99 protein-coding genes and 1 other RNA gene (2 of these 100 cut by a window edge) are annotated in these 115,343 nt (G+C 61.3%); 58 read left to right on the top strand and 42 right to left on the bottom strand.

The annotated features are described in order from the left end of the window. Positions 1–152: the 5' end (the start) of a hydroxymethylpyrimidine/phosphomethylpyrimidine kinase gene (locus tag AC07OV_RS14195; RefSeq protein ID WP_176998513.1), read on the bottom strand. Its footprint begins 646 nt before the window's first position; 152 of the gene's 798 nt are visible here — the first part of the coding sequence; it begins with the start codon at positions 150–152; its stop codon lies off the left edge, out of view. A 286-nt stretch (positions 153–438) separates the two neighbouring features. Here AC07OV_RS14195 and AC07OV_RS14190 point away from each other — a divergent pair, with 286 nt between their 5' ends. The 4 genes from AC07OV_RS14190 to AC07OV_RS14175 all read left to right on the top strand — a co-directional run bounded on the left by AC07OV_RS14190 (position 439) and on the right by AC07OV_RS14175 (position 6,908). Continuing rightward, positions 439–2,817 (top strand): hybrid sensor histidine kinase/response regulator, encoded by a 2,379-nt coding sequence (locus tag AC07OV_RS14190; protein ID WP_495092438.1) that lies wholly within the window; start codon positions 439–441, stop codon positions 2,815–2,817. A gap of 89 nt (positions 2,818–2,906) precedes the next feature. Continuing rightward, the gene (locus tag AC07OV_RS14185) at positions 2,907–4,556 is read left to right on the top strand and encodes an acyl-CoA dehydrogenase family protein (protein WP_495092437.1); all 1,650 of its coding nucleotides are present in this window, start codon (positions 2,907–2,909) and stop codon (positions 4,554–4,556) included. 149 nt (positions 4,557–4,705) lie between these two features. Then, the gene (amn, locus tag AC07OV_RS14180; protein ID WP_176998510.1) at positions 4,706–6,205 is read left to right on the top strand and encodes an AMP nucleosidase; all 1,500 of its coding nucleotides are present in this window, start codon (positions 4,706–4,708) and stop codon (positions 6,203–6,205) included. 67 nt (positions 6,206–6,272) lie between these two features. Continuing rightward, positions 6,273–6,908 (top strand): pseudouridine synthase, encoded by a 636-nt coding sequence (locus AC07OV_RS14175; protein ID WP_495092436.1) that lies wholly within the window; start codon positions 6,273–6,275, stop codon positions 6,906–6,908. Here the strand turns inward: AC07OV_RS14175 and AC07OV_RS14170 are convergent. Both AC07OV_RS14170 and AC07OV_RS14165 read right to left on the bottom strand, forming a co-directional pair. After that, positions 6,903–7,112, bottom strand: coding sequence for a DUF2788 domain-containing protein (locus tag AC07OV_RS14170; RefSeq protein WP_025999909.1), 210 nt, complete (start codon positions 7,110–7,112; stop codon positions 6,903–6,905). The two genes, AC07OV_RS14175 and AC07OV_RS14170, sit on opposite strands and share 6 nt — an antisense overlap. A 184-nt stretch (positions 7,113–7,296) precedes the next feature. Continuing rightward, complete coding sequence (locus tag AC07OV_RS14165) at positions 7,297–7,776, bottom strand: Lrp/AsnC family transcriptional regulator (RefSeq protein ID WP_003194418.1); 480 nt, start codon at positions 7,774–7,776, stop codon at positions 7,297–7,299. Positions 7,777–8,208: 432 nt separating this feature from the next. Between AC07OV_RS14165 and AC07OV_RS14160 the strand changes: the two genes are divergently transcribed. Next, on the top strand, positions 8,209–9,315 hold the full coding sequence (locus AC07OV_RS14160; protein ID WP_494998340.1) for a DUF6515 family protein: 1,107 nt from the start codon (positions 8,209–8,211) through the stop codon (positions 9,313–9,315). Here the strand turns inward: AC07OV_RS14160 and AC07OV_RS14155 are convergent. Both AC07OV_RS14155 and pmcY read right to left on the bottom strand, forming a co-directional pair. Then, entirely contained in the window at positions 9,312–10,205 is an 894-nt protein-coding gene (locus AC07OV_RS14155; protein WP_494998339.1) for a cation diffusion facilitator family transporter, read from the bottom strand. The two genes, AC07OV_RS14160 and AC07OV_RS14155, sit on opposite strands and share 4 nt — an antisense overlap. Positions 10,206–10,220: 15 nt before the next feature. Further along, the gene (pmcY, locus tag AC07OV_RS14150) at positions 10,221–10,640 is read right to left on the bottom strand and encodes a periplasmic Zn2+ metallochaperone PmcY (RefSeq protein WP_176998507.1); all 420 of its coding nucleotides are present in this window, start codon (positions 10,638–10,640) and stop codon (positions 10,221–10,223) included. 148 nt (positions 10,641–10,788) lie between these two features. On the opposite strand from pmcY, the gene hrpB reads away from it, so the two are divergent. Beyond that, the gene (hrpB, locus tag AC07OV_RS14145) at positions 10,789–13,296 is read left to right on the top strand and encodes an ATP-dependent helicase HrpB (RefSeq protein WP_495092435.1); all 2,508 of its coding nucleotides are present in this window, start codon (positions 10,789–10,791) and stop codon (positions 13,294–13,296) included. A 123-nt stretch (positions 13,297–13,419) separates the two neighbouring features. Here hrpB and AC07OV_RS14140 read toward each other — a convergent pair whose 3' ends face one another. Then, on the bottom strand, positions 13,420–14,508 hold the full coding sequence (locus AC07OV_RS14140; protein ID WP_495092434.1) for an endonuclease/exonuclease/phosphatase family protein: 1,089 nt from the start codon (positions 14,506–14,508) through the stop codon (positions 13,420–13,422). A gap of 40 nt (positions 14,509–14,548) precedes the next feature. Further along, positions 14,549–15,208 carry a DUF7847 domain-containing protein gene (locus tag AC07OV_RS14135; RefSeq protein ID WP_494998336.1) on the bottom strand — a complete coding sequence of 220 codons (660 nt, stop codon included), beginning with the start codon at positions 15,206–15,208 and terminating at the stop codon, positions 14,549–14,551. A gap of 181 nt (positions 15,209–15,389) precedes the next feature. On the opposite strand from AC07OV_RS14135, the gene AC07OV_RS14130 reads away from it, so the two are divergent. The 3 genes from AC07OV_RS14130 to AC07OV_RS14120 all read left to right on the top strand — a co-directional run bounded on the left by AC07OV_RS14130 (position 15,390) and on the right by AC07OV_RS14120 (position 17,393). Further along, entirely contained in the window at positions 15,390–16,151 is a 762-nt protein-coding gene (locus AC07OV_RS14130) for a DUF2076 domain-containing protein (RefSeq protein ID WP_495092433.1), read from the top strand. 128 nt (positions 16,152–16,279) lie between these two features. Continuing rightward, positions 16,280–16,756, top strand: a complete 477-nt coding sequence (locus AC07OV_RS14125; protein ID WP_034117765.1) for a LabA-like NYN domain-containing protein — start codon at positions 16,280–16,282, stop codon at positions 16,754–16,756. A gap of 25 nt (positions 16,757–16,781) precedes the next feature. After that, positions 16,782–17,393: a 3'-5' exonuclease gene (locus AC07OV_RS14120; RefSeq protein WP_176998501.1), complete on the top strand. Its 612-nt coding sequence runs from the start codon at positions 16,782–16,784 to the stop codon at positions 17,391–17,393. A 112-nt stretch (positions 17,394–17,505) separates the two neighbouring features. Here the strand turns inward: AC07OV_RS14120 and AC07OV_RS14115 are convergent, their stop codons facing one another. Beyond that, a complete protein-coding gene (locus tag AC07OV_RS14115) occupies positions 17,506–17,802 on the bottom strand; it encodes a DUF3077 domain-containing protein (RefSeq protein ID WP_494998334.1) in 297 nt (98 codons plus the stop codon). A 492-nt stretch (positions 17,803–18,294) separates the two neighbouring features. On the opposite strand from AC07OV_RS14115, the gene AC07OV_RS14110 reads away from it, so the two are divergent. Both AC07OV_RS14110 and AC07OV_RS14105 read left to right on the top strand, forming a co-directional pair. After that, complete coding sequence (locus tag AC07OV_RS14110) at positions 18,295–18,861, top strand: hypothetical protein (RefSeq protein ID WP_494998333.1); 567 nt, start codon at positions 18,295–18,297, stop codon at positions 18,859–18,861. After that, positions 18,851–19,114: an acyl carrier protein gene (locus AC07OV_RS14105; RefSeq protein ID WP_494998332.1), complete on the top strand. Its 264-nt coding sequence runs from the start codon at positions 18,851–18,853 to the stop codon at positions 19,112–19,114. Before AC07OV_RS14110 ends, AC07OV_RS14105 begins: the two co-directional genes overlap by 11 nt. Positions 19,115–19,235: 121 nt before the next feature. Here AC07OV_RS14105 and AC07OV_RS14100 read toward each other — a convergent pair whose 3' ends face one another. Both AC07OV_RS14100 and AC07OV_RS14095 read right to left on the bottom strand, forming a co-directional pair. After that, the gene (locus AC07OV_RS14100) at positions 19,236–19,928 is read right to left on the bottom strand and encodes a cyclase family protein (protein WP_495092432.1); all 693 of its coding nucleotides are present in this window, start codon (positions 19,926–19,928) and stop codon (positions 19,236–19,238) included. After that, positions 19,918–20,373 (bottom strand): Lrp/AsnC family transcriptional regulator, encoded by a 456-nt coding sequence (locus tag AC07OV_RS14095; RefSeq protein WP_178919439.1) that lies wholly within the window; start codon positions 20,371–20,373, stop codon positions 19,918–19,920. Before AC07OV_RS14095 ends, AC07OV_RS14100 begins: the two co-directional genes overlap by 11 nt. Before the next feature lie 159 nt (positions 20,374–20,532). Here AC07OV_RS14095 and yedA point away from each other — a divergent pair, with 159 nt between their 5' ends. Beyond that, entirely contained in the window at positions 20,533–21,429 is an 897-nt protein-coding gene (gene yedA / locus AC07OV_RS14090) for a drug/metabolite exporter YedA (RefSeq protein WP_494998330.1), read from the top strand. 47 nt (positions 21,430–21,476) lie between these two features. Next, complete coding sequence (gene rhlE1, locus AC07OV_RS14085) at positions 21,477–22,811, top strand: RNA helicase RhlE1 (RefSeq protein ID WP_176998497.1); 1,335 nt, start codon at positions 21,477–21,479, stop codon at positions 22,809–22,811. Between the two features lie 136 nt (positions 22,812–22,947). Here the strand turns inward: rhlE1 and AC07OV_RS14080 are convergent, their stop codons facing one another. The 3 genes from AC07OV_RS14080 to AC07OV_RS14070 form a co-directional block, all read right to left on the bottom strand. Further along, positions 22,948–24,171, bottom strand: coding sequence for a TIGR03862 family flavoprotein (locus tag AC07OV_RS14080; protein ID WP_495092431.1), 1,224 nt, complete (start codon positions 24,169–24,171; stop codon positions 22,948–22,950). Between the two features lie 165 nt (positions 24,172–24,336). Further along, positions 24,337–27,666 carry a type III effector HrpK domain-containing protein gene (locus AC07OV_RS14075; protein WP_495092430.1) on the bottom strand — a complete coding sequence of 1,110 codons (3,330 nt, stop codon included), beginning with the start codon at positions 27,664–27,666 and terminating at the stop codon, positions 24,337–24,339. A 228-nt stretch (positions 27,667–27,894) separates the two neighbouring features. Continuing rightward, the gene (locus AC07OV_RS14070; RefSeq protein WP_495092429.1) at positions 27,895–28,815 is read right to left on the bottom strand and encodes a histone deacetylase family protein; all 921 of its coding nucleotides are present in this window, start codon (positions 28,813–28,815) and stop codon (positions 27,895–27,897) included. Between the two features lie 75 nt (positions 28,816–28,890). Between AC07OV_RS14070 and AC07OV_RS14065 the strand changes: the two genes are divergently transcribed. The 3 genes from AC07OV_RS14065 (at position 28,891) to AC07OV_RS14055 (ending at position 31,032) form a co-directional block, all read left to right on the top strand. After that, positions 28,891–29,460 (top strand): GNAT family N-acetyltransferase, encoded by a 570-nt coding sequence (locus AC07OV_RS14065; RefSeq protein ID WP_176998493.1) that lies wholly within the window; start codon positions 28,891–28,893, stop codon positions 29,458–29,460. A gap of 112 nt (positions 29,461–29,572) precedes the next feature. Next, the gene (tesB, locus tag AC07OV_RS14060; protein ID WP_176998492.1) at positions 29,573–30,442 is read left to right on the top strand and encodes an acyl-CoA thioesterase II; all 870 of its coding nucleotides are present in this window, start codon (positions 29,573–29,575) and stop codon (positions 30,440–30,442) included. Continuing rightward, positions 30,439–31,032, top strand: a complete 594-nt coding sequence (locus AC07OV_RS14055; RefSeq protein WP_495092428.1) for an HAD family hydrolase — start codon at positions 30,439–30,441, stop codon at positions 31,030–31,032. Before tesB ends, AC07OV_RS14055 begins: the two co-directional genes overlap by 4 nt. Positions 31,033–31,165: 133 nt before the next feature. Here the strand turns inward: AC07OV_RS14055 and AC07OV_RS14050 are convergent, their stop codons facing one another. The 3 genes from AC07OV_RS14050 to AC07OV_RS14040 form a co-directional block, all read right to left on the bottom strand. Next, on the bottom strand, positions 31,166–32,149 hold the full coding sequence (locus AC07OV_RS14050) for an alpha/beta hydrolase (RefSeq protein ID WP_495092427.1): 984 nt from the start codon (positions 32,147–32,149) through the stop codon (positions 31,166–31,168). Next, positions 32,150–33,037, bottom strand: a complete 888-nt coding sequence (gene ypfJ, locus AC07OV_RS14045) for a KPN_02809 family neutral zinc metallopeptidase (protein WP_176998489.1) — start codon at positions 33,035–33,037, stop codon at positions 32,150–32,152. Positions 33,038–33,196: 159 nt separating this feature from the next. Beyond that, complete coding sequence (locus tag AC07OV_RS14040) at positions 33,197–33,613, bottom strand: membrane lipoprotein lipid attachment site-containing protein (protein WP_495092426.1); 417 nt, start codon at positions 33,611–33,613, stop codon at positions 33,197–33,199. Positions 33,614–33,812: 199 nt separating this feature from the next. On the opposite strand from AC07OV_RS14040, the gene AC07OV_RS14035 reads away from it, so the two are divergent. Then, positions 33,813–34,691, top strand: a complete 879-nt coding sequence (locus AC07OV_RS14035; RefSeq protein ID WP_494998322.1) for a DMT family transporter — start codon at positions 33,813–33,815, stop codon at positions 34,689–34,691. Between the two features lie 13 nt (positions 34,692–34,704). On the opposite strand, the gene AC07OV_RS14030 is transcribed toward AC07OV_RS14035, so the two are convergent. Beyond that, positions 34,705–36,039: an MFS transporter gene (locus tag AC07OV_RS14030; protein WP_495092425.1), complete on the bottom strand. Its 1,335-nt coding sequence runs from the start codon at positions 36,037–36,039 to the stop codon at positions 34,705–34,707. Positions 36,040–36,251: 212 nt separating this feature from the next. Here AC07OV_RS14030 and quiC point away from each other — a divergent pair, with 212 nt between their 5' ends. Then, entirely contained in the window at positions 36,252–38,153 is a 1,902-nt protein-coding gene (gene quiC, locus AC07OV_RS14025; RefSeq protein WP_494998320.1) for a 3-dehydroshikimate dehydratase QuiC, read from the top strand. 77 nt (positions 38,154–38,230) lie between these two features. Next, a complete protein-coding gene (locus AC07OV_RS14020; protein ID WP_176998484.1) occupies positions 38,231–38,896 on the top strand; it encodes a TetR/AcrR family transcriptional regulator in 666 nt (221 codons plus the stop codon). A 136-nt stretch (positions 38,897–39,032) separates the two neighbouring features. Here AC07OV_RS14020 and AC07OV_RS14015 read toward each other — a convergent pair whose 3' ends face one another. Further along, positions 39,033–39,881: a shikimate dehydrogenase gene (locus AC07OV_RS14015; RefSeq protein ID WP_495092424.1), complete on the bottom strand. Its 849-nt coding sequence runs from the start codon at positions 39,879–39,881 to the stop codon at positions 39,033–39,035. A gap of 5 nt (positions 39,882–39,886) precedes the next feature. Further along, a complete protein-coding gene (gene aroQ / locus AC07OV_RS14010; protein WP_145162258.1) occupies positions 39,887–40,327 on the bottom strand; it encodes a type II 3-dehydroquinate dehydratase in 441 nt (146 codons plus the stop codon). A 206-nt stretch (positions 40,328–40,533) separates the two neighbouring features. Here aroQ and AC07OV_RS14005 point away from each other — a divergent pair, with 206 nt between their 5' ends. The 7 genes from AC07OV_RS14005 to AC07OV_RS13975 all read left to right on the top strand — a co-directional run bounded on the left by AC07OV_RS14005 (position 40,534) and on the right by AC07OV_RS13975 (position 50,327). Then, a complete protein-coding gene (locus AC07OV_RS14005) occupies positions 40,534–41,055 on the top strand; it encodes an RNA polymerase sigma factor (RefSeq protein WP_178919466.1) in 522 nt (173 codons plus the stop codon). A gap of 63 nt (positions 41,056–41,118) precedes the next feature. Beyond that, positions 41,119–42,117 carry a FecR family protein gene (locus AC07OV_RS14000; RefSeq protein WP_495092423.1) on the top strand — a complete coding sequence of 333 codons (999 nt, stop codon included), beginning with the start codon at positions 41,119–41,121 and terminating at the stop codon, positions 42,115–42,117. Positions 42,118–42,312: 195 nt separating this feature from the next. Further along, the gene (locus tag AC07OV_RS13995) at positions 42,313–45,066 is read left to right on the top strand and encodes a TonB-dependent receptor (protein WP_494998316.1); all 2,754 of its coding nucleotides are present in this window, start codon (positions 42,313–42,315) and stop codon (positions 45,064–45,066) included. Between the two features lie 80 nt (positions 45,067–45,146). Then, positions 45,147–45,776, top strand: coding sequence for a heme acquisition protein HasA (locus tag AC07OV_RS13990; RefSeq protein ID WP_176998479.1), 630 nt, complete (start codon positions 45,147–45,149; stop codon positions 45,774–45,776). Positions 45,777–45,949: 173 nt separating this feature from the next. Next, the gene (locus AC07OV_RS13985; RefSeq protein ID WP_495092422.1) at positions 45,950–47,692 is read left to right on the top strand and encodes a type I secretion system permease/ATPase; all 1,743 of its coding nucleotides are present in this window, start codon (positions 45,950–45,952) and stop codon (positions 47,690–47,692) included. Then, complete coding sequence (locus tag AC07OV_RS13980) at positions 47,689–49,014, top strand: HlyD family type I secretion periplasmic adaptor subunit (RefSeq protein ID WP_495092421.1); 1,326 nt, start codon at positions 47,689–47,691, stop codon at positions 49,012–49,014. The genes AC07OV_RS13985 and AC07OV_RS13980 overlap by 4 nt, the downstream gene beginning before the upstream one ends. Continuing rightward, positions 49,011–50,327, top strand: a complete 1,317-nt coding sequence (locus AC07OV_RS13975) for a TolC family outer membrane protein (RefSeq protein WP_495092420.1) — start codon at positions 49,011–49,013, stop codon at positions 50,325–50,327. The genes AC07OV_RS13980 and AC07OV_RS13975 overlap by 4 nt, the downstream gene beginning before the upstream one ends. Before the next feature lie 116 nt (positions 50,328–50,443). On the opposite strand, the gene trmA is transcribed toward AC07OV_RS13975, so the two are convergent. Together trmA and AC07OV_RS13965 are read right to left on the bottom strand one after the other, a co-directional pair. Further along, on the bottom strand, positions 50,444–51,523 hold the full coding sequence (trmA, locus tag AC07OV_RS13970) for a tRNA (uridine(54)-C5)-methyltransferase TrmA (protein ID WP_495092419.1): 1,080 nt from the start codon (positions 51,521–51,523) through the stop codon (positions 50,444–50,446). Next, positions 51,520–52,815, bottom strand: coding sequence for an NCS2 family permease (locus AC07OV_RS13965; RefSeq protein WP_025858939.1), 1,296 nt, complete (start codon positions 52,813–52,815; stop codon positions 51,520–51,522). The genes trmA and AC07OV_RS13965 overlap by 4 nt, the downstream gene beginning before the upstream one ends. Positions 52,816–53,037: 222 nt before the next feature. On the opposite strand from AC07OV_RS13965, the gene AC07OV_RS13960 reads away from it, so the two are divergent. The 4 genes from AC07OV_RS13960 (at position 53,038) to AC07OV_RS13945 (ending at position 57,256) form a co-directional block, all read left to right on the top strand. Beyond that, positions 53,038–53,484 (top strand): DUF4879 domain-containing protein, encoded by a 447-nt coding sequence (locus AC07OV_RS13960; RefSeq protein ID WP_176998474.1) that lies wholly within the window; start codon positions 53,038–53,040, stop codon positions 53,482–53,484. 96 nt (positions 53,485–53,580) lie between these two features. Continuing rightward, a complete protein-coding gene (locus tag AC07OV_RS13955; protein WP_495092418.1) occupies positions 53,581–54,090 on the top strand; it encodes a (2Fe-2S)-binding protein in 510 nt (169 codons plus the stop codon). Next, positions 54,087–55,076: an FAD binding domain-containing protein gene (locus AC07OV_RS13950; RefSeq protein ID WP_494998310.1), complete on the top strand. Its 990-nt coding sequence runs from the start codon at positions 54,087–54,089 to the stop codon at positions 55,074–55,076. The genes AC07OV_RS13955 and AC07OV_RS13950 overlap by 4 nt, the downstream gene beginning before the upstream one ends. Further along, complete coding sequence (locus AC07OV_RS13945) at positions 55,073–57,256, top strand: xanthine dehydrogenase family protein molybdopterin-binding subunit (RefSeq protein ID WP_495092417.1); 2,184 nt, start codon at positions 55,073–55,075, stop codon at positions 57,254–57,256. The genes AC07OV_RS13950 and AC07OV_RS13945 overlap by 4 nt, the downstream gene beginning before the upstream one ends. A 135-nt stretch (positions 57,257–57,391) precedes the next feature. On the opposite strand, the gene AC07OV_RS13940 is transcribed toward AC07OV_RS13945, so the two are convergent. Next, a complete protein-coding gene (locus AC07OV_RS13940) occupies positions 57,392–58,630 on the bottom strand; it encodes an MFS transporter (protein WP_176998470.1) in 1,239 nt (412 codons plus the stop codon). Positions 58,631–58,948: 318 nt separating this feature from the next. Between AC07OV_RS13940 and AC07OV_RS13935 the strand changes: the two genes are divergently transcribed. The 3 genes from AC07OV_RS13935 to AC07OV_RS13925 are packed head-to-tail and all read left to right on the top strand — an operon-like array spanning position 58,949 to position 61,577. Next, positions 58,949–60,388 carry a cytochrome ubiquinol oxidase subunit I gene (locus AC07OV_RS13935; RefSeq protein WP_495092416.1) on the top strand — a complete coding sequence of 480 codons (1,440 nt, stop codon included), beginning with the start codon at positions 58,949–58,951 and terminating at the stop codon, positions 60,386–60,388. Between the two features lies 1 nt (position 60,389). Beyond that, positions 60,390–61,397 carry a cytochrome d ubiquinol oxidase subunit II gene (cydB, locus tag AC07OV_RS13930; protein ID WP_495092415.1) on the top strand — a complete coding sequence of 336 codons (1,008 nt, stop codon included), beginning with the start codon at positions 60,390–60,392 and terminating at the stop codon, positions 61,395–61,397. A gap of 12 nt (positions 61,398–61,409) precedes the next feature. Further along, positions 61,410–61,577 carry a DUF2474 domain-containing protein gene (locus AC07OV_RS13925; protein WP_176998468.1) on the top strand — a complete coding sequence of 56 codons (168 nt, stop codon included), beginning with the start codon at positions 61,410–61,412 and terminating at the stop codon, positions 61,575–61,577. Between the two features lie 66 nt (positions 61,578–61,643). On the opposite strand, the gene AC07OV_RS13920 is transcribed toward AC07OV_RS13925, so the two are convergent. Both AC07OV_RS13920 and AC07OV_RS13915 read right to left on the bottom strand, forming a co-directional pair. After that, a complete protein-coding gene (locus tag AC07OV_RS13920) occupies positions 61,644–62,768 on the bottom strand; it encodes a methyltransferase (protein ID WP_494997763.1) in 1,125 nt (374 codons plus the stop codon). A gap of 171 nt (positions 62,769–62,939) precedes the next feature. Next, positions 62,940–63,650 (bottom strand): helix-turn-helix transcriptional regulator, encoded by a 711-nt coding sequence (locus AC07OV_RS13915; protein WP_494997764.1) that lies wholly within the window; start codon positions 63,648–63,650, stop codon positions 62,940–62,942. Between the two features lie 446 nt (positions 63,651–64,096). Here AC07OV_RS13915 and AC07OV_RS13910 point away from each other — a divergent pair, with 446 nt between their 5' ends. Further along, a complete protein-coding gene (locus AC07OV_RS13910) occupies positions 64,097–64,873 on the top strand; it encodes a ferredoxin--NADP reductase (protein WP_176998465.1) in 777 nt (258 codons plus the stop codon). A gap of 40 nt (positions 64,874–64,913) precedes the next feature. Here AC07OV_RS13910 and mscL read toward each other — a convergent pair whose 3' ends face one another. After that, complete coding sequence (mscL, locus tag AC07OV_RS13905) at positions 64,914–65,330, bottom strand: large-conductance mechanosensitive channel protein MscL (protein ID WP_176998464.1); 417 nt, start codon at positions 65,328–65,330, stop codon at positions 64,914–64,916. A 287-nt stretch (positions 65,331–65,617) separates the two neighbouring features. On the opposite strand from mscL, the gene katB reads away from it, so the two are divergent. The 4 genes from katB (at position 65,618) to AC07OV_RS13885 (ending at position 69,964) form a co-directional block, all read left to right on the top strand. Then, positions 65,618–67,159, top strand: coding sequence for a catalase KatB (gene katB / locus AC07OV_RS13900; protein WP_494997765.1), 1,542 nt, complete (start codon positions 65,618–65,620; stop codon positions 67,157–67,159). 120 nt (positions 67,160–67,279) lie between these two features. Next, positions 67,280–67,819: an ankyrin repeat domain-containing protein gene (locus AC07OV_RS13895; protein ID WP_495092414.1), complete on the top strand. Its 540-nt coding sequence runs from the start codon at positions 67,280–67,282 to the stop codon at positions 67,817–67,819. Between the two features lie 35 nt (positions 67,820–67,854). After that, on the top strand, positions 67,855–69,222 hold the full coding sequence (gene radA / locus AC07OV_RS13890) for a DNA repair protein RadA (RefSeq protein WP_176998461.1): 1,368 nt from the start codon (positions 67,855–67,857) through the stop codon (positions 69,220–69,222). Positions 69,223–69,238: 16 nt separating this feature from the next. After that, positions 69,239–69,964 carry a hypothetical protein gene (locus AC07OV_RS13885; protein ID WP_495092413.1) on the top strand — a complete coding sequence of 242 codons (726 nt, stop codon included), beginning with the start codon at positions 69,239–69,241 and terminating at the stop codon, positions 69,962–69,964. 3 nt (positions 69,965–69,967) lie between these two features. Here the strand turns inward: AC07OV_RS13885 and AC07OV_RS13880 are convergent, their stop codons facing one another. After that, entirely contained in the window at positions 69,968–70,336 is a 369-nt protein-coding gene (locus AC07OV_RS13880; protein ID WP_495092412.1) for a PilZ domain-containing protein, read from the bottom strand. A gap of 174 nt (positions 70,337–70,510) precedes the next feature. On the opposite strand from AC07OV_RS13880, the gene AC07OV_RS13875 reads away from it, so the two are divergent. The 5 genes from AC07OV_RS13875 to AC07OV_RS13855 all read left to right on the top strand — a co-directional run bounded on the left by AC07OV_RS13875 (position 70,511) and on the right by AC07OV_RS13855 (position 75,487). Then, entirely contained in the window at positions 70,511–72,577 is a 2,067-nt protein-coding gene (locus tag AC07OV_RS13875; protein ID WP_495092411.1) for a carbon starvation CstA family protein, read from the top strand. Between the two features lie 15 nt (positions 72,578–72,592). Further along, complete coding sequence (locus AC07OV_RS13870; RefSeq protein ID WP_003194308.1) at positions 72,593–72,790, top strand: YbdD/YjiX family protein; 198 nt, start codon at positions 72,593–72,595, stop codon at positions 72,788–72,790. A gap of 125 nt (positions 72,791–72,915) precedes the next feature. Continuing rightward, a complete protein-coding gene (yjiA, locus tag AC07OV_RS13865; protein ID WP_495092410.1) occupies positions 72,916–73,878 on the top strand; it encodes a GTPase in 963 nt (320 codons plus the stop codon). 140 nt (positions 73,879–74,018) lie between these two features. Continuing rightward, positions 74,019–74,636 (top strand): YopT-type cysteine protease domain-containing protein, encoded by a 618-nt coding sequence (locus tag AC07OV_RS13860; RefSeq protein WP_495092409.1) that lies wholly within the window; start codon positions 74,019–74,021, stop codon positions 74,634–74,636. A 92-nt stretch (positions 74,637–74,728) separates the two neighbouring features. Continuing rightward, positions 74,729–75,487, top strand: a complete 759-nt coding sequence (locus AC07OV_RS13855; RefSeq protein ID WP_495092408.1) for a hypothetical protein — start codon at positions 74,729–74,731, stop codon at positions 75,485–75,487. A 56-nt stretch (positions 75,488–75,543) separates the two neighbouring features. Here AC07OV_RS13855 and glyA read toward each other — a convergent pair whose 3' ends face one another. Together glyA and AC07OV_RS13845 are read right to left on the bottom strand one after the other, a co-directional pair. Then, the gene (gene glyA, locus AC07OV_RS13850; RefSeq protein ID WP_058427701.1) at positions 75,544–76,797 is read right to left on the bottom strand and encodes a serine hydroxymethyltransferase; all 1,254 of its coding nucleotides are present in this window, start codon (positions 76,795–76,797) and stop codon (positions 75,544–75,546) included. 223 nt (positions 76,798–77,020) lie between these two features. Next, positions 77,021–80,872 carry a sensor domain-containing protein gene (locus AC07OV_RS13845; protein WP_495092407.1) on the bottom strand — a complete coding sequence of 1,284 codons (3,852 nt, stop codon included), beginning with the start codon at positions 80,870–80,872 and terminating at the stop codon, positions 77,021–77,023. A 284-nt stretch (positions 80,873–81,156) separates the two neighbouring features. Between AC07OV_RS13845 and ettA the strand changes: the two genes are divergently transcribed. Together ettA and gdhA are read left to right on the top strand one after the other, a co-directional pair. Further along, complete coding sequence (gene ettA / locus AC07OV_RS13840; protein ID WP_176998456.1) at positions 81,157–82,821, top strand: energy-dependent translational throttle protein EttA; 1,665 nt, start codon at positions 81,157–81,159, stop codon at positions 82,819–82,821. A 339-nt stretch (positions 82,822–83,160) separates the two neighbouring features. Then, positions 83,161–84,498: an NADP-specific glutamate dehydrogenase gene (gene gdhA / locus AC07OV_RS13835; RefSeq protein ID WP_495092406.1), complete on the top strand. Its 1,338-nt coding sequence runs from the start codon at positions 83,161–83,163 to the stop codon at positions 84,496–84,498. Here gdhA and AC07OV_RS13830 read toward each other — a convergent pair. The 4 genes from AC07OV_RS13830 to AC07OV_RS13815 all read right to left on the bottom strand — a co-directional run bounded on the left by AC07OV_RS13830 (position 84,495) and on the right by AC07OV_RS13815 (position 88,167). Continuing rightward, positions 84,495–84,983 carry a GreA/GreB family elongation factor gene (locus AC07OV_RS13830; protein WP_495092405.1) on the bottom strand — a complete coding sequence of 163 codons (489 nt, stop codon included), beginning with the start codon at positions 84,981–84,983 and terminating at the stop codon, positions 84,495–84,497. The two genes, gdhA and AC07OV_RS13830, sit on opposite strands and share 4 nt — an antisense overlap. 70 nt (positions 84,984–85,053) lie before the next feature. Next, on the bottom strand, positions 85,054–85,410 hold the full coding sequence (locus AC07OV_RS13825; protein ID WP_176998453.1) for a hypothetical protein: 357 nt from the start codon (positions 85,408–85,410) through the stop codon (positions 85,054–85,056). Between the two features lie 323 nt (positions 85,411–85,733). Continuing rightward, entirely contained in the window at positions 85,734–87,587 is a 1,854-nt protein-coding gene (locus tag AC07OV_RS13820) for an Lnb N-terminal periplasmic domain-containing protein (RefSeq protein ID WP_495092404.1), read from the bottom strand. Between the two features lie 91 nt (positions 87,588–87,678). After that, entirely contained in the window at positions 87,679–88,167 is a 489-nt protein-coding gene (locus AC07OV_RS13815; protein ID WP_176998451.1) for a DUF3015 domain-containing protein, read from the bottom strand. A gap of 267 nt (positions 88,168–88,434) precedes the next feature. On the opposite strand from AC07OV_RS13815, the gene AC07OV_RS13810 reads away from it, so the two are divergent. Both AC07OV_RS13810 and AC07OV_RS13805 read left to right on the top strand, forming a co-directional pair. Then, entirely contained in the window at positions 88,435–90,873 is a 2,439-nt protein-coding gene (locus AC07OV_RS13810) for a Lon protease family protein (protein WP_176998450.1), read from the top strand. Positions 90,874–91,124: 251 nt separating this feature from the next. Beyond that, positions 91,125–91,454 carry a PA4575 family protein gene (locus AC07OV_RS13805; RefSeq protein WP_495092403.1) on the top strand — a complete coding sequence of 110 codons (330 nt, stop codon included), beginning with the start codon at positions 91,125–91,127 and terminating at the stop codon, positions 91,452–91,454. Between the two features lie 3 nt (positions 91,455–91,457). Here the strand turns inward: AC07OV_RS13805 and AC07OV_RS13800 are convergent, their stop codons facing one another. Further along, on the bottom strand, positions 91,458–93,281 hold the full coding sequence (locus tag AC07OV_RS13800; RefSeq protein WP_495092402.1) for a hypothetical protein: 1,824 nt from the start codon (positions 93,279–93,281) through the stop codon (positions 91,458–91,460). 163 nt (positions 93,282–93,444) lie between these two features. Between AC07OV_RS13800 and AC07OV_RS13795 the strand changes: the two genes are divergently transcribed. After that, positions 93,445–93,933 (top strand): TIGR00645 family protein, encoded by a 489-nt coding sequence (locus tag AC07OV_RS13795; RefSeq protein WP_016976786.1) that lies wholly within the window; start codon positions 93,445–93,447, stop codon positions 93,931–93,933. A gap of 15 nt (positions 93,934–93,948) precedes the next feature. Here the strand turns inward: AC07OV_RS13795 and AC07OV_RS13790 are convergent, their stop codons facing one another. From AC07OV_RS13790 to AC07OV_RS13765, 6 genes are all read right to left on the bottom strand, one after another. Continuing rightward, positions 93,949–95,382, bottom strand: a complete 1,434-nt coding sequence (locus AC07OV_RS13790; protein ID WP_495092401.1) for an ArnT family glycosyltransferase — start codon at positions 95,380–95,382, stop codon at positions 93,949–93,951. Positions 95,383–95,518: 136 nt separating this feature from the next. Next, the gene (locus AC07OV_RS13785) at positions 95,519–96,544 is read right to left on the bottom strand and encodes a hypothetical protein (protein ID WP_495092400.1); all 1,026 of its coding nucleotides are present in this window, start codon (positions 96,542–96,544) and stop codon (positions 95,519–95,521) included. Positions 96,545–96,685: 141 nt separating this feature from the next. Next, positions 96,686–97,082, bottom strand: a transfer-messenger RNA (tmRNA) gene (ssrA, locus tag AC07OV_RS13780). 101 nt (positions 97,083–97,183) lie between these two features. After that, entirely contained in the window at positions 97,184–97,465 is a 282-nt protein-coding gene (locus tag AC07OV_RS13775) for a PA2433 domain-containing protein (RefSeq protein WP_495092399.1), read from the bottom strand. Between the two features lie 136 nt (positions 97,466–97,601). Further along, entirely contained in the window at positions 97,602–100,412 is a 2,811-nt protein-coding gene (locus AC07OV_RS13770) for an FAD-binding and (Fe-S)-binding domain-containing protein (RefSeq protein ID WP_495092398.1), read from the bottom strand. 70 nt (positions 100,413–100,482) lie between these two features. Then, the gene (locus tag AC07OV_RS13765) at positions 100,483–102,177 is read right to left on the bottom strand and encodes a lactate permease LctP family transporter (protein ID WP_495092397.1); all 1,695 of its coding nucleotides are present in this window, start codon (positions 102,175–102,177) and stop codon (positions 100,483–100,485) included. A gap of 250 nt (positions 102,178–102,427) precedes the next feature. Between AC07OV_RS13765 and AC07OV_RS13760 the strand changes: the two genes are divergently transcribed. After that, entirely contained in the window at positions 102,428–103,195 is a 768-nt protein-coding gene (locus AC07OV_RS13760; protein WP_176998436.1) for a GntR family transcriptional regulator, read from the top strand. Between the two features lie 36 nt (positions 103,196–103,231). Here the strand turns inward: AC07OV_RS13760 and smpB are convergent, their stop codons facing one another. Beyond that, positions 103,232–103,714, bottom strand: a complete 483-nt coding sequence (gene smpB / locus AC07OV_RS13755; RefSeq protein WP_176998554.1) for an SsrA-binding protein SmpB — start codon at positions 103,712–103,714, stop codon at positions 103,232–103,234. Positions 103,715–103,880: 166 nt separating this feature from the next. On the opposite strand from smpB, the gene AC07OV_RS13750 reads away from it, so the two are divergent. Continuing rightward, positions 103,881–104,315 (top strand): type II toxin-antitoxin system RatA family toxin, encoded by a 435-nt coding sequence (locus AC07OV_RS13750; RefSeq protein WP_495092396.1) that lies wholly within the window; start codon positions 103,881–103,883, stop codon positions 104,313–104,315. Next, positions 104,308–104,610, top strand: a complete 303-nt coding sequence (locus tag AC07OV_RS13745; protein ID WP_494997786.1) for an RnfH family protein — start codon at positions 104,308–104,310, stop codon at positions 104,608–104,610. The genes AC07OV_RS13750 and AC07OV_RS13745 overlap by 8 nt, the downstream gene beginning before the upstream one ends. A 63-nt stretch (positions 104,611–104,673) precedes the next feature. Here AC07OV_RS13745 and AC07OV_RS13740 read toward each other — a convergent pair whose 3' ends face one another. After that, the gene (locus AC07OV_RS13740; protein ID WP_176998434.1) at positions 104,674–105,201 is read right to left on the bottom strand and encodes an outer membrane protein assembly factor BamE; all 528 of its coding nucleotides are present in this window, start codon (positions 105,199–105,201) and stop codon (positions 104,674–104,676) included. Between the two features lie 98 nt (positions 105,202–105,299). On the opposite strand from AC07OV_RS13740, the gene fur reads away from it, so the two are divergent. Then, positions 105,300–105,704 (top strand): ferric iron uptake transcriptional regulator, encoded by a 405-nt coding sequence (fur, locus tag AC07OV_RS13735; protein ID WP_083360362.1) that lies wholly within the window; start codon positions 105,300–105,302, stop codon positions 105,702–105,704. 87 nt (positions 105,705–105,791) lie between these two features. On the opposite strand, the gene recN is transcribed toward fur, so the two are convergent. Continuing rightward, the gene (gene recN / locus AC07OV_RS13730; protein WP_495092395.1) at positions 105,792–107,465 is read right to left on the bottom strand and encodes a DNA repair protein RecN; all 1,674 of its coding nucleotides are present in this window, start codon (positions 107,463–107,465) and stop codon (positions 105,792–105,794) included. A 254-nt stretch (positions 107,466–107,719) separates the two neighbouring features. On the opposite strand from recN, the gene grpE reads away from it, so the two are divergent. The 6 genes from grpE to carB all read left to right on the top strand — a co-directional run. Then, on the top strand, positions 107,720–108,280 hold the full coding sequence (grpE, locus tag AC07OV_RS13725; protein WP_016976812.1) for a nucleotide exchange factor GrpE: 561 nt from the start codon (positions 107,720–107,722) through the stop codon (positions 108,278–108,280). A 102-nt stretch (positions 108,281–108,382) separates the two neighbouring features. Continuing rightward, positions 108,383–110,299 (top strand): molecular chaperone DnaK, encoded by a 1,917-nt coding sequence (gene dnaK / locus AC07OV_RS13720; protein ID WP_176998432.1) that lies wholly within the window; start codon positions 108,383–108,385, stop codon positions 110,297–110,299. A gap of 318 nt (positions 110,300–110,617) precedes the next feature. Beyond that, positions 110,618–111,742, top strand: coding sequence for a molecular chaperone DnaJ (dnaJ, locus tag AC07OV_RS13715; protein WP_178919542.1), 1,125 nt, complete (start codon positions 110,618–110,620; stop codon positions 111,740–111,742). A gap of 10 nt (positions 111,743–111,752) precedes the next feature. After that, the gene (dapB, locus tag AC07OV_RS13710) at positions 111,753–112,559 is read left to right on the top strand and encodes a 4-hydroxy-tetrahydrodipicolinate reductase (RefSeq protein WP_494997788.1); all 807 of its coding nucleotides are present in this window, start codon (positions 111,753–111,755) and stop codon (positions 112,557–112,559) included. 259 nt (positions 112,560–112,818) lie between these two features. Further along, on the top strand, positions 112,819–113,955 hold the full coding sequence (carA, locus tag AC07OV_RS13705) for a glutamine-hydrolyzing carbamoyl-phosphate synthase small subunit (RefSeq protein ID WP_038843802.1): 1,137 nt from the start codon (positions 112,819–112,821) through the stop codon (positions 113,953–113,955). A gap of 105 nt (positions 113,956–114,060) precedes the next feature. Next, a protein-coding gene (gene carB / locus AC07OV_RS13700; protein ID WP_176998429.1) for a carbamoyl-phosphate synthase large subunit crosses the window boundary here: on the top strand, positions 114,061–115,343 show its start. The gene runs 1,939 nt beyond the window's last position; only the first 1,283 of its 3,222 coding nucleotides appear in the window; the start codon lies at positions 114,061–114,063; its stop codon lies off the right edge, out of view.

Here is a 115,343-nt window from a genome sequence, read left to right as displayed (position 1 = left end):
ACGGTGTTCTGCACGGTCAGGGCGGTGACGGCCGGGGCCGCATGGCAACCCTGGGCGAGCAGGGCTTCGATATCTGCCTGCAAGCCGGCGCCACCACTTGGGTCGTGGCCGGAGAGACAGAGGACAACGGGGCGAGAGCTGTAGATATTCATGGTGCGCGAGCTTACCACCAAACGCTTTTTGCGTGGCTGTCTGGCGAGGGGGGAATTTCACCGCCTGCCAGTCAGGGTTTGTGGCTGTTTGTCAGCCCGTTTTGATGCCGAAAAAGTCGCTGAAAGTGCTGTTCTAGAGCCTTTCAAAAAATTATTTCAATGGTGTCTAATGGCCTGTACCGGCTATGCTAAAGTGGATCCAAACAACTTACTGTATCGCCGGTATACGTCTTCTCAAAAGGAATGGGGGCTTTTGACAGAACCGGACAGGCCACGCTGGGGCTCTATGCGCTATTTGCTGATCTTAATCTTGTGCGGGCTGCCGATGCTCGCCAGCGCCATCGAGTTCGACCAGGCCACTCGCAGCCTGCCGCTGGGCCGCGTCATGCAAGTGCTGGAAGACCCTACCGATGCCCTCACCATCGCCGACGTCAGCTCCCCTGCCTACGCTTCAAAATTCAAGACTCATGACAAAGCCACCCTCAATGCCGGCTATTCGCGCTCGGTGTTCTGGCTCAAGGTCGACCTGCATTACGTCGCCAAGGATGCCCGCGCCCCGCGCACCTGGTTCCTGGAACTGGCCTACCCGCCGCTCAATCGCCTGGACCTGTACCAGGACGACGGCACCGGCAACTATCGACTCACCACCCGCACCGGCAGCGCGCTGCCGTTTTCCAGCCGGGAAGTGCGCCAGAGCAACTACCTGTTCAAGCTCAATTTCGTGCCGGACCAGCAGGAGACTGTCTATCTGCGCCTGCAAAGCGAAGGTTCGATCCAGGCGCCGTTGACACTGTGGGCCGGCACCGCCTACCTGGAAGAACAGCCGCTGCGCCTGTACGTATTGGGCGCGATCTATGGCGTGCTGCTCGGCATGTTGATCTACAACCTGTTCATCTACCTGAGCGTGCGCGACACCAGCTACCTCTATTACATCTTCTATATTGCCTCGTTCGGCCTGTACCAGTTGTCGGTCAATGGCGTGGCCGTGGAGTACTTCTGGCCAAACAACCCGTGGTGGACGAACGCGGCGGTGCCGTTCCTGATCGGTTCGGCAGCGCTGTTTGGCAGCCTGTTTGCGCGCAGCTTCCTGCATACCGCGCAGCACAGTCGTTGGCTGGATCGGATCCTGCTGGGGCTGGCCGCGTGTGGCGGGCTGGTGATGGCCCTGGCGCTGTTGACCAGTTACGCCGTGGCGCTGCGCCTGGCCACCGGCTTGGCGCTGGTGTTCACCGTGACCATCTTTGTCGCCGCGATCAAGGCCTGGTGCTGCGGCCAGCGCATGGCGCGCTATTTCATCATCGCCTGGTCGGCGTTCCTGCTGGGCGGGGTGGTCAACACGATGATGGTGTTGGGCTACCTGCCCAACGTGTTCCTCACCATGTACGCCAGCCAGATCGGCTCGGCCATCGAAGTGGCGTTGCTGTCCCTGGCCCTGGCCGACCGCATCAACGGCATGCGCGAGCAGCAGGCGCAGATCCTCTTCGACGCCAGCCAGAAGCTTGAAGTGCTCAACCAGGAACTGGCCCGCAGCAATCGGCTCAAGGACGAGTTCCTGGCCACCCTGACCCACGAACTGCGCACCCCGATGAATGGTGTGATCGGCTCCCTCGAGCTGATGCAGACCGTGCCGCTGGGCGATGACCTCGCGCAATACCAGCAAACGGCCGCTGGCTCGGCGCGGGACATGATGCGCATGGTCAACGGCATCCTCACCCTCACCGAACTGCAGGCCGGCCGCCTCAGCGCCCAGGCCCAGGTCTTCAGCCTGCGCGGCGTGCTCGACACTTTGCGCCAACAGTTCAACGCCAGCGCCCAGAGCAAGGGCCTGGCGTTTTCCATTGATGTGGCCGACGAGTTGCCGGACCGCGTGATGGGCGACGCCGACAAACTGGTCCAGTGCCTGGACTGCCTGCTGGACAACGCCTTCAAGTTCACCCATGAAGGGGTCGTGCGCCTGCGCGTGGTGGGCGTCCCGCACAGTGATGGCAGCTTGCGCCTGAGTTTTATCGTCACCGATACCGGCATTGGCTTTGCGTTCCTCGACGAAGCCACCCTGTACCAGCGCTTCTTCCAGCTCGATGGCTCGACCACCCGTGAATACGGGGGGCTGGGGATTGGCCTGGCGATCTGCCGCCAGTTGATCGAGCTGTTGGGCGGGCGGCTGACCCATCATTCCGAGCCGCGCAAGGGCAGTCGGTTCCAGTTGGAAGTGAGCGTCGTCCAGGTCGCGCCCGAGCCCAAGACCACCGGGCCGGAGCCATTCAGTCAGCGTGCGCCCCAGGAGTGCGCGGTACTGCTGGTGGATGACAACAGCGTGGGCCAGTTGGCCGTGCGCGGCATGCTGCTCAAGCTTGGCTATCGGGTCAAAACCGTGGACAACGGCCCGGCTGCCTTGGCGATCTTGCAGAGTGAAACCTTCGATGCTGTGTTACTGGATGTGCCAGAAGGCGGCTTCTCACTGTGTTGTCAGATCCGCGCCTTGCCGGGCTGTGGCGAACTGCCGGTGATTGCCTTGAGCACTTCGTTGCAGGCCCCGGAACGCGAGCGTTGCCATGGCATTGGCGTGACCGATCGCCTGGCCAAGCCGGTGCGTTTCGAGGCGTTGCAGGCGGTGCTGGAACGTCGCTTGTTGTGCCCGCTAGAGGGCGAAAGCGCCGAACATTAGGCGCGTATGCCACTTTTTTAAGGGGGATGACGGTGCTTAACTGAAAAACAGGCCCAACTGAACGCGGCCTTTTTTCCAGGAGGCCCGTCATGAACCTGCATCAATTTGCCGAAACCCACGACGTCACCAACCAGCCCCCGTCGCTCGACGGCACCAATCTGTACCGCATCGATTTGCCCCTGCAGGAATGGTCGCGACGCTTTGGCGCGGGCTGGGCCGAGGCGCGTATAGACGCCTACGGTGCGCTGGCCGGTGGGCCGTTGATGGAGGCCGGGTTCCTGGCGAACCAGAACAAGCCGGTGTTCAACAGCCATGACCGGTATGGTCATCGGGTCGATCTGGTCGAGTTTCACCCCGCGTACCACGAGCTGATGCGCACGGCGGTTGAACATGGCCTGCCGTCCCTGCCGTGGGCCCATCCGCAGTCCGGTGCCCATGTGGCCCGCGCCGCCATGACTTACCTGCACAGCCAGGCGGAAGCCGGTACCGGTTGCCCGTTGACCATGACCTTTGCCTGCGTCCCGGCCCTGCGTTTGCAACCGGACCTGGCGCAGACCTGGCTGCCGAAAATCCTCAACACCCAATACGACCCGCGCAACGTTGGCATCGCCCACAAGGCGGGCGCCACCATTGGCATGGCCATGACCGAGAAACAAGGCGGCACCGATGTGCGCGCCAACACCACCCGCGCTTACCCCGTGGGCGCGGGCGGCCCCGGGCAAGCCTACGAACTGGTGGGCCACAAGTGGTTTTGCTCGGCGCCGATGTGCGATGCCTTCCTGACCCTGGCCCAGACCGACAAAGGCCTGACCTGTTTCCTGCTGCCTCGGCACCGCCCGGATGACACGCGCAACGAGTTTTACATCCAGCGCCTGAAGAACAAGCTGGGCAATTGCTCCAACGCCTCCAGCGAAGTGGAGTTCCGTGGTGCCCTGGCCTGGATGATCGGCGAAGAAGGCCGTGGCGTGCCGACCATCATCGAAATGGTCGCCATGACCCGCTTTGATTGCATGGTCGGCTCCAGTGCCCTGATGCGCCAGGCGCTGACCCAGGCCAGCCATCATTGCGCCCACCGTTCGGTCGGCGGGCGCGTGCTCAGCGAGCAACCGCTGATGCAAAACGTGCTGGCCGACCTGGCCCTGGAAAGCGAGGCCGCCCTGGCCTTGAGCATGCGCATGGGGCGCGCACTGGATCACCTGGGCGATGAGAGGGAGGCCAAGTTCGCCCGGCTGGTGACGGCGGTGGGCAAGTATTGGATCTGCAAGCGGGCGCCGGCGATGATCAACGAGGCAGCTGAATGCATGGGCGGTGCGGGTTATGTGGAAGACAGCATCCTGCCGCGCCTCTACCGTGAGGCACCGGTGAACTCGACGTGGGAAGGGTCGGGCAACGTGCAATGCCTGGACGTATTGCGAGCACTGTCGAAAGAACCCGGTGTGTTGGAGGCCTTGTTCGTCGAGCTGGGGGACGGGCATGGCGACAAGCGGCTGGCGCGACAGATCGAGCAGTTGAAGTCAGCCTTCATGGACACCCAGGACATTCAATACCGCGCACGGCAATTGACCGAGGACATCGCCGTGGCGTTGCAGGCCAAGTTGTTGCTGGAGGCCGGGAATGCGGCAGTCAGCGATGGTTTCATTGCCAGCCGCCTGGGCGAATCGTCAGGCCGGGCATACGGCACCTTGCCGCGCGGCGTTGATGTAGAAGCCATCGTCACCCGCTCAACCCCCACTTTCTGATCGCCGCCCCCCCTGTAGGAGCCGGCTTGCCGGCGATGGCGGCCTTGAGACATGTATTGAACTCAAGGGCTCTATCGCCGGCAAGCCGGCTCCTACAAGGTGAGGTGTTTCCAACGCCGGTGTTTCGGTGAAGCTGGGATACAGGCAAGATGAAGGCCTGCACGTCAGAACACAGGATGCTTACCGTGACCGAAGCTTTTGTTGTCGTTCAAACCGCCGAGGAAGCCGTGGATCGGCTGGCGGCTCTGCATGAGCGTGCTACCGGCGCGCTTAACCAAGCCCTCAAGCGATACCTCAAAGACCGCGTCGAGCCCGACGCCGAACAACGTGCGCTGTTTCGCTACCCGGAACTGCGCCTGACCTACCACTGCCACGGCGAAGTCCCACAGACGACCCGGGCGTATGCCAAGGTCCAGTTGCCGGGGACCTACAGCGTCACCGTCACTCATCCCGGCGCGTTTCGTAAATACTTGCTGGAGCAACTGGTGCCGCTGATGCACGACTTCACCGTGACGGTGGAAGTGGGCGTCAGCGAACAGAACATTCCCTACCCGTACGTGGTGGAGCAGGGCGACGAGCTGGCCGGCTCCGGCGTGACCGCAGCGACCCTGGCCCGTGTGTTTCCGAGCACCGACCTGTCGGCGGCCACCGATGGCATCGCCGATGGCCTCTACGACTGGGAAAACACCGACCCGCTGCCCTTGGCGCTGTTCGATGCGGCCCGCGTGGACTTCTCCCTGCGCCGCCTGGTGCACTACACCGGCAGCGACTGGCGCCATGTGCAGCCGTGGATCCTGTTGACCAACTACCACCGCTACGTTGACCAGTTCATCCTGCATGGCCTGGAACAACTGCGCAGCGACCCGCGCTTTATCCGCATGGTGCTGCCGGGCAACGTGGTGATCGACAAGTCCATGGACCATGGCGAAGCCTCTGCCATCGCGGCGGGCGTGGTCTGGCACCGTTACCAGATGCCGGCCTACCACCTGCAGGCCAGCGATGGCCATGGCGTGACCCTGGTGAACATCGGCGTCGGCCCGTCCAACGCCAAGAACATCACCGACCACTTGGCGGTGCTGCGTCCGCATTGCTGGCTGATGATCGGCCACTGCGGCGGCCTGCGCCAATCCCAGACCATCGGCGACTACGTGCTGGCCCACGCCTACATGCGCCGCGACGGGATTCTCGACCGCGTGGTGCCGCCGAACATCCCGATCCCGGCCCTGGCCGAAGTGCAGCTGGCCTTGCAGCAGGCGGCGGCCAACGTCACCGGCGAAAAGGGCGAAGAGCTGAAAAAACGCCTGCGCACCGGCACCGTGTTGACCTACGACGACCGCAACTGGGAACTGCGCTGGGCCCAGGAGCGTCCGCTGATCAACCTGTCGCGCGCCGTGGCCGTGGACATGGAAAGCGGCACCATCGCCGCCCAGGGCTATCGCCTGCGGGTGCCGTACGGCACGTTGCTGTGCGTCTCGGACAAACCGCTGCACAGCGAGATCAAGCTGCCGGGCTCGGCCAACGCGTTCTATGAGCGTGCGGTGAGCCAGCACTTGAAGATCGGCATCGAGGCGGTAGATCTGCTGCGCACCGAACTCAACTCGTTGCACTCGCGCAAACTGCGCAGCTTCGACGAGCCGCCGTTCCGCTAGTCGGGATGGTCATTTAACGGTCAGGCCACTAGCATTGTCGGTCCTGACCGTTAGATGTACCGAAGCCATGTCCCGTCCCACTCGTCCCGATTCGCGCCGCCCTGGCGTGAAACCTCCGTATTCCGCTGCACGCCGTGTCGCCAAGGCGCCACCGGCCGAGCCCAAATTGATCCTGTTCAATAAGCCGTTCGACGTGCTGACCCAGTTCAGCGACGAAGGCGGGCGCGCGACACTCAAGGACTTCATCAACATCCCCGGCATCTACCCGGCCGGTCGCCTGGACCGCGACAGCGAAGGCTTGTTGCTGCTGACCAATGATGGCCAGCTGCAGGCGCGCATTGCCGATCCCAAGCACAAGCTGGCGAAAACCTACTGGGTGCAGGTGGAAGGCGAGCCGACGGAGGAACAACTGCAACGCCTGCGCGAGGGCGTGGAGCTTAACGACGGTATGACCTTGCCCGCCGAAGCTCGGCAGTTGGATGAGCCTGAGCTATGGCCGCGCAACCCGCCGGTGCGCTTTCGCAAAAGCGTGCCCACCCATTGGTTGGAGCTGGTGATTCGGGAAGGGCGCAACCGCCAGGTTCGGCGCATGACCGCTGCCGTGGGTTTGCCTACGTTGCGCCTGGTGCGGGTGCGTATCGGTGACTGGTCGATCGACGGCCTGGATCAGGGCCAGTGGAAGGAAGTGCCGGCGCGCTTATAAAGCGCCGGATTCGATCAGGCCGATCACCACGCTCTTGATGATGAACGCCGCCACGCCCAGCCCCAGCACGAAGAACAGGATGAAAGAACCAAAGCGCCCGGCCTTGGACTTCTTCGCCAGGTCCCAGACGATAAAGCCCATGAAAATGATCAGGATGGTGACTAGGCCGGTCATCATCCATTCTTCAAACAGGGCGGGGTCGATGTTGTTCATGCGGGAATTTTTCCGACAAGGCAGGCGGGAAAGTATACGGCAGTGTTACAGACACAATATTGACCTGCGTCGTGGCGCGGTCAATGTGGGAGCTGGCTTGCCTGCGATTGCATCACCTCGGATAGGCTGATACACCGAGCCGCCTGCATCGCAGGCAAGCCAGCTCCCACATTTGTTATGTGCGCAGGTGGGTCAGCGGCAACTCGGTGCTGTTGAGCACCTGGTTCAGCACAAAGCTGGAGCGCACGCTGGTCACGCCTTCAATGCGGGTCAGGTGGCCCAGCAGCAGCTTTTGATAGTGGTCCATGTCCGGCACCACGACTTTCAACTGGTAGTCGGCATCCATCCCGGTGACCAAACTGCATTCCAGTACCTGAGGCAGGGTGCGGATGGCGGCTTCGAAGTTCTCGAAACGCTCGGGCGTGTGGCGGTCCATGCCGATCAGTACATAAGCCGTGAGGCTCAAGCCGAGCATCTTGCGGTCGAGCAGCGCGACCTGGCGGGCGATGTAGCCGTCGTCTTCCAACTGCTTGACCCGGCGTGAGCAGGGCGATGGCGACAGGCCGATACGCTCGGCCAACTCCTGGTTGGAGATCCTCGCGTCGCGCTGCAATTCCGCCAAAATACTCAGGTCGTATCGGTCAAGCTTGCTCATTGGGTTGGCCTTTGTCGTAACTATTGCGGTGAATTATCCATGAAGGGTTAAAAATTGCGCAAGCACTGTTTATTGACGCAATCTTCGCAATCATCTGCCGGGCACTCGCGGGTATCGTTATCAACAGAATCACCGCCTGGACAACAGTCCACTGCAGCCCGCCCAATCAGGCCCGCTGCGGCCGCCACCCCAGCAGGGTTGAGCCGGCCTCCAGGCTGCACACTGTCCACAAGACGGCGTGAGGTGAGCCAACGTCAAAAGCGTTGAGCCAGGACGAAATTCTCAAGGGGTGGCCGACGGGTCACCCCTTTTTCTTTGCCTTCAGAAAATTGTTCTCGTGACTGATAACCTGTCTTAGAACCGGGTGAGGCTTTTCCAGTCTCATGGTATGAGGCCGGACACTCTAGGCCCTAATCCGCAGTGAGGAATAGCATGAAGCGCATCTGGCGTATGGCAGGTGTAGGTTTGCTGATGATCAGCGTCGGCACGCAAGTGATGGCCGACGACCCACGCTCAGAAGGCGGTGGCCAGCATGAACGAGGGCCCGAAGGCGGGCGGCAAGGCAACGAACCGCCGCGACCGCAGAACAACCAACCGCGACCTGAGAATAATCAGCCGCGCCCTCAGAACCCTCAACCGCGGCCTGAAAACAATCAGCCGCGTCCGCAGAATCAACATTTCGAAAATAACCCGCCACGCCCGCAGAACGAGCACTTCGATCGTGGCGAGCAGCGTGGCGGTGGGCAATGGCAAGGGCGCCCGCAAGGTGCTGAACAGCCTCGGCCTGCGCCGCAACCGGCCCAACCGGCCAACAACCTGCCGATCCAGGGACGCCCGGATACCGTGCGTCAAACCCAGGAACCGCGCCAGGGTTACTACCAGGACATCCCACGCCGCAACGACGGCAACCCGCATTGGCAAGGCGGCAACGCCCCAGGCCCGCGCCCGGGCGGCGGTTTCAACGGCCACCCCAATGACGTTCGCTGGCCGGGCCGCCCGGATGGCCACGGCAATGGTTGGGGCCCGGGGCCGCAGTATCGCCCGGGGTACACCGTCGACCGCTTCACCGACCGCAACTACCGCGTGCCGTACCGTGGCCAGGATTACTTCTTCTCCGGTGGCTACTGGTACCGTCCCCAAGGCCCGCGTTATGTGGTGGTGACGCCGCCTTACGGCATCCGCGTGCAATACCTGCCGGATTATGCTCGGGAAGTGTGGGTGGGCAGTGCGCTGTTCTTCGTCGCTGCCGGTGCCTATTACACCTACGAAACCAGCTCGCAGCAGTACGTGGTGGTGCAACCGCCCGCACAGCCGCCTGCGCCCCAGGGCAATGGCTATGACGTTATCGCCTATCCCACCAATGGCCAATCACCGGCCCAGGTGCAGCAGGACGGCTACGACTGTTATCGCTGGGCGGTGCAGCAAAGTGGGTTCGATCCGCAGGCAGTGACCTACGCCCCGGACCCTGCGGTGGTGCAAACCTACCGCCAGGCCCAGGGCAACTGCCTGAGCAGTCGCGGGTATCAGGTGCAGTACTAGGCCTTGTTGCCCGTGACCACCTCCCGCGGGTCGGCGTGCACCAGCACTTCGGCACGCGGGTAGGCTTTGTGAATGGCGTCGGCGGCCTGGTCGCTGATGCCATGGGCGACTGACAGCGTCAATTCCCCCGGCAACTCCAGGTGCAGTTGCACAAACCAGTGGCTGCCGGAAATCCGCGTGCGCAGGTCATGCGCGCCCAACACCCCCGGAACGCCACGGGCCAGTTCCAACATATGCTGGCTCACATCGGGCGGCAGTTCCTCATCCATCAACACCGCGAAGCTTTCCCGGGCAATCTGGATGGCACTCCACAGGATGTAGGCCGCGATCCCTAGGCCGAACCAGGCATCCACTTGATGAAAACCGAAACCGGCCAGCACCAACGCCACCAGGATGCTGCCGTTGAGCATCAGGTCGGAGCGGTAATGCAGCGAGTCAGCCCGCACCGCGTTGGAGCCGGTTTCGCGGATCACTCGGTGTTGCAGCATCAGCAACGCCACGGTCATCACCAGGGAAAACACGATTACCCCGATGCTCAACCACGGCGCACCGACGGGCTCCGGGTGCTGCAAACGTTGATAGGCCTGGAAGGCGATCAGCACCGCACTGCCGGCGATGAACAGCGCCTGGGCCATGCCCGACAGCGATTCCGCCTTGCCATGCCCATAACGGTGATCGTCATCGGCCGGGCGCAGCGCGTAATGCACCGCCAGCAAATTCAGCAGCGAAGTCACGCCGTCCAGCAGTGAGTCGGTCAACCCGGCGAGCATGCTCACCGAGCCGCTGAGCCACCAGGCGATGGCCTTGGTGATAATCAGCGCACAGGCCACGCCCACCGAGGCGCGCGTCGCCAGGCGCAAAAGCCGGGCGTGTTCGGGGCTGCTGGTCATAGGCGGGTCGAATCCTTAGGCGGCGGGTTTCAGGCCCAGGGAGGCGAGTTGCTGCACGCTGCCCTTGAACTGGATCATGCGCGGGTCGTCCAGCGGCAGGCGGTGGCCGGTTTCTTTCTGGATGATGGTTTGCAGCTTGGCGTTGTCGACCTTGCCGTCGGCGCCGATGGCTTCGTGGAGTTTTTCCGGAGCCACCTGGGCGGTCTTGCCCGGCTCGAAATAGATGGCGCCGGTGGCGAAGTCCACACCAAACGCGATCAGACCCGGGATCACATAGAACAGCAAGCCGATGGCATCGAGCACGGCTACGGTGGGGTCGATCTTGCCGTCGATCTGGCCACGGCGGTCGGGGAAGAAGATCGAGCCGCAGGCCGTCAACTGGCTCAGCAAGGTGACGGTGAGGACACCGCCGATGATGCGGGAAGCGATACGCATGGAGACTCTCCTGGACACTGTTAATACGAAACTATAAGCCAGCTCCCACATTTAACCGTGTTGCCAAGCCAATCGGGCGGTGTTTTTGAGACCGCCACCGACCTCAGGCAGTTCGCCGTTATACTCGCCGCTCTGCTTTGGAGCCAGTATGAATTCGTTGCCGATCGATGATGTTTTACCCGCCCTGCGTGACGCCTTGGCGAATCGCCATGAAGCCGTGCTGGAAGCGCCCCCCGGCGCCGGTAAAACCACCCGTGTGCCCTTGGCGTTGTTGAACGAGCCGTGGCTGGCCGGGCAGACCATCCTGATGCTCGAACCCCGCCGCCTGGCTGCGCGTGCTGCCGCCGAACGCCTGGCCAGTGAGCTGGGCGAAAAGGTGGGTGAAACCGTCGGCTATCGCATTCGTCTGGACAGCAAAGTCGGCCCCAACACCCGCATCGAAGTGGTCACCGAAGGCATCCTCACCCGCCGCCTGCAGGATGACCCGGCGCTGGAGGGCGTGGGGTTGCTGATCTTCGACGAATTCCACGAGCGCAGCCTCGACGCTGACCTGGCGCTGGCCTTGAGCCTCAACGGCCGCGACCTGTTTCGCGATGAGCAACCGCTGAAAATTCTGCTGATGTCCGCGACCCTCGAAGGCGAGCGCCTGGCTGGCCTGCTGGACAATGCACCGATCCTGCGCAGCGAAGGGCGCATGTTCCCGGTGCAGATGCGCTGGGGGCGGCCGTACCAGGCGGGTGAATTCATCGAGCCGCGTGTGGTGCAGACCATTCTTGAGGCTGTGCACGACGAGACCGGCAGCATTCTGGTGTTCCTGCCGGGCCAGGCCGAGATTCGCCGGGTCAATCAGCAACTGGCCGACGCCTTGGGTGATCGCCCGGATGTGCTCCTGTGCCCACTGCACGGTGAACTGGACCTCAACGCGCAGCGCGCCGCTATCGACCCGGCCTCTGCGGGTAAACGCAAAGTGGTGCTGGCCACCAACATTGCCGAGACCAGCCTCACCATCAACGGCGTGCGCGTGGTGATCGATGCCGGGCTGGCGCGGGTGCCGCGCTTCGACCCGGGCAGCGGCATGACCCGCCTCGACACCCAGCGCATCTCCCGCGCCAGCGCCACCCAACGGGCCGGTCGGGCAGGGCGTTTGGAGCCGGGGGTGTGTTACCGGTTGTGGTCCGAGGACCAGCACGAAGGCCTGGCCGCCTACAGCAGCGCGGAAATCCTCGCCGCCGACCTGGCCGGCCTGGCCTTGCAGCTGGCGCGTTGGGGCGTCACGCCCACTCAACTGGTGTGGCTGGATGTGCCCCCGGCCGCGGCTTATGCCCAGGCCCAGGACTTGCTGGTGCGCCTCGGCGCATTGAATGAAGACAAGCTGACCGCCCATGGCCAGAAAATGGCCGAGCTGCCGGCCCATCCGCGCATCGCCCATCTGCTGCTGCGCGGGCAGGACCTGGGGCTGGCGGCGACGGCCTGTGATGTCGCGGCCTTGTTGGGTGAGCGCGATATCTTGCGCGGTGGCGGCGCGGACCTGCACAGCCGCCTGGCACTGTTATCTGGCGAGGAACGAGCGCGGGGCACAGGCGGTGGCGTGCAGCGGGCCAAGCAACTGGCGCGGCAATATCGCGGTTACCTGCGAGACCAGGCCACGCAGCCGGTGACCGACCCCGACCACCCACGTTGGCTCGGCGCCTTGCTGGCGCTGGCTTATCCGGACCGCGTCGCGCAGCAACGCCGCCCGGGTGGTGCCGAATACCGCCTGGCCAATGGCCGTGCGGCGCTGTTCGCCGAGGCCGACAGCTTGATGAAACAGCCTTGGCTGGTGATCGCCGACCTCGGCAGCCGTCAGGGCCAGCGCGAAGAACGCATCTACCTGGCGGCGGATTTCGACCCGGCGCTGTTCGACACGGTGCTTGCCGAGCAAGTGCGCACGGTCGACCAACTGGATTGGGATGAGCGCGAAGGCGTGCTACGTGCCGAGCGCCAGCGCAAAGTCGGCGAACTGGTGCTCAGCCGCGAGCCGTTGACCGGCCTTGATGAGTCCGCACGCAGCCAGGCATTGGTCAACCTCGTACGTCGCAAAGGCCTGGAACTGCTGCCGTGGACGTCCGAGCTGCGTCAATGGCAGGCCCGCGTCATGCTCCTGCGCCAACTGGACGCCGGAAAAACCAGCGAATGGCCCGACCTCAGCGACAACGCCTTGCTCGCCAGCCTGGAGCATTGGCTGATGCCCTACCTGGGCAAGGTCTCGCGCCTGAGCCATTTCGCCAACCTGGATATCTCCAGTTTCCTGCACAACCTGCTGCCCTGGCCGCTGCCTCAACGCCTGGATGAACTGGCGCCACAGCATGTGAAGGTGCCATCGGGGTCTTCGGTGCGCCTGGACTACAGCGAACAGCCGCCGATTCTGGCGGTGCGCTTGCAAGAGTTGTTCGGGCTGGCCGACACCCCGCGCATTGCCGGCGGGCGCCAGGCGGTGAAGCTGCACCTGCTGTCACCGGCACGCCGGCCGGTGCAGGTGACCCAGGACCTGGCGAACTTCTGGCGCAGTACTTACGCCGAGGTGAAGAAGGACCTGAAGGGGCGGTACCCGAAACACTACTGGCCGGATGACCCGCTGATTGCCGAGCCGACTGCGCGGATCAAACCTCGCAAGTAGGTCATGTGGAGATCAAATGTGGGAGCTGGCTTGCCTGCGATAGCGTTGGACCAGTGAAATATTCTTCAACTGACCCACCGCTATCGCAGGCAAGCCAGCTCCCACAGGTTTTTGTGGGGGCTGTTACTGCGCAGCCGGCAGCAGGAAGCGCGCGATCACCGGCAGGTGGTTGGAGATGCGCAAGGTATCGTCCTGGCGAACCTTCGCCTCCACCCGCTTGATGCGCGGGCTGTAGAACAGGTAGTCCAGCGTGCGATCCGGGCCTGTGGCGCGAGGGTCGTTGGGGAAATACGTCAGCCATTTCTCACGGTCGATGCCGCTTGATTGGCTGTTGCTCGGGATCATTGGGTACTTTTCCCACAGTAGATGCAGCTCGCTGTCCGGCGAATACTGCCCACGCTTGCCCGCGTCCAGGCGCAGGAACTGCCCCAGCGGCAGCACGTTGAAATCACCGCCAATCAACCAGGGCGTGCCCCGGCCTTCGAATTTATCCAACAGTTTGACGGTGCTTTTCACCTGCTCTTGCACGGCGCTGCGGCCGGGGGCGTCACCGTCGAAGCGGGTGTTGAGCACCGCCAGTTGGCCGCCGTCGCTCAACGGTAGATAGGTCAGCAGCAGCGCGGGTTTGGGTTGGAACTGACGGGCGATGAAGTTCGCGTCTGGCACCGGCAATTGCAGGCGTTCGGCGTGTTCGATCTGGTAGCGGCTCAGGGTCACGAGCTTGCGACCGACGCTGCCGAAGATATGCAGGTCGGGCACAAAGTCGGCTTTCCAGTCGAACGCTTGGGTACTGCAGGGGTAGAGATCGGCCACGCGCTCCTGGAGCAGTGTGACCTGATCCTGATAGTGGGAAGGCTTGGCGTTTTCGTCGAGCTCCTGCAACAGCAGGATGTCGGGTTGTTCTTCGCGGATCACCCGTGCCACTTCATCGAGGCTGGCGGCCATGTCTTCGACGGTGGGACGTTCGTCCGGGCCGCTGCCGTCGGCGGTGTCGTACCAGAACACGTAGTTCTTGCCGGCCAGGTATTGCACATTCCAGGTCATGACCTTGAGCGCCTGCCCGGGCAACAGGGTGGGCGCACGGGGCGCGACACAACTGACGGGCAAGGTTTGCTTGGGCTCGGGGCGCCAGGTCAGGCTGTAGACCATGGCGGCGAGCAGGCCGGCGATAAGCAATAGGCCCAGCAAGGTTATGCGCAATAAACGGGTCATCGGCTCGGCTTATAGCGTTTGGAAAGTGCCACGGAGCATATCACCGCGCGTCGGCATCGCCACCGATCAGCATGAATAAACGGAACAGCACCACGCTGGTAAACAGTTGCAGGAAGCTGTGGGCGCTGTCGATCAATACGCCCAGCAGCGGCGCCGGCTCGGGATAAGCCGCCACGCTCGCGCCCTTGAGCAGCCACAGCGGCGTCATCACGCACAGCAGGCACACCAGGATTCGCCAGAAATGCCCACGGGTCAGGCGAAAACTTTCCTTCATCGCCGCCAGCGCCGGCATGCCGCGCAGCACCAGCAGGTATTCGGCAAATGCCAGCACCACCATCAGCCACAGGCCCGGCAGGAAATACAACGACAAGCCAAGCAAGATCAGCAGGGTGCTCATGGCGGTGAGCAGGGCGAAACGCGGCCACAGCGTCAGGGCCATGGCCCATACGTCCTTTGTGCGCGGCGACTCGCCACGGGTGCGGGCGTCGAGAAACAGGATCAAGGCGCCGGTGTACAGCGGGTAGACGAGCAACCCCACCACCACGCTGTAGCCGGGGAAGGCGTCCGGGCCCAACGTGTGGTCGAGCACCTGTTGCAGCAGGGCTTCGAGGATCACCAGCGGCAGGCACAGCTGGACGATGGCGCCCAAATTGCCTCGGGTAAAACGAAGGGAGTCGCGCAGTACGTCTAACGGATTCATCGGGTTCATCACAGGCCTGAAAGCAAGGCCCACACTTTAACCGATCAGGGCTGGCGGTAAGCAAACGTAAACCTTGCGTAAAGACCATTGAAACGTCTGGTAACAGCCCCATAACTAGAGGCGTAGCTTGCCTGATCACAGGCAGGCCCATGATTTCTACCGGCAATCTAACGAGGTCGCCATGAACAGCGAAGAGCAAACCCTGATCGATGGACTGTTTTCACGGTTGCAGCAAGCCGAAACGGATTCAGCCCCCCGCGACGCCCTGGCCGAAGCGCGGATCAAGGAGCACATGACTCGCCAACCAGCGGCCGGGTACTACATGACCCAGTCGATCCTGGTGCAAGAACACGCGATCAAGAGCCTCGACGCGCAGAACAAGCAGCAGGCGCAACAGATCCAGCAATTGCAGGATGAGTTGCAACAGGCCCGTTCCCAGGCCGCACAGCCTGCGCCGAGCAGCGGTGGTTTCCTGTCGAGCATCTTTGGTGGCGGTTCCCGCGACCCGCAACCGGCCCAGAGTGCCCCGGCGTCTTCGGGTGGCGGCTGGCGCGAACCGGCACGGCCTTCGTTTGGCCAGCCCGCGCCGCAGCAGAACTACGGTGCGCCGCAACAGAACTACCAACAGCCACAACAAGCCCCGGCCGCTCCCATCGGCAGCGGTTTCCTGGGTGGCGCGTTGAAAACCGCTGCTGGCGTGGCCGGTGGTGTGATGTTGGCCGAAGGTATCAGCAGCCTGTTTCACCACAACCAGCAACCGCAGGTGGTGGAAGAAATCATCGAACAACCGGCACCGGCCAGCGATCAGGGCGGCTGGGGTAACGATGACCAGCGCTTTGCTGGTGGCAATGACAGCTGGGGCAGCAACAACAGCGACAGCTTCGCCGACAACGATTACTCCGACGACTCTTCCTCCTTCGGCGACGACGACTCCTTCGTCTGACCCACCCAAGCCCGGTGCGCTTCGTCGCCCCGGGCTGATTTTTCGCTGAAACTTTCCCGTGGCTGGCATACTGGCGCCTTTGCGGACCTTCGTCTTCGAGGTCCACGCGGCAGCCATGGGGAAGTGCGGTGAAGAAAATTGCAGTGTTCGCCGATGTACAAAACCTCTATTACACCGTGCGCCAGGCGTATGGCTGCCACTTCAACTATGCGGCGCTGTGGGCTGACATCAGCGCGCGCGGGCAGATCGTCGAGGCGTACGCGTATGCCATCGACCGTGGCGACAGTAAGCAGCAGCAATTCCAGCAGATCCTGCGCAACCTGGGCTTCACGGTAAAACTCAAGCCCTACATCCAGCGCAGCGACGGCTCGGCCAAGGGCGACTGGGACGTGGGCATCACCATCGACATCATGGACGCCGCCGACCACGTCGACGAAATCGTGCTGGCCTCCGGTGACGGCGATTTCGACATGCTGCTCGACCGCATCATCCACAAGCATGGCGTCGAAGCCGTAGCCTACGGTGTGCCGGGGCTGACCGCCAATTCGTTGATACGCGCCGCCAGCCGCTACGTGCCGATCGAAGGCGCGTTGCTGCTCAAATAAACAGTTAGACGGAGTTGGAACAGGTTTGGAACGTATAGCGGTCATCGACTTTGAAACCACCGGCATCACCCCCAGCAGCCACTGCCGGGCCACGGAAATCGCGGTGGTCATCCTCGAGCGTGGCCAGATCGTGGACCGCTACCAGAGCCTGATGAATGCCGGCGTGCGCGTACCGGGTTTTATCGAGCAACTCACCGGCATCAGCAACGCCATGCTGCGCAGCGCGCCACCGGCCGAGCGGGTGATGAACGAGGTCAACGAATTCGTCGGCACCACGCCGCTGCTGGCCCACAACGCCGCGTTCGACCAGAAGTTCTGGGACTTTGAGCTGGGCCTGATCCGCCGCACCCGCCTGCAAAAGTTTGCCTGCTCCTTGCTGCTGGCCCGCCGCCTGATGCCGTCGGCGCCCAACCACAAACTCGGCACCCTGACCTCATTCGCCCAACTGCCCCACACCGGCAAGGCTCACCGGGCGATGGCGGATGCGGAGATGGCCGCCAACCTCACCGCCCACCTGGCCCAGGAACTGCGCGGAACGCACGGTTTGCGCGAACTGTCCCACGACCTGCTGTGCAGCTTGCAGAAAGTACCGGCCGCCAAGATCACCGAACACCTGAAGAAACATCGCGGGGTCTGAACCCGCCATCGCCGGCAAGCCGGGCTCCTACAGGAGATTGCATCCAGCCCTGGCGACTCGGTCAACTGTGGGAGCTGGCTTGCCTGCGATGGCGCCCGTTCAGCCAACATTCCTACCGAGGCTGCACACAGTCCAAAGCCCGATTCACCACCCCCTTCGCCATCCCCACCAAATGCATCACCGCCCGTAGCTGCACGCTCAGCACCTCACCCGACGCCTGCACCGTCTCCACCGCGCAATGCAGCAAATCTGCCGCATGGGCCAGGGCATCTTCGAAGCTCAGGTTGTCATTCAGGGTAAAGGTAGGGGCATCCGGGGCGGACGCTTTGAGGTAGTAGTCGATGGCTCGGCGATTGAGCAGGGCGTCTTCGCTGAGGAAACTGGGTGGATCGGGGGTGATTTTGACCATGGTGGAGCTCCTTTGGGGAAAGAAGCCAACATCGTCCGCTTGCACGCGAATGAGGGTGGCAGCTGTACGCAGGTGTGCAAGACCGGGGCAAAGGTAACCCGGCAGACCCAAGGGTCTCCAGCGCACAGCCGCCATTGCAGATAAACGCCAACCAAAAAAATGGGCATTTAGATGTAGGGCGCTGGTGCACCTTTGCGAGTCGGACTTGCACGTCCGATCACCGAACAATCGATGACTGGGCGAGACTAGCTACCGAATCCGACGGAAACAAGGCCGTGGAATTCTCTAGGAAAGGTCCCGCAAATGAAAGGGATCGGTCTTGCTGGCCATCAAAACATCAGCTGTTTATGTGGGCTTTTAACTGCTTTCTGAATAGTCAGTAGGCCAAGCCCTGCTGCCTCGTCAGACCTTTCTGCTTTTGCCCGCCATCCCTCAATTGCACATCGCGGCGACCTACCATCACGTCTGTCATTTACGTACAGGGACGACGTCATGCAGGAAAGCGACCTCCATACAGCAATCATGCGAAGCCAGTTCGAACTTGAACGCAATGGCATCAATCTCGGTTCAAGTTCAAGCATGGCGTTTCATTTGGGAAACACGATGACAAGCTGCCCAGCTGCTATGGTTTTGCATAACGCTCCAGGTGTTATCAACGGCGCCAATTATCAGCTACTTCGACCCATTCACGCTGATTCCGCAGTTCCGAACACCACGCTTGATGAGCTCTGGAAATGCACACAGCAACACTACGGTTTGACGGCGGCGACGGTCATCACTGGCGCGGCCGGCATACCCATCAGCAAAATTGCTGTGGGCACTTGGGTTCACGCGGGTTCCAGTAAAACCACGAACCTGGCAAGTCTTATCGGGATGCGCTTTTTTCCTCGTACACTGATCAGGCAGCCGACGATGGCCAGGATGGCAAAAGCAACGTTTGGCACCGTGCGGGTATTTGGCATTATTGGGCGAGGCATTCCCTTCGTTGCTGCGGGATTGGCTGTTTTTGATCTGATCAGTATTGGTAAATGTGCCTATGAAGCGAGCAATGGAAGGTAGTCAGACCAGAGCCGATATCAGCGAAAAGGTGATTCAGCTATTCGTCGACATCATTGGCTTTATCGACCGAAGCCAAGTGACGGAGCAAACGGATTTTATCCATGACTTTAAGATTATTGATGAGGATTTGACCTGCTTTGTCATGCAGATCAAGTGGCAATTTCAACTGCAGGCGACCCAGGCAGATTGGGATCACATCACCACCCTCAAGCAGATTGTCGATTTGATTGTTCAGCGTTCAGATCGGCTGTGACGCAACTGACGCCATCGCCGGCAAGCCGGGCTCCTACAGGAGATTGCATCCAGCCCTGGCGACTCGGTCAACTGTGGGAGCTGGCTTGCCTGCGATGGCGTCAGCCCGAGCGGCGAAGTACTCAGGGAATCAACGCCATGACCGAAACCGGCGACCCCGACCCGCCTTCCAGCGCCAAAACGCCGACCACCACCGTCGAGCCCTTGGCCGGCAACCGATCAAGGTTTGTCAGGCACTCCAACACAATCCCGTTCCCCGCCAGCACCGCATGGTTTGTCGCGAAGGTGGTGCTTTGCCCCGGATCGACTCCATGGGTATCGATACCCACCCCGGCGACCTGGCGTTGTGAAAGCAAAAACACAATCGCGGCCTCGCCAATCCCGGGAAAATGAGAGCCTTGGGCATCCTGCCCGAAGAACGCAGTGGGGTCATTCCACAGGTGCTGCCAACCGGTGTACATCAGCACCACACAGCCCGGCTCGATGGTGCCGTGCTGGCGCTCCCAGTCTTGAATGTCTTGCACGCTGATCTCGTAGTCCGCCGTGCAACGGGCGCGCACATCAATCACCACCGCAGGCCGCACCAGGTCTTGCGGCGCGTAGCCATCAATGCCCATTCCATCGGCATAGAAACTGTTCGGCGCGTTCATGTGGGTGGCGCTGTGTTCGCCCATGCTGAAGCGCCGCAGGAAATAGCCGTCCTGTTCCAGCGAGGCAATGTCTGTGAACTGCACCGGTGGGTCCCCTGGCCACAGCGGGATACGCGGCGTGATCGGGTGGCTGAGGCTCACGACCGTGCTGTATTCAACCACCATTCTTGCCCTCCAGTTGGCCCAGCGGCACCCGCCGTTCTATCGCACTCGATAAGATGATCGAGGTCTTGCTGAACCCAAACTTCGCCACCCGGTTGATCAAGTTCTCCAGCTCCGGCATCGAGCCCACCGCCGCCTGCATGATCACGCACGGGTCGCCTGTTACCCGGTGGCATTCGGTCAGTTCCGGGATCTCAGCCAGGGCGTCGTACACCTTCTGGTTACCGTGGTTGGTCAGGCGCAGTTCCATCACGCATTGAATCGGCAGGCCGACCTTGGACAGGTCTACCTTGGCCTGGTAGCCGGTGATCACGCCGCTGGCTTCCAGCTTGGCCACGCGTTCGGCGACGGCGGGGGCGGAGAGGTTCACCGTGCGGGCCAGTTGCGCGTAGGACGCGCGGCCGTCTTCAAGCAGGGCGCTGAGGAGCATGCGGTCGTATTTGTCCATGAGAAGGCTCCAGTAGCACGTGGCTTTCGAAAGCGTGGTTTATAGCCCTCACAACCTTGTTTTGAAAAGTGTATGGCCGCTTTAAACAGGTTTTGTAACTTATGTTTATCGGCCGACCTTTCTAGAATAAGCGTCCCGTCCCTGCCGCAGAGCCGCCCAATGCCTGGCCCACGTCGCTTTCCGTTACCGTTGATCGCTGCCTTTTTTGCGTTGTATGTGATTTGGGGATCCACCTACCTGGTGATCCGCATTGGCGTGGAATACTGGCCGCCGCTGATGCTGGGCGGGATTCGCTTTCTGGTGGCCGGGATCGCGATGTATGGCTTCTTGCGCTGGCGCGGGGCGCCGGCGCCGACTTGGGTGCAATGGAAGGCCGCGGCCAAGATCGGCGTGTTGCTGCTGACCTTCGGCAATGGCGCGGTGACGGTGGCCGAGCACACGGGCGTTGCTTCCGGCGTGGCCGCGTTGGCGGTGGCGACGGTGCCGTTGTTCACCTTGTTGTGCGGCTATTTCTGGGGCGCACGCAACACACGCCTGGAATGGGCCGGGGTGGTGCTGGGGATTATCGGCATCGCCATGCTCAACATGGGCTCCAACCTGCAGTCGAGCCCGACCGGCGCCATGTTGTTGCTGTTTGCCGCCGCCTCCTGGGCCTTTGGCTCGGTGTGGAGCAAGCATTTGCCACTGCCAGCCGGCGCCATGGCCAGCGCGGCCGAGATGATCATCGCCGGTGCCTTGCTGCTGGTGGGCAGTGCCCTGACCGGTGAGCGGCTGCACGCCGTGCCACCGCTGGAAGGCTGGTTGGCCCTGGCTTACCTTGCGGTGTTCGGCTCGATCATCGCGTTCAATGCCTACATGTACCTGCTCAAACACGTGCGCCCTGCGGCGGCGACCAGTTATGCCTACGTGAACCCGGCGGTGGCGGTATTGCTCGGGATTGTGTTTGTCGGTGAAACCATCGGCAAGGAAGAAGCCCTGGCGATGTTGGTGATCATCAGCGCCGTGGTGCTGATCGGTCTGCCCCAGTGGCGCAAGCCGAAGCCGGAAATAAGGTAAACTCCGCGCCATTGCGACTTGCGCTGAATTTTTCCTACGGTAAACACATGACTTTCGCCACCCTTGGCCTGATCGAACCCTTGCTGCGCGCCCTTGAGACGCTTGGCTACCAGACCCCGACGCCGGTGCAGGCGCAAGCCATTCCGGCTGTGCTGGCCGGTCGCGACCTGATGGCCGCCGCCCAGACCGGCACCGGCAAGACCGCCGGTTTCGCCGTGCCGCTGCTGCAATTGCTGACCCTGGAAGGGCCGAAAGTCGCCGCCAACTCGGTGCGTGCGCTGATCCTGTGCCCGACCCGCGAATTGGCCGAGCAGGTTCACGCCAGCGTCGCCGAGTACGCCCAGAACCTGCCGCTGACCACCTACGCGGTGTACGGCGGCGTGAGCATCAACCCGCAGATGATGAAGCTGCGCAAAGGTGTTGATGTGCTGGTGGCCACCCCTGGCCGCTTGATCGACCTGTTCCGCCAGAACGCGCTGAAACTCAACCAGCTGCAAACCCTGGTGCTGGACGAAGCCGACCGCATGCTCGACCTGGGCTTCTCCGAAGAGCTGGCGAACATCTACCGCATGCTGCCGAAAAAGCGCCAGACCCTGCTGTTCTCCGCGACCTTCTCCGATGACATCCGCCTGCTGGCCGGGCAGATGCTCAACGACCCGCTGAGCATCGAAGTCAGCCCGCGCAACGTTGCCGCCAACACGGTCAAGCAGTGGATCGTGCCGGTTGACAAGAAGCGCAAGCCGGAACTGTTTGTGCACCTGATGCGCAAAGGCCGCTGGAAGCAAGTACTGGTATTCGCCAAGACCCGTAATGGCGTGGATGCGCTGGTGGACAAGTTGCAAGGCCTGGGCATCAACGCCGACGGCATCCATGGCGACAAACCGCAGGCCACTCGCCAGCGTGCGCTGGACCGATTCAAGACCAGTGACGTACAGATCCTGGTGGCCACCGATGTGGCGGCCCGGGGCCTGGATATCGAAGACCTGCCGCTGGTGGTCAACTTTGACCTGCCGATTGTGGCTGAGGACTACATCCACCGTATCGGCCGTACCGGCCGTGCGGGCAACACCGGTGAGGCGATCTCCCTGGTGTGTGCCGATGAAGTGAACATGCTGTCGGCCATCGAGATGCTGACCCGTCAGACCCTGACCCGCAAGATGGAGCCGGAGTTCGAGCCGGAGCACCGCGTGCCCGAGACCGATGCCAGTGGCCAGGTGGTGAAGAAGCCGAAGAAACCGAAGAAGCCAAAGGCATCCGGTGGTGGCGGCAAGCGCAACCTGGGCAAGTGGGTGGACAGCGGGGAAGTGGCGCCGGCTGAGCCGTCGATCAAGCCGGTGCGCAAGGTGCCGGTATTTAATACTGGGCCGCGCAAGAAGAAGTGATTGTGCGGTGTGACTGAAGGCCTCATCGCAGGCAAGCCAGCTCCCACATTTTGAATGTATTCACAGATCAGAATGTGGGAGCTGGCTTGCCTGCGATGGCGATCTCGAGGCCGCCATCGCAGGCAAGATCGGTGTTTTAGCGGTTAAGCCATTCCAACACGCCACGCCCCGCTGCTCGGCCGCTGGCAAAACACCCCGTCAGCAAATACCCGCCCGTCGGTGCTTCCCAGTCCAGCATCTCCCCCGCACAAAACACCCCCGGCAGTTGCTTGAGCATCAACCGCTCATCCAACGCCTCAAACGGCACGCCGCCTGCGGTGCTGATCGCCTCGTCCATCGGCCGGGTTTTCACCAGGGTCAGCGGCAGTGCCTTGATATCCACAGCCAACTGCGCCGGGTCGTTGAAGTGTTCAGCCGGCGCCCGCTCGCGCAGCAACGCGGCTTTCACCCCATCCAACCCCAACTGGCTGTGCAAATGCTTGCTCATCGAACGTGAGCCACGGGGCTTGGCCAGTGCGGCCTGTACCTTATCCAGCGGTTTGCTCGGCAACAGGTCGATGTGCACGGTCGCCGCGCCGTCGCGGTTGATCACTTCGCGAATCGGTGCCGACAGCGCGTAGATCAAGCTGCCTTCAATACCGGTGGCTGTGACCACACATTCGCCAAGGCGAGGCTTGTCGTCGCCCAAACCGATGGCGACGTTTTTCAACGGCGCCCCGGCGAATTTGCTGACCATCAACTCGCTCCAGGACGACACCTCAAACCCGCAATTGCTCGGCTGCAGCGCGGCGTAAGGCACGCCTTTGTCTTCCAGCAGCTTGAGCCAGGCGCCGTCAGAGCCCAGCCGCGACCAGCTGCCACCGCCCAAAGCCAGCAATACCGCATCGCTGTGGATAGCTTTTTCACCGTCCGGGCTGTGGATAAGTAAGCCGCCGCTGGCATTCCAGCCGACCCAGCGATGGCGGGTGTGGATAACCACACCTTGCTCGCGCAGGCGTTTTAGCCATGCACGCAGCAGGGGCGCGGCTTTCATGTCCGTAGGAAATACGCGGCCGGAGGTGCCGACAAAGGTTTCGATGCCCAAGCCATGAATCCACTCGCACAACGCCTCGGCGCCAAACGCGCGCAGCAGCGGTGCCATGTGCGGTGCACGCTCGGCGTAGCGCGACAGGAACGCCGGGTAGGCCTCGGAATGGGTGATGTTCATGCCGCCCACGCCCGCCAGTAGGAACTTGCGCCCCACCGAGGGCATGCCGTCGTACAGGTCCACCCGCACACCCGCCTGGCTCAAGACTTCAGCGGCCATCAGCCCGGTAGGGCCGCCGCCGATAATGGCGACGTGGGAGGAGGAAGTGGACATCAGCAAACCTGGGCAAAAGAAAAGGGCGCCCATTGTAAGCAATTGTGGTGCTTATGTAGTGAGCGGGCTTGCCCCGCGCCGCGGTGTACCAGGCTAACGTGAAGCGCCTGGTCAATCGCGACGCGGGGCAAGCCCGCCCACCACAGGAAACGGCGTGCCCGGGGGTCAGGCAAAGCCGGTGTTGGTGTTTGGCGGGTACTCGTCCGAGCGGTCGGCATCGGTGATCGGGCCACCGGTGAGGCCATATTTGTCCAGCACGGGCACCAGCGCGCCGAAGAACGCGTCCTGTTGTTTCTCGCGCTTGACCACTTCGATGATCGGGAACACGAACGAGGTGATGATGCCCACGCCCGCCGCCGCCCAGCCCAGTACACCGGCGAAGGTGCCGGCGATGGCGGCCGCATCGGCCACGCCAAACAGGCCGGCGCCGCCTTCGATGATCGACGCCACCGCCGCGCCAGTGCCGAGGGCGCCGCTGGTGAGGGAGAAGCCGGCGTTGAGCTTGTCACCGGAGAACGCGCTGTTGACCCCGCTGATCAGGCCGAACACGCCGCCGATGAAGCTGCCGGCGCCGCCGACGATTTTGCCCAGGTTCCCCAGTTTGTTGAGGCCGTCGGTGTTCTGCACCATTTTCCCGGTCGGGAAGTCGCCGATGCCTTGCGGCTTGCTCGGGTCGACCGGCGTGGGTTTCCAGGCCATGCCGTAGCCGGCTTCCTTGGCGTATTTGGTGCCGCCTTCGGTGATCAGGCCGGCGAACTGCATGCCCGCCGCCACGCGCCCGGCGTTGTCGGCCGGGCTGTTGCCGCCGGTGGCCGAGCGTGCCGCCAGTACGCCGCCCGCCAGCAGGGCGCTGCCGATGTGCAGCAGGCCCTGTTTGTAGGCGTCGCTGGCGTTGAGGTTCAGGCCGTCCACGGCTTTGGGCAGCACGTCGCTGATCTTCTGGGTCTGGCGGTTGACGTCCCACATCGAGCGGATCAGCGAGATCACATCCTGTGGCTTGATCTGCGCACCCGTGGCGTCCTTGAACATGTCCGGGTTGTCGGCCATGGCCTGGTTGAGGATGGCGGTGGTCTTGGCTTCGTCGAAATTGCCGTTGGCGTCGCCGAAGGTGCTTTTGAGCACGTCGTCGTTGGCGCCGTTGACCAGGCTGTCGGACACCGCCTGGTTGACGTATTGCTGCACGGTGGAGGAGTCCTGCGCCGAGACCTTGTCGCCGAGGAACTCCTTGAGCAACGAGGCGTTGGCCGCGTACTGGCCGATGACCGTCATCGGGTCGGCATTCGGCGCGGCGAGACCGTTCTGCAGGTCTTGCCCGCTGACGATGTGGTCCTGGAAGTACTGCTGGATCTCGGCCGACTTGCCTGACTTGTCGGCCATGGCCTCCAGGTCCACCGTGCCATTACCGCCGAGGGCCATGTCGGTGAGGGTGGCGTCGGTGCCGGCCAGGCTCAGCCCGTCGATCAGCGACACCGGGTTGCCATTGCTGTCCTTGGTCGCCAGGGCGGTGTTGATCACGTTGCCGCTATTGATCTGGCTGTCCTGGTAGTGCTGCATCTCGGTCTTGATCGCCGGGTCGCTGTTGACGATGTCGCGCATGCCGTCGGCCTGGTTCTGGGCCATGAAGGTCTTCACGTCCGGGTCGCCGGCCAACTGGTTGACGGCCGCGTCCAACTGGTCGGCGACTTTGGATTTGGTTGGGTTGAGGTGATATTCGCTATCGGCGGTGATCCCGGCATACAGGTCGCCATCGCCCACCTTGTCGCTGGAGGCCAGGCGCGCACGGGCGTCGCTGATTTCCAGCATCACGGCGGCCTTGGTCTTGCCGTCATAGTTCTGCGGGTTTTGCAGCACGTCCTGGGTCAGCTTCGAGGTGTCGACACCGGCCACCGAGCTGCGGATCGAGGCGTTGCTGAGCATCATCAACACGCCGTGATCGTCGGTGGGCGCCTGGTTTTCCAGCCAGGCACCGAGGTTCTTCTGCTGGGTGATGCCGTCGGCGGTGGCGGTGGCGGGCAGGTCGCCGGCCATGTCGAGGGTACGCATCATGCTCGGGGTCGACCAGTAGCCAGCAGCACCGGTGAGTTCGGGGCTCAGGCCGCTGTCGTTCTTGATGGCGTTGAGGTTGTCGGTGGTCAGGCTACCGTTGTTGGCGCGCTGGTTGGGGCCTTCCATCGCGGGGCCGGCGCTGCTGACCAGCGAGATATTGGCCATGACCAGCGCGGCAGACTTGGCGTTCGCCTTGGCCAGGTCACTGGCACCCGGGTTTTTGCTCAGAAAGGTGCTGTAGGACTTGGAGGCGGCCGACAGATCCTTGTTCGACTGGCTGACGAAACTGTCGACGTTGCTGTGAGTAATCACGCCGTCGCTGCCACCCAGGCCGCCGCTGTCCAGGGCGTTCATCAGGCTTGGGCTGCCGGCCAGGTATTTGAGGCACGCCTGGGCTTCGGGCGGCAGGTCGGCCGGTGGGTTGGAGAAGTCGATGGGGCGGTCGTGCATGCCCCATTTGTCCCAGTTGTCGCTGAGCATTTTGGCCGCGGCGCGTGGGCGGTCGAGGTCACGTTCTTCCTGGGTCGGCGTGCCACTGGTGTTGCCGACGATCTTGTCCCAGTCCTTGGGGTTGGCGTACTGGGAGTTGTCGATCCAGTTGGTGTCGACGGCGCCGCCCACGTTGAAGATGCCGTTGGATTCCTTGACCACCGAGGCATACAGGTCGGGGCTGATGGCCTGGGACACGATCACCTTGTCGCCGGATGCTGTTTCGTAACGGATCAGGCCGTGGCCGAGTTCTTCCGGGGTACCCACCAGGCTGACGCTGCCGGATTCGCTGGCGTCGGCGAGGGTGTAGCCGGCGTTCTTGCTGTCGTTGATCAGGCCCCAGGTCTGGCCGTCGCCGGCCACCTGGTTGTACAGGTCGGGGTTTACCTCGCGGCTGACCACCACCTTGTCGCCCGAGACGGTCTCGTAGCGGATAAAGCCCGGGCCGATTTCATCCACAGGGCCGATGCCCTTGTAGTCAGCCAACCCCGGCGCGGTATCGCCGGCCTGGGCGATGCGGTAGCCGTCGGCCTTGCTGGCATTGAGCGCGTTGACGGCGTCGACCTTGCCGGCCATGCCGTCGAACAGGTAGGGCGTCATCTGCTTGATGATGACAATGTCCTGGCCGTCGCGGGTCTTGAGGTCCAGCACGTTGTCGGAAATCTTGGTGATGCTGGCGATGTCCGCCAGGGGCACGCCGGTGTTGCTGATGTCGGCGAGGTTAGGATCGTTGAGGCGTTTGATCGCCTCTTGATCGCCGGTGGCCATGACGGCGGCGATTTTCTGGTCTTTGGTGTTGTCGGTCACGCCGCTGGCCAGCACCTTGAAATTGCCGGGCTTGGCCGTGTCCTTGAAACCCGCCACGGCGCGGGCCATGGCGGTTTCGAAGGTGGCCGCGACCTTTTTCAAGGCGTCGTCATTGCCGGGGTTTGTCACGGTGCCGATCTTGTAGGTAGCCATCGCCGGGTACTCTGAATACGGGAAGGTGTTCAGGGTGACGGCGGCGTGCGGCAGTTTTGTTGCAAATCTGGAACAGGTCGAATGTTCCACAACGTTTCACGGTTGTGGAAAAGTGTGTGGTCAAAAAACGTACAGTTTCTTGCAGGCCATGCGCCTTCTTGCTCTCAGGTGCTTACGCTCAAGTTATCCACAGGTGGTTCCACAGGCATTGTGGGTAACGCCCACAGTTCAGTGACAGCCTGATGACGTCCACACCCGTTGTGCGCTGTGGTGCAGGATGCCATGGCGGCGGGCCAGGGCCGGGCGGTCCTTGCTGTAGCCGCCGCCGATCACGCCCATCACCGGGATGTCGCGGCCCAGGCAGTGGCGCATCACGCTTTCGTCGCGGGCGGCGACGCCTGCGTCGGTCAGCTTGAGGTAACCGAGGGCGTCATCCTTGTGCACGTCCACGCCCGCGTCATACAGCACCAGGTCGGGCTGGTAGAGCGGCAACAGGTAGTTGAGAGCGTCGTCGACCACCTTGAGGTAGTCGGTATCGCCCATGCCCATGGGCAGGGGAATGTCCCAATCGCTCTGGGCCTTGCGCGCCGGGAAGTTCTTTTCGCAGTGCAGCGACACGGTGATGGCGTCCGGCGTGTCGTGGAGAATGCGTGCGGTGCCGTCACCCTGGTGCACGTCGCAATCGAAGATCAGCACGCGGTTGACCCGGCCGCTGGCCAGCAGGTAATGGCTGATCACCGCCAGGTCATTGAAGATGCAAAAGCCGGCCGGGTAGTCGTAGTGGGCATGGTGGGTGCCGCCTGCCAAGTGGCAGGCCAGGCCGTGTTCCAGTGCCTTTTCGGCTGCCAGGATGGAACCGCCCACGGCGCGCACCGTGCGTCGGGCCAGCGCTTCGTTCCAGGGCAGGCCGAGGCGCCGTTGGTCTTCGCGGGACAACTCGCCGCCCATGTAGCGTTCGATATACCCAGGGTCATGGGCCAGGGCCAGAATCTCTGCCGGGCACAGCTGCGGGCGCAGCAATTGGCTGTCTTCGGTCAGGCCGCTGTCCACCAGGTGATCGCGCAGCAGGCGAAACTTGTCCATGGGGAACCGGTGGTCTGCCGGGAACTCGGGGCTGTAGTCGTCGTGGTAGATCAGGGGCAGGGGCATGGGATTTTCTGACAGGAACCTGCGACGCATCTTACCCGCGTTGTACACTCACGCACATGGCAAGGGAGGGGACCCATGGAGCCGATACTGGAATTGGAAAGTGCACGTCTGGTGCTGCGCCAATGGCGCGACAGCGACCTGCCGGAATTTGCGCGCATGTGCGCCGACCCGCAGGTGATGCGCTATTTCCCGGCCAAGCTGAGCCACCTCGAAAGCGCCGCATTGATCGGGCGCATACGTGGGCACTTCGCGGAATACGGCTTTGGTTTCTGGGCCTTGCAGCGCAAGGACACGGGCGAGTTTATCGGCCTGACCGGGCTGCAGAATGTCAGCTTCGAAGCGGGCTTCACCCCTGCGGTGGAAATCGGCTGGCGCCTGGCCCGTGAACACTGGGGCCTGGGGTATGCCAGCGAAGCGGCGTGGACGGCTTTGCGCTGTGGTTTCGACCGGTTGCAGCTGGATGAAATCCTCGCGTTTACCACCGAGTCCAATCTGCCATCACAAAAAGTCATGCAGGCCATCGGTATGCATTACGATCCCCAGGCAGATTTTGAACACCCCAAGGTCGCAGCCGATGACCCGCTGCGCCATCATGTGTTGTACCGCATCACCCGCGCCCAATGGTTGGACACCCTTCACGGGTAGGAGCCGGCTTGCCGGCGATGGCAGTTTTGGAAGGTGTGTTGAGCTTGAGGGCGCTATCGCCAGCAAGCCGGCTCCTACACGGTAGAAAAGAATTGCTCTGAGGAGAGTGTGAATGAGCCAAGTATTGGAAGACCTAGTGGACTTGCTGACCTTGGAGCCGATCGAGGAAAACCTCTTTCGCGGCCGCAGCCAGGACCTGGGTTTTCGCCAACTGTTCGGCGGCCAGGTGCTTGGCCAGTCGCTGTCGGCTGCCAGCCAGACCGTAGAAGAGGCGCGGCACGTGCATTCCCTGCACGGCTATTTCCTGCGCCCCGGCGATGCCGCCTTGCCGGTGGTGTATTCGGTGGACCGTGTGCGTGATGGCGGCAGTTTCAGCACGCGGCGGGTCACGGCGATCCAGAAGGGCCACCCGATTTTCACCTGCACCACCTCGTTCCAATACGACGAAGAAGGCTTCGAGCACCAGACCACCATGCCCGTGGTGGTCGGCCCGGAGAACCTGCCGTCGGAGCTGGAGTTGACCCAGCAACGTGCGCACCTGATCCCCGAGCACATGCGCGACAAGCTGCTGTGCCCCAAGCCGATCGAAGTGCGCCCGGTGACCGAGAAAGACCCGTTCAACCCGCAGCCGTCCGACCCGGTGAAGTACGTGTGGTTTCGGGCCGATGGCGCGCTGGCCGATTCGCCGGCGCTGCACAAATACCTGCTGGCCTACGCCTCGGATTTCGGTCTGCTGACCACCTCGTTGCTGCCCCACGGCAAGACGGTGTGGCAGAAAGACATGCAGGTCGCCAGCCTCGACCATGCGCTGTGGTTCCACGCTGACCTGCGTGCCGATGACTGGTTGCTGTATGCCATGGACAGCCCGTGGGCCGGCAACTCCCGTGGGTTCTCCCGGGGCAGCGTGTACAACCGCGCCGGGCAACTGGTGGCGTCGGTGACCCAGGAAGGCTTGATCCGCCATCGCAAGGATTGGGCATGAGCCTGGCGGACGTTAAGCACTGGGTCTTCGACATGGACGGCACCCTCACGGTGGCCGTGCATGATTTTGCGGCCATTCGCGTGGCGCTGGAGATTCCGCCCGAAGACGACATCCTCACCCACCTGGCGGCGTTGCCGGCGGACGTGGCTGCGGCCAAACATGCCTGGTTGCTGGAGCACGAACGTGAACTGGCGCTGGGTTCCGTCGCTGCCGAAGGCGCGGTGGAGCTGGTGCGCGAGCTGGCGGGGCGCGGTTATCGCCTGGGCATCCTGACGCGCAATGCGCGGGAATTGGCCCACGTGACCCTGCAAGCGATTGGCCTGGCGGACTGTTTTGCGGTCGAGGACGTGTTGGGGCGTGATGATGCGCAACCCAAGCCCGATCCGGATGGCCTGCTGAAACTGGCGGCAGCCTGGGATGTAGCGCCGAGCGCGATGGTGATGGTGGGTGACTACCGCTTTGACCTGGACTGCGGCCGGGCAGCGGGGACGCACACGGTGCTGGTCAACCTGCCGGAGAACCCGTGGCCGGAGTTGGTGGATTGGCATGCTGAAGACTGCTTGGCCTTGCGCCGAATGATCGAACACTGACCCTGTAGGAGCTGGCTTGTGTGGGAGCCGGGCTTGCCCGCGATGGCATCACCTCGGTATGGCTGATAGACCGAGGTGTTTGCATCGCAGGCAAGCCAGCTCCCACACAAGCCGGCTCCTACAGGTGAGCGTGTTATTGGAAGAGGACCTTCTGCCCTTCAGGCGAAGTAAACATCCCATCCCCGTTGTGCCCAACGCCTGGCACTTCCACCAGTTTGTGTGTCAGTTGCGGGTGGCGTTGCTTGAGGTAGTCGAAGTAGTTGTGCCCGCGAATCAGGCGGTACGCGCCCTGGGTTTCGGCCGCACAGCTCTTGTCCAGCGCCGGGTGGTTCGGGTCGGTGTCTTGCTGGCCCAGCAGGTAGGTGATGTTGCGTGACACGTAAGCCTGTTCCAGTTGCTCGGCGCTTTGGCCCTTAGCGTAGGCCGGCAGGTTTTGCAGGCCGTATTTCCAGTCGTTGAAGCCTGGGCAACTGGCGACGTCAAACTTCACTGGGCGCTGCGGCGTGAAGTAGGCGTAGGACGACGGGTTGGCCACCACGTACCGCAGACTGATGCCTTCGGTCTGCAGCATCGGGTGGTCGTGGCCGGTGAGGGCGAAACGCTGCACCACCTGGCCGCCGCCGGAGTGGCCGGCGACCACGATTTCTTTCAATGCCGGGAACAGCTTGCGGTTGCCCAGGTGCTTGATGATCTGGTCGAGGGCGCCGTAGGAACTGATCTGGCCCGGGCCGGTGGACGGCTCGCCAGCCATCCAGTCGTTGCCGTTCCAGCGCAGTACCCCGTTGTCCAAGTGGTTGCGCTTGATATCCAGCTCATTGAGGAACTGCGGTGCGATCACCAGGGTGTTGGCGGCCTGGCCTGCGTGTTCGGCCGCGTCTTCGCCGCTTTGCAGGTAGGTCTGTGCGTTGCGCAGGCGCCCGTGCACGATGATCAGGGCGCGGGTGACCTGAGGCAGCGGTTGGTTCCAGTCCTGGCTCAAGCCCAGGCTGAGGTCGCCGGCATCCAGGTGAAAACGATCGGGGCTGACCACCTTGACCCCATGCTCTTTCTCGGCGGCCCAGGTGGCGGTGGAGCAGGACAACATCAAACCCAGCAGCAATCCCAATCGTTTATTCATTTAAAGACTCTTCGCCGTAAAGGTGTCGCATTGAGTGATCTGGCCACCCGCAAAGCCGGTCTTGAACCAACGAACCCGCTGTGCCGAGGTGCCGTGGGTAAACGAGTCGGGCACTACACGCCCTTGACCCTGTTGCTGCAAACGGTCATCGCCGATGGCGTTGGCCGCATTCAGTGCTTCTTCAATGTCGCCGGGCTCCAGCCAGTTCAGGCGTTTCTGCGCACGGTTGGCCCACACACCGGCGAAGCAGTCGGCTTGCAGCTCCTGGCGCACCAGCAGGCCGCCGTCGCCTTGCATCTGCCGGCCCTGTTGGCGTGCGGCCTGGATCTTGGCCGAAATGCCCAGCAGGGTTTGCACGTGATGCCCGACTTCGTGGGCGATCACATAAGCCTGGGCAAAGTCGCCCGCAGCCTTGAAGCGTTGTGACATCTCCCGGAAGAAATCCAGGTCCAGGTACACCTGTTGGTCGGCCGGGCAATAGAACGGGCCGCTGGCCGAGGTGGCACCACCGCAGGCGGAATTGACCCGACCCCGGAACAGAATCAGTTTCGGGTTCTTGTAGGTCAGGCCGTTCTCCTTGAACACCTGGCCCCAGGTGTCTTCGGTGTCGCCCAGCACCGCGCGTACAAAGTCAGCCTGTTCATCGTTGGCCGGTGGCGCCTGGCGGGTCTGCGTGCTTACCGAGGGCGCCTGTTCCATCTGGCCGGTCAACTGGCCGAGGATCTGCAGCGGGTCCTGGCCGGTCAGCCAGCCAATGCCGACGATCAGCACGATGGCCGTGAGGCTCAGGCCCTTGCCGCCGCCAAAGCGCATGCCGCCACCCCCGCCGCCACTGTCGTCACGGGCATCCACCACGTTGTCGCTGCGTCGGCCTTTTTTCCATAGCATGGGGCAATCCTCTCGATGAACCTGAAAAACATTGTTGTTGGTGCGTGGGCATGGCGCCAGCCCGGCTGTCCGACAGGTACGAGAGCTGCGTAGTATCGCTGCTGTCAGTCCGTGCCGGCAGAGGGGCCAGATGAAAGTTGTGTCAGCTTTGCAGCCGGATCAGTCGCGGCAGTAACCTTCGCCGGTGTCGACCACCAGGCAATCCTTTTTATCCGCCAGCCATTTCAAACCGGTGGCTTCGCCGTCGCCGGCGGTCAATTGTTGCGGGCCGTCCGGACGGGTAAAGGCGATGCCATCTTCATTGGCTTCGCCTTTGAAGGTGCCGGAGTCGTCGGCGTCGAGGCCGTACTGCATGGTCAGGATGTAATGACCCCGGCCGATGCTGTCGTCTTTGGTGATGGTCAGGTTCAGGCCTTCCACGCCCACCCATTTGCCCACCCATTTGTCGGTGGGCGGGTTGGCCGGCACCAGGGTGGCTTGCACCGACGCAGGGGCCGGTTTGGGGGCGGGTGCTTCCTCCTTGTTACAGGCGGTGAGCAGGGCAAGGGCTGAAAGAACGAAGAGTGTTTTTTTCATAGCGGCAAGGCCTTGGTTAAAAAGTGCACAATGCGGGGGCAAACGTGCAGCGTTGGACTCGAATCCCGTGATTTAGTGCGCTGTTCGCCCAGTGTTTGGTTATGCTCTTGGGGCGCACACAGGCGCGGCTGCTAGATTACCGGGTTGAGTGCTGCCACGTTCAGTGCTCAGCGTTCAGCCTGCCATGCAAGAGAATTCAATGACTGTCAGCACACCGCTTTCCGGCGTCAACCATCCGTTCAAAGGCATCTTGCTGATTGTGCTGGCGACGTTTCTGTTTTCCAGCCACGACGCCTTGTCCAAATACCTGGCCGGGTTCTACCCGATCGTGATGGTGGTGTGGGCGCGCTACCTGGTGCACACGCTGTTGATGGCCGGGATCTTCCTGCCGCAATCGGGCCTGCGTGTGTTGCGCAGCAAGCGGCCGGGGATGCAGGTGGTGCGGGCCTTGTGCCTGCTGGGCACCAGCCTGTTCTTCACGGCGGCGCTGCATTACATCCCGCTGGCAGAAGCCACGGCGGTGAACTTCCTGGCGCCGATCCTGGTGACGGCGCTCTCAGTGCCGCTGCTCGGCGAGCACGTCACACGCGGCCAATGGCTGGCGGTGATCTGCGGCTTTGTCGGCGTGCTGATCATCATCCACCCCGGTGGCGAGCTGTTCACCCCGGCGGTGCTGCTGCCGCTGTGTTCAGCGCTGTTCTTCTGCTTCTACCAGTTGCTCACACGCATCCTCAGCCAATACGACACGCCCACCACCAGCAACTTCTTCGCCGGCCTGTGCAACACCTTGGTAATGAGTGCGATGGTGCCGTTCTTCTGGCAAATCCCGACCCTGTGGCACGCTGCATTGATGCTGGCGCTGGGCACCTGCGGGATGACCGCCCACTTGATGTTGACCCAGGCGTTCCGCTTCGCGGCGCCGGCCTTGCTGGCGCCGTTCGGCTATTGCCAGATCGTGTTTGCGGGGTTGTTGGGCTGGCTGGTGTTCAACCATACCCCCGACGTGACCACGGTGGTCGGCATCGGGGTGATCTGCATGAGCGGGTTGGCCGCTGCCTGGCAGCAGCGGCGCAAATAGCTCAGGGGGTAGCTCAGACGTCTACAGTAGGAATCTTGCGTGGCGCCATGAAGTACATCCAGGTCAGCGCAATGAAATACATCGCCGGGATCAGGGTGAACAACACGGTGTAGTTGTTGTTGGTCACGGTGAGGATGTGGCCGACGATCTGGGTCATGAACATGCCGCCGATGGCCGCGCACATCCCGCCAAAGCCGAACACCGTGCTCATCATGTGCTTGGGCGTGTAGTCCATCACCAGGCTCCAGATGTTGGCGGTCCAGGCCTGGTGCGCACCGATGGCCAGGGAGATGGCGAACACCGCGACCCACAACTGGCTGGAACCGGCCGCCATGATCACGCCGACGATGCAGCAGGCGAACAGCAGCATCGACAACAGGCGCGCCTTGATCGAGTTCATGCCACGGCCGATCAGGAACGACGACAGAATCCCACCGCCCACGCTGCCAAAGTCAGCCGTCAGGTAAATGATGATCAGCGGGATGCCCATCTGCGTCACGTTGATGCCCAGGTTGTATTGCTGGTTCAGGAACGGCGGCAGCCAGTACAGGTAGAACCAGAACACCGGAGCGGTCATCGAATAGGCGAGGGCGAAGGCCCAGGTGCCGCGCATGCGCAGGATGCGGCTGAACGGGACGCGGGGTTGTTCCGGTTCGACTTCCTGTTGCACGTAGTCCAATTCGGATTGTTTAACGGTAGGGTGGTCTTCGGGGTTGAAGTACTTCAGGCCCCAGCACACCAGCCAGATCCCGCCCAGTGCCGACATGCACAGGAACGCCGCTTGCCAGCCCCACACGTGCAGGATCAACGGCAGCAACATGGGCGTCATCATCGCACCGACGTTGGTGCCGGCGTTGAAGATGCCAGTAGCGACTGCACGCTCACCGGCCGGGAACCACAACCGCGTGGTCTTGACGCAGGCCGGGTAGTTGGCCGCCTCGGTGATCCCGAGAATAAAGCGGCAAACCATAAAGCCGACTGCCGAGGTGGCCAGGCCGTGGGCGCCGGTGGCCAGGCTCCACAGCAGCACCGCGCAGAAGAACACGCGTTTCACGCCGACCCGGTCGATCAACCGGCCTTGCAGCACAAAACCAATCGCGTAGCCCACCTGGAACCAGAAGTTGATGTTGGCGTAGTCCATCGCCGTCCAGCTCATTTCCTTGGCGAGGATCGGTTGCATCACGCCCAGGGCGGCGCGGTCGATGTAGTTCAGGGTGGTGGCGAAGAACACCAGGGCCAGCATGCCCCAGCGAGTTTTACCCACGGCCAGGGCGCCGCGGATCTTGTCGCCGATGCCGGCGTGCGGGTTGCCCGGGCGCGCGGCCAGGACGGAGTTTTGCGAAGGCATGAGGTCGTACCCGTTTTTTGAAATTTTTATGGTGTGTTCTGGGTCTTGTTGCTGAATCGATGGTGCGCAGCGGTTAAAAAATCGTCAATTCGCCAAAGGGGCATAGTGTTCGATAATCGCACCAAAAACTAACCGGTTCGTACATTTTAATTGCTGTGTGTAAAGCTGGGGCCAATAATTTGCCGCAAATAACAATTGCCGGGAGTCGCCCCATGCAACGTTCCATTGCCACCGTTTCCTTGAGCGGCACCCTGCCGGAAAAGCTCGAAGCCATTGCCGCCGCCGGGTTTGACGGCGTCGAGATCTTCGAAAATGACTTGTTGTATTACGACGGCAGCCCCCGGGAAGTTAGGCAAATGTGCGCTGACCTGGGCATTGCCATCACCCTGTTCCAACCCTTCCGTGACTTCGAAGGGTGCCGCCGCGACCGCCTGGCGCGCAACCTGGAACGCGCCGAACGCAAGTTCGACCTGATGCAGGAGCTGGGCACCGACCTGGTGCTGGTGTGCAGCAATGCCTCGGCGGATTCGGTGGGCGACGAACGCATTTTACTCGATGACCTCAGCCTGCTGGCCGAGCACGCCGGGCGCCGAGGCTTGCGCATCGGCTATGAAGCGCTGGCCTGGGGCAAGCATGTGAACACCTGGCAGCAGGTGTGGAACCTGGTGCGCCAGGTCGATCACCCGAGCCTGGGCGTGTTGCTCGACAGCTTCCACACCTTGTCGCTTAAGGGCGACCCGAGTGGCATCGCCCAGATCCCCGGCGACAAGATCTTCTTTGTGCAAATGGCCGATGCGCCGATCCTGGCCATGGACGTGCTGGAGTGGAGCCGGCACTTCCGCTGCTTCCCCGGGCAGGGCGAATTCGACCTGGCGGGCTTTCTCGCGCCGATCATCCAGAGTGGTTACACGGGGCCGCTGTCCCTGGAAATTTTCAACGACGGCTTCCGCGCAGCACCGACGCGGGCGAATGCGGCGGATGGTTTGCGCTCGCTGCTGTACCTGGAAGAAAAGACCCGCGAACGCCTGGCGCAGGAGCAACCGGCCACGCCGGCGGACATCCTGTTTGAAACCCCAGCCGCCAGCGACTACGACGGCATCGAGTTCCTTGAGTTTGCCGTGGATGAAAGCCTGGGCGCCAAGCTGACGCAATGGCTGGAGCGCTTGGGTTTCGTCAAGGCCGGGCAGCACCGTTCCAAGAGTGTGAGTTTGTTGCGCCAGGGCGATATCAACCTGATCCTCAACTGCGAGCCGTATTCCTTCGCCCACAATTTTTTCGAGGCTCACGGGCCGTCGTTGTGTGCCACGGCGATTCGGGTCAAGGACAGCGCCAAGGCGTTGGAGCGCGCGGTGGCCTACAAAGGCCAGCCGTATCGCGGGCTGGTCGGGCCCAACGAATTGGAACTGGCAGCGGTGCGTGCGCCGGATGGCAGCCTGATTTATCTGGTGGATTCGTCCGAAGGTTCGCTGTACGACACCGACTTCAACCTGCAACCGGCGACGGCCTCCAGTGGCGGCCTGCTGCGCATCGACCACATGGCCATGGCCCTGCCGGCCGACAGCCTCGACAGCTGGGTGCTGTTCTACAAGAGCCTGCTGGATTTCGAGGCCGATGATGAAGTGGTGCTGCCCGACCCGTACGGCCTGGTGAAAAGCCGTGCCCTGCGCAGCCGTTGCAGCTCGATCCGCCTGCCGCTGAATATTTCCGAGAACCGCAACACGGCGATTTCCCACGCGCTGTCGAGCTATCGCGGCTCGGGCGTGCACCACATTGCCTTCGATTGCGCGGACATTTTCGCCGAGGTGCGCCGGGCCAAAGAGGCGGGCGTGCCGCTGCTGGATATCCCGCTCAATTACTACGACGACCTCGCGGCGCGCTTTGATTTTGACGACGAGTTCCTCAGCGAGCTGGCGTACTACAACGTGTTGTACGACCGCGACGCCCAGGGCGGTGAGTTGTTTCATGTGTACACCGAGCCGTTCGAAGGGCGGTTTTTCTTCGAGATCATCCAGCGCAAGGGCGGCTATGCCGGCTACGGCGCGGCCAACGTGGCCGTGCGCCTGGCGGCCATGGCCAAGTCCCGCAGCGGCGCGGTGCGCCAAGCGCGTTTATAAGGGCTGGCCAGGTGCTTCCTTCGGGAAGCATCGCGGCCCATAATCAGCGCCTGCATAACAATGGCCGTGAGCGCACCATGACCTCGAGTCCCGAACTCCCCGCAGTGTCAGACGCACCGCGCAAGAGTCGTAAGAACAACCCGGAAAAGACCCGCGAAAACATTCTCCAGGAAGCCATTGTCGAGTTTGTCCAGCAGGGTTTGTCTGGCGCTCGCGTGGACGCGATCGCCGAGCGTATCCACACCTCCAAGCGCATGATCTATTACTACTTCGGCAGCAAGGAACAGTTGTACGTCGAGGTGCTGGAGAAGCTTTACGGCGACATTCGCAACACCGAAACCCGCATGAACCTCACGGCGCTTGAGCCCCGCGAGGCGATTCGCCGGTTGGTGGAGTTCACCTTTGATCACCATGACCAGAATGTGGATTTCGTGCGCATCGTGAGCATCGAAAACATCCACAATGCCGAGTACGTGAAGCGCTCGGACGCGATCAAGGCGATGAACAGCAACATCCTTGAAGCGTTGGGCGCGACTTTGCAGCGTGGCGCCGAGATGGGGTTGTTTCGGGAGGGGCTGGAGCCGCTGGACGTGCACCTGCTGATCAACTCATTCAGCTTTTACCGGGTGTCCAACCGCCATACGTTCAGTGAGATCTTTCAGATTGAATTGTCGGACGAGGCGGTCAAGCAGCGGCATCGGGACATGATTTGTGAGTCGGTGATGCGGTACTTGCAGGCGTGAAGGTCTCGGCTTGAAATCCACTCAATGTGGGAGCTGGCTTGCCTGCGATAGCGGTGTGTCAGCTATCCATCAGCTGTCTGAAACACCGCCATCGCAGGCAAGCCAGCTCCCACAGTTTTTGAACCGGTTTCGTCAGTCAGGTGTTCAGGCTTTGAAAGTGCGCCAGCATCCTGTCGGCATCCGGCACTTCGCCACTGAACAACTCAAACGCCTTCACCGCCTGAAACACCGCCATATTGCCGCCATCCAACGTGCGGCAACCCAAGGCGCGGGCGTCGCGCAGCAGTTCTGTTTCCAGCGGGAAATACACAATCTCCGCCACCCACAACTCGGCGCGTAGCAAGCCCGACGGCACCGGTGTGCCCGGCAGCTTGGCCATGCCCATCGGCGTGGTGTTCACCAGGCCATCGGCCTCGGCCATGGCGTTTTCCAGATGGCTGCCCACCTGGGCACGCCCGGCACCGAAGCGCCGGGCGAGGTTATCCACAAGGTCGCGGGCACGGCTGGCGTCCACGTCAAAAATACTCAACTGTTCCACCCCCTCGGCCAGCAGCGCATGGGCCACTGCTGCGCCTGCACCGCCAGCGCCCATCTGCACCACGCGTTGGCGTGCCACATCGCTCAGGTTCCTGCGAAAACCCTCGGCGAACCCCAGGCAGTCGGTGTTGTGCCCGATGCGTTTGCCATCCCTGAACACCACCGTATTGACCGCGCCAATGCCGCGCGCCTCGTCAGACAGTTCATCCAGCAGCGGCAGGATGGCCTGCTTGCACGGGTAGGTAATGTTCAACCCGGTGAAGTGCATCAGTTCGGCCGCGTCGAGCAGGTCAGGCAGGGCGTTGATGTTCAGGTGCAGGGGTTCCAGGTCGATCAGGCGATACAGGTAGCGCATGCCCTGGGCGTCACCTTCCTGTTCATGCAGCGCGGGTGTGCGGGACGCCTGGATGCCGGCGCCGATCAAGCCGGCGAGGATGCGCGGTTTCATCGGGCTCACCCTTTCAAGGTGTGGCTGAAATGTTCCAGGGCCAGGTGATAACCATGGCTGCCGAACCCGGCCAGCACGGCCTTGGCGATTGGCGAAACAAAGGAGTGGTGCCGGAACGCCTCACGCGCATGCACGTTGGATAAATGCACTTCGATCACCGGCACTTCACTGGCCACCAGCGCGTCGCGGATGGCCACTGAGGTGTGGGTCCAGGCGGCCGGGTTGATCACGATGCCGGCGCAGCGGGCGCGGGCGCCGTGGATCCAGTCGAGCAATTCACCTTCGTGGTTGGTCTGGCGGAATTCGATTTTCAGCCCGAGTTTTTCCGCACTGCGCCCACACAAGGCGGCGATGTCGGCCAGGGTTTCATGGCCGTAGGTGGCGGGCTCGCGGGTGCCGAGCAGGTTGAGGTTGGGGCCGTTGAGCACCAGCACGATAGGCGGCATAAGGGAGTCTCCACAGTTCTTGTTAGTTGTGGAGATAAAATGTACTGGTTGGTTAATTTGGTCAATTGATCGCGGCGGATGTGTTCGATTACCGAACCGATATTCAGACGGTTCCCACGGCAGGATCAGATTAGATATCAATTGAAAATCATTCTCGACAACGCTTACTATGCCGGCCTGTTTCCTTAACATTCCAGGGAGTCGGTTTGTCGGACGTGGATCTCAAAGGCCTGTTTCTCAAGCATGCCGATACCCTGCGCGGGTATCTGGCGCGCAAGGTACGGGACCCGCAGTTGGCCGCAGACCTGGTGCAGGAGAGCTTCCTGCGCCTGGCGGAAAAACCGGCCGGCGAGCGCATCGACAATTCCCAGGGCTATCTCTATCGGACGGCGAGCAATCTGCTGATCGACCATATTCGCCAGGAAGCGCGGCGCAAGACAGACTCCGTGCCCCATGAGGCGCTGGCCGAGATTGAAGATGAAGTGGCCGGGTTGGAGGCTCAGGCAATGGCGCAGCAACAGCGACTGGCATTGAAGCAGGCACTGGCGGAATTGCCGGAACGCACCCAGCAGATCTTCCGCCTGAACCGCATCGAAGGCATGACCCACGCCCAGGTGGCCCGCCACCTGGATATCTCCGACAGCTCCGTGCAGAAGCATCTGGCCAAGGCACTGGCCTATGTGATGCAGCGCTTGCAGGAAGGCGAGGGGGCGCCATCCGACGAATGAGTTACCGAAATGCACTGGGTCAGACGTCACAGCGTTACATAACGAAAAATTCGAGATGCACACGTGAATAGCCAGGGTCCGCAACAGCACAGCATTACCGAGGCGGCGGCCGAATGGGCGGTGCGCCTGCACGCCGGTGCCCTGACCGAACAGGAGCAGGCCGAGCTGCAACATTGGATCGCCTGCGACAGCCGCCACGAAGCGGCGTTGCGCTTTGCCGAGCAGACCTGGGCGGCATTGGGCGATGTTTACAAGGACGAGCCGGTACACCGTCAGCGTCCGCAGGCTGCGTCTGCGCCTGTGCGCCGTTCAAAACGACGACGACCCTGGCAGCGTGCGGCCGCGGTGGCGCTGGTTGTGGTGGTGGCGGGCGTCGGTTGGGTGCGCGGGCCGGATGCGCTGCTGCGCCTGCAGGCCGACTACGTGACGCAAAAAGGTGAAGTGCGCACCGTGCACCTGGCCGATGGCAGCACGGTGGAGCTGGACTCCAACAGCGCCATTCGCCTGGATTACGACGGTGTGCAACGGCGTGTCAGCCTGATCCAAGGCTCGGCGATTTTTGACGTGGCGCCAAGGGTGGGCCCGGAAACGCGGCCCTTCGTGGTGCAAAGCGCCGGCGCGCAAACCCGGGCGCTGGGCACGCGGTTTGTGGTGACGCGTGAGGATGACCGGCAAGCCTGGGTCGGAGTGTTGCAGCACAGCGTCGAAGTCTCGATGCAGGCGCCACCTCGCCAAGGCCCTGCCGAGCGCGTGCTCAAGGAGGGCCAGGCGGCGCGCTACAGCCCACAGGACGGCGTGGTGCCGTTGGATCAGTTCGACGTGGAACGTGCCACCAGTTGGCGGCGGGGTGTGCTGATTTTCGACCGGCTGCCGTTGGCCAAGGTGGTCGAGCAGCTCAATCGCTATCGTCCCGGGCGGGTGGTGTTGACCGACGCTGCGTTGGGTGAGCGGGAAGTCAGCGGGGTGTTCCGTCTCGACATGCTCGATACCGCCCTCGGTATTTTGACCCAGGAGCTTCAAGTGCAACGCTTGGACCTGGCGGGTTATAGCCTGATTTATTGATTTCCATTGAAGGTGGTGGCGTTTTCAATGACGCCATCGCCGGCAAGCCGGCTCCTACAGGGGGCTGCGTTCCTTGAAATTTCCCTCGATTAAAAAACTTTCAAAAAAACCTTACTGAGTTCCTGCGCCTCACACGTCTTGCTAGGTGAGAAGCATTCGCATAAACAAAAACGCTCAGTGCAGGGAAAACCAGAAATGTCAGCATTCACCAAGGGGCGCATTACCGGTAGCCGGTTGGCCCTGGCCATTCACTTGGGGTTGTTCGCCACAGCGGCCTCGGTGTATGCCGCGCAACCTCCGGCCGGTGCTGCACAGCCCGCCGTGCTGATGTTCGATATCCCTGCGCAATCCCTGGGCAGTGCCGTGCTGGCGTTCGCCGACCAGGCCGGCCTGCAAGTGTTGTTCGATAGCCAGCGCTTGCAAGGCCTGAGCAGCACCGCGCTCAAAGGCCGCTTCAGCGTGCAGGAAGGCCTTGGTCGCCTGCTCGGTGGCGCGCCCGTGGAGTACCGTTTCACCGGCGAACGCCAGGTCACGCTCAACCGCGTTGCCGCCGACCACGACAGCGCCGTCACCGTGGGCACCACCACCATCACCGGCAACACCAACGGCCAAGCCAGTGATTGGGTGTACCAGAGCCCAAAGTCCGTGGCGGTGATCAGCCGTGACATGATCGACAAACGCCCGCCCCGTCACGCCGCCGACATGCTCGAAGAAACCGCCGGCGTGTACACCGCCGTCGACCAACGCGACCCTGGCCTGTCGGTGAACATCCGTGGCATACAGGACTACGGCCGCGTGAACATGAACATCGACGGCATGCGCCAGAACTTCAACGTCAACGGCCACCAGCAACGCAACGGCACCATGCTGATCGACCCGGAGTTCATCTCCAGCATCGAGATCGACAAGGGCAGCCAGTCGGGCATGGGCGGCGCCGGAGTACTGGGCGGGATCGCCACGTTCAAGACCCTGGAGGCCAGCGAGTTCCTCAAGGACGGCAAGGAATACGGCGGACGTATCCGTGCCGGGCATGGCATCGGGGAGCTGGGCAACGGCACCTATTTCAACGGCAGTGGCGTGTTTGCCTTCGGCAACGAAGTGGGCGACGTGCTGCTGGGGTTCAGCGAGCGCCACTATGGCAACTACCGCGCCGGCACCGACAACGCTTCCAACCTGGGGTCACAGATCCGCGCCAAGGAAGACCGTCGCGAAGCCTGGAAGGGCTGGCTCAACGGCGAAGTGGGCGACAGCGGCAGCGTCACCCGCTCGCAGTTGATCAAGTTCGGGCTCAACCTGCCTGAAGACCAGCGTGTGCAACTGAGCTACATGCAAAGCGACGCCGACAGCAACGACGCCTGGACCTACAACAGCCCCGACCAGCAGAGCTATTACTACCGGCGTAACAGCAAGAACAACCTGAATGCGCAAAACATCGCGCTCGACTACAGCTACACGCCCGACAACGCCCTGATCGATTTCAAGACCAAGCTGTATTACGTCTCCACGGTGCTGGACCGCGACAACGCCGAAAACACCGCCTCGGCCAGTTCAGGCAACAAGTTTGGCGGCTACCGCGATACGTTTCGCACCGACACTTACGGTGCGCAGGTCGAGAACACTTCGCGCTTTGATCTCGGCGCCGGCGGGCACCTGGCGTGGAGCTATGGCCTGGAGCTGTATCAGGATCAGTTCAAGCCCAGCACCAACAAGGTGGAAGCCACCAACCAGTTGGGCCTGCTGCCCTACGCGGAAGGTTCGACCCCGGCGGGCAAGCGCACCGTCGCCAGCCTGTTCAACACCCTCAGTTATGAATATGACGACTGGCTGAGCGTGGACGGCGGCCTGCGTTATGACCGTTATCGGCTGGAGGGCAAGACCGGCATCACCCTGTACAAACGCAAGCCGATCAGCGCCAGCAGCAGCGGCGTGCGCACCTCGGAAGTATTTGATATTGACGAACAGCAGGGCCACTTTTCGCCGACCTTCGGGTTGGGCGTAAAGCCCGGGCTGGACTGGCTGCAGCTCTATACCCGTTGGGGCAAGGGCTGGCGCCCGCCGGCAGTGACCGAAGTGTTTATGACCGGCCGCCCCCACGGTGGCGACGCGTCTGAGCGGGTGTTCCCCAACCCGTTCCTCAAGCCTGAAGAATCTCGCGACTGGGAGTTTGGGGTGAACGTGTTCAAGGAATCGTTGTTCACCGGCAACGATCGCCTGGGCATAAAGGTGGCGTACTTCGACACCAAGATCGCCAACTTCTCTTTCCTCAACCACAGCGTGGCCTTGCCCGAGCAAACCACCAACGGTGGGCAGTTGGGCACCATGGCCTACGTCAACAACCTCAACGACACGCGCTTTCGCGGCGTTGAATACCAGCTCAACTACGACATGGGGCGGGTGTACACCAACCTCAGCTACACCCACATGATCGGCAGCAACGAGTTCTGCTCCAAAAGCTTCTACATGGGCGGCGCAAAGAGACAGGGCCGACGCGTGGGCAGCGAAATGGTGACGATCAAGTTACCCAACGGCAACACGCTGACTCGCCCCGTGGCCACCTACGAATGGCTGGACAACGATGCAGCCAACAACCTGGAAAGTTGCCAGGCCATGTTCGGCAACGCCAGCTTCATGCCTGCCGACCGTGGCTCGCTCACCTTGGGCGCGCGCTTCCTGGAGCGTCGCCTGGATACCGGTGTGCGCGTGCGTTACAGCGAAGGCAATGGCGGCGACCTGGAGGAGCGTAATTACTCATTCCTCGATCAGGCCACCTGGCCCAAGTACACGGTCTATGACCTCTACGCCAGCTACTGGGCCACAGACAATTTCAACATTGCCCTGTCCCTGGAGAACGCGACCAACGAGGCGTACTTCGTGGCCATGGGCGACGCTAACAACTTGAGCCTGGCGCGTGGGCGCACGCTGAGCGGCATGCTCGAGTACCGGTTCTAACAGAATTTGCTCAATGGTGAGCAAAAAGTGCGCAGTGTCTGCGCGCTGTCATTCAACGTTCCATAGGGACAGGTGTAGTTATGACTATTTCGGTTAATTACGATTCCGCAGCAGGTTCGACCACTATCGCCAACTACCTGAGCGGCTGGTCGCTGGGCTTCAACACGGCCGGTCACGGCACCGGCAACACCGGCGGTTTCAACACCGGTGCGCGGAACATGAGCGGTGAGCAGTACGCCACCCACGGCGCCAACGGCTCCGAGTACGCGTTCATCGCTGAGAGCGATGCCACCAACGGCCTGCACTACGTGTATGACCGCACCCTGCCGGCCAGCGACAACATGAACCACTACCTGTGGGGCCAACTGGACAACGTCCAACTGGGTGAAGTCCTGACAGGCGGCGCCGGCAGCGAATTCGCCCTGAGCGACTACAAAGTGTCCTTCAACGGCCTGGACCTGGAGTCCCTGGTGGGCGCGGGCCGTGCTGGCAACGCTGTTCAGGACGTGATCTACGGCCTGATGCAGGGCAACACCACCGCACTGGAAGCCGTGCTCAACAACCTGCTGGATGACTACGGCCTGTCCACCGCCGACACCTTCGACCACGTTGCTTCCACCTTGGCCAGCCACGCTGCCTCGGTGGCCACTACCGACGTCGCGCTGGTCGGCGTGCAGGACATCCCTCAGGACTTCGCCCTGGCGGCCTGAGCCCCTGCTGCATGAAAAAAGCGAATGGAGGATCGCTCCCCCATTCGCCGCATGACACACCGCTGTCGCCAAGCCTTCTAATTCTTCGGCGGCGGCGGTGCCGAATTCTGCGCAGCGTCGTATCGCCTGTCAACGCGGCGACGCTGCCCGCTCAACCCTTCGAGACTCCCCAGATGCGCCACGCCGGCAACGAAACCCTGGCTGCCCTCACGGCCTATAAAAGTGGCTTCTTCAACATCGGCCTGTTCTCGGCGGTGATCAACCTGCTGATGCTCGCCCCGGCGCTGTACATGCTGCAGGTGTACGACCGAGTGCTGGCGTCGGGCAATCAGATGACCCTGTTGATGCTGACACTGATGATCCTCGGCCTGTTCGGCCTGATGGGCGCGTTGGAATGGGTGCGCAGCCAGGTGGTGATCCGCCTGGGCACGCAAATGGACATGCGCTTGAACCAGCGGGTCTACGACGCCGCGTTCGAAGCGCAACTCAAGGGCAGCCCACAGGCGGCAGGCCAGGCGCTGAATGACCTGACCACGCTGCGCCAGTTCGCCACCGGCCAGGCGCTGTTCGCGTTTTTCGATGCGCCGTGGTTTCCCGTGTACCTGCTGGTGATTTTCCTGTTCCACCCCTGGCTGGGCGTGCTGGCCCTGGGCGGCGCGGTGATCCTGATCGCACTCGCCTGGATCAACCACCGCGTCAGCCAGGCGCCGATGGCCCTGGCCAGTCAGCTGTCCATCAGCGCCAGCCAGCAGGCCACGGCCAACCTGCGCAATGCCGACACCATCGAAGCCATGGGCATGCTCGCCACGTTGCGCGGTCGTTGGTTCGGCGAGCACCAGGCGTTCCTGGCCCAGCAGAACCTGGCCAGTGAAAAGACCGCCGCCGTCACCGCCTGGTCCAAGGGCGTGCGCCTGGCGTTGCAGTCGCTGGTGCTGGGGCTGGGCGCCTTGCTGGCGGTACAGGGCGATATCACCCCGGGGATGATGATTGCCGGGTCGATCCTGATGGGGCGGGTGCTCAGCCCGATCGACCAGTTGATCGGCGTGTGGAAGCAATGGGGCTCGGCGCGCCTGGCCTATGAGCGCTTGTCGCAGATGCTCGCGGCTAACCCTGCACGCCCGGCGCGCATGCACTTGCCGGTGCCCAAGGGCCAGCTGGCGGTGGAACAGCTCAGCGCTTCGGCCCCCGGCAGTCGCCGACCCGCCTTGAACAACCTGGGGTTCAACCTGCCGGCGGGCGAAGTGCTCGGGGTGATCGGCCCATCGGGCTGTGGCAAGTCCACCCTGGCGCGGGTGCTGGTGGGCGCCTGGGCTCCTCTGGCCGGCAAGGTGCGGCTGGACGGCGCCGACCTGACCTTGTGGGACAAACAGCAACTCGGGCCGCACATTGGCTACCTGCCCCAGGACATCCAGTTGTTCGCCGGCAGCATCGCGCAAAACATCGCGCGGTTTGCCGAGGTGGAAGCGGACAAAGTCCTCGCCGCCGCCCAAATGGCCGGCGTACACGAGCTGATCCTGCAACTGCCCCAAGGTTACGACACCGTGCTGGGGGAGGGCGGTGCCGGTTTGTCCGGTGGCCAGAAACAACGCGTGGCCCTGGCGCGTGCGCTGTACGGCCTGCCCGCGTTGATCGTGCTGGACGAGCCCAACGCCAACCTCGACGAAGTCGGCGAGCAAGCGTTGCTCCAGGCCATCGCCCAGCTCAAGCAGCAGCGACGCACCGTGGTGTTGATCACCCACAAAGCCAACGTGCTGACCCTCACCGACCAACTGCTGATGCTCAAGGACGGCCAGTTGCAAGCCTTCGGCCCGACGGCGCGGGTGCTGGAAGCGCGTCAGAAACCCACTGCGCCGGTGACCAAACCGGTGTCGACCATGAGCATGAGTTACCGACTCGGTGAAGGGAAACAGGCATGAGCCAGGGCAAACCGATGCTGGTGAGCGACCAGCCCCACAACGTGCTGGCGCTGGATGACAAAAAGTACTCGCGCCTGGGCTGGTGGCTGGTGCTGGGCGGGTTCGTCGGGTTTCTCGGCTGGGCCGCGCTGGCGCCGTTGGACAAGGGCGTGGCGGTGTCCGGCAAGGTCATGGTCTCGGGCCATCGCAAGACCGTGCAGCACCCGGCCGGTGGGATCGTCGAGCGTATCGAGGTGCGCGACGGTGACGTCGTCAGCGCCGGCCAAGTGCTGTTGCGCTTGAAGGAAACGCCGTTGCGCGGGCAGATGCAGTCGCTGCGCAGCCAGTACCTGGCGTCCCTGGCCAGTGAGGCGCGGTTGAGTGCCGAAAGCGAGGGGCTGCCAGCCATCGACTTCGGCCCGGAACTGCTTAACGATCCGGACGCCGCGGGCACGCTGAGTCTGCAACGGCAGCTGTTCAACAGCCGCGCCCAGGCGTTGGCCACCGAGCAACAAGGCCTGCGCGAAACCATCGCCGGCGCCGAAGCACAGTTGCGCGGCACACGGGATTCCCAAGCCAGCAAAGTCCAGCAACGCGCCGCCCTGAACGAGCAACTGCAAGGCCTGCGCGAACTGGCCCGCGATGGCTATATCCCGCGCAATCGCCTGCTCGACAGCGAACGCCTTTACGCGCAGATCGACGGCACCATCGCCGAGGACTATGGCCGCATCGGCCAATTGCAGCGCCAAGTGCTCGAACTGCGCCTGCGCATCCGACAGCTCGGCGAAGACTTCCAGAAAGACCTGCGCAGCCAGTTGGCCGATACCCGCACCCGCAGCGATGACTTGCGCAATCGCCTGGCGTCGGCCGAGTTCGAGCTGGCCAACAGTTTGGTGCGGGCGCCTGCGTCCGGCGTGGTGGTGGGGCTGGACGTGTACACCGAGGGCGGCGTGATCAAGCCTGGCCAGGCGCTGATGGACATCGTGCCGCAAGGCGAACCGTTGCTGGTGGAGGCGCGAGTGCCGGTGCAGATGATCGATAAGGTGCACCCGGGCTTGCCCGTCGAACTACTGTTCTCGGCCTTCAACCAGGCCACCACGCCGCGGATCGCGGGCGAAGTGACGCTGGTGTCGGCGGACCGCCAGGTCGATGAACGCACCGATGAGCCTTACTACACGCTGCGCGCCCAGGTGAGCGCCGCCGGTATGCAGCAGCTGGATGGCGTACAGATCCGCCCCGGCATGCCGGTGGAAACCTTCGTCAAGACCGGTGAGCGCTCGATGCTCAACTACCTGTTCAAACCCCTGCTCGATCGCACCCATATGGCCCTGGTGGAAGAATGAAGGCGCTGTTGTTTACCTTGTGTTTCGGTTGCACCTCGGCGGCGAACGCCTTGGGTTTGTTGGACGCCTACGACTTGGCGCTGCGCAATGACCCGACCTTTCAGGCGGCCATCCAGGAGCGTGAAGCCGGTGAAGAGAACCGCGTGATCGGCCGTTCGGCGTTGCTGCCGAACCTGTCCTGGAGCTACAACAATTCGCGCAACGAATCTGAAGTGACGGCGGGCAACACCACCAGCGACCGCGATTACCGCAGCTATGCCTCGACCCTGACCTTGCAGCAACCACTGCTCGACTACGAAGCCTATGCGCGCTTTCGCCAGGGCACGGCCCAGGCATTGATGGCCGATGAGCGTTTTCGCGGCAAGAGCCAGGAACTGGCGGTGCGCGTGCTCAATGCCTACAGCCAGGCATTGCTGGCCCAGGAGCGCATCGAGTTGAGCCGTGCGCAGAAGCGCGCGTTTGCCGAGCGCCTGCAACTCAATGACCGTTTGCTCAAGGGCGGTGAAGGCACGCGCACCGACGTGCTGGAAACTCAGGCACGCTTGAGCCTGGCCCAGGCCGAAGAGATCGAATCGCTGGATGCCCAGGACAGCGCCTTGCGCGAACTGGAAGCCATCGTCGGCCAGCCGTTGCAGATCGAAGAGCTGGCGCCTTTGACTCGCCAGTTTGATATCCCGCCACTTGAGCCCAACCGCTTCGAAACCTGGCGTGAAATGGCCATGGCCAACAACCCGGAACTCAAGTCCCAGCACCATGCGCTGGACGTGGCGGCCTATGAAGTGGAGCGCAAGCGCGCGGGCCATTTGCCCAGGGTCAGCCTGTACGCCAGCAGCCGCCAGACCAGCTCTGATTCAGAAAGCAGCTACAACCAGAAATACGACACCAACAGCGTCGGCATTCAGGTCAGCCTGCCGCTGTTTGCCGGTGGCTCGGTGTCAGCCTCTACGCGCCAGGCGGCGAACCAGTTGTCCCAGGCCCAGTACCAGTTGGACGCGCAAACTTCTGCCACGCTGGTGGAGTTGCGCAAGCAGTTCAACCTCAACACCAGCGGCGCGGCGAAAGTGCGGGCCTATGAGATGGCGGTAAGTTCGGCCACGGCGCTGGTCGCGGCGACCCAGAAAAGTGTTAGCGGGGGAGAGCGGGTGAACCTTGATGTGCTCGATGCCGAGCAACAACTCTTCACCGCCCGCCGCGACCTGGCGAATGCGCGGCATGCGTACCTGCTGGCAAGGATTCAATTGAAGTATTACGCGGGGTTGCTCAGCGAGCAGGATTTGCGGGCGTTGGCGGGGTATTTCCAACCCTCTGCCTGACCTGAACACACATCCCCTGTAGGAGCTGGCTTGCCAGCGATTGCGGTGGATCAGTCAGCACAGGTGTTAACTGACACACCGCGATCGCCGGCAAGCCGGCTCCAACAAGGGGCGGTTTATCGGCGGGTCAGCAGCACGCCGGATTCCATGTGGTGCGTCCACGGGAACTGGTCAAACATCGCGCACTGGGTGATTTTGTGCGTGTCATGCAGTTGCGCAATGTTCGCCGCCAACGTCTCCGGGTTGCAGGAGATGTACAGGATGTTGTCGAAACGGCGGGTCAGTTCGCAGGTGTCCGGGTCCATGCCAGCGCGCGGCGGGTCGACGAAGACGCTGCCGAACTCGTAGCTCTTGAGGTCGATGCCGTGCAGGCGACGGAACGGGCGCACTTCATTGAGCGCCTCGGTGAGTTCTTCGGCAGACAAACGCACCAGGGTGACGTTATCCACAGCGTTTTCATCGAGGTTGCTCAGCGCCGCGTTCACCGAGGTCTTGCTGATCTCGGTGGCCAGTACCTTGCGCACGCGGGTGGCCAGCGGCAGGGTGAAGTTGCCGTTGCCGCAATACAGCTCGAGCAAGTCATCCGGGCGATCACCCAAGGCTTCATACGCCCAGTTGAGCATCTTCTGGTTCACCGTGCCGTTGGGTTGGGTGAACGCGCCTTCGGGTTGGCGATAGCTGAAGGTGCGACCGCCGACGTCGAGTTTTTCCACCACGTAGTCGTGGCCGATCACATCGCGCTTGCCCTTGGAGCGGCCGATGATGCTCACGTTCAAGTCAGCCGCCAGCTGGTTCGCGGCGGCGTGCCAATGCTCGTCCAGCGGGCGGTGATAGCACAGGGTGATCATCGCGTCACCCGCCAGGGTGGTGAGAAACTCCACCTGGAACAGCTTGTGGCTCAGGGCGGCGCTGGCTTGCCAGGCGGCCTTGAGTTGCGGCATCAACTGATTGATGCGCAGGCTGGCAATCGGGAATTCTTCGATCAGGATCGGCGTGCGCTTGTCGTCTTGCGAAAACATCGCGTAGTGGCGATCACCGCCTTCGCGCCACAGGCGGAACTCCGCACGCAGGCGAAAGTGCTGCAGTGGCGAGTCGAAGACCTGCGGCTCGGGGGCGTCGAACGGTGCCAGCAGGTCACGCAAGCGCGTGACCTTGTCTTGCAGTTGAGCGGTGTAGCGTGCGGCGTCAAAAGTCATGCGTTGAACCAGCCCAGCTTGATCACGAACAGGATCGACAGGATCACCAGTGCCGGGTTCAGCTCACGGTAGCGGCCCGAAAGCAGCTTGATGGCGGTCCAGGCGATGAAACCGAAGGCGATGCCGTTGGCGATGGAATAAGTGAATGGCATTGCCAGGGCGGTGATCACCACCGGCGCTGCAACGGTGATGTCGTCCCAGTCGATTTCGGCCAGGCCCGAGGTCATCAGCACGGCCACGAACAGCAGCGCCGGGGCCGTGGCGAAGGCCGGCACGCTGGCGGCCAGTGGCGAGAAGAACAGCGCCAGCAGGAACAGGATCGCGACCACGATGGCAGTCAAACCGGTACGGCCACCGGCGCTCACGCCCGCAGCCGATTCGATGTAGCTGGTGGTGGTCGAGGTGCCCAGCAGGGAACCGGCCATGGCGGCGGTACTGTCGGCGATCAGCGCACGGCCCATTTTCGGCATGTGGCCATCTTTACCCATCAGGCCAGCGCGCTTGGCAACGCCGATCAGGGTGCCGGAGTTATCGAACAGGTCGACGAACAGGAAGGCGAAGATCACGCTGACCAGGCCGATATCCAGCGCGCCTTTGATATCCAGCTGCAGGAAGGTCGGGGCCAGGGACGGTGGCATCGAGGTCACGCCGCCGAACGGGGTGAAGCCCAGGGCGATGGAGACGATGGTCACCGCCAGAATGCCGATCAACACCGCACCGCGCACGGCCAGGGCTTCCAGCGCAACGATCAGCGCGAAACCGAGGGTGGCCAGGATCGGCGCCGGTTGTTTCAGGTCGCCCAGGCCGACCATGGTGGCCGGGTTGCTCACCACGATGCCGGCGTTGTGCAGGGCGATCAGCGCCAGGAACAGGCCGATACCGGCGGCAATCGCCGAACGCAGGGGCAGGGGGATGCTGTTGATGATCCACTCACGGATGCGGAAGATCGACAGCAGGAAGAACAGCACCGCCGAAATGAACACCGCACCCAGCGCCACTTGCCAGGTATGGCCCATGTGCAGGACCACGGTGTAGGTAAAGAAGGCGTTGAGGCCCATGCCCGGCGCCAGGGCGATCGGGTAGTTGGCGATCAGGCCCATCACGGTCGAACCGATGGCGGCCGCCAGGCAGGTCGCGACGAACACGGCGCCTTTGTCCATGCCGGTTTCGCCGAGGATGCTCGGGTTCACGAACAGGATGTAGGCCATGGCCAGGAATGTCGTGATACCCGCAAGAATCTCGGTGCGCACGTTGGTGTTGTGTGCCTTGAGTTGAAACAGCTTTTCCAGCATGCCGGCTCCCTGTGACGCTATTTTGCGTCGTTATTTGTTGACCTCTAAGTCAAAGCACAAACTGCGCCAAGCGCCTGTGGTTTCAGAGAGGATCGGAAAAAGCGGCGCATCATACCAGCAGCCGAGGCCATATGGTGTATGGGCTGGGCCTCTTGAACAATCGCTCCGGATCATGGCCTTGAGGCATACTGCGCCGACGTTTAATTCAAGGTCATTGCCAGCATGAAAAAAGCCAACGCGTGGAGTCTAGCTCTGATCGCCAGTATCAGCCTGTGGCTGGGCGCGGCACCGGCGTGGGGCGCGACTGCACCGGCCTTGAGCGAAGTGCGCGTGTTCAAGGTCGAGTCGGCGGCGTGCACTGAAACCATTCCGGAACGGGCGCAAAGTACCCAGATGTGCACGCACCGCGGGCCTACACGGGTCTCGGTGATGGAAGTCGGCCTGGGCAAGAACCCCATGGGCCGTTTCGATGGTGCGGAGCTGGACGGCACGCGCACACCCGTGTGCCAGGTGGGCAACATCAGTCAGGCGTGCAACGGCGCAGGCACTCTGATGGGCTACATCTATGTGTTCAGCCTGAATGTCGAAGCGCCAGGCTGGTTCGAGTACAGCAACTCGTCGATCAACGGCCCGCAGAACACCTTGAAGACGCTGCTCAATATCCGCTGATCAATCCCCTTGAACGCTCATTACCCCGGGAAGTCGTACCCCTGAGACGGCGACTTTCCTGAACGCCGCGGATGTACACCAACCCGTGAGGTGTTTATGAGCGCAACTCCCAAAGGCGCGGCGGCTCGACCGTTCGTCAGCCACTCGATACGCCTGACCCTCAACGGGCAGGATCGCCAACTGAACGTGTTGCCCTGGACCACGCTGCTGGACCTGCTACGCGAACAACTGGACCTGATCGGCAGTAAAAAGGGCTGCGACCACGGCCAATGCGGCGCCTGCACCGTGTTGCGCGATGGCAAGCGGGTGAATGCCTGCCTGACCCTGGCGGTGATGTGCGACGGCGCCGAGCTGACGACGGTCGAGGGTTTGGCCAGCGGCGACGTGCTGCATCCGATTCAGCAGGCTTTTATCAAGCACGATGCCTTTCAGTGTGGCTATTGCACCCCCGGGCAACTGTGTTCCGCCGTCGGCCTGGCCAATGAAGGCCGCGCTCACACCTACGCACAGATCCAGGAATTGATGAGTGGCAACCTGTGCCGCTGCGGCGCCTACAGTAATATTCGCGATGCCATCGAAGAGGTTGTATTGGGAGGTGAGCAATGAACCCCTTTCATTACAGCAAGCCGGTGGACATACGCGAGGCCGTTCACCTGAGCAGCGCCGCCTCGCGCTTCATTGCCGGCGGCACTAACTTGTTGGACCTGATGAAAGAAAACATCAGCCGCCCCGAACACTTGATCGATATCACCGGCCTGCCGCTTCAAGGCGTGGAGGCGACCGCCGACGGTGGGGTGATGATCGGTGCATTGGTCAGCAACGCCGACCTGGCCTGGCATCCGCTGATCGAACAGCGTTACCCACTGTTGTCTCAAGCCATCCTCGCCGGGGCCTCGCCGCAATTGCGCAACATGGCCAGTACCGGTGGCAACCTGTTACAGCGCACGCGTTGCTATTACTTCTATGACGCCGCTGTGCCGTGCAACAAGCGCGAGCCCGGCAGCGGTTGCCCGGCGCGCACCGGCTTGAATCGCATCCATGCCATCCTTGGCGCCAGCGCCCAGTGTGTGGCCACTCACCCTTCAGACATGTGCGTCGCTTTGGCGGCGCTGGAGGCGCGGGTGCACGTTGAAGGGCGTGGCGGCGCGCGGGTCATCGAGTTTGCTGACTTTCACCGCTTGCCCGGTGACGCGCCGCAACGCGATAACCAGTTGGCCGACGACGAACTGATCACGGCCATCGAGCTGCCGGCCGATCAACTGGCCCACCACAGCCATTACTTGAAGATTCGCGACCGTGCCTCTTATGCATTTGCGTTGGTGTCGGTGGCCGCCGCCCTTGAGCTGGACGGCGAGACCATCGTCGACGCCCGTCTGGCGCTTGGCGGTGTGGCGCATAAACCCTGGCGTGATCGCGCGGTGGAGTCGGCGTTGATCGGCCAGGTTGTCAGCCGTGAGACCTTCAGCGCGGCCGCCGACGCCCTGCTGCAAGATGCCGAACCGTTGGCGCACAATGCGTTCAAGATCAAGCTGGCACGCCGCGGGATTATTCGCGCCCTGAGTGATGCCGCTCTCGCTGGAGCACGCCCATGACCGCTATCGGCAAACCGTTGGACCGGGTGGACGGTCTGCTCAAGGTCACTGGCCAGGCGCGTTATGCCGGTGAGTTCCCGGAACAAGGCTTGTTGTATGGCAGCGTAGTGTCCAGCACCGTCGCCAAAGGGCGAGTGACCCGCATCGATGCCGCCAAAGCCTTGGCATTGCCGGGCGTGGTCATGGTGCTTGATCACCTCAACCGGCCGAAACTCGCGAGCTATGACGACGCGTTTGCTGACGCCGATGCGGCCGACGGTTCTGCGTTTCGTCCGTTGTACAACGACCGCGTGTTGTACAGCGGCCAGCCCTTGGCCCTGGTGATCGCAGACAACCTGGAACTGGCACGGCATGCAGGCTCCCTGGTGGAGATCGAATACGCCACCGAACCCTTCGAGACTGACTTGCTGGCTTTACAGGAACAGGCGCACCCGTCACCCCAAACGCCGCCTGCACCACGCGGAAACTTCCAGGCCGAATGGAGCACCGCTGCCGTCCACCTGGATCTGCACTACAGCACGCCCATCGAACACCACAACCCCATGGAGCCCCATGCCAGTACCGTGCTGTACCAGCCCGATGGCACCTTGCATATCCACGACAAAACCCAAGGCCCGCAAAACTGTCAGGCCTATGTGCAAAAAGTCTTCGGCCTGGATAAAAGCCAGGTGCGGATCTTTGCCGCGTTTGTCGGCGGGGCATTTGGTTCAGGGTTGCGCCCGCAATATCAGTTGCCGTTGGCCGTGATGGCGGCCCTGGCGCTCAAGCGTTCGGTGCGCGTGACGCTGACCCGCCAACAGATGTTCACCTTCGGTTATCGCCCGCGCACCTTGCAGCGTTTGCAGATGGGCGCGGCGGCCAACGGCCGGTTGATGGCACTGGGGCACACCGCGATTGGCCAAACCTCACGTTTCGAGGATTTCAGCGAACACGTGGTGGAGTGGAGCGGCATGCTCTACCACTGCGACAACGTGCAGTTGACCTACAAGCTGGTGCCACTGGACGTGTACACACCGCTGGACATGCGCGCACCCGGCGCCGCCCTCGGTGTGATCGGCCTGGAGTGCGCGATGGATGAGCTGGCCTGCGCGCTGGGCATCGACCCCGTGCAACTGCGCCTGATCAACTATGCCGAACGCAGTCAGAACGAAGACAAACCTTGGTCCAGTAAAGCCCTGCGCGAGTGTTACAGCGAAGGCGCCGAACGTTTCGGCTGGAGCCAGCGCAACCCGGAGCCACGCAGCATGCGCGACGGCCGCCAGTTGATCGGCTGGGGCATGGCCGGCGGCGTGTGGGAAGCGATGCAGATGAAGGCCAGTGCCAAGGCAAGGCTCGACGCTAAGGGCAAACTGACGGTCAGCAGCGCCACCACTGATATCGGCACCGGCACCTATACGGTCATGACCCAGATTGCTGCGCAGGCCAGCGGCGTGGCGGTGGCAAATGTCGAGTTTGTGCTCGGCGATTCCTCATTGCCCACGGCCCCGTTGCAGGGCGGCTCGTTCACCGTGTCTTCGGTGGGCACAGCCGTCCAACAAGCCTGCGAAGCATTGGCGGCCAAACTGCTGGAGATTGCGCGGCAGACGTATCCGGTGTTCAAGGGCGCCGAGACGGTGCGCTTTGACGACGGCCACCTGCACACCGGTGATGTGCGTGTATCGCTGGCCCAGTTGGTCAAGGACAGCGGTGAAGATACGCTGCAGGTGCAGGTCGACAGTGAGCCGGACAAGAAGCGCGAGGGCTATGCCACCGCCACGCACTCGGCGGTGTTTGTGGAAGTGCGGGTGGATGAAGACTTGGGCACTATCAAGGTCAGCCGCGTGGTCAGTGCGATTGCGGCCGGGCGCGTGGTGAATCCCAAAATGGCGCGCAGCCAGATTCTTGGCGGGGTGGTGTGGGGCATTGGTATGGCCCTGCATGAAGAAACCCAGACGGACCACCACTTGGGTCGCTTCATGAACCACAGCCTGGCCGAGTATCACATTCCGGTGAATGCGGATATCGGTGAAATTGACGTGGTTTTCGTCGAGGAACACGACGAGATCGTCAATGCGCTAGGGTCGAAAGGGGTGGGTGAGATCGGGATTGTCGGGGTCGCGGCCGCGGTGGCGAATGCGGTGTATCACGCCACGGGCAAGCGGGTCAGGGACTTTCCGATCACCTTGGATAAAGTGCTCTGACATCAATCTCCCGGCCCTGTGAGGTCCAGTGTGGGAGCCGGGCTTGCCCGCGATAGCGGTGGGTCAAACACTTATCTGTGGTTGATACACCGCTATCGCGGGCAAGCCCGGCTCCCACAGGGATAGGGGGATGACTTATGCCTTGGTTTCTTCAACCGGCACATGCATGCGGTCCCGATTGGCCAGGGTCGGGAACAGCTTGATCCACACGCCCGTCACCAGCAGCGTGCCAATCCCGCCCATCACCACGGCCGGCACAGTGCCGAACCAGTGGGCGGTGATGCCCGACTCGAACTCGCCCAATTGGTTGGACGCGCCGATAAACAAGCCGTTGACCGCACTCACTCGCCCGCGCATTTCATCCGGTGTTTCCAATTGCACGAACGATGCGCGGATCACCATGCTGATCATGTCCGCCGCGCCCAGTACCACCAGCACGGCCAGGGAAAACCAGAACGAGGTCGACAGGCCGAAGGCGATGGTCGCCACGCCGAACACGCCCACTGCGGTGAACATCACCCGGCCGACATGGCGGTCAACCGAGAACCGTGCCAGCCACAGCGACATCAACAACGCTCCCACCGCAGGCGCCGAGCGCAACAGGCCCAGGCCCCAGGCGCCGGTCAGCAGGATGTCCTTGGCGAACACCGGCAGCAGCGCGGTGGCGCCGCCCAGCAGTACGGCGAACAGGTCCAGGGAGATGGCGCCGAGGATGTCCGGGCGGCTGCGGATAAAGCGAATCCCGGCCAGCAGCGAGTCCATGGTGGCCTTGGCTTTGTTCAACGGGGTCTGGCGTGCAGGCAGGTTCAGGGTCAGCACGCAGGCAATCAGGTACAGCGCCACGGTGGGGCCGTAGACCCACACGCTGCCGAACGCATAGAGCAGGCCGCCGAGGGCCGGTGCGACGATGGTTGCCAGTTGCTGGGCCGATTGTGACGACGCCACCGCACGCGGAAACAATGCGGTCGGCACGATGCTCGGCAGCAGCGCCTGGGTGGTGGGCATTTCAAAGGAGCGTGCGGCGCCCAGCAGGAAGGCGAGGATGAAGATCATCTCGCGGGTCACGTTGCCGGTCAGGCCGCCGATGGCCAGGCTCAAGGCAATCAACGCCTGCACGGTCTGGCAGATGGCTGCCACCTTGCGCCGCTCGTAGCGGTCGGCCACGTGCCCGGTGTGCAGCATGAACAGCACGCGTGGCACGAACTCCACCAGGCCGACCAAGCCCAGGTCCAGCACGTTGCCGGTCAGTTGGTAGAGGTTCCAGCCGATGGCCACGGTGAGCATCTGGAACCCGCTGGCAGTGAAGATGCGCGCCAGCCAGAACGCGATGAAAGGGCGGTGGTGACGCAACAGCAACGCGGGTTCACTAGGCATCGGGAGTTCAGGTCAGGGCCGGAGGGAGCGCCGAGGTTATCATTAAGTTGTAACAGATAGTTGCAACAACTGAGCTGAGGCAGTCTGTCACGCGGCAAAAGACCACGCCGTCCTACGTCAAAATTAGGACTACTCTTTCAGCAATGCTTGATCCAGATCAAAACCCGCCCCGGGATTGCTCTGGCGGCCGCGAGGCCAGATTCCCTACGTGGTTGGTTAAAAAAGAAACGAATTTGAATTCGCCACACTCCATATCCGTGGGGGCAGTGGGTGCAGGCTCCCAGCCAGCAGCCGGTATTACCTGACAGAGGAAGACTTATGTTCGGTTTGGAGGCGCTAGATCTCGCCCGAATTCAATTCGCGTTCACCATCTCTTTCCACATCCTGTTCCCGGCGATCACCATCGGCCTGGCCAGTTACCTCGCGGTACTGGAAGGCTTGTGGCTCAAGACCCACAACGACACCTACCGTGACCTCTACCATTTCTGGTCGAAGATCTTTGCCGTCAACTTCGGCATGGGCGTGGTCTCCGGTTTGGTCATGGCCTACCAGTTCGGCACCAACTGGAGCCGCTTCTCGGACTTCGCCGGCGCCGTCACCGGGCCGCTGCTGACGTACGAAGTGCTCACGGCCTTCTTCCTTGAGGCCGGTTTCCTGGGGGTGATGCTCTTCGGCTGGAACAAGGTGGGACGCAACCTGCACTTCTTCTCTACCGTGATGGTGGCGGTCGGTACGCTTATTTCGACGTTCTGGATCCTGTCGTCCAACAGCTGGATGCAGACGCCCCAGGGCTTCGAGATCATCGATGGCCGCGTGATCCCGACCGATTGGTTTGCGGTGGTCTTCAACCCGTCTTTCCCTTATCGCCTGGCGCACATGGCCACGGCAGCCTTCGTGGCCACGGCGTTCTTTGTCGGCTCCTCGGCGGCCTGGCACTTGCTGCGCGGCAAGGACAATCCGGCGATCCGCAAGATGCTCTCGATGGCGATGTGGATGGCCCTGATCGTCGCGCCGATCCAGGCGGTGATCGGTGACTTCCACGGCCTCAACACCCTCAAGCATCAACCGGCGAAAATCGCTGCAATTGAAGGCCACTGGGAAAACATCGGTAACGAACCCACGCCGCTGATCCTGTTTGGCTGGCCGGACATGAAGGCCGAAAAAACCAAATACGCGGTGGAGATTCCCTACCTGGGCAGCCTGATCCTGACCCACTCCCTGGACAAACAGGTGCCGGCGCTCAAGGAGTTCCCGCCTGAGGATCGGCCTAATTCGACCATCGTGTTCTGGTCGTTCCGGGTCATGGTCGGCCTGGGCTTCCTGATGATCTTCACCGGTTTGTTCAGCCTGTTGCTGCGCCGGGGCGACAAGATGTACACGTCCAAGCCGTTCCTGTACCTGGCGTTGTGGATGGGCCCGTCCGGCCTGATCGCGATTCTCGCCGGCTGGTTCACCACCGAAATCGGCCGTCAGCCGTGGGTGGTCTACGGGCTGATGCGCACGGCGGATGCTTCATCGGGGCATAGCCTGGCGCAAATGACGATTACGTTGGTGTTGTTCGTGGTGGTGTATTTCGCGCTGTTCGGTGCGGGGCTTGGCTACATGATGCGCCTGGTGCGCAAAGGTCCGCAGACCCATGAGGGCAGTGAGCCAACCCACGGTGGTCCTGGCCAGAAACGCACGCCGGCCCGTCCGTTGTCCGCCGCCGATGATGGCAGCGATGACGACCACACCCACATCCAGCACAAGGGGCATTGAGATGGGCATTGATCTTCCGCTGATCTGGGCCGTGATCATCATCTTCGGCATCATGATGTACGTGGTCATGGACGGCTTCGACCTGGGCATCGGCATTCTCTTTCCGTTTATCCCGGGCAAGACTGACCGTGACGTGATGATGAACACCGTCGCTCCGGTATGGGACGGTAACGAAACCTGGCTGGTACTCGGTGGCGCCGCGCTGTTTGGTGCATTCCCGTTGGCGTACTCGGTGGTGTTGTCGGCGCTGTACCTGCCACTGATTTTGATGCTGATCGGGCTGATCTTTCGCGGTGTGGCCTTCGAGTTCCGCTTCAAGGCCAAGGACCACAAGCGTCACCTGTGGGACAAGGCGTTCATCGGCGGCTCGCTCGCGGCCACGTTCTTCCAGGGCGTGGCGCTGGGCGCCTTTATCGATGGCATCCCGGTGGTTGACCGCAAGTTTGCCGGCGGTTCCCTGGACTGGCTCACGCCGTTCACGATGTTCTGCGGTGTGGCGTTGGTGGTTGCCTACGCCTTGCTCGGCTGCACCTGGCTGATCATGAAAACCGAAGGCAAGTTGCAGGAACAGATGCACAACCTGGCGCGGCCGCTGGCATTCGTGGTGTTGGCCGTGATCGGTATCGTCAGCCTGTGGACACCGCTGGCACACCCGGAAATCGCCTCGCGCTGGTTCACCCTGCCAAACCTGTTCTGGTTCCTGCCGGTGCCGATCCTGGTGCTGGTGACCATGTACGGGCTGATCCGCGCCGTGGCACGTAACGCTCACTACACGCCGTTCCTGCTGACACTGGTGCTGATCTTCCTCGGCTACAGCGGCCTGGGGATCAGCCTGTGGCCGAACATCATCCCGCCGTCGGTGTCGATCTGGGACGCCGCCGCGCCGCCGCAAAGCCAGGGCTTCATGCTGGTGGGCACGTTATTCATCATCCCGTTCATCCTGGGCTACACCTTCTGGAGCTACTACGTATTCCGCGGCAAGGTCACCCACGAAGACGGCTACCACTAGGAGGGTCGCGACATGGCGGGCAAACCTTCGTTGCACGAGATTGAACAGGCCGAGAAACAGCCGTTGTGGCGGCGCCTGGGGTGGTTGGCGATGATCTGGACCGGCAGCGTGCTGGCCCTGTTTGTCGTGGCCAGCCTGATGCGCATGTTCATGAATGCGGCCGGCCTGACCACCCACTGACATCCCGATCCGGGCCTCGCGGCCCGGCTTTTCAACCCTGCCCTTTGCGAGAACGGCAGGGTTTTTTTATTTGCGCGCTTTGAGGATCACGAACTTCGGCGTGGTGGCGACTTGCTCGACACCACGGAACAACCGCGCCAGTTTGGTGTGATAACCCAAGTGACGGTTACCGACGATGTACAGGGCGCCACCGACCACCAAACTTTCCCGGGCTTGCTGGAACATGCGCCAGGCGAGGAAGTCGCCCACCACCTGTTGCTGGTGGAACGGCGGATTGCACAGCACCACGTCCAGCGAACCGGGCTCCTGGCCGGCCAGGCCATCACCGGCCCGCACGCTCACTTCACGCTCGCCCAGCGCGGCGCGCCAGTTCTCGGCGGCCGATTGCACGGCCATATAAGACTCGTCCACCAGGGTGTACTGCGCGTCGGGGTTGTGCAGGGCACTGGCAATCGCCAATACGCCGTTGCCGCAACCCAGGTCGGCCACGCGGGCGCTGCCGAGGTTTTTGGGCAGGTGGGGCAGGAAGGCACGGGTACCGATGTCCAGCCCTTCGCGGCAGAACACGTTGGCATGGTTGAGCAGTTCGATGGCCGGCGCTTCCAGGGCATAACGCGTCGGGTAGGGTGACACCGCCGTTGGGCGATCCGCTTGGGTCGCGATCAGCAGGCGTGCCTTTTTCACGGCCAGGGAGGCGTGCATCGGGCCGATGTAGCGTTCCAGCAAGTCGCCCGCAGCCCGTGGCAGGTGCTTGATCATGCCGGCGGCGATCACTTCGGCGTCGGGCGCCAATTGGCCTTGCAGGCGGATCAGTTGTTCCTCCAGCAGCGCCAGGGTCTTGGGCACGCGGATCAGGACGCGATCAAACGGCCCGCTCGGCACCTGGCTGGCCGGGACGAACGTGACCGCGTCAAACGCCTTGCCGTTGCGCGACAGGTTCTTCTCCAGGCCCTGGGCGGCGAGGAATGAGTCGCCGCTGGTGGTGACCTGCACGTGCCCCTCAAGGCTGGCGGCCAGGGCGCCAAAACTGTCGTTGAGCACCAGCACGCGGGTTGTGGCTTGCGGCTGCTGTTCGGCCAGGTAGCTGAGCAAATACTCGTCGGCCGCATCGAAGGCCTGCAATGGATCGTTGTGTTGCTCTGGCTGGCGAATCAGATCGAGCTGGGCGAAGGGGCTGTCGAGCAGGGGCATGGCGGGGGAGGCTCTGGGTCATCGATGGGTGTTCAGCCGGCTGCGCAGGTGCTGGCGGAACCGTCTGAGTGGACTGCGAAGCGGTGCTTGAAGCACTGCGTCACCACTCAGAATTGGCTGCGAATGTTACTTTTTTTTCGATGTAATTACATGCGGGGATTGATACGTCACTCAAAACAGGCCTGCTTTCGAGGCCGTGAGCACTGCAGCAATCTTGTTATTGACCCCTAACTTGATGAACGAATTTTTCAAATGAAAGCCCACCGTACGTTCCGAGAGGCAAAGAATCGTCGCGATGTCCCCGGCGGTCTTGCCCATGGCCGACCATTTGAGAATCTCTGTTTCTCTGGGGGATAGTTTGTTGGGCGCCTGAGGCGCGGGCTTGTCTGCGTATTTCTTGGCGACCACCGCGTGCATCGCGTGACACATCCACAACACCTGGCCGGCTTTTTCGTAAAGCTCTTGGGGGCTGACATCACCTTCGCCGCGCCCCAGGGTCAACATACTGAAGACGCCCTGGAAGTCGTGGACTGATTGGCTCCAGCCCAAGTGCACACCGAACGATTGCGCCAGGTCCCATAAGTTGGGCGTGGCATGGAAGGCTTTCTCCTCCCAGACAATCGGAAGCACGCAACGTTTACAGTGGCCAACAACGGGGTCTACATCATAGAAGTGCGCTTGCTTGTAAATGGTGTTCCATTCATTGGGGTAATTGTTTATCTGGATCGGTTCAGTTTGATTTTTAGGTAATTGGGAACTCATCGTAAATGAGCAGAATTGGAAGCCGAGCTCGTAGGTGTGGTTGACAACCATTTCAAACACACTGGTGATCTCGTTCTCGCCTTCCAGTTTGGGGAGCCGTGTGTTCCGCCAGTTAAGCATGGGTAAATCTCCATAGGTTTCTCCGTGACTTGGGTACGTCCTAATCCCCCAAAGCAGCACGAAAATGAGTGTAGGACATAGCCTACTGACGCTGGTGAAAAAAAAGTTATGGATAACTAGGCTTTAGGTAGTTATGCCTTGTACAACGCACTGCTTTTGGTAAGGATTATTCAGTCTGCGAGAAAAACCTTTTGGTTTTAATGGTTTATCACTAGTGCCAAAGTGATAGCTAATAAGCGTGCAGCGACATCTAGCGAATTATTCCGAGCTTCCTAATAGCGAAATGATTAGTTCGCACTATTTGCCTATTACTGTTTCAAAAACGTAACGCAATTCCACTCAAAGGGCCGGAGAAACCCTGAACGCAACAATGCCAGTACCAATCGTCGGTGTTTGCACGGGTTGTTTTGAGCGACACTAGGGGCCTGTGCAAAACGGAGTTCCCCATGACGGCCAGTGCTGAAAAATTCACCCGCCAGACCTTGCTCGATGTGCAATCGCTGACCCCTAGTCTGTTCACCTTGCGCACCACCCGCGACCCCGGCTTTCGGTTCACGGCGGGCCAGTTTGTACGCCTGGGCGTTACCAAAGCCGATGGCAGTACCGTGTGGCGCGCTTATTCCCTGGTGTCTTCACCGTTTGATGAGCATCTGGACTTCTTCTCTATCGTCGTTCCGGGCGGCGAATTCACCAGCGAGCTGAGTCGCTTGCAGGTGGGCGATACCTTGATGGTGGAGCGCCAGGCCACGGGTTTCCTGACTCTGAACCGCTTTGTCGATGGGCGTGATTTGTGGCTGCTGGGCACCGGCACCGGGGTGGCGCCCTTTCTGTCGATCCTGCAGGACTTTGAAGTGTGGGAAAAATTCGAACGCATCGTACTGGTTTACAGCGCCCGGGAAGCCAAGGAATTGGCCTACCAGTCACTGATCAAGGAACTGGGCGAGCGTGAGTACCTGGCCGAGTACGCGCACAAACTCACGTACATTCCGATCGTCACCCGTGAGCAGCATCCGGGCGCGTTGAATGGGCGCATTACCACGCTGATCGAGAATGGTGAATTGGAGCGTGCCGCAGGTGTCGAGCTGACCCCTGAGCACTCCCGCGTATTGATTTGTGGCAACCCGCAGATGGTCGACGACACCCGCCAACTGCTCAAGCAGCGCGACATGCAACTGAGCCTGAGCCGACGCCCCGGCCAGGTGGCGGTGGAAAACTACTGGTAGAAAAAAGGCGCCTCAAAAGGCGCCTTTTTTGGGTCCGCGATTAAAGCGGCTTGTTGTTCTGGGCTTTGAGCAGGTCCCGAATTTCGGTCAGCAGCTCTTCCTCTTTGGTCGGAGTCGGCGGCAGGGTAGGTGCCACGGCTTCTTCGCGCTTGAGGCGGTTGATGGCTTTCACGCCCATGAAAATCGCAAACGCGATGATCACGAAGTCGATGATGCTCTGGATGAATTTGCCGTAAGCCAGTACCACGGCCGGCGCCCCGCCTTGTGCGGCCTTGAGCTGGATGGCCAGGTCGCCGAAGTCCACGCCGCCGATCAGCAGGCCGATAGGTGGCATCACCACGTCCCCTACAAACGAGGAAACAATTTTGCCGAAGGCGGCGCCGATGATAATACCGACGGCCATATCGACCACATTACCTTTGACCGCGAAGGCCTTGAACTCACTGATCACGCCCATAGGTTATTCCTTGTTACAGATGAGAAGGGTGGAAGTCAGTGTAATTCAGTCGTAGAGGGCTTGCGCGACACAACTGTTAACACTGTTAGTTTTTATCGACACATTAAATCGCAAATAGTTTGCAAAGTGCCACCAGTCGCGCGCGAAATACCCGTGGTTTCAGTGGGTTACCACCTTATTTTATTAATCGGGTTGGTACGGCTTTTCTATTTATCTTCCGGCGCTCGGATCACTAGCCTCTGGCAAGCACAACTGAATGTGCATTAAAAAAACCAGAGGAAACCTCGATGAAAACCCCCATGAGTCGCAGGCCTGTTTCAGCGCGAGTCGCGCTGGCATTGGCCACCGCCAGCCTGCTGTCCCTCTCCGTGCAGGCCGCCAACCTGACCCGCGATAACGGTGCGGCGGTCGGTGACAACCAGAACTCGCAGACGGCCGGCGCCAATGGCCCGGTGCTGCTGCAAGATGTGCAACTGATCCAGAAACTGCAGCGTTTTGACCGCGAGCGCATCCCGGAGCGTGTGGTGCATGCCCGTGGCACCGGGGCCCACGGCACCTTCACGGTCACCGATAACCTCAGCGACCTGACCAAGGCCAAGGTGTTTGCCGCCGGTGAATCCACCCCGGTGTTCGTGCGGTTCTCTGCGGTGGTGCATGGCAACCACTCGCCTGAAACTCTGCGTGACCCGCGCGGCTTCGCTACCAAGTTCTACACCGCCGAAGGCAACTGGGATTTAGTGGGCAACAACTTCCCGACCTTCTTTATTCGCGATGCCATCAAGTTCCCGGACATGGTCCATGCGTTCAAACCGGACCCGCGCACTAATCTGGACGATGACTCACGCCGTTTTGACTTCTTCTCCCATGTTCCGGAAGCCACGCGCACCCTCACCGAGTTGTATTCCGACTCCGGCACGCCAGCGAGTTATCGGGAAATGGACGGCAATGGCGTACATGCCTACAAGTTGATCAACGCCAAGGGTGAAGTGCACTACGTCAAGTTTCACTGGAAGAGCCTGCAAGGCATAAAGAACCTCGACCCCAAACAAGTTATCGACGTTCAGGGGCGTGACTACAGCCATATGACCCATGACTTGGTCACCCATATCAACAAGGGCGACTTCCCCAAGTGGGACTTGTATGTGCAAGTCCTCAAGCCTGAAGACCTGGCCAAGTTCGACTTCGACCCCTTGGACGCCACCAAGATCTGGCCGAATGTGCCCGAGCGTAAAGTGGGGCAAATGGTCCTGAACCGCAACCCGGCGAACGTCTTCCAGGAAACCGAGCAAGTGGCCATGGCCCCGGCGAACCTGGTGCCGGGTATCGAGCCGTCGGAAGACCGCCTGCTGCAAGGCCGGGTGTTCTCCTACGCTGACACCCAGATGTACCGCCTGGGCCCGAACGCCCTGCAACTGCCGATCAATGCTCCCCGGGTGACCGTTAATAACGGTAACCAGGATGGTGCGATGAACATCGGCAAGACCACCAGCGGCGTGAACTACCAGCCAAGTCGCCTTGAGCCACGGGAAGAACCGCAAACCGCACGCTACAGCCAGCTGGCGCTGTCGGGCAGCACCCAGCAGGCGAAGATCCAGCGTGAGCAGAACTTCAAGCAGGCCGGTGATCTGTACCGCTCCTACAGCAAGAAAGAGCGTCAGGACTTGATCGACAACTTCGGCGGCTCGTTGGCCACCACCGATGACGAGAGCAAGCACATCATCCTGTCGTTCCTCTACAAGGCGGACCCGGAGTACGGCACCGGCGTGACCAAAGTGGCCAAGGGCGACCTGGCACGCGTGAAAGCGCTGGCCGAAAAACTCACCGACTAACCCCACACCCCCGTAGGAGCCGGCTTGCCGGCGATTAGGCCCTTGAAGTTTGCGTCGGCTCAAGGACGCCATCGCCGGCAAGCCGGCTCCTACAAAGGGCGCGTTTACGGAGGAAGTGTTATGCGAATTTTGATGGGCGCCGTGCTGGTTTGCCTGACGTTCGGCGCATGGGCCGAGCCCGCCGACCCTGCGAAGCTCAAGGCACAACTGCAGGATTATTACTTCGACGCCGCCCGCCGTGGCGACCTCGACATGCTCAACACCTTTATCGAGTCCGGCTACAGCCTAAATACCCAGGACGACAAGGGCTACACCGCGCTGATCCTCGCCGCCTACCACGGCCAGGGTCCGTTCGTGGAGCGCTTGCTCAGCGCCGGCGCCGACGCTTGTGTGCAGGACAAACGCGGCAACACTGCGCTGATGGGCGCGATCTTCAAGGGTGAGCTGAAAATCGCCCAGCGCCTGCTGGCCACCGACTGCAACCCCGACCAGCGTAATGGTGCCGGGCAGACCGCCGCCATGTACGCCGGGCTGTTCAAGCGGGTCGAGCTGCTCGATGCCCTCAAGGCCAAGGGCGCCGACCTGAATGCCGAAGACCCGATCGGTAACAGCGCTTCACGCTTGGCCAGTGGTGAAATCCGGACCCCGGCGCCGCGCTGAGCTATTATCGCGGTTTTTCGGTTGGAGGTTCTCAAATGGCAAAGGCCAAGCGCATGTACGGCTGCACGGAGTGCGGCGCGACCTTTCCCAAGTGGGCCGGCCAGTGCACTGAGTGCGGTGCGTGGAACACCCTGACTGAAACCATGATCGAAAGCGGTGGCGCCGCAGCCCCCACCGGCCGTGCCGGCTGGACCGGGCAGCAGGCGCAGATCAAGACCCTGGCCGAAGTCAGCGTCGAAGAAATCCCGCGTTTCTCCACCGCTTCCGGTGAGCTGGACCGGGTGCTCGGCGGCGGTCTGGTGGACGGCTCGGTGGTGCTGATCGGCGGCGACCCGGGCATCGGCAAGTCGACCATCCTGCTGCAAACCCTGTGCAGCATTGCCAGCCGTATGCCGGCGCTGTACGTCACCGGTGAAGAATCCCAGCAACAAGTGGCTATGCGTGCGCGGCGCCTGGGGCTGCCCCAGGATCAGTTGCGGGTCATGACCGAAACCTGCATCGAAAGCATCATCGCCACGGCGCGTATCGAAAAGCCCAAGGTGATGGTGATCGACTCGATCCAGACCATTTTTACCGAACAACTGCAATCGGCACCTGGCGGCGTGTCCCAGGTGCGCGAAAGTGCGGCGCTGCTGGTGCGCTATGCCAAGCAGAGCGGCACGGCGATCTTCCTGGTGGGCCATGTGACCAAAGAGGGCGCGCTGGCCGGGCCACGGGTGTTGGAACATATGGTCGACACCGTGCTGTATTTCGAAGGCGAGTCCGATGGCCGTCTGCGGCTGTTGCGCGCCGTGAAGAACCGCTTTGGTGCCGTGAACGAGCTGGGCGTGTTTGCCATGACCGACCGGGGCTTGAAAGAAGTCTCCAATCCATCGGCGATTTTTCTCACACGTGCTCAGGAAGAAGTCCCGGGCAGTGTGGTGATGGCGACGTGGGAAGGCACCCGGCCGATGCTGGTGGAAGTGCAGGCGCTGGTGGATGACAGCCACTTGGCCAACCCACGTCGGGTCACGCTGGGCCTGGATCAGAACCGCCTGGCCATGTTGCTCGCGGTGCTACACCGCCACGGCGGCATTCCGACCCACGATCAGGACGTGTTCCTCAACGTGGTCGGCGGGGTCAAGGTGCTGGAAACGGCATCCGACCTGGCGTTGATGGCAGCGGTGATGTCGAGCTTGCGCAATAAACCGCTGCCTCACGACCTACTGGTGTTCGGCGAGGTCGGCCTGTCGGGTGAAGTGCGTCCCGTGCCGAGCGGTCAGGAACGGTTGAAAGAAGCGGCCAAGCACGGCTTTAAACGCGCAATCGTGCCCAAGGGCAATGCGCCGAAAGAGTCGCCGCCGGGCTTGCAGATCATTGCTGTCACACGCCTGGAGCAGGCGTTGGATGCACTTTTTGAATAAACCAGGGATGGATGCCATGCAACGTTCGAAATGCTGGGGCGCAGTCGCCCTGTTTGTCGCCTTGGCCGGGCTGCCTGCTTTGGCGTGGGCCGAGCTGCCCGCCGGTTACCGTCTGGCGCAAAAGCTGGCAACGGATGACGGCAGTGTCCTGCAGGTGCTCGAAGACCAGCGCATCAGCGCTCAGTTGCACAAGGACAGTTGGGGCAATGGCCTGGACGAGGACTCGTTTGACGAGCCTGGCGACCTGGTGGAAAACCCGCTGCTGGAAGCCCAGGTGCGGTTAGTGTCAGCCTCCGGTGACGTGATCGCCCACGAAGACCTCGGCTACCCGCTGGCCGAGGTTAAAAAGGCGCCGCTCAAAAGCCTGCCGGAGACGGTGTATTTCCTGGTCATCGACCAGACCGCACCGATGGGCAGCTACAGTGGCCCGGCCACACAACTGTTGATGCCCGCCAAACACCACCTCAAGCCGATGGACTGCAAAGGCACCGATGGCAAGATCAAACCATTGATCCTGGCCCAGACCGGCAAGGCCGCCTGGCAGGCTGCCACGCCGGCCGCTGGCGGGGTGGATGAATTGCTGCAAGTGTCGTCCTTCATGGACGGTGACGGCGACGAAGACTTCGTCACCCGTTACACCACCTACCGTTTTGCCGACGACCTGTGGCAGGCCGCGTCGACTCAGAAAGCGGGCTTCTGGGAGTCGGAAGGCGACTTCCCGGCACGTACGGCATTTCCCTGACGGCTAAATTTCGAGCAAGGCACCCAGTTCGCGGTGCAGCTCATCCTCATCGCCCAGGTTCAGCTCGATCAGCCGCTTCAGGTGGCTGATCGAATCCAGGTCAATGTGTTCGCACACAAAACCCAACTGTCCGTGATCGTCATGGGCCAGCTTCACCTGCATCTTGATATGCGCCTGTGGGTCCAGGCGGATATCCACGTCAAACAGGCGCTTGCCATTGCCCCGCCAGTCGTCAGGGCGCTCCACCAGTAACCCGCGCAGCGACAAATCCACCAGTTGCACCGGCCAATTCCAGCTGTCCTGGGCAATGGTTGTCCTGGCATCAAAGGCGATTCGTCGAAAACGGCGGCGGTCAGACGGTTGCTCGGTCATGGTTAAACCCTCTGTGAATAGAAGGATTGTAGCCTTGCGCCATCACCCGGCTTTTATTTCTGCTTTTTTTGCCATGGCAAGGCTCTAGACCAACGTAGGGGGGTGGTCTTTGAAGCCAACAGCGCTAAACTCGGGATGGCTGTCCTTTCTGTCCACCCTGGCTGGAATATAAAAATGAAAAATAATAATAGCCTGCTACGCCACCTACCCTGGCTGGTGCTGGCAATCGTAGGAGCGTGCGCCCTGGGCGTAGTGGCCTTGCGCCGCGGCGAGGCGATCAACGCCTTGTGGATTGTGGTCGCTGCTGTGGCCATCTACCTGGTTGCATACCGCTACTACAGCCTGTTCATCGCGAATAACGTGATGCAACTCGATCCACGGCGGGCCACCCCCGCAGTGCTCAACAATGACGGTCTGGACTATGTGCCGACCAACAAACACATCCTTTTCGGTCACCACTTTGCGGCGATTGCCGGTGCAGGCCCGCTGGTCGGCCCGGTGCTGGCTGCGCAAATGGGCTACCTGCCCGGCACGCTCTGGCTGATTGCCGGCGTGGTGCTGGCCGGTGCGGTACAGGACTTCATGGTCCTGTTCCTGTCCACCCGTCGCAACGGCCGTTCCCTGGGGGACATGGTCCGCGAAGAAATGGGGCGTATCCCGGGGACCATCGCGCTGTTCGGCTGCTTCCTGATCATGATCATCATCCTCGCGGTGCTGGCGCTGATCGTGGTCAAGGCCCTGGCGGAGAGCCCATGGGGCATCTTCACCGTGATGGCGACCATCCCGATCGCGATGTTCATGGGCGTGTACATGCGCTACATCCGTCCGGGCCGCATCGGCGAGATCTCGATCATCGGCGTGCTGTTGCTGCTGGGTTCGATCTGGCTGGGCGGGCAGATTGCCGCTGACCCGGTCTGGGCCAAGGCCTTCACCTTCACTGGCATTCAAATTACCTGGATGCTGATCGGCTACGGTTTCGTCGCTGCAGTGCTGCCGGTGTGGCTGATCCTGGCACCGCGTGATTACCTCTCCACCTTCCTCAAAATCGGCACCATCATCGCCCTGGCGATCGGCATCCTGGTCACCATGCCAGAGCTGAAAATGCCGGCCCTGACCCAGTTCATCGACGGCACCGGCCCGGTGTGGAAGGGCGGCCTGTTCCCGTTCCTGTTCATCACCATCGCCTGTGGCGCGGTCTCGGGTTTCCACGCGCTGATCTCCTCGGGCACCACGCCCAAGTTGCTGGATAACGAAACCAACGCGCGCTATATCGGTTATGGCGCGATGCTGATGGAGTCGTTCGTGGCCATCATGGCCATGGTCGCGGCCTCGGTGATCGAGCCGGGCGTGTACTTCGCCATGAACAGCCCGGCCGCCGTGGTCGGTGGTGACGTGGTGGCTGTGGCGCAAACCGTCAGCAGCTGGGGCTTTGCAATTACGCCCGAGGCGCTGACCGCTGTGGCCCATGACATCGGCGAAACCACCATCCTGGCCCGTGCCGGTGGTGCGCCGACCTTGGCGGTGGGGATCGCGCAGATCCTGCACAGCGTGCTGCCGGGTGAAAACACCATGGCGTTCTGGTACCACTTTGCGATCCTGTTCGAAGCGCTGTTCATCCTGACTGCAGTTGATGCCGGCACCCGTGCCGGGCGCTTCATGCTGCAGGACCTGCTCGGCTCCTTCGTGCCGTCGCTCAAGCGTACCGAGTCGTGGACGGCCAACCTGATCGCCACCGCAGGCTGCGTGGCGATGTGGGGTTACCTGCTGTACCAAGGCGTGATCGACCCTCTGGGCGGTATCAACACCTTGTGGCCGCTGTTCGGTATCTCCAACCAGATGCTGGCCGGTATCGCGCTGATGCTCGCCACCGTTGTGCTGATCAAAATGAAACGCCAGCGCTACATCTGGGTGACCATGCTGCCGGCCGTGTGGCTGCTGATCTGCACCACCACCGCAGGCTTCATCAAGCTGTTCGACGCCAACCCGGCGATCGGCTTCCTGTCGCTGGCCAAGAAATACAGTGATGCCCTGGCCAACGGCCAGATCCTGGCCCCGGCCAAAAGTGTCGACCAGATGCAGCACGTGATCTGGAACGCCTACACCAACGCAACGCTGACGGCGCTGTTCCTGTTCGTGGTATTCAGCATCCTGTTCTATGCGCTCAAGGTCGGCGTCGCCGCCTGGGGCAACAAGGAACGCACGGATAAAGAAGCCCCGTTCCAGGCCGTACCGGACGCATGATCGAGGATTGCAACCATGTTCAATGACATCAGTCGCCTCGGTAAATACCTCGGTCAGGCCGCGCGCCTGATGGTCGGCATGCCCGACTACGACACGTACGTCGAGCATATGCAAACCAAACACCCGGACAAACCGGTGATGGACTACAAGGCGTTCTTCCGGGAACGCCAGGAAGCCCGTTACGGTGGCAAGGGTGGGCCCAAGTGCTGTTGAAACACCGCACTTGACCACAACACCTCACTGTAGGAGCCCGGCTTGCCGGCGATAGCGATCTTGAGACCGCCATCGCCGGCAAGCCGGGCTCCTACAGTTTTTTTAGCGCATGGGAGATGTGTGTTTTGTTAACCCCCATTCCGGTAACAGTCCTCAGCGGCTTCCTCGGCGCCGGCAAGACCACCTTGCTGCGCCACCTGCTCAAGGCCGAGCACGGCTTGAAAATCGCCGTGATCGAAAACGAATTCAGTGACGCCGGTATCGACACCCAACTGTTGGGCGCCGAGCCGGTGCAAGTCATGACCCTGTCCAACGGCTGCGTGTGCTGCACCATCCACACCGACCTGACCAAAGCCCTGTACCTGCTGCTCGAACGCCTGGACAGCGGCGAGATCGCCTTCGACCGCCTGGTGATCGAGTGCACCGGCCTGGCCGACCCGGCGCCCGTGGCCCAGACCTTTTTCATCGATGAAGAACTGCGCGAGCGCTACATCCTCGACGGCATCATCACCCTGGTGGACGCGGCTCATGCCGAGCATCATCTGACCCAGACCATCGCCCAGGCCCAGATCGGCTTTGCTGACCGCCTGCTGGTGAGCAAACGTGACCTGGTAGACGAAGCCACCTTCGACGCCCTCAGCCAGCGTCTCACCCGTATCAACCGCCGTGCGCCGATTCGTGTGGTCGACCACGGCAACATCGACCTGGCCGAGCTGCTCGATGTGCGCGGATTCAACCTCAACGCCGGCATGAGCTTGCGCCCGGTGAGTGCTGCGCCGTCCATCGATCGCATCTCCAGCCTGGTGTTGCGCACTGACCAGCCGCTGGATATCGACCGCCTCAGCGAGTTCATGAACGCGTTGCTGGAAGACCATGGCAAGCAGCTGCTGCGCTACAAAGGCGTGCTGAACATCGCCGGGGAAGACCGGCGACTGGTGTTCCAGGGCGTGCTCAAGCTCTACGGGTTCGATTGGGACACCGAGTGGGCCGAGGACGAAGCGCGTGAAAGCGTGATCGTGTTCATTGCCGATGAACTGCCCGAAGACAAGATCCGCCAAGGTTTCCAGCAGCTGTACCAGCCGGAATAAACTGCCCATGCGAGCTGTTATCTCATCAGGCAGGTGAGATCGCAGAGGCAGACCCATGGTGAAAGTGGCACGGACCAACGCCGGCATTGGGGGCAGCGCCAATGCCGGCTAATTATGTTTCCTGGAAAACCCCGATCGGCATGAAAGTGCATCGGGTCGCCAAGTTCAAACAGCGCTCGGCGTTGAGCAAGAACGCTGCCATCAAAGAGATGCCCGGCGTGCAGAACGGCGCCTGCATCGGGCTGGCGTTTGCGTGGTTGCGGCGCAGGCTGCAGCAACCGTCGGAGACGCCGCAGCGGCGCATACAGTACCTGGGGCAGGAAGACACGCTGTACAAGGTCGATGTGGATTGCAGCTCCTTCAATCGCTGCTACTACAGGTCCGCCCGTGGCATCGAACGAATTGTCGCGGCAGCGCCCAATATCTGCGGCATGTCGAGCCGTTCGGCCATCGAAGCGAGCGGGCTGACGGGCTTGGAGGTATTGGCCAGTCATCTCGACGAGACCCAGCCGGGCTATTACCTGTGGGAATGCACCTTTACCGAGGGCGTCACGTCCCACGCTTTTGCCTTGTACGCCGACGGCAGCGGGATGAGTTTTTTCGACCCCAACTCGGGCGAGTACCGTATCGGGTCGAAGGGCAAGCTGGCCTTCTTCAAGCAGCTGTACAACCACTACCGGCATTACGTGTCGATGAAAGGCGTCAAGGCCGACCTTCAATTCGACAAGCTGTACCTGATTCAGCTGGGACGCCTGTAGCCGGGCACCCTGTTGGCCTGGTCATCAAGCCGAAGCCCAGGCCCTCGGAATAAACCGCGATCACCGACTGTTATTTCAACAGGCACGTTCAGATGTCGGAGATCGACCCCATGGCCACGGCAGCACAGATCCAAGCGGGCAGAAAGAGTGACGGCAAGCTGGCCCAGACCTACCGGGCCAAGACCGGCATGATGACCTTCACCTACCAGGCCTATACCGGGCCTGGCGCGGCGATGATGAGCATCGGCAGCGAAAACGGTGACCCGCTCGCCCAGTTGAAACGCACCGCCATCGACAAGGCCCTGCAAGTGCTGGCGGCAAAGGGCTTCAGCCTGCCGCCGATCACCTTCCTCTGCTCGGCCACCGAGGGCGTGCCGTGCATTGCCTGCATGGGCAACCTGCGCGGCGAGGCCGAATACACCATCTTCATGGGCCCCAAGACCGGGCAGCACAACCCGCAGATCCAGCTTAACGGCATTGAAGGCGGCTTGGGCAAGGACCCGGGACGGGGTGTTGCCGACCAGGTGTACGACGGTACCCAGCGCTGGTTCGGCGACCCTAAGATGCATGGGCATGCCGCGACCGTGGTGATCCACGAAATCGGCCATATCCTTCATGAGATGAATCAGCCCGAGACGTTCTGGACCTTCAAGCTCGGCGCGCAAGACCCGTCGATCACGCTCAAGGCGGCCAACAACGGTACGGCGGTGAGCATGTACGCCATGACCAACCCCCTGGAGTTCGTGGCGGAAACCTTTGCCGCCCACCTGTCGGGCAAGTCTTTTGATACCGGTGTGAGCAACTTCTACCGTGAGATAGGCGGTGCGTTACCACCCTCGGGCAGTTTTTAGCAGGCAAAAAAAAGCGCCGACGTTGCCGTCAGCGCTTTTGGTTCAAGCTACTGCTATCAAGCGCCGTAAACCGGCAGCTTTTTGCAGATGGCCTTGACCTTCTCACGGACCGCGTCGATCACGGCTTCGTTGTTCAGGTCTGCCAGGATGTCGCAGATCCAGCCGGCCAGTTCCTTGCACTCTGCTTCCTTGAAGCCACGAGTGGTCACAGCCGGGGTGCCGAAGCGCAGGCCGGAGGTGACGAACGGGGAACGTGGGTCGTTTGGCACGGAGTTCTTGTTCACGGTGATGAAGGCTTTGCCCAGGGCAGCGTCAGCATCTTTACCGGAAATGTCCTGCTTGATCAGCGACAGCAGGAACAGGTGGTTTTCAGTACCGCCAGACACCACGTCAAAGCCGCGCTCGATGAACACGCTGGCCATGGCCTGGGCGTTCTTGACCACTTGTTGCTGGTAGGTCTTGAACTCAGGTTGCAGTGCTTCCTTGAAGCAGATCGCTTTAGCGGCGATCACGTGCTCCAGCGGGCCGCCTTGGGCGCCTGGGAATACGGCGGAGTTCAGCTTCTTCTCGATGTCGGCGTTGGCGCGAGCCAGGATCAGGCCGCCACGTGGACCGCGCAGGGTCTTGTGGGTGGTGGTGGTCACGACGTCAGCGAAAGGCACCGGGTTCGGGTAGACGCCTGCGGCAACCAGGCCAGCTACGTGAGCCATGTCGACGAACAGGTAGGCACCGACTTTGTCAGCAATAGCGCGGAAACGTGGGAAGTCCAGGATCTGCGAGTAGGCAGAGAAACCGGCCACGATCATTTTTGGCTTGTGTTCAACCGCCAGGCGCTCGACTTCGTCGTAGTCGATCAGGCCGTTGGCATCGATACCGTACTGGACGGCGTTGTACAGCTTGCCGGAGGACGAAACGCTGGCGCCGTGGGTCAGGTGACCGCCGTGGGCCAGGCTCATGCCCAGGATGGTGTCGCCGCCTTGCAGCAGGGCCAGGTACACGGCGCTGTTGGCTTGGGAACCGGCGTGTGGCTGGACGTTGGCGTAATCGGCGCCGAACAGCTCCTTGGCGCGATCAATGGCCAGTTGCTCAACCACGTCGACGTACTCGCAACCGCCGTAGTAGCGCTTGCCTGGGTAACCTTCGGCGTACTTGTTGGTCAAGACCGAACCTTGAGCCTCCATCACCGCTGGGCTGGTGTAGTTTTCCGAAGCGATCAGCTCAATGTGCTCTTCCTGGCGCACGGCTTCTTGCTCCATGGCGGCAAAGAGATCGGCGTCGTACTTGGCAATAGTCAAATCACGGCTGAACATGGCGGTCCTCAAGGATCGGGGGCAGAAAAGGAGGGCATTCTAACCCAATGGGTTTTAGATGGCATATGAAAGGACATCATGTCGCGGACAAGTGGCGTTCATCTGGGAACAGGCGGTGATTGTAAGGCCGCCATCGCCGGCAAGCCGGCTCCTACAATTGGAATGCGGTCCCCTGTAGGAGCCGGCTTGCCGGCGATGGCGTCATCAGGCGCGCCGCACAACGTCAATCGAACATGAACAGCGCATCATTGCTGAACTGCGCCTCAAACCGATTCGCCGGCATCGGCCGCCCGAACAGGTAGCCCTGAACCTCATCGCACCCATGCTCACGCAGGAAGTCGAGCTGTTCATGGGTTTCCACACCCTCGGCGATCACCGCCAGGTTGAGGCTGTGGGCCATGGCGATAATGGCGCGGGCGATCTGCGCGTCCTGCTCGCCGGACGGCAGGCCGTCGACGAAGGTGCGGTCGATCTTCAGCACGTCGATGGGGAATTGCTTGAGGTAGTTGAGCGACGAATAACCGGTGCCGAAGTCGTCGACCGCGATGCTCAGGCCCAGGTTTTTCAGGCTGTCGAGGATCTGCATCGCCTCGTTGACCTCACGCATCAGGATACTTTCGGTCAGCTCCAGCTCCAGGCACGCCGGTGGCAGGCCGGTGTCCTTGAGGATGGTGGCAATGCGCTCACCCAACTGGCCGTCCGAAAACTGCCGCGCGGAGATGTTCACCGACACCTTCGGCACGCGCACCTTGTTCTGGTGCCAGGTCTTGAGCTGGCGACAGGCTTCGCTGAGCACCCAGTCGCCCACGTCCACCACCAGCCCCAACTCTTCCAGCACCGGGATGAAATCCCCTGGCGGCACCAGGCCGCGACGCGGATGGCGCCAGCGCAGCAAGGCTTCGGCGCCGGTCAGGCGTTTGCCGTCGCCGCTGAACTGCGGCTGGTAATAGAGCACGAATTCGTTCTGGTCCAAGGCGTGGCGCAGGTCGCTTTCCAGTTCCAGGCGTTCCAGGGCACTGGCGTTCATGTCGGCCTGGTAAAACTGGAAGTTGTTCTTGCCGCGCTCCTTGGCGTGATACATCGCCGTGTCGGCGTTTTTCATCAACTGGCTGAGTTCGTTGCCGTCCTGTGGGCTCAGGGCGATGCCGATACTGGCGGTCACAAAGAACTCTCGGCCTTCGAGCACGAAGGGCTTCACCAGGCTGGCGAGGATCTGCTCGGCCACGTGGATTGCCCGGTTCAGCGCCATTTCGCGGCTGACCCGCGGTTGCAGAAGCAGGGTGAACTCATCGCCGCCCATGCGCGCCACGGTGTCGTCTTCGGCCACGCAGCCCAGCAGGCGGGTGGCCATTTCCTTGAGCATGCGGTCGCCGGCGGCGTGGCCCAGGGAGTCGTTGATCGGCTTGAAGCGGTCGAGGTCGAGGAACATCAGCACCACCCACGACTTCTGCCGTTCGGCCGACTGCAGCGCGGTGTGCAGGCGGTCCTGGAACAGCGTGCGGTTGGGCAGGTGGGTCAGGGCGTCGTAGTAGGCCAGGCGGTGGATGCGCTGTTCGCTGGCCTTGCGCTCGCTGATATCACTGAAGAAGCACACGTAGCTGGCCAGGTCGCCTTCATCGTCGAACACGGCAGTAATGCCGACCCAGGCCGGGTAGTGCTCGCCGTTGCGGCGCTTGAGCCACACTTCGCCTTCCCAGGTGCTGTGCTGGTGCAACTGCTTGAGCACATAGCGCAGGTGGGCTTCCTGTTGTTCGTCGACGGTGAGCATGTTGGGCAATTGATCGAGTACATCGCTCACCGCATACCCGCTGACCCGGCTGAACGCTTCGTTGGCCTGCACGATGTAGCCGGCCGGGTCGGTGATCAGGATCGCCGACGTGGAGTGCTCGAATACCGTGGCCGCCATGCGCAGGTCTTTCTCGGCGCGGCGCTGCTGGCTGATGTCCCGGCCAACGCCCAGGATGCCTTCAAACGCACCGTGCTCGTCCCACACCAACACCAGGCGCAGTTCGATCGGCACCTTGCGGCCATCGGCGCGCAGGCAGTCGAACAGGAACAGCTGGGTTTGCACTTCGTCGCGCAGCTGGTTCAGCGCTGCGGTATCGCCCAAAGCGCGGCTGACCCGCTCCACCAGGCTATAGATGCCGCTCAATTGCTGCGGGTTGGCGATGATCGACTGCCAGCCGTTCTTGAACACCCACTCCACGTCATAACCCAGTACGGCGCTGACCGACGGGCTGATGTAGTTAAGGGCCAACTGGCTGTCGGTGGAACAGATCACGTCGCTGATGCTTTCGGCCAGCATGCGGTAGCGCTGTTCGCTGTCACGCAGGGATTCGCTGGCTTCGATCTGGTCGGTCACGTCCTTGGCCACGCCGATGATCCGCGTGACCACGGCGGTCTTGTCCCGGGCCAGGGCCTGTTCGCGGATCTCGAAGCGACGCCACTGGTTGTTGCGGTGGCGAAAGCGCAACTGGCACTGCAACTGGGTGCTATAGCCGGCCTGGCGCTGTTGCTGGCGCAGGTCGTGGTAATGCTCGGCGTCTTCGGGGTGCAGCAGGATCTCCCAGAAATACTCACCCATTTGCTGCAGTTCGGCCTTGTTGTAGCCGAGGGTGTGGCCCAGGTGGTGGTTGCTGAAAATCATGCGCTGGCTGATCACGTCCTGCACATACAGGTGGTCGGGCACGGTGCGCACCACGTCCGACCAGAAGCTTTCACGCTCCACCAGTGACAGTTCAATGAGCTTGCGGCTGGTGATGTCGCTGATGCTGAGGATCACCGCCTTGAAATCGTCCTGCTGCTCCGGCAGGCGCATCACCAGCCACAGGTACTGCTCGTTGCCGGCCACATCGTTGAGCTGGATTTCGAGTTCCAGCTGCTTCTGCTGGGTCAGCACCGCCTCAAGTACCTGATAGCCGATGGCCGTGGCGTTGCGTGGGCAATCGTCGATCAGGCGCTCCCACGCCTCTTCGCACGAGGCCACATTGAGCAGACGCACCGCCACCTGGTTGACCTCGGTGATGCGCAGTTCCTTGAGCAGTTGCTGGCGTTCTGCGGGGTTGTCCTGCAGCCAGTCGTGCAATTGCTCGCGAGTGTGCAGTTGCGCCTTGTCGAAGAATGCATTGAGCCCGGACAGGTCGAGCACGCACAGGGCCACGCCGGTGCCCTCGAAAATATCCTGGTAGCGCCGCCGACCTTCATGCACCTGGCGCTGGCGACGGCGCATGTTCAGCAGCACGATCACCGGGATCAGCGAGAACGCCAGGCCCAGCAGGCATTTGCCGATAAATGCGGGCAGCAGTTGCTCCAGTACCGCCGTGCGGTCGAACAGCCCGCGCAGTTGCCAGTCGCTCTTGCTCAGGGGGGTGACCAGTACGCTTCTGTTCAATTCATCCGGGGTGAGGGCGGTGGCCCATTGCGCCGGCATGCCGCTGTCACGGCTGACCACGCGGTGGTTCAGGCGGTTCTCGATGGCCCACATCGGGCGCTGGCCCTGGCCGTCCTGGCGGGTGAGGTTGGTCAGGTAGCTGGGCGCCAGGCGCAGTGCCCAGTACATCCGCGAACCGCCGCTGGGCTGGTGCAGCAGCAGGTAGATGATGGTGCCGTCGTTACTGTTGCTCAGGTAATAAGGCTGGGAGTGGCTGCGCTGCACCAGTTCTTCAAGCCAGGCGCTGTCCTGGCTGTCTTTGGCGCTGTCACTGATCATCGCGCCACTGGGGGCCAGCAGGGCGATACTGCGCAACTCCGGCAACGAGCGTTGCAGGGTGCGCATCAGGGCTTGCTGCTGTTCATCGTTGCGCGGCGGCTCGACCATCGGGAGCAGGTTCAGCGCGATTTTTGCGCTCAGGGCCATGTTCAGGCTGATTTGTTCAGCCAGGTCGGCGCTGTAGTCGATGGTGTATTGCTGCTGATTTTTCTGGTTTTGCTGCAGCTGGTCCAGCAGTTGCCAGAACAATAGCGCGAGCAGCATGAGGACAAGCGTCGCCAATGCGCCTTTAAGGGTGCCGTGCAGGGGCGCTCCCGGCGCTATATGAGCGGCGCGCAGGGGAGTTGGCGGCGTGACTTTGGACAAGCTGTGATCCTGCGGTTTGGCTGGACTGGCGCGCGACGTGCACTATAAGCCGGACGCCCGGAGGGCGGCTAGCATGCCTTGAGTTGTGGCAAAGTGCCAGTCCTTGCCTGGCTGGACTGACCAAGCGCATTCAGGTAGCTTTGCCGGTTACGCGGGGCGTTCCAGCCCCAGACATTCAGGCTTTTCCCGCACGCAGGCATTGATCACCGTCAACGGCCCGCGCGGCGCATGGCCTGCACGGGCTCCGCCCGCTCAATTCATCAGTCACTGACGCTAGGTTCACCATGGCTCAATACGTCTTCACCATGCATCGGCTGGGAAAAGTTGTTCCGCCGAAGCGGGAAATCCTGAAAAACATTTCGCTGTCCTTCTTCCCTGGCGCCAAGATCGGCGTGCTCGGCCTCAACGGTTCGGGTAAGTCCACGCTGCTGAAAATCATGGCCGGCGTCGACACCGAGTTCGAAGGCGAAGCCCGCCCGATGCCGGAACTGAACATCGGTTACCTGCCACAGGAACCGATCCTGGACCCGACCAAGACCGTTCGTGAAGTGGTTGAAGAAGCCGTCAGCGCGATCAAGAACGCCCAGGCGCGCCTGGACGAGGTCTACGCCGCCTACGCCGAGCCGGATGCCGACTTCGACAAGCTGGCCGCCGAACAGGCCAAGCTGGAAGCGATCCTGCAAGCCGGCGACGGTCACAACCTGGAGCGCCAGCTGGAAGTCGCCGCCGACGCGCTGCGCCTGCCGGCGTGGGATGCCAAGGTCGAACACCTGTCCGGTGGTGAGAAGCGCCGTGTGGCCCTGTGCCGCCTGCTGCTGTCGGCCCCCGACATGCTGCTGCTCGACGAGCCGACCAACCACCTGGACGCCGATTCCGTCGCCTGGCTGGAACATTTCCTTCACGATTTCCCGGGCACCGTGGTTGCGATCACGCACGACCGTTACTTCCTGGACAACGTTGCTGGCTGGATCCTCGAGCTCGACCGCGGCGCCGGTATCCCTTACGAGGGCAACTACTCCGGTTGGCTGGAAGCCAAGTCCGACCGTCTGGCTGCCGAATCCAAGCAGCAGTCGGCCCACGAAAAAGCCATGAAGGAAGAACTGGAGTGGGTGCGCAAAGGCGCCAAGGCCCGCCAGTCCAAATCCAAGGCGCGTCTGCAGCGCTTTGAAGAAATGCAATCCCAGGAATTCCAGAAGCGTTCGGAAACCAACGAGATCTACATCCCGGCCGGTCCGCGCCTGGGTGACAAGGTCATCGAATTCAAGAACGTCACCAAGGGTTATGGCGACCGCGTGCTGATCGACAACCTGTCGTTCTCCATGCCAAAAGGCGCGATCGTCGGCGTTATCGGTGGTAACGGTGCGGGTAAATCCACACTGTTCCGCATGCTGATGGGCAAGGAAACCCCGGACTCCGGCACCATCGAAGTGGGCGAAACCGTGCAGCTTGCTTGCGTTGATCAGAGCCGTGAGGACCTGGACGGCAGCAAGACGGTGTTCCAGCAGATTTCCGATGGCTCCGACCAGATCCGCATCGGCAACTATGAAATCCCGTCGCGCACCTACGTGGGTCGCTTCAACTTCAAGGGCGGCGACCAACAGAAGTTCGTCAAGGACCTGTCCGGTGGTGAGCGCGGTCGCTTGCACCTGGCCCTGACCCTGAAAGAAGGCGGCAACGTGTTGCTGCTCGACGAACCGTCCAACGACCTCGACGTTGAAACCCTGCGTTCCCTGGAAGAAGCCCTGCTGGACTTCCCGGGCGCCGCCATTGTGATCTCTCACGATCGGTGGTTCCTTGACCGCGTCGCGACTCACATCCTGGCGTACGAAGACGACTCGCAAGCGGTGTTCTTCGAAGGCAACTACACCGAGTACGAAGCCGATCGCAAGAAGCGCCTGGGCGAAGCCGCTGCCCAGCCGCACCGCGTGCGTCACAAGAAACTGGCCTGATTCGGGTCAGTGGTTTGAAAAAACGGAGCCTTCGGGCTCCGTTTTTTTTTGCGTCTTTTCAGGTGGACCGAAGTGGGTTCATCGCAGGCAAGCCAGCTCCCACATTTCAAATGTGTGAACCCTGTCAAATGTGGGAGCTGGCTTGCCTGCGAAGACGGTTTAACTGCTGGTGCATTCTCTGAATTTGAATCCCATTTATGGTGCAAAAAAGGTGTTTATTTATATCTAATGCACCATTTAAATTCACAAAGGCGACATTTTGCACTTTTCAGGTGCGGCATGAGTTGCTAAGGTCCGGCTCAATCTCATTTAAAAACAATCAATTTGCCGAGACTTCCCATGATCGAATCTGTCGAATCTTTCCTTTCCCGCCTCAAGAAACGCGACCCCGACCAGCCAGAATTCCACCAGGCCGTAGAAGAAGTCCTACGCAGCCTCTGGCCTTTTCTTGAAGCCAACCCCCACTACCTGACGTCGGGCATCCTGGAGCGCATCTGCGAGCCGGAACGTGCGATTACTTTCCGGGTGTCGTGGGTGGATGATCACGGCAAGGTTCAGGTCAATCGTGGGTTCCGCATCCAGATGAACAGCGCCATCGGCCCGTACAAGGGCGGCCTGCGGTTCCACCCGTCGGTGAACCTGGGCGTGCTGAAATTCCTCGCTTTCGAGCAGACCTTCAAGAACTCCCTGACCTCGTTGCCCATGGGCGGCGGCAAGGGCGGCTCGGACTTCGACCCCAAGGGCAAGAGCGACGCCGAAGTGATGCGCTTCTGCCAGGCCTTCATGAGCGAGCTGTACCGGCATATCGGCGCAGACGTGGATGTGCCGGCCGGTGATATCGGTGTGGGTGCCCGTGAAATCGGCTTCCTGTTCGGCCAGTACAAGCGTCTGAGCAACCAGTTCACCTCTGTGCTGACCGGCAAGGGCATGACCTATGGCGGCAGCCTGATCCGCCCGGAAGCCACTGGTTTCGGCTGTGTGTACTTCGCTGAAGAAATGCTCAAGCGCAACAGCCAGCGGGTGGAAGGCAAGCGCGTGGCGGTGTCGGGTTCGGGCAACGTGGCGCAATACGCGGCGCGCAAGGTCATGGACCTGGGCGGCAAGGTGATTTCCCTGTCCGACTCCGAAGGCACTCTTTACGCCGAGAGCGGTTTGACCGAGGAGCAATGGTCGGCGCTGCTGGAGCTGAAAAACGTACAGCGCGGGCGCATCAGCGAACTGGCCGAGCGCTTCGGCCTGGAGTTCCGTAAAGGCCAGACCCCGTGGCAGTTGGCCTGCGACATCGCGCTGCCCTGCGCAACCCAGAACGAACTCGACGCCGAGGCCGCACGCACCCTGCTGCGCAACGGCTGCATCTGCGTGGCCGAAGGCGCCAACATGCCGACCACGCTGGAGGCTGTGGATATCTTTATCGAGGCGGGCATTCTGTTTGCCCCGGGCAAAGCCTCCAACGCCGGTGGCGTGGCCGTGAGCGGGCTGGAAATGTCGCAGAACGCCATGCGCCTGCTGTGGACGGCCGGTGAAGTGGACAGCAAGCTGCACAACATCATGCAGTCGATCCACCACGCCTGCGTGCACTACGGCGAAGAAAACGGTCGGGTCAACTACGTGAAAGGCGCAAACATCGCCGGCTTCGTGAAAGTCGCCGACGCGATGCTGGCCCAAGGCATCGTCTAAGCCTCAGGCTCGATCAGCAGCACTTCGATCAACTGATCGCCGACGGGGCGCTTCCACAGCACTTCGTCGCCGAGCTGGGCCCCCAGCAAGGCGCGGCCCAGGGGCGAGCCCCAGTTGATCAAGTGTGCAGTGGCGTCGGCCTGGTCTTCGCCGACCAGCTGGATGCGCTGCTGCTCGTCCTGTTCATTGGCGAAGGTGACCCAGCTGCCGATCTGCACTTTGTCGGTGGAAGTCGCCGGCGCGACGACCTGGGCGCTTTGCACCCGTTGATTGAAGTAGCGCAGGTCGCGCTCAAGGTCGGCCAGGCGCTGTTTGTCGTCTTTGGCAGATTCAACGCTGTACGCCTGCTGCAACTGCGCCACCTTGGCCTGCAACTGCGCCAACCCTTGGGCCGTCACTCGGTTCGGCTGTTCGCTGACCTGGCGCTCCACCGGCTGGTCGGCCTGGGCGGCGGCGTTGTCTTCATTCACAAAAGCTCGGCTCATGACGTTCTCCCTCAATGGAGTTTGGGCCATAGTCGCCGCGCTTTAGTTTCGATGGATGTCTGAAAGCGACCTATTGCGAGCGATAGGCCCTGGCGGCGTCGCGGTCTTTCTCCTGCTGCCAGGCGCGCTCGCGGTCGTCCCAGTGATTGTCCTTGTAGTCGCGCAGCTCTTCGTTTTCACGCATGGCCTTGCATTGGCGGAAGCCATCTTCCCAGCCTTCGGCATATTCGCGGTCCTTGAGATAGCGTGGCACGTTCTTGCGAAACTCCCCGCTGATCACCCCGGCCGCCTGGCGACCGCTGCTGCAACCGTCGTCAAAACCATCGGCAAACGCCGGTGGATAACCCTTGGCCAACAGGTCTTGATGAGTGGACTGACAACCGGCCAACCACACCATCGCACACAGCATTACCGCATACCGCCACATTGCCTGCTCCCTCGCCGTGTCACGGCTGATAGGAGAAGTCTAGAAGGGGATTCGTCGGAGAGATGTGAAAGGAAGGTGAGAACGGTGTGGTCCGTAGGCGCTGGCTTGCCGGCGATGCAGACACCTCGGTGGTCAGGTAACCAGCGGTGATGCGATCGCCGGCAAGCCGGCTCCTACAGGTTGCGTGGATCAAATGTGGGAGCGGGCTTGCCCGCGAAGGCGGTGGTTCAGCTTAAATATCTTTGACTGACACACCGCATTCGCTAGCAAGCCCGCTCCCACACAAGCCCGCTCCCACATTTTTGATCGTTGTGTGCCTTTGGTCAGTAGTGATACCACTTCACTTCCAGCAGCACTTCGTTCACCGGGCTGGACAGGTGGCTGTATTCGCGTTGGGCGCTCAGGCGCAGGCCCAGGTTGCGCGACAATTCCCACTGCTGGTTCAGGCTCAGGCTGCGGCGCACTTCGCCGTTGGTGAAGAAGTCGCCCTTGGCTTCCAGGCTCAGGTTGCCCAGCGGGTTTTTCCACAGCACGCCGGTGTTGAAGCCGGCTGCGGGGGAGATGGCTTCGCTGAAGTCGTTGTTGTGTTCCACGCGCACGGTGCCGAGGGCGAAGCCGAGCATGTCGTCGCTCAGTTGCCAGGTACCACCGGCGCCGCCGTTGACGTGGGCCACCAGGGTTTCGTCGTCGTGTTTGCCGGGCACCCGCTCCAGGCCGCCGGTGACTTGCCAGGACCACGGCTGCAACAGCGCGTTGCGCGGGGTCAGGGAGCGGATGGTGGCCAGGTCCAGTTGCTGCAGTTGCCAGTGGTTGCCTTCGTACTGGCGCAGTTTCATCTGCAGGATTTCGATCTGCGCGCCGAGGGGGAAGCCTTCGGCATTGTCATTGAGGTCGTGGTAGGCCATGCGCAGGCCGTACTCACCGAAGGCTTTGTCGCCACGGGTGCCGATACCGGCTTGCCAGGTGCGCGACTCATGGCCGTCTTCCGGCAGGCCGGGGCGTTCGACGTTCAGGTCGGGCGCCGGGTTCTGGTTGATTGCGCGTAGCAGTTCAAAGCTGCGTTGGGAACGTTCGGTGTCACGCTCCAAGCCGTTGGCGCGGTAGCGGCCCAGGCGGTAGGCCGCGTCGATGATCAGCGCCTGGCGGTCGCGGGGCAGGGCCTTGAAGGCCGGCTCTTGCAGTTGCTTCTGGTCGTCGCTGACCTTGAGTACCCACTGTTGTTCTTCACTGCTCAGCGGTTTGGCACGCTCCAGTAGCTCGCGTTCGCGGGAAGGGCGGTAGTCGATCTTTTCCACCAGCCCTGCATCCTTCACCGCCTTGACGGTGTCGGTAGGGATGGCGGTCAGCGGGAATTGCTCGGTCAGGCGCAGCCCGGGACGTGCGACTTGCAGCAGTTCCAGCAGGCGATAGGAGCAGTTTTCGTCAAAGAAGAAGTAGTCGAACTGGATCTGCTTGAGCTCCCACACGTGCTCGACCATGCGCTCGGTCTCGACCTGGGTCAGGTTCAGGCGGTATTCCCACAGGTCGCGGTTTTCGAGGCTACGGTACTCGGAAAGTTTTTCCTGGTAGGGCACCAGGGCGAACAGGCCGGGGTAGCCGCCCATCAGGCCTTTCCAGGCGTAGAGGATGCTGTTGTCCGAACCTTCGATGTAGGCGCCGAAGTTGATCGCGTAGCTGAGCAGGGCGGTCTTGTCGCGTTGCACGTCGGCCTGGTCGATGCGCAGCAGGGTGTGGCCGAACATGGACGACGGGCTGTTGAGGTAGGCCGCCGGGAAGATCATCACCGCGCTGTGCGGGGCGACGTCCTTGAACCATTGCTTGAATTCTTTGCAGTCCACGGCGGGCAGGTCGGTCAGTTGCAACTGATCCTTGAGCCAGCGGGTGCGTGCGGGGTAAACGCATTGAACGTGTTTTTCGCCCAGGCTGGCCGGCGCATAGAGTGCGTCAACGGTGGCCTTGAGTTCGGCGTCCGGGTGGTGGGCGCCGTCGGGGGCGAGGAAGAATTTCTTGTCGCTGACATAGCTGCGCCAGCCTTTGAGCTTGCCGGCTTCGTAATGGCCCAGGGACAACCAGAACGGATCATTGGCCAATTGCTGCAAACGTTGATCATCAATATGCGGGGCCGCGTACAGCGGGGCGCAGGCGAAGAGTGCCAGCCAGGCAAAGCGTTTGAGCATAGGGGCAACTTAAGTCGGATAAAGAGAGACCCAAAGGGGAGGCGGGTCCAAAAATAAAGCCCGTGCCTCGAAAGGCACGGGCGGGTCGAGCTTAAGCCTGGGTAGCGTATTTCGCCAGGCGGGCGTCGCCCTTGAGGACGGCGAGGGTGTTGGTGTGCACATCGTCAGCCGTCACGTCGGCTTTGCTGAAGATCTGTTGGAAGTGCTCGTGGGTCACGGCAGCGAAGTGCTCGCGATCTTCTGGAGCAACACCCAGTACCACCGCGTAGGTGGTCAGTGCTTCGCCATTGCCTTTGGCCATGTCTTCGGACAGCTCGTTCATCATGCCATTCATGGCAATCCAGGACTTGCCGCCGTAGGTCAGGGCGCTGTTGGTGCTGCAACCGTTGGTGCCCGAGGTCATGCCGAAGGTGGCGTTACCCGAGGTGCCGTTGGTGGTGGACGCCAGGAAGTGAGCTGGAGTACCGCGTTGGCCTTCAAACAACATGTTGCCCCAACCGCAGTTCGGGCCGCCTGGTGCTTCTGCCATTGCATTGAGGGAGACGACGGTGAAGAGAGTACCAAGAAGGATCCGTTTCATAGCTTTGTTCTCTTTGTGTGCAAACCAATGGACAAGGGTTCAGGCGCGTTGCAGCGCCCTAGGGATCGGTTATTAGTCCAACCCGCGCAGTTTGGAGTTTAGGCACGTTCCCGGGGTTCCGTGTTTTTTTATAAAACAATCAGCGATGTCGCGAATTATTTGTAGGACGCCTCCCGTGTCTATGCTTTCCCACAGGCTCGCCTTGCCAGAGCGCGCAAGCGGGAGCCAGAATGCCGTTATCTGCCCCGCCTGATGTAAGGAAGCCCGATGCCTGATCCTGTTGCTGCCAGCTTGCGTCTAGCGCCCGAAGCGCTGACTCGTCCTTTTTCCGCTGAACAGTTCAGCTTCTCGACCACCAATGATTTGGAGCCCTTTCGCGGTGTGCTTGGCCAGGAACGTGCGGTTGAAGCCTTGCAGTTCGGTGTGGCCATGCCACGCCCCGGTTACAACGTGTTTGTCATGGGCGAGCCCGGTACCGGCCGCTTTTCGTTCGTCAAACGCTACCTGAAGGCAGAAGGTAAACGCCTGCAGACCCCGTCGGACTGGGTCTATGTGAACAATTTCGATGAGCCTCGCGAACCCCGTGCGCTGGAACTGCCCGCGGGCGGCGCGGCGGCGTTCATCAGTGACATCAGCGGGTTGATCGACAACCTGGTGGCCACCTTCCCGGCCGTGTTCGAACACCCCACCTACCAGCAGCGCAAAAGCGCCATCGACCGCGCTTTCAACCAGCGCTACGACAAGGCCCTGGACGTGATTGAACGCCTGGCCCTGGAAAAGGACGTGGCGCTGTACCGCGACAGCTCCAACATCGCCTTTACCCCGATGCTCGACGGCAAGGCCCTGGACGAAGCCGAGTTTTCGCAGCTGCCGGAAGCCGACCGCGAGCGCTTCCACACGGATATTTCCGAGCTGGAAGAGCGCCTCAATGAAGAGTTGGCCAGCCTTCCACAGTGGAAGCGCGAGTCGAACAACCAACTGCGCCAGTTCAACGAAGAAACCATCACCCTGGCCCTGCAGCCATTGCTCTCGCCGCTGTCGGAAAAGTACGCGGAAAACGCGGCGGTCTGCGGTTACCTGCAAGCCATGCAGGTGTACTTGCTGAAAACCGTGGTCGAGCAATTGGTCGACGACGCCAAGACCGACGCCCAGGCGCGCAAGCTGCTCGAAGAGCAATACTGCCCGAGCCTGGTGGTGGGCCACCCGATCAACGGCGGCGCGCCGGTGGTGTTTGAACCGCACCCGACTTACGACAACCTGTTCGGCCGTATCGAATACAGCACCGACCAGGGCGCGCTCTACACCACCTACCGGCAATTGCGCCCTGGCGCTTTGCACCGCGCCAATGGCGGCTTTTTGATCCTCGAAGCCGAGAAAATGCTCGGCGAGCCGTTTGTGTGGGACGCGCTCAAGCGTTCCCTGCAGTCGCGCAAGCTGAAGATGGAATCGCCGCTGGGCGAACTGGGCCGTCTGGCTACCGTCACCCTGAACCCGCAGATGATTCCGTTGCAGGTCAAGGTGATCATCATCGGTTCGCGCCAGCTGTACTACGCGTTGCAAGACGCCGATCCGGATTTCCAGGAGATGTTCCGGGTGCTGGTGGACTTCGACGAAGACATCCCGATGGTGGACGAGAGCCTGGAGCAGTTCGCCCAGTTGCTCAAAACCCGCACCTCGGAAGAAGGCATGGCGCCGCTGACGTCGGACGCCGTGGCGCGCCTGGCCACCTACAGCGCGCGCTTGGCCGAGCACCAGGGGCGCTTATCGGCGCGTATTGGTGACCTGTTCCAGCTGGTCAGCGAAGCGGATTTCATCCGCCACCTGGCCGGCGACGAGATGACCGATTCCGGGCATATCGAGCGGGCGCTCAAGGCCAAGGCCACGCGCACCGGGCGCGTGTCGGCGCGGATTCTCGACGACATGCTCGCCGGGGTGATCCTGATCGACACCGCAGGCGCGGCCGTGGGCAAGTGCAACGGGTTGACGGTGCTGGAGGTGGGCGACTCGGCCTTCGGTGTGCCGGCGCGGATTTCCGCCACGGTGTACCCGGGCGGCAGTGGCATTGTCGACATTGAGCGTGAGGTTAACCTCGGCCAGCCGATTCACTCCAAGGGCGTGATGATCCTCACCGGTTACCTGGGCAGTCGTTATGCCCAGGAATTCCCGCTGGCCATCTCGGCGAGCATCGCGCTGGAGCAGTCCTACGGTTATGTGGACGGCGACAGTGCGTCCCTGGGCGAGGCGTGCACCTTGATTTCGGCCCTGTCGAAGACGCCGCTCAAGCAGTGCTTTGCCATTACCGGCTCGATCAACCAGTTTGGCGAAGTGCAGGCGGTGGGCGGGGTCAACGAGAAGATCGAAGGCTTCTTCCGCCTGTGCGAAGCGCGCGGCTTGACCGGCGAGCAGGGGGCGATCATTCCCCAGGCCAACGTGGCCACGCTGATGCTTGATGAGAAGGTGCTGCAGGCCGTACGTGCCGGGCAGTTCCATATCTATGCGGTGCGCCAGGCGGACGAGGCGTTGAGCCTGTTGGTGGGCGAGGATGCCGGTGAGCCGGATGCCGAGGGGCAATTCCCGGAGGGCACCGTCAATGCCCGCGTAGTCGAACGCTTGCGTGCGATTGCCGAGATGATCAGCGAGGAAGACCTGAAAGAGGCGGAAAAGGAGCTGGCGCAGCAAGCGCTGGCCGAAGCCAAGCCCACCTGACACACCTTTGTAGGAGCCGGCTTGCCGGCGATGGCGGCGTGTCAGTTAGAGCAATGTTGACTGACATACTACGGGGTGAGGTGTCAGTAAATTGGCTGTTTTTGTGGGGCCAACGCCCGTTGGTCCCTACAACCTTGGTTTGTCGTGGTTTTCTTCTATTCTCTGCTCAAGGGATATCCACAGGAGTCGCTGGATAGAGACAGCCTCGCCGTGCGCTGAGGTTGAACACCGATCTACCGAGGGTCGCCGCCATGCCGCGCAACCTTTGCCTTACCCGTCAATGCCTGGGCCTGGTCACCCGTATCGAATGCTCCATTCGCCCGCTCGCCGGGGATAACGGGATGTGGACCTTGCTGTTTGCGGCCGGGATGACCGGCGAACAGCCGTCCACCATCAAGTCCCAAGGCCCGTTTCATGGGCCCTTCGTGGCAGAAACCATCCTGGAATCGATTGTCGACAGCCTCACGCTGCACGGCTACGAGAAAGCGGGCGACCCGCAGATCTGGAGCCTGCACATGCAGGCCCACCTGCGACAGCTCAACGGCGGGCGCTCACAGACGGTCAGTGATACCCATCAATGACCGCTATTGCGCCTGCGGCTTGTCCAGCTTGACCTCGAAGCCGTATTGCACGGTGTTCAGGTCGGTGCGCTGGTAGCTTTCCAGCACGGTCGGCTGGCCGTAGAAATAATGTACGTCAAACATCGCCGTGCCGTATTCCTCGGCGCGGTGGCTGACACCGAGGATTTCCTTGAGGTAGTTGCCGCTGGCGTCCTTGGCGTAGAAGCGCCAGCTGTCGGACGGGAATGCCTTCTGGTCGACGATCAGCGCGTTGTCCTTGAGCGTCAGGCCCTTGGGCAGCTTGGCGACGTCAATCGTGGCCTTTTCGATGTTGGCCAGGAACAGCGGGATCGAACCCACCACAAACGCCGGGTTTTCCGGGAACAGGTTGAGGTCGTAGGTCAGCGTGCCACGGGCTGCGTCCAGCTCAAACGCCTCGGTGGGCAACTCGATGGGCTCACCGCGCTCGCCCTTGTCGTCGGCCGTGAAGAAGGTGATGGGTTCTTCGCTGCTGTTGCGTTCGCTGCCGACCAGGTCGTCGTTGAAGGTGAACGGGTGGTCGAACACGATGTGCGCGGCGCTGGCGTCTTCGGTCGACTGGGTGATGGTGACGCTTTTTTTCAATTGGTCTTCGGTCAGCGTCGCGTCTTTGAGCCAGCTGGCGGCGCTGTCGTCATACACCGTGACGGGCATCGGCAAGGCTTGCACGGTTTTTTGCAGGCTGTTCTTGTCGAAGCGCATCACCGGCAGGTCGAGGTCCTTGTGCGTGACCGTCGCCTTGGAGAAGTCCAGCACGTTGACCTGCAGGCTATCGATCACGCCGTTGAAGTACACCTTGGCGTAGTGGCTGCTCTGTTTGTGCTCGAACGCCTTTTGTTCGTCGCTCAGTTGCTTTTCAAATGCGTCGGACCAGGCCTTCTGCTTTTGCATCTCGGCCAGTTGTTTCTCGTAGAACGCCACCTGGGCGCTGCTCTCGTTGATCGAGCCCGCGCGGGTGAGGAATTGCCCGGTGGTGTCGCGTGCCTGCACCAGCAACGGGTTAGGCGATTCGTCGCCCACTTCCGGGGCGAGGGGCGCGCTGGTGGTCAGTTCGATCTCGGCGTAGTTCTTTTCAAGCAGCAGCAGGTTGAGGGTGATATCGCCCTCGGTGCGCTTGCGGCCCACGTCTTTTTTCGACAGGTCGAAGGTCAGCACCTTGCCGGGGGCAACCACTTCCACCGCACCTTTGAGGCTGACCGGTTGCGGCTGGCTCTTGTTCTCAGTCTCTACGCCATCGATGAACGGGTAGGTCACCGTCAGGTCATCAGGGTTGGTCAGGTTGGAACTGCTGGGGCTCAGTTGGATGCCCGGGTCGGTTTCCGACCATTCAGGCTGGAAGGGAATGACCTTGTTGTTGCTCAAGGTCACCGACTGCCATTCCAGCCCGTGGGGGAAAGGGAACTGGTCGGGGCTGTTGAAGTTGAACGGGAAGACCGGCTGCAGATCGGTCAGGTAGTCGGAGTGCGAGGCTTTGCGCAGCACGAACAGGCCATTGATGTAGGTGTCCACCAAGGCTTGGGGCGTGGGGTAGTGTTTGATCAGGGCCAGGGTGTCTTCGCCGTATTCGGCCTCGATAGGCTTTTCGGCGAGCTTTACGCGCGCCCGCTCCAGCAAGAGCAGCGAGCCGCCGAGATCAGCAATGGCGTCGCGCAGCTTGGGATCCTGGATGCTGTCCAGGGACTGCTCGAACTTGGCGGTTCTCTCTTCGAGGGTGGCTTGCTTCTGCTCTTCTTTGGGGGAGCAGCCGCCGCTCATCAACAGCATCGCACCCAGGCCGATAGTGGCCAAATGGGATCGCACATCCATCATCTGAGTTTTTCCTGTTCGACGTCATCGAGCCGATTTGATGGGCTCGACACTAGCAGAAAAATTCTCTTACAGATGCCGCTCAGGTCAGTTTTCTCGCGGTGACAGGTGTCTTGTAGCGGCTGGTATACTCGCGGCCATTTTTAGCCAAGCTGTGTGAGATCCAATGGAACGCTTTATCGAAAATGCTATGTACGCCTCGCGCTGGCTGCTGGCGCCAATCTATTTCGGCTTGTCCCTGGGGTTGCTGGCGCTGGCGCTGAAATTCTTCCAGGAAGTGATTCACCTGCTGCCGAGCGTGTTCTCGATGGCCGAGTCCGAGCTGATCCTGGTGCTGCTGTCGTTGATCGACATGGCCCTGGTCGGCGGCTTGCTGGTGATGGTGATGATCTCCGGCTACGAGAACTTCGTCTCGCAGCTGGATATCGATGAGAGCAAGGAAAAGCTCAACTGGCTGGGCACCATGGACTCTTCGTCGCTGAAGATGAAGGTGGCGGCGTCCATCGTGGCTATTTCCTCCATCCACCTGTTGCGCATCTTCATGGACGCCAAGAACGTCGATCCGCAGCATCTGATGTGGTACGTCATCATCCACATGACCTTCGTGATCTCGGCGTTTGCCATGGGTTACCTGGACAAGGTCACCAAGCACTGATGCCTTGCGCCGGCCTTACTGCTCGACGAAGTAGTAAGGCTGGCGATTGATCGCCATCTCCTTGATGACCGTGACCTTCTCGGTCAGTTGTTCGGTACGGTTCATCAGCGCCACGTTGCCCGGCTTGGCCGTGAGGAACGTGCGCAACTGCGCTTCGGTCTGCAGGATCGGCAAGTAAGCCTGCAGATAGAACACGCTGGCCCCGGCAATCCGCTCGTTGGGCTGGAACAACACCACTTCCTTACCTTGCGCTTGCAGCGCCTGCACCTGGCTGATCACCGGGACGAACGACTGACGCACGTCCGCTTTGGGCGCAAACCAGAAGGCTGCAATCAGGTAGCAGGCGACCGCCAGGGTAAACACGCTGCCGATCACGGCCTTATGGTGTTTGTACAGCGACGGCTTGTGCTGCTTGGCCCACTCCAGCACGACGCGGGCGTATTCGGCGGCCAGCACGGCGGCGGCCGGCGTCAGCGCCATGAGGTAGACCGTGCGCTTGCTGGAGGCCAGGGTCAGCAGGGTGAATTGCGCCACCAGCCAGATGCTGAAAAACAGGTAGTAGCGGTTGCGCACCAGGCTCTTACGGAAATGCCACAGCCCCAGGTACACCAGGATGTTCCATGGCAGGAACGCTTCGGGCAGTTTGGCGATGTAGTAGTAGAACGGTTCGTAGTGTCCGGCTTCGACGAATGAACCGCTGAACCGGCCGACGCTGTTGGTCCACAACACTTCGCCCACGGCCTGCATCCCGCCGCGCTGGAACAGGAAGCCCAGCCAGATCATCAGCGGCACCAGCGCCAGCAAGGTGAACAGCCCCGGCTTGAGCCAGTCACCGATACGCAGGCGCTTGTCCAGCACTGTGGTCGCGACCAGGTACACGAAGATCACAATGCCCGGCATTGCCAGGCCCAATACGCCTTTACTCAGCGTGGCGATCACCATCCCGGCAGTAAACAACGCCCACGCCCAGGCAGCGGCGCCTTGGCGGTCGGGTCGTACCGCCTGGTAGAACCCAAGCAATGCAGTGGTCACGCCCAGGCTGAGCAAGGAGTCCTCGCCAACACCCCGCACGTTGCCCCAGTAACTGGCCATGGTCGCAAGGATCAGGGCGGCGCAGAACGCCAATGTTTTCGGGCGGCCAAAGGTGCGCAGCATCCCGTAGAACAGCATCACGCTGAACAGCCCGGCGAACGCCGAGGCCAGGCGCACCGCGCCGGTGCTGGCGCCAAACAGGCGAATGGCGCCGGCGTCCAGCCACAGGCTCAGAGGCGGTTTTTCAAGGAAGGGTTCACGAAACAGCTGGGGCACCACCCAGTTGTTATCCAGGTGCATGGCCATGGCGATCCCGGCGACGCGGGCTTCGGTGGAGCCCTGCAGTTCATGGTTACCCAGGGCAAAGAAGAACAACAAACCAGCGAGCAGGAGCAGCAGAGGAGCAGGACGCGTCATAGTACTGGCAACCGAGGCAAGGGACCGTTCGGGGGGAACGGCCGTGGCAATCGGCTAGTATCTGTCAGCATTTCTGAATATTTCGTGAATGAGTGTCAGTTTTTTGTAAGGCGCCCTTGTGTGCCTGCTCTGGCAGTCAGGGGGTCTTCAAACTGAGCAGTGCGGCTTTGCCTTCTGCTGTCAGTACCGGCTCCAACTGCTCCCAGGTAAAACTCAATTCGTTGTCACAGCCATCGCCCTGGGCGGGTGTCGAAAGCTGCATCCCTTCGGTATTGAAGCTCAAGTCGAAGGTGGAGTAACTGGTCACCGCCGGGCAGCCTTCGTCAATGCTGGTCTGTTTGGCGAGCCATGCGCTGAAGGGCGCTGGTAACTTGATCTGGCCGGAGTAGGGGTTGTCCCACGCTTCACGGCCACCCAGCCAGGTCCATGGGTCGACGCTGTCGCCGGTTTGCAGGTTCCAGGTGTGCAGGCCCCAACTGATGCCACCGCGCCCATAGCCGGCCGTCCATCGGTAGAACCGCACGGTGATCCAGTGCGAGGACCAATAGTGCGGCTCCACACTGATCTCGCTGGTCGACGTGCCGCCGCCCTGGTCCAGTGAATTGCGCCGCTCCCGATAGAAATCGGCCTGGCCATCCGAGCTGATAGCCATGCGCGCCAGGTCCCGGTTGATCTTGTCGATGGCCGCGCCCTCACCTTCGAGTTTGAGGATGACCTGGCCGCCTTGGGTCTTCACCTGATAGGCGTGCTCATGGAAGGTGTTTTTCTCCACCTTCACCGGCGGCGGCAGCGCTTCGATGGCGTTGTTGTAGGCATCGCTGGCGCAGCTGTCGACGTCTATGCGTTTCAGCGACAACGCTAAGCCTTTGCCGCCCGGGGTTTTGCTCCAGGTGCCGGTCAGCGTATCGCCTTGGGGTTCGTCCAGTTGCCAGAAACCGCTGTTGCCTTCTTCGGCCCAGGGTTCACTCGCGTTGGCTTGGGTCAGCTGGATCGGCGTGAGGATGCGTTGGTAGTAGTAACTGCCATTGGCCCCATGCGCGCCGTTGAAGCACGCGGTGATGGCGGATTTGCCCAAGGTGCCTTGCCACACGCCGGCGAGGTCGGCAGCGGTGGTGATTAGCGGGGTGCAGGCGAGTGCGAGGACGGCGAGGGGCTTGAGCACGGGTATCGGACTTCCAATTGTCTGATAGAGGGGGTCAGGGTAATGGGAAGTGTGGGGGGATTCCAGAGGGGGTGGGCGGTGCTTTCCAAACCCCAGAAACAACAAAACCCGCACTTGACGGGTTTTGTCGATGCTTCGAATTGGTGGAGCCGGGGGGATTTGAACCCCCGTCCGCCAGTACTCCGCTGTCGGTACTACATGCGTAGCCGTTTCTATTAAGTTAACCCTCAGCGACCCGAAGGGCAGGGTGCTTTGGGCGAGTTGTGTAAGTTTTAGCCGCTTCGTCCACAACGTACTGCACGGCGATTCTGTTCTATATGACAATCACTTTGGGTTTACAGACATCCCCTGGTGATTGCTGGACCCGAAGGTACCAGAAGCTCAGGGCTAAGGCTGCTTACGCAGCGAGAGCGAATTCCTGGCCGTAGTTTTCGTCATTGGCAACTATAAGAAGTTGCAACAGTGGATTTACGAGTTCTGTTACCAACTCGGCATGCACCTAAAGTTTCGCAACCGGCGTCGAATCCTAAACGGCCCCGTGCTTGTAACTCGTTGTTTCTTAGTGAGTGACAAGCTCGTGCAGTGTACGCCAAACGGTCACAGAAGGCCAACCCGAAGGTTGGCCTTGAGCGTCCGTGGTTACTGATTGCCGCCTTTGTCGCCGTTCTGCAGGTCTTGCAGGGCCTTGGAGGTGATCTCGATGCACTTTTTGTCATCGCCTGCTGCGTGAGCTGCCTTGGCCTGGGAGACGGCGGTGTCGATTTCTCCCTTTTTGCCACTGGTATCGGTGGCGAGCAGCGCTTGGCCGTTATTGATTTTGTCCAGGTTGATTGTGCACAGGTCGGGTTCACCGGCCGCGAAAACAGGGGAGGCCAGCATCGCAGCGGTAATGAACAAGCCAGCAAGAGCGGAACGCTTCATAGGGTATCTCCTTGCGCAAAAGGGCTCGACGCTGCTGGCGTTCAACGGCTGCCAGCGACATCACGGATGGGCCTCGTTCGTCGAGGCCTATGCAGATGACTGCGCCGGCGCGCAAGGGTTCTGTTTTTTTGCAGGATTAGTGGGCGCGGGCCTGGGTGACCCGATCCACGAGGTACACCAGCCCGTGGTAGTCGATGCCGCCGTGCTGGCTCAGGCCGATCTCACAGGTGCGGCTGGTGGAGATGCCTTCAGTGCAATATTGCACGGCGTCCTTGAGCGAACGCAGCGAGTGGGCGTTGAGTTCCGGCGTAGTAAAGCCTTTGTCGCCAGCGAAGCCGCAGCAGTGGATACCTTCCGGGACCACCACGGTTTTTGCGCAGCGCCGCGCCAGGTCAATCAAGGCCTGGCTTTCGCCCAAGTGCTGGGTGCTGCAGGTGACGTGTACGGCGATGGGAGCTTCCTGTGGGGTGAAGTCCAGGCGATTCATCAAATGGGTGCGGATGAAACGCACCGGGTCGTACAGGTCCAGGCGCGTTTCGCCGAGGTCCTGCACCAGCCGCAGGGTGCAGGGGCTGGTGTCGCAGTAGATCGGGTCAAGACCGCCACGGCTGGCATGGAGCAGGGCGCCGATCAGTTCCTGGCGTTTGTGCTCGGCCTGTTCGGCGTAGCCTTTGGATGCAAAGGGCTGACCGCAGCAGAGGCTGTCCTGATTGTCAGGAAATACGACTTGGTAACCGGCTTTTTCCAGCAGGCCTCGGGTTTTGTCGTACAGCGACGTCTGTTCCTTGTCGTCGGCTGAAGGGCCCATCGCCCGTGAGACGCAGGCCGCCAGGTACACCACGCGCGGTCGTTCGTCGACGACGGCCGGGCTGAAGCGGATGGCTTTTTCTGGTTGCGGCATGGCATTGGTCCACTGCGGGATCTGCCCTTTGGACAACTGGGTGATTTTCGCCGACAGCCTCGCCAGGCGTGGCGCCCCCAGCAGCATGCGGGCACCATTGGCGACGTGCAGGGTAAAACGTGCGCCTTGCAGTGCTGTGGAGAAATGGCTTGCGAGCCATTCGGCGGTTTTCGGACGATCAGCCTCTTGGGCGCGCAGCTTTTTCACCAGGTCGCCGGTGTTGATGCCCACAGGGCAGCGCTGGGCGCACAGGCCGGTGGCGGCGCAAGTGTCGATGCCTTGATAGTGGTAGGCCGCTTCCAGCTCGGTGATGTCGATGCCCGCACGTTTTTTAGCCTGGATGTCGCGCCAGATCACGATGCGCTGGCGTGGGCTCAACGTCAGGCCTTTGGAGGGGCACACCGGCTCGCAGAAGCCGCACTCGATGCACTTGTCCACCAGCTCGTCGGCGGCCGGCAAAGGCTTGAGGTGCTTGAGGTGAATCTGCGGGTCTTCACTGAGCACCACGTCGGGGTTGAGGATGCCGTTGGGATCGAGCAGGCGTTTGAGTTGCCACATCAGTTGATAGGCTTCGCTGCCCCATTCCAGTTCGACAAAGGGCGCCATGTTGCGGCCGGTGCCGTGCTCGGCTTTCAGCGAGCCGCCAAACTCCACGGCTACCAACTGTGCAACGTCGTCCATGAACGCTTGATAGCGTGCGACTTCTTCGCTGTTGTTGAAGCCTTGGGTGAACACAAAGTGCAGATTGCCTTCCAGGGCGTGTCCGAAAAGGATGGCTTCGTCGTAGTGGTGTTTGTCGAATAGCTCGATCAAACGGTTTACGCCAATGGCCAGTTGCTCGACCGGAAAGGTCACGTCCTCGATGATCACCGTTGTGCCGGTTTTGCGCACGGCGCCGACGGCGGGGAAGGTGTCTTTGCGGATGGCCCACAAGCGGGCGTTTTCAACGGGGTCTTCGGTGAAGTCGACCTGTTTTTCCACAGGGAAAGCGACCAGGGACGCCATGATCAGGGCCAGCTGTTCCTGCAGCAATGAAGACGACGCGGCGCGGGATTCGATCAATAGTGCGCAGGCATGTTCCGACAGGTGCTGTACGAAGTCGGGCATGCCCGGTTTGTTCTGCACCGAGCGCAGGCTGCGTCTGTCCAGCAGCTCGACGGCAGAGACCGGCTGGGTCTTCAGCACGGTCACAGCGTTGCAGCACGTTTCGACATCCGGGAACACAATCAGCGCCGAGGCTTTATTCGGGTGGTCGATCACGGTGTCGTAGGTCACCGCGCTGATAAAGCCCAGGGTGCCCTCGGAACCCACCAGCAGGTGGCTCAGGATATCCAGCGGTTCATCGAAATCCACCAGGGCGTTGAGTGACAAGCCGGTGGTGTTTTTCAGACGGTATTTGTGGCGGATTCTTGCCGCCAGCTCAGTGTTGGCCCGCGTCTCACGACCGAGTGCAGCCAGGCGTTCCAGCAATGGGCCGTGTTGCTTTCTAAACGCGGTAACGCTGGCGGCATCTTCGGTATCCAGGCGGCTGCCGTCGGCCAATACCAGGCGAATACCTGCGAGTGTGTGGTAGGTATTCTGTGCGGTACCGCAACACATGCCGCTGGCATTGTTGGCAACGATGCCGCCGATCTTGCAGGCGTTAATCGAGGCCGGGTCGGGCCCGATCTTGCGGCCGAACGGCGCCAGCCACGCGTTGGCCTGGGCGCCGATCACACCGGGTTGCAGGCGGATCTGCGTGCCTTGCCCGCGAATCTCGCGACCGTTCCAGTTGTCGCCGAGTACCAGCAGGACCGAATCGCTGATGGCTTGGCCGGACAAGCTGGTACCGGCGGCACGGAAGGTCACCGGCACGCGATCGCGCTGGGCCAGTTGCAACAGCGCTACCACTTCGTCTTCCGACTCCACGCGGATAACCAGCTGTGGGATCAGTCGGTAAAAGCTCGCGTCGGTGCCGAAGGCGAGGGTGGAAAGGGGATCGTCGAAGCGTCGATCTTTCGGGATCAGTTGTGCGACGTCGCTCAGAAAAGCAGCAGGCAGGCTCATCGGTCCTCCAGAAATAGCAGACGCCGGACGCAGTGTCCGGCGTCGATTCTTACCCTGTGACGTGCAGGTCTCAGTGCACCAGCATACCGGTGAACCAGTAGGCCTGGGCCAGGGTGATCAGCCCGACGATGGTGGCGAAAAACAGACTGTGCTTGAGGGTGAAGCGGAACAGGTCGGATTCCTTGCCCACCAGCCCGGTCGCCGCACAGGCCACGGCGATTGATTGCGGCGAGATCATCTTGCCGGTCACGCCACCGCTGGTGTTTGCCGCGACCAGCAGGGTGTCGTTGACACCGATCTGGTGTGCGGTGGTGGCTTGCAGCGAACTGAACAGGGCGTTGGACGATGTATCAGAGCCTGTCAGGAAAACCCCCAACCAGCCGAGGAACGGCGAGAAGAACGGGAAGGCTGCGCCGGTAGCAGCCAAGACCAGCGCCATGGTCGACGACATGCCGGAGTAGTTGGTGACGAACGCGAACGCCAGCACCATGCCGATGGACAGGATTGGCCAGCGCAGTTCGTAGAAGGTTTCTTTTAAAGTGGTAAGACCAGTTTTGATGTCGATCTTGAGCACCAGCATCGAGACCAGGGCGGAGAAGAAAATCGCAGTGCCGGTCGCAGAAATCGGGTCCAGCTTGAACACCGCAGGAATGGCGGTCGGGTTGGTCACGATTGGCGCGACTTTGATCACCAACTGATCAAGGTGCGGGATTGCGAAGTTGAACACCCAGCCGTACATCGAGCCGCCAGCGGCGAACATCGCCTTGAAGGGCTTGAGGGTCCAAATGGTTACGAGCACCGTGAGGATCAGGAACGGCGACCAGGCTTTGAAAATCTGCCCCAGGCTGTAGGGCGAGGCGATTGTGCTGCGCGGCTGGCCGAAGCCTCCGGCGCTGGCGGTGATCGCGGCGCCGGAGGTGGCGCCTGCGATCTGCGCGCCGGCCGTGCGCTTGGGTTGCCAGACTTTCAGGAACAGGGTCAGGGCAATCAGGCTGGCCAGGGCGGATGTAATGTCCGGCAGTTCCGGGCCGATGAAATTGGAAGTGAGGTATTGGGTGACGGCAAAGCTCAAGCCCGCAACCAGCGCGGCGGGCCAGGTTTCGCGAACGCCGCGCAGGCCGTCCATCATGAACACCAGCCAGAACGGCACAAACAGCGACAGCAGGGGCAGCTGGCGGCCGGTCATGGCGCCGATCTTGAACGCGTCAATCCCGGTGACTTGGCCTGCAACGATGATCGGGATCCCCAGGGCGCCGAAGGCTACCGGCGCGGTGTTGGCGATCAGGCATAGGCCTGCGGCGTACAGCGGGTTGAAACCCAGGCCCACCAATAATGCGGCAGTGATCGCCACCGGCGCGCCGAAACCGGCAGCCCCTTCCAGAAAGGCGCCGAAGCAGAAACCGATCAGCAGAACCTGCAGGCGTTGGTCGTCGGTGATCGACAGGACCGAGCTGCGGATGATCTCAAACTGGCCGCTCTTGACGGTGAGTTTGTACAAGAAGACTGCTGCGACGATGATCCACGCAATCGGCCAAAGGCCGTAGGCAAAGCCGTAGCCCGCGGCGGCCAGTGCCATGTCCACGGGCATCTGGAAGGCGAAGATCGCCACCAGGATCGATAACGCCAACGTGATGCTGCCGGCCACATGGCCTTTGAGGCGAAATACGGCCAGCGCCAGGAAGAAGAACACGATCGGAATAACGGCGGCCAATGCGGACAGGCCGAGGCTGCCGAGTGGGCTGTAGAGCTGTTGCCAGGTTTGCATAGGGGATGGCCCTGATTGTTGTTGTTTGGTCAGCTTGGATAATTGGTAATACCAATTTACAGTCGCTGTTGGCTAGAGTAAAAGCCTTGCCAGGGGTGTGTCAATTTGCCGCCCGCGAAACTTTGGTCGTAGGGGCGTGGAGGTAGGGTTCTGATCGGGTCAATCGAAGGCGTTCTGATAGGTGCTGCGAGCGCGGCGATAGGCCAGAATAGAGGCCCTGGCGAGTGGTCGGGGTTGTGGAGAATGAGTTATGGGGTTTGATCAGGTGCGTTCGCGCCGTTTGTCTGACGATATTGTCGAGCAGCTTGAGGGCATGATCCTTGAGGGTACGCTGAAGTCGGGCGAGCGCTTGCCAGCTGAGCGCGCATTGGCTGAGCAGTTTGGTGTGTCACGCCCTTCGTTGCGGGAGGCGATTCAGAAGCTGGCGGCCAAGGGGTTGCTGGTGAGTCGGCAGGGCGGCGGCAACTATGTGGCTGAGTCCCTGGGTTCAACCTTCAGTGATCCGCTGTTGCACCTGCTGGAAAACAACCCCGAGGCGCAGCGTGATCTGCTGGAATTTCGTCAGACGCTTGAGGCGTCCTGTGCCTACTACGCCGCGCTGCGTGCCACTGAAGTTGACCGTGAGCGGCTGACCACTGCATTCGAAGCCTTGCAGGATTGCTACACGCGCGCCGATGAGGTGAGTCGGGCGGAAGAGGGCGCGGCCGACGCAAGGTTTCACCTGGCGATTGCCGAGGCCAGCCACAACGCGGTGTTGTTGCACACCATTCGCGGCTTGTTCGATTTGCTCAAGCGAAACGTGGTGACCAACATTGGCGGCATGTACCAGCAGCGTACGGAAACCCGCGACATGCTGATCAATCAGCATCGGGATCTGTACCTGGCGATTATCGAAGGGCGGGCCGAGCAGGCGCGGGAAGTCTCAACACGTCACCTGCTGTACGTGCAGGAAGTGTTGGAAGAAGTGCGTCAGGAAGTGCAGCGCGTAGCGCGAGCGGAGCGTCGCAAGGGCCTGTAGCCCGGGATATGTCCCAAGGCTACGGCGTTGCAGGAATTACTCTTCCTTGCCCTTGTTGCGCACGGCGCGATGCAATTCACGGTTGGAATCGCGTTCGCGCTCGGTGTCGCGCTTGTCGTACTCTTTCTTGCCCTTGCCCAGAGCGATCTCGCATTTGACGAGATGCTTGCTCCAGTACCAGGACAGGCAGACGCACGCGTAGCCTTTTTGCTGCACTGACGCTGCGAGCTTTTCCAGTTCGCGGGCGTTGAGCAGCAGCTTGCGTGTGCGCACCGGGTCGGCAATCACGTGAGTGCTCGCGGTGGTCAGCGGGGTGATATGACTGCCGAGCAGCCATGCCTCGCCATCCTTGAGCAGCACATAGCTGTCGACCAGCTGCAGCTTGTTGGCACGCAGACTCTTTACTTCCCAGCCGGCCAGGACCAGACCAGCCTCGAAACGATGTTCGATGAAGTAATCGTGTCGCGCTTTTTTATTTTGCGCGATGGTCCCTGTGGGGTGTTTCTTTTGTTTAGCCATAGGGGCGGCATTATAGGGAGTTGCGAGCGTGTCGGCTACGGTCAACCTGCGTGCTTGAGCGTGTTGGACGAATCCCGGACAATGCGGGCAATTCTTTGGTTTTTTTCTCTCGCGGATCGGGCTGTTTTTTCGCGATGTTTGCCTCAGCAGTGGAAATAACGCTCACATGACGACGCACATTCAACGCTCGGCCTTGCTGCCTTATCCAGCACAAGCGCTCTATGACCTGGTCAACGACGTGGCGCGTTACCCGGAATTCTTGCCGTGGTGCTCTGCCGCCGAGGTGCTGGAAAGCAGCGATGAGTATATGGTTGCCAGTGTCGGGGTGGCGAAGGGCGGTCTTAGCCAGCATTTTGTTACACGCAATGTGCTGGTGCCGGGCAAGTCCATCGAAATGAACCTGCAGGAAGGACCGTTCACCCAGTTACATGGGGTGTGGGTGTTCAAGGCGTTGACGGACAAGGCCTGCAAGATCAGCCTGGACCTGTCCTTTGATTACGCTGGCCCCATTGTGCGGGCGACGTTGGGGCCTTTGTTCAATCAGGCAGCCAATACATTGGTGGATGCGTTCTGTCAGCGGGCCAAGCAACTGCATGGTTGAGATTGAGGTGGTGTATGCCGCCGAAGACCGTCAGGTGCTGGTCGCGGTTGCGGTGGCGCCGGGTACCAGCTTGAGGGCGGCAGTATTGGCTTCGGGTATCGCCCGGGAGTTTCCTGGCGTGGAACTGGCGGATTGTCCGCTCGGGATTTTCGGCAAGGTGGTAGCTGACCCGGATACGCAAGCAGTGATGGCGGGTGATCGCATCGAGATTTACCGGCCTTTGCTGGCTGACCCTAAAGAGGTGCGACGGCTGCGCGCGGCCAAGGCAGCATTGGTCAAGCGGCAGAACACCTAGGTGTTCTGAGCGACAGGCAACAAAAAGCCCGGCATGCCGGGCTTTTTGTTGAGCGCCGCTTTATTACTGCGGGCTGGCGTCCAGAGGTTCTGGCGTCGGGACTGGAACGGTTTTCACGCCGTCGACGTCCTTTTGGATCTGGTCGAGCAAGGAGCCCGGCTTGGCCGGCACTTCGGATTTCGGTTTTTCCGCTTCCTGTGCAGGGGCGGTCACGTTCGTACCGTTGTCCTTGCCAAGCAAGGCTTCATCGCGGCTCACGCCGGGCATGAAGTCGCCGGACAGGCTGACAAGCTGGTCATTGCCATTAAAAATGACGCTGACACGCTCCTGTTGGCGTTCACCGCCACCTGGTTGAATGCTGTAGAGATAATCCCAGCGATCGGCATGGAAAGTGTCGGTCAGCAGGGGGTTACCCATGATAAACCGTACTTGCCGTCGGGTCATTCCCGGGCGTAACTGGTCTATCATATCCTGCGTGACGACATTGCCCTGCTGGATGTCGATTTTGTAAACCCCGGGGAATGAACAACCGGCGAGTGCGAGCAGTCCCACAAAGGTGAAACTGGTTAGCAAGAGCTTGGTGTTTTGCATCGGTGGGCGACTTCCACTATCTTGGCTGGGACAACGTAAACGCCGATCATACCCGTATTAAGAGAAGCTGCGAAGCAGCATCCGCGAGAAAGCTAACCATGGTTGAAAATAGCGAACTACGCAAAGCCGGTCTCAAAGTGACTCTGCCGCGAGTCAAGATTCTACAAATGCTCGATTCTGCTGAGCAGCGCCACATGAGTGCCGAAGATGTTTACAAGGCGCTGATGGAATCTAACGAGGACGTTGGCCTGGCCACGGTTTACCGTGTGCTGACCCAGTTTGAAGCCGCAGGACTGGTGGTTCGTCATAATTTCGACGGCGGTCATGCAGTGTTCGAACTGGCTGACGGTGGTCATCACGACCACATGGTTGACCTGGATACCAACGAGGTTATCGAGTTCACCAGCCCGGAAATCGAGAAGCTCCAGCACCAAATTGCCGAGGAGCATGGATTCGATTTGGTGGACCACAACCTGGTGCTGTACATCCGTAAGAAAAAGTAAAAAAGATGCAGATTTGCTCTGCGCAATGATCGAAGGCGACCCAGAGGTCGCCTTCGTGCTTTCTATAGAAGAGAGGAAAATGCCAGTTTAAGCCTTGGCGGCCACGACCATTTTCTTCGCGTGGGCCAGGGACTCCTTGGTCAGGTCGATACCCCCAAGCATTCGTGCCACTTCTTCCACGCGTTCCGACTTGTTCAGCTTCGACACGGCGGTGTGCGTCGCGTCGCTTCCCCGTACTTTATGCACAAACAGATGTTGATGCCCTTGGGCGGCCACTTGCGGCAAGTGCGTTACCGTGAGCACCTGGCCGCGATCACCCAGGCGACGCAACAACTGGCCAACAATCTCCGCCGTCGGCCCGCCGATACCCACGTCCACTTCATCGAACACCAGTGTGGGGACGCGTGAGGTCTGGGCGGTAATCACCTGAATCGCCAGGCTGATACGCGACAGCTCACCACCAGAGGCGACTTTTGCCAATGCCTTGAGCGGTTGCCCAGGGTTGGCGCTGACCAGCAGTTCAACTTGCTCCAGACCATGAGGTTGCAGTTCGTTGCTGGCGTTGGCGCGCAGTTCAATGGTGAATCGCCCGCCCGGCATGCCCAGTCGCTGGATCTCCGCTTCCACTGCGCTGGCCAGGCTGTTAGCCGCCTGCTGGCGCAGGTCGCTCAGTTCGCGGGCTTTTTCTTGATAGTGGCGTGCAAAGGAGGCGAGCTCTTCGCCCAGTTGTTCGATGGACTCATCGTTAGCGTTGAGGGTCTCGATTTCATCCAGCAGTTTCTGCTGCATGGCTGCGACTTCGGTGGGCTGGATTCTATGTTTGCGCGCCAGGGTATAGATGGTGTCTAGGCGCTCTTCGATTTCCTGCAATCGCGCAGGGTCAGCGTCGAAGTGGTCCAGGAAGCGGTTGAGTTCGCCCACGGCTTCCTCGACCTGGATCTGTGCGCTGGTCAGCAACGTGGTGGCTTCGCTCAGGGAGCCGGACGCGCTGTTGACGCTGGACAGGCGGTTGAGGCTGGCGGTCAGCGCATTGAGCACGTTGCCGGAATCACTCTCGCTGCACTGTTCCACGACCTGGCGGCAAATACCTAGCAGGGTTTCAGCGTTGGTCAGGTTTTTGTGTTCCTGTTCCAGCTGTTCAAGTTCGGTCTCGCCAAGCCCCAGGCTTTCGAGCTCTTCAAGCTGATAGCTCAGCAGTTGGTGCCGGGCGCGCTGCTCGTCTCCGGAGTTGGAAAGGCGCTCCAGTTCCTGGCGAGTCTGGCGCCAACGTTGTGCAGCAAGTTGCACTTGCCGGGCAAGGTCGGTGGCGCCCGCGTACTCGTCGAGTAGTCGGCGATGCGTATCGGTCTTTAGTAGGGATTGGTGTTCGTGCTGGCTGTGAATATCGATCAGCAGCTCACCCAGGGATTTCAAGTCGCCCAGGGGGCAGGGCGTGCCATTGATGTAGCCGCGAGAGCGTCCTTCAGCAGTGATGACCCGGCGCAGGATGCAAGGGCCTTCAATATTCAGGTCGCGTTCTGCCAGCCAGGCTTCTGCCTCGGGAATGTCCGCCAGGTCAAACGTGGCCAGGATATCGGCCTTGTCGGCGCCAGGGCGCACAACGCCGCTGTCGGCGCGGTCGCCGAGGGTAAGGCCCAGGGCATCGAGCATGATCGACTTGCCGGCGCCGGTCTCGCCTGTGATTACGCTCATCCCGCGATCCAGTTCGAGATCCAGGTGTTCAACGATGGCGTAGTTATGTACAGACAGGTGCACGAGCATGAAGACCGCTCCCAGGTGTTAGGTCTGGTTATTTATACAGTGTTTTGTTCGGGGCTGACAATCCTGATGCTTAGCTCGATTTGCTTGAGTGGCCTGGTTTTTTAGTGCGACGAGGAATGACAGCGCGGGAATTGATCCAGAGCACCTGAAAGACTTTTGGTAACGCCTGCACCCTTGAACCTGGAAATTGTGGCCCCATATACCGGAACAGAAGCGCGAGTTGAGTTCGCGCATGATTTTGAAAGGAGAAAACTATGGCTGACGAACAGACGCAGGATACGCAAACTCCAGACGCCAATTCGGCTGTCGGCGATGAGCTGGCAACCCGCGTGCAAGTGCTTGAAGAGCAATTGGCCGCTGCGCAGGATCAGTCTTTGCGTGTTGCCGCTGATCTGCAGAACGTCCGCCGCCGTGCCGAGCAGGATGTAGAAAAGGCTCACAAGTTCGCGCTGGAAAAATTCGCCAATGACTTGCTGCCGATCATCGACAGCCTGGAGCGTGGCCTTGAATTGTCCAACCCTGACGACGAAAACATCCGTCCGATGCGCGAAGGGATCGAACTGACCCTGAAAATGTTCCAGGACACCCTGAAGCGTTATCAGCTGGAAGCGATCGATCCACAAGGCGGCGAGCCGTTCAACGCTGAGCATCACCAGGCCATGGCCATGCAGGAAAGCCATGATCTGGAGCCGAACAGCGTGCTCAAAACGTTCCAGAAGGGTTACCTGCTCAATGGTCGCTTGCTGCGCCCGGCGATGGTTGTAGTGAGCAAGGCTCCTGCACCGGTTTCGCCTTCTATTGATGAGCAGGCTTGAAATACGCCGCAAGGCCCCCATCTATAAGTCAAGCGTTTAAGTGCTACCGCAGTTAGCCACCACTGCTGCGGCAACCAAATTCAAGTTTCGGGAGAGTAAATCATGGGCAAAATTATCGGTATCGACCTGGGGACCACCAACTCCTGCGTCTCCGTCATGGAAAACGGCAAAGCCAAAGTTATCGAGAACGCCGAAGGCGCGCGTACCACGCCGTCGATCATTGCTTACGCAAATGATGGCGAGATCCTGGTTGGTCAGTCGGCCAAGCGCCAGGCTGTGACCAACCCGCACAACACCCTGTACGCGGTAAAGCGTCTGATCGGCCGTAAGTTCGACGAAGAAGTCGTACAGAAAGACATCAAGATGGTGCCTTACAAAATCGCCAAGGCTGACAACGGTGACGCCTGGGTTGAAGTCAATGGCAACAAGATGTCTGCTCCGCAGATCTCGGCTGAAGTCTTGAAAAAGATGAAGAAGACGGCTGAAGACTACCTCGGTGAAACAGTCACCGAAGCGGTGATCACCGTTCCGGCCTACTTCAACGACAGCCAGCGCCAGGCGACCAAAGACGCCGGCCGCATCGCGGGCCTGGACGTAAAACGTATCATCAACGAACCCACCGCAGCCGCTCTGGCTTACGGTATGGACAAGGCCAAGGGCGACCACACTGTGATCGTTTATGACCTGGGTGGCGGTACGTTCGACGTGTCGGTCATCGAGATCGCTGAAGTTGACGGCGAGCACCAGTTCGAAGTGTTGGCCACCAACGGTGACACCTTCCTGGGTGGTGAAGACTTTGACATTCGTCTGATCGACTACCTCGTTGACGAATTCAAGAAAGAAAGCGGCATGAACCTCAAGGGTGATCCGCTGGCCATGCAGCGTCTGAAAGAAGCTGCCGAGAAGGCCAAGATCGAGCTGTCCTCGAGCATGTCGACCGACGTGAACCTGCCGTACATCACTGCAGATGCCACCGGTCCTAAGCACTTGAACGTGAAGATCTCTCGCGCCAAGTTGGAAGCACTGGTTGAAGACCTGGTTCAGCGCACCATCGAACCTTGCCGCATCGCGCTGAAAGACGCCGGTATCGACGTTGGTTCCATCAACGACGTGATTCTGGTGGGCGGTCAGACCCGTATGCCACTGGTACAGCAGAAAGTGACCGAGTTCTTCGGCAAGGAAGCACGTAAAGACGTGAACCCGGACGAAGCGGTTGCCATGGGTGCTGCCATCCAGGGCGCGGTATTGGCCGGTGACGTAAAAGACGTGCTGCTGCTGGACGTGAGCCCGCTGACCCTGGGTATCGAAACCATGGGTGGCGTAATGACTGCGCTGATCGAGAAAAACACCACGATTCCTACCAAGAAATCGCAAGTGTTCTCGACTGCCGACGACAACCAGGGCGCTGTGACCATTCACGTGCTGCAAGGTGAGCGTAAGCAGGCTGCTCAGAACAAGTCCCTGGGCAAGTTCGACCTGGCCGAGATTCCACCAGCGCCACGTGGTGTGCCACAGATCGAAGTGACCTTCGACATCGACGCCAACGGCATCCTGCACGTAGGTGCCAAGGACAAGGCCACTGGCAAAGAGCAGAAGATCACCATCAAGGCCAACTCCGGTCTGTCTGATGAAGAAATTCAACAGATGATTCGTGATGCTGAAGCCAACGCCGATGCAGACGCCAAGTTCGCAGAGCTGGCCGGTGCACGTAACCAAGGTGATGCCCTGGTTCACTCGACGCGCAAAATGGTCGCTGATGCTGGCGACAAAGTGACTGCCGAAGAGAAGACCGCGATCGAAGCTGCCGTGGTTGCCCTGGAAGCCGCTATCAAAGGCGACGACAAGGCTGCCATCGAAGCCAAGGTTGAGGAACTGTCGAAAGTCTCCGCGCCAGTCGCTCAGAAGATGTACGCCGAGCAAGGCCAGCCGGCAGAAGGCGCTGCACAGCACGCAGAACCTGAAGCCAAGCACGACGACGTTGTCGATGCCGAGTTCGAAGAAGTCAAAGACCAGAAGTAAGTTGGTCGCCCGGTTGACCGCTATCAAGCGGTGACTGGTAGGATGTCGCCGCGCGGGAGCTTGCTCCCGCGTTGGCGTGTCTGGGGTATGCGAATTTTTACAGCATGCGACAACGTGCGGATGCTGGCGGTGTGATCGGGAATGCTCCTGCTTTCCGAGCAGTAAATACCGCACTTTTGGCCGGGTCCCTGGCTAAAAAGTAGTAATGACCAGGATCGTTGAATTGACGTGAGTTGGGTCCGGGCCTGTATTGGGGCTCAACGAGTTTGGCAAGGCTCAGGAGGGTCTGGCTGAACGTCCTTAAGAGTGCAAAGACTTATGGCAAAGCGTGACTATTACGAAGTGTTGGGTGTGGAGCGCGGCTCCAGCGAGGCGGACCTGAAGAAGGCTTACCGTCGCCTGGCGATGAAGCACCACCCGGACCGTAATCCGGATAGCAAAGAATCCGAAGAAATGTTCAAAGAGGCCAATGAGGCCTACGAATGCCTGTCTGATCCCAATAAGCGTGCGGCCTACGACCAATATGGTCACGCCGGCGTCGACCCGAGCATGGGTGGCGGTGGTGCCGGTTTTGGTGGTCAGAACTTCTCCGATATTTTCGGCGACGTATTCAGCGACTTTTTCGGTGGTGGTCGGGGTGGTCAGCGTGGCGGTGCCCAGCGTGGCAGCGACTTGCGCTACACCCTGGAACTCAACCTGGAAGAAGCCGTGCGCGGCACCAGCGTCAATATCCGTGTGCCGACACTGGTCAACTGCAAGCCGTGTGATGGCTCGGGTGCCAAGAAGGGCTCGTCGCCGATCACCTGCCCTACGTGTGGCGGTATCGGCCAGGTGCGCATGCAGCAGGGCTTCTTCTCGGTGCAGCAGACCTGCCCGCGCTGCCATGGCCAAGGCAAGATCATTTCCGATCCGTGCGATTCCTGCCACGGCGAAGGCCGCGTAGAAGAGTACAAGACGCTGTCGGTGAAGGTGCCTGCGGGCGTGGATACCGGTGACCGCATTCGCCTGTCGGGTGAAGGCGAGGCGGGGACTCAGGGTGGCCCGACGGGCGACCTGTATGTGGTGATCAATGTGCGCGAGCACTCGATCTTCCAGCGCGATGGCAAGCACCTGTTCTGTGAAGTGCCGATCAGCTTTGTCGATGCGGCCCTGGGTGGCGAGCTGGAGATTCCGACCCTGGATGGTCGGGTCAAGCTCAAGATCCCGGAAGGCACGCAGACCGGCAAGCAGTTCCGCATTCGCGGCAAAGGCGTTGCGCCGGTGCGGGGTGGCGGTGCTGGCGACCTGATGTGTCGCGTGGCGGTAGAAACGCCGGTCAACCTGAACCGTCGTCAGCGTGAACTGCTTGAAGAGTTCCGTGGTTCGATGGAGGGCGATGACTCCCACTCGCCGAAAACCGCGGGCTTTTTCGATGGTGTGAAGCGCTTCTTCGGCGACCTGTAAGGAATTGAGTATGCGACGTATAGCCGTAATGGGCGCTGCAGGGCGCATGGGCAAGACGCTGGTCGAGGCAGTGCAGCAGCGCTCGCCGGCCTCCGGGCTGACAGCGGCGATCGTTCGCCCTGGCAGCACGTTGATCGGCGCGGACGCGGGTGAGCTGGCTTCGCTGGGGCGCATCGGTGTTTCGCTGTCGGGCAACCTGGAGCAGGTGGCCGATGAGTTCGACGTGCTGATCGACTTCACCCTGCCGGAAGTGATGCTGAAAAACCTGGCGTTCTGCCGCAAGGCGGGCAAGGCCATGGTGATCGGTACCACCGGTTTGACGGCTGAGCAGAAGCAATTGCTGGTGGAGGCGGGCAAGGATATTCCTGTCGTCTTCGCGGCCAACTTCAGTGTGGGTGTGAACCTGTCGCTCAAGTTGCTGGATCTGGCAGCTCGCGTGCTGGGCGATGAGGCGGATATCGAGATCATCGAGACCCATCACCGTCACAAGATCGATGCGCCATCGGGCACTGCGCTGCGCATGGGGGAGGCGATTGCCGATGCGTTGGGTCGCGACCTGTCAAAGGTGGCGGTGTATGGTCGTGAAGGTCATACCGGTGCGCGTTCGCGTGACACTATCGGCTTTGCAACCGTGCGCGGTGGCGATGTGGTGGGTGATCACACCGTGCTGTTCGCTACCGAGGGCGAGCGCCTGGAGATCACGCACAAGGCTTCCAGCCGCATGACCTTTGCCAAGGGGGCGGTCCGCGCTGCGCTTTGGCTGGAGGGTCGCGAGCCTGGCCTGTACGACATGCGCGATGTGCTGGATCTGCACTAATCAGTAGCTAAAACGGGGCCTCAAGCTTATGCTTAGGCCCCGTTTTTACCCGCTAAGCGACGTCCTGTCGCATTCCCCTGCCTTTAAGGCTCATTAGCGGTGGACCAAAAAAGCCTTTTTCTGTAAGCTACAGCTTTAGTGTGTCCACTAAAAGCGCGCAGAATAATTCAGTGAACAAGCGGGGTGACGTGTCCATACGTCACTCCGCTTTTTTACAACCTGCGATCGCCCTTTCAGGCTTTATTTACGGGAGGTCTTCTTGACTAAGCCAGCCATACTCGCCCTTGCTGATGGCAGCATTTTTCGCGGCGAAGCCATTGGAGCCGACGGTCAAACCGTTGGAGAGGTAGTGTTTAACACTGCCATGACCGGCTATCAGGAAATCCTTACCGATCCTTCCTACGCCCAACAGATCGTTACCCTGACCTATCCGCACATCGGCAACACCGGTACTACACCGGAAGACGTCGAGTCTGATCGTGTCTGGTCGGCCGGTCTGGTGATTCGTGACCTGCCACTGGTTGCGAGCAACTGGCGTAACACGATGTCGCTGTCCGATTACCTGAAAGCCAACAACGTTGTGGCGATCGCTGGTATCGATACGCGCCGCCTCACGCGCATCCTGCGTGAAAAAGGTTCGCAGAACGGCTGCATCATGGTCGGTGACAATATCTCCGAAGAGGCGGCGATCGCCGCAGCGCAAGGTTTCCCTGGCCTGAAAGGCATGGACCTGGCGAAAGTTGTCAGCGTTAAAGAGAAGTATGAGTGGCGCTCCACTGTCTGGGACTTGAAAACCGACAGCCACGCGACCATCGAAGCCGCAGACCTGCCTTACCACGTGGTGGCCTACGACTACGGCGTCAAGTACAACATCCTGCGCATGCTGGTCGAGCGCGGTTGCCGCGTGACCGTAGTGCCGGCGCAGACCCCAGCCAGCGACGTGCTCGCCCTGCAGCCAGACGGCGTGTTCCTGTCTAACGGCCCAGGCGATCCTGAGCCATGCGACTACGCCATCCAGGCCATCAAGGACGTACTGGAAACCGAGATTCCGGTATTCGGCATCTGCCTCGGTCACCAACTGCTGGCCCTGGCCTCCGGCGCCAAGACCCTGAAAATGGGCCACGGCCACCACGGTGCCAACCACCCTGTGCAGGACCTGGATACCGGCGTTGTGATGATCACCAGCCAGAACCACGGTTTTGCGGTAGATGAAGCGACCTTGCCGAGCAACGTTCGTGCGATTCACAAGTCGCTGTTCGACGGCTCCCTGCAAGGCATCGAGCGCACCGACAAGAGCGCGTTCAGCTTCCAGGGCCATCCTGAAGCAAGCCCGGGCCCGAACGACGTAGCGCCGCTGTTCGACCGTTTCATCAATGAGATGGCCAAGCGACGCTGAGTGAGTGGTCTGCGGGCGGCCCCGAGCACCGGTGGCCCCCGCAGGCTCTTCAAAGATTGTTCAAGACGGCTTGCCGACTGACCTGCGGATTTGAGTGACAAACCCATGCCAAAACGTACAGACATAAAAAGCATCCTGATTCTCGGCGCTGGCCCGATCGTGATCGGCCAGGCCTGCGAATTCGACTACTCCGGCGCCCAGGCCTGTAAAGCCCTGCGCGAAGAGGGCTACCGCGTCATCCTGGTGAACTCCAACCCGGCCACCATCATGACCGACCCGGCCATGGCCGACGCCACCTACATCGAGCCGATCAAGTGGCAGACCGTTGCCAAGATCATCGAGAAAGAACGTCCGGACGCACTGCTGCCAACCATGGGCGGCCAGACTGCACTGAACTGCGCCCTGGACCTGGAGCGCGAAGGCGTCCTGGAAAAATTCGGCGTTGAGATGATCGGCGCCAACGCCGACACCATCGACAAAGCTGAAGACCGTTCGCGTTTCGACAAGGCCATGAAGTCCATCGGCCTGGCGTGCCCGCGTTCCGGTATCGCCCACAGCATGGAAGAAGCCAACGCAGTCCTCGAGACCTTGGGCTTCCCGTGCATTATCCGTCCGTCCTTCACCATGGGCGGCACCGGTGGCGGTATCGCTTACAACCGTGAAGAGTTCGAAGAAATCTGCGCCCGTGGCCTGGACCTGTCGCCGACCAAAGAGCTGCTGATCGACGAATCCCTGATCGGCTGGAAAGAGTACGAGATGGAGGTTGTCCGCGATAAGAAGGACAACTGCATCATCGTCTGCTCCATCGAAAACTTCGACCCGATGGGTGTGCACACTGGTGACTCCATCACCGTGGCTCCAGCGCAGACCCTGACTGACAAGGAATACCAGATCCTGCGTAACGCCTCCCTGGCGGTGCTGCGCGAGATCGGCGTGGAAACCGGCGGTTCCAACGTCCAGTTCGGTATTTGCCCGAACACCGGCCGTATGGTCGTGATCGAGATGAACCCACGGGTTTCCCGTTCGTCGGCCCTGGCTTCGAAAGCCACCGGCTTCCCGATCGCCAAGGTCGCAGCCAAGCTGGCGGTGGGTTACACCCTGGACGAGCTGTCGAACGACATCACCGGTGGCAAGACCCCGGCGTCCTTTGAGCCGTCCATCGATTACGTCGTCACCAAGCTGCCACGTTTTGCCTTCGAGAAATTCGCCAAGGCTGACGCCCGCCTGACCACCCAGATGAAATCTGTGGGTGAAGTCATGGCCATCGGTCGTACTTTCCAGGAATCCTTGCAGAAAGCCCTGCGCGGCCTGGAAGTGGGTGTTTGCGGCCTGGACGAGAAGCTCGACCTGGCCAACCCGGAAAGCATGAGCGTGCTCAAGCGCGAGCT

Source organism: Pseudomonas sp. GW821-FHT09A09, from assembly GCF_059418405.1.
Note: the sequence above shows the minus strand (reverse complement) of the source record. Positions and strands in the feature narration are given on the sequence as shown.

Coding starts and splice junctions, on each gene's coding strand:
- fur (WP_083360362.1), top strand. CDS start 105,300: ATGGTTGAAAATAGCGAACTACGCAAAGCCGGTCTCAAAGTGACTCTG.
- AC07OV_RS13830 (WP_495092405.1), bottom strand. CDS start 84,983: ATGAGCCGAGCTTTTGTGAATGAAGACAACGCCGCCGCCCAGGCCGAC.
- AC07OV_RS14055 (WP_495092428.1), top strand. CDS start 30,439: ATGAGCCTGGCGGACGTTAAGCACTGGGTCTTCGACATGGACGGCACC.
- AC07OV_RS14030 (WP_495092425.1), bottom strand. CDS start 36,039: ATGCCTTCGCAAAACTCCGTCCTGGCCGCGCGCCCGGGCAACCCGCAC.
- AC07OV_RS13940 (WP_176998470.1), bottom strand. CDS start 58,630: ATGCCTAGTGAACCCGCGTTGCTGTTGCGTCACCACCGCCCTTTCATC.
- AC07OV_RS14135 (WP_494998336.1), bottom strand. CDS start 15,208: ATGAATCCGTTAGACGTACTGCGCGACTCCCTTCGTTTTACCCGAGGC.
- ettA (WP_176998456.1), top strand. CDS start 81,157: ATGGCTCAATACGTCTTCACCATGCATCGGCTGGGAAAAGTTGTTCCG.
- gdhA (WP_495092406.1), top strand. CDS start 83,161: ATGATCGAATCTGTCGAATCTTTCCTTTCCCGCCTCAAGAAACGCGAC.
- AC07OV_RS14190 (WP_495092438.1), top strand. CDS start 439: ATGCGCTATTTGCTGATCTTAATCTTGTGCGGGCTGCCGATGCTCGCC.
- AC07OV_RS13795 (WP_016976786.1), top strand. CDS start 93,445: ATGGAACGCTTTATCGAAAATGCTATGTACGCCTCGCGCTGGCTGCTG.
- rhlE1 (WP_176998497.1), top strand. CDS start 21,477: ATGACTTTCGCCACCCTTGGCCTGATCGAACCCTTGCTGCGCGCCCTT.
- AC07OV_RS13980 (WP_495092421.1), top strand. CDS start 47,689: ATGAGCCAGGGCAAACCGATGCTGGTGAGCGACCAGCCCCACAACGTG.
- glyA (WP_058427701.1), bottom strand. CDS start 76,797: ATGTTCAGCCGTGATTTGACTATTGCCAAGTACGACGCCGATCTCTTT.
- AC07OV_RS13790 (WP_495092401.1), bottom strand. CDS start 95,382: ATGACGCGTCCTGCTCCTCTGCTGCTCCTGCTCGCTGGTTTGTTGTTC.
- AC07OV_RS13925 (WP_176998468.1), top strand. CDS start 61,410: ATGGCGGGCAAACCTTCGTTGCACGAGATTGAACAGGCCGAGAAACAG.
- AC07OV_RS13950 (WP_494998310.1), top strand. CDS start 54,087: ATGAACCCCTTTCATTACAGCAAGCCGGTGGACATACGCGAGGCCGTT.
- AC07OV_RS13750 (WP_495092396.1), top strand. CDS start 103,881: ATGACGACGCACATTCAACGCTCGGCCTTGCTGCCTTATCCAGCACAA.
- AC07OV_RS13810 (WP_176998450.1), top strand. CDS start 88,435: ATGCCTGATCCTGTTGCTGCCAGCTTGCGTCTAGCGCCCGAAGCGCTG.
- quiC (WP_494998320.1), top strand. CDS start 36,252: ATGCAACGTTCCATTGCCACCGTTTCCTTGAGCGGCACCCTGCCGGAA.
- AC07OV_RS13975 (WP_495092420.1), top strand. CDS start 49,011: ATGAAGGCGCTGTTGTTTACCTTGTGTTTCGGTTGCACCTCGGCGGCG.
- AC07OV_RS14070 (WP_495092429.1), bottom strand. CDS start 28,815: ATGCCCCTGCCCCTGATCTACCACGACGACTACAGCCCCGAGTTCCCG.
- AC07OV_RS13920 (WP_494997763.1), bottom strand. CDS start 62,768: ATGCCCCTGCTCGACAGCCCCTTCGCCCAGCTCGATCTGATTCGCCAG.
- AC07OV_RS13875 (WP_495092411.1), top strand. CDS start 70,511: ATGAAAAATAATAATAGCCTGCTACGCCACCTACCCTGGCTGGTGCTG.
- AC07OV_RS13775 (WP_495092399.1), bottom strand. CDS start 97,465: ATGAAGCGTTCCGCTCTTGCTGGCTTGTTCATTACCGCTGCGATGCTG.
- AC07OV_RS13910 (WP_176998465.1), top strand. CDS start 64,097: ATGACGGCCAGTGCTGAAAAATTCACCCGCCAGACCTTGCTCGATGTG.
- radA (WP_176998461.1), top strand. CDS start 67,855: ATGGCAAAGGCCAAGCGCATGTACGGCTGCACGGAGTGCGGCGCGACC.
- AC07OV_RS13770 (WP_495092398.1), bottom strand. CDS start 100,412: ATGAGCCTGCCTGCTGCTTTTCTGAGCGACGTCGCACAACTGATCCCG.
- AC07OV_RS13760 (WP_176998436.1), top strand. CDS start 102,428: ATGGGGTTTGATCAGGTGCGTTCGCGCCGTTTGTCTGACGATATTGTC.
- AC07OV_RS13820 (WP_495092404.1), bottom strand. CDS start 87,587: ATGCTCAAACGCTTTGCCTGGCTGGCACTCTTCGCCTGCGCCCCGCTG.
- AC07OV_RS13960 (WP_176998474.1), top strand. CDS start 53,038: ATGAAAAAAGCCAACGCGTGGAGTCTAGCTCTGATCGCCAGTATCAGC.
- AC07OV_RS14075 (WP_495092430.1), bottom strand. CDS start 27,666: ATGGCTACCTACAAGATCGGCACCGTGACAAACCCCGGCAATGACGAC.
- AC07OV_RS13815 (WP_176998451.1), bottom strand. CDS start 88,167: ATGAAACGGATCCTTCTTGGTACTCTCTTCACCGTCGTCTCCCTCAAT.
- AC07OV_RS14080 (WP_495092431.1), bottom strand. CDS start 24,171: ATGTCCACTTCCTCCTCCCACGTCGCCATTATCGGCGGCGGCCCTACC.
- AC07OV_RS13935 (WP_495092416.1), top strand. CDS start 58,949: ATGTTCGGTTTGGAGGCGCTAGATCTCGCCCGAATTCAATTCGCGTTC.
- grpE (WP_016976812.1), top strand. CDS start 107,720: ATGGCTGACGAACAGACGCAGGATACGCAAACTCCAGACGCCAATTCG.
- AC07OV_RS13985 (WP_495092422.1), top strand. CDS start 45,950: ATGCGCCACGCCGGCAACGAAACCCTGGCTGCCCTCACGGCCTATAAA.
- cydB (WP_495092415.1), top strand. CDS start 60,390: ATGGGCATTGATCTTCCGCTGATCTGGGCCGTGATCATCATCTTCGGC.
- yedA (WP_494998330.1), top strand. CDS start 20,533: ATGCCTGGCCCACGTCGCTTTCCGTTACCGTTGATCGCTGCCTTTTTT.
- AC07OV_RS13825 (WP_176998453.1), bottom strand. CDS start 85,410: ATGTGGCGGTATGCGGTAATGCTGTGTGCGATGGTGTGGTTGGCCGGT.
- AC07OV_RS14185 (WP_495092437.1), top strand. CDS start 2,907: ATGAACCTGCATCAATTTGCCGAAACCCACGACGTCACCAACCAGCCC.
- AC07OV_RS14015 (WP_495092424.1), bottom strand. CDS start 39,881: ATGAAACCGCGCATCCTCGCCGGCTTGATCGGCGCCGGCATCCAGGCG.
- AC07OV_RS14110 (WP_494998333.1), top strand. CDS start 18,295: ATGCAGGAAAGCGACCTCCATACAGCAATCATGCGAAGCCAGTTCGAA.
- smpB (WP_176998554.1), bottom strand. CDS start 103,714: ATGGCTAAACAAAAGAAACACCCCACAGGGACCATCGCGCAAAATAAA.
- AC07OV_RS14115 (WP_494998334.1), bottom strand. CDS start 17,802: ATGGTCAAAATCACCCCCGATCCACCCAGTTTCCTCAGCGAAGACGCC.
- trmA (WP_495092419.1), bottom strand. CDS start 51,523: ATGACTTTTGACGCCGCACGCTACACCGCTCAACTGCAAGACAAGGTC.
- AC07OV_RS14050 (WP_495092427.1), bottom strand. CDS start 32,149: ATGAATAAACGATTGGGATTGCTGCTGGGTTTGATGTTGTCCTGCTCC.
- mscL (WP_176998464.1), bottom strand. CDS start 65,330: ATGGGCGTGATCAGTGAGTTCAAGGCCTTCGCGGTCAAAGGTAATGTG.
- AC07OV_RS13965 (WP_025858939.1), bottom strand. CDS start 52,815: ATGCTGGAAAAGCTGTTTCAACTCAAGGCACACAACACCAACGTGCGC.
- tesB (WP_176998492.1), top strand. CDS start 29,573: ATGAGCCAAGTATTGGAAGACCTAGTGGACTTGCTGACCTTGGAGCCG.
- AC07OV_RS14065 (WP_176998493.1), top strand. CDS start 28,891: ATGGAGCCGATACTGGAATTGGAAAGTGCACGTCTGGTGCTGCGCCAA.
- AC07OV_RS13955 (WP_495092418.1), top strand. CDS start 53,581: ATGAGCGCAACTCCCAAAGGCGCGGCGGCTCGACCGTTCGTCAGCCAC.
- AC07OV_RS13765 (WP_495092397.1), bottom strand. CDS start 102,177: ATGCAAACCTGGCAACAGCTCTACAGCCCACTCGGCAGCCTCGGCCTG.
- amn (WP_176998510.1), top strand. CDS start 4,706: ATGAAGGCCTGCACGTCAGAACACAGGATGCTTACCGTGACCGAAGCT.
- AC07OV_RS13745 (WP_494997786.1), top strand. CDS start 104,308: ATGGTTGAGATTGAGGTGGTGTATGCCGCCGAAGACCGTCAGGTGCTG.
- pmcY (WP_176998507.1), bottom strand. CDS start 10,640: ATGCGTATCGCTTCCCGCATCATCGGCGGTGTCCTCACCGTCACCTTG.
- AC07OV_RS14020 (WP_176998484.1), top strand. CDS start 38,231: ATGACCTCGAGTCCCGAACTCCCCGCAGTGTCAGACGCACCGCGCAAG.
- AC07OV_RS14160 (WP_494998340.1), top strand. CDS start 8,209: ATGAAGCGCATCTGGCGTATGGCAGGTGTAGGTTTGCTGATGATCAGC.
- recN (WP_495092395.1), bottom strand. CDS start 107,465: ATGCTCGTGCACCTGTCTGTACATAACTACGCCATCGTTGAACACCTG.
- AC07OV_RS13805 (WP_495092403.1), top strand. CDS start 91,125: ATGCCGCGCAACCTTTGCCTTACCCGTCAATGCCTGGGCCTGGTCACC.
- AC07OV_RS13870 (WP_003194308.1), top strand. CDS start 72,593: ATGTTCAATGACATCAGTCGCCTCGGTAAATACCTCGGTCAGGCCGCG.
- dapB (WP_494997788.1), top strand. CDS start 111,753: ATGCGACGTATAGCCGTAATGGGCGCTGCAGGGCGCATGGGCAAGACG.
- AC07OV_RS13740 (WP_176998434.1), bottom strand. CDS start 105,201: ATGCAAAACACCAAGCTCTTGCTAACCAGTTTCACCTTTGTGGGACTG.
- AC07OV_RS13885 (WP_495092413.1), top strand. CDS start 69,239: ATGCAACGTTCGAAATGCTGGGGCGCAGTCGCCCTGTTTGTCGCCTTG.
- AC07OV_RS14140 (WP_495092434.1), bottom strand. CDS start 14,508: ATGACCCGTTTATTGCGCATAACCTTGCTGGGCCTATTGCTTATCGCC.
- AC07OV_RS14040 (WP_495092426.1), bottom strand. CDS start 33,613: ATGAAAAAAACACTCTTCGTTCTTTCAGCCCTTGCCCTGCTCACCGCC.
- AC07OV_RS13800 (WP_495092402.1), bottom strand. CDS start 93,281: ATGATGGATGTGCGATCCCATTTGGCCACTATCGGCCTGGGTGCGATG.
- AC07OV_RS13895 (WP_495092414.1), top strand. CDS start 67,280: ATGCGAATTTTGATGGGCGCCGTGCTGGTTTGCCTGACGTTCGGCGCA.
- AC07OV_RS14155 (WP_494998339.1), bottom strand. CDS start 10,205: ATGACCAGCAGCCCCGAACACGCCCGGCTTTTGCGCCTGGCGACGCGC.
- hrpB (WP_495092435.1), top strand. CDS start 10,789: ATGAATTCGTTGCCGATCGATGATGTTTTACCCGCCCTGCGTGACGCC.
- AC07OV_RS14165 (WP_003194418.1), bottom strand. CDS start 7,776: ATGAGCAAGCTTGACCGATACGACCTGAGTATTTTGGCGGAATTGCAG.
- AC07OV_RS14035 (WP_494998322.1), top strand. CDS start 33,813: ATGACTGTCAGCACACCGCTTTCCGGCGTCAACCATCCGTTCAAAGGC.
- katB (WP_494997765.1), top strand. CDS start 65,618: ATGAAAACCCCCATGAGTCGCAGGCCTGTTTCAGCGCGAGTCGCGCTG.
- dnaJ (WP_178919542.1), top strand. CDS start 110,618: ATGGCAAAGCGTGACTATTACGAAGTGTTGGGTGTGGAGCGCGGCTCC.
- AC07OV_RS14130 (WP_495092433.1), top strand. CDS start 15,390: ATGAACAGCGAAGAGCAAACCCTGATCGATGGACTGTTTTCACGGTTG.
- AC07OV_RS13995 (WP_494998316.1), top strand. CDS start 42,313: ATGTCAGCATTCACCAAGGGGCGCATTACCGGTAGCCGGTTGGCCCTG.
- AC07OV_RS14100 (WP_495092432.1), bottom strand. CDS start 19,928: ATGGTGGTTGAATACAGCACGGTCGTGAGCCTCAGCCACCCGATCACG.
- AC07OV_RS13855 (WP_495092408.1), top strand. CDS start 74,729: ATGTCGGAGATCGACCCCATGGCCACGGCAGCACAGATCCAAGCGGGC.
- dnaK (WP_176998432.1), top strand. CDS start 108,383: ATGGGCAAAATTATCGGTATCGACCTGGGGACCACCAACTCCTGCGTC.
- AC07OV_RS13945 (WP_495092417.1), top strand. CDS start 55,073: ATGACCGCTATCGGCAAACCGTTGGACCGGGTGGACGGTCTGCTCAAG.
- ypfJ (WP_176998489.1), bottom strand. CDS start 33,037: ATGCTATGGAAAAAAGGCCGACGCAGCGACAACGTGGTGGATGCCCGT.
- AC07OV_RS13915 (WP_494997764.1), bottom strand. CDS start 63,650: ATGCTTAACTGGCGGAACACACGGCTCCCCAAACTGGAAGGCGAGAAC.
- aroQ (WP_145162258.1), bottom strand. CDS start 40,327: ATGCCGCCTATCGTGCTGGTGCTCAACGGCCCCAACCTCAACCTGCTC.
- AC07OV_RS14095 (WP_178919439.1), bottom strand. CDS start 20,373: ATGGACAAATACGACCGCATGCTCCTCAGCGCCCTGCTTGAAGACGGC.
- AC07OV_RS13880 (WP_495092412.1), bottom strand. CDS start 70,336: ATGACCGAGCAACCGTCTGACCGCCGCCGTTTTCGACGAATCGCCTTT.
- AC07OV_RS14175 (WP_495092436.1), top strand. CDS start 6,273: ATGTCCCGTCCCACTCGTCCCGATTCGCGCCGCCCTGGCGTGAAACCT.
- AC07OV_RS14105 (WP_494998332.1), top strand. CDS start 18,851: ATGGAAGGTAGTCAGACCAGAGCCGATATCAGCGAAAAGGTGATTCAG.
- AC07OV_RS13990 (WP_176998479.1), top strand. CDS start 45,147: ATGACTATTTCGGTTAATTACGATTCCGCAGCAGGTTCGACCACTATC.
- AC07OV_RS13860 (WP_495092409.1), top strand. CDS start 74,019: ATGAAAGTGCATCGGGTCGCCAAGTTCAAACAGCGCTCGGCGTTGAGC.